This window comes from Vibrio sp. Vb1127 (assembly GCF_033338735.1).
In the GTDB taxonomy this organism is placed as follows: domain Bacteria; phylum Pseudomonadota; class Gammaproteobacteria; order Enterobacterales; family Vibrionaceae; genus Vibrio; species Vibrio alginolyticus.
In genome coordinates this window covers 59793-175135 of sequence record NZ_JAWOTF010000006.1, presented here as the reverse complement: position 1 = coordinate 175135, position 115343 = coordinate 59793, and the positions used below count along the sequence as shown (strand labels likewise).

General features: G+C 45.3%; 108 protein-coding genes (1 of these 108 only partly in view). 60 read left to right on the top strand and 48 right to left on the bottom strand.

What is annotated here, in order from left to right:
* From R7H07_RS11110 to R7H07_RS11085, 6 genes are all read left to right on the top strand, one after another.
* Positions 1 to 131, top strand: partial view of a U32 family peptidase gene (locus R7H07_RS11110; RefSeq protein WP_033906623.1) — the 3' portion only. Its footprint begins 1861 nt before the window's first position; 131 of the gene's 1992 nt are visible here — the last part of the coding sequence; its start codon lies beyond the left edge, outside the window; the stop codon is at positions 129 to 131.
* 105 nt (positions 132 to 236) lie between these two features.
* The gene (locus tag R7H07_RS11105; RefSeq protein WP_005374689.1) at positions 237 to 482 is read left to right on the top strand and encodes a DUF3297 family protein; all 246 of its coding nucleotides are present in this window, start codon (positions 237 to 239) and stop codon (positions 480 to 482) included.
* A 225-nt stretch (positions 483 to 707) separates the two neighbouring features.
* Positions 708 to 1418 (top strand): ABC transporter ATP-binding protein, encoded by a 711-nt coding sequence (locus tag R7H07_RS11100; RefSeq protein WP_017820083.1) that lies wholly within the window; start codon positions 708 to 710, stop codon positions 1416 to 1418.
* Positions 1405 to 3915 (top strand): ABC transporter permease, encoded by a 2511-nt coding sequence (locus R7H07_RS11095; protein ID WP_033906622.1) that lies wholly within the window; start codon positions 1405 to 1407, stop codon positions 3913 to 3915. Before R7H07_RS11100 ends, R7H07_RS11095 begins: the two co-directional genes overlap by 14 nt.
* The gene (locus R7H07_RS11090) at positions 3915 to 5039 is read left to right on the top strand and encodes a lipocalin-like domain-containing protein (protein WP_206959518.1); all 1125 of its coding nucleotides are present in this window, start codon (positions 3915 to 3917) and stop codon (positions 5037 to 5039) included. Before R7H07_RS11095 ends, R7H07_RS11090 begins: the two co-directional genes overlap by 1 nt.
* Positions 5040 to 5142: 103 nt before the next feature.
* Entirely contained in the window at positions 5143 to 5409 is a 267-nt protein-coding gene (locus R7H07_RS11085) for a DUF2999 family protein (RefSeq protein WP_004746427.1), read from the top strand.
* An 81-nt stretch (positions 5410 to 5490) separates the two neighbouring features.
* On the opposite strand, the gene R7H07_RS11080 is transcribed toward R7H07_RS11085, so the two are convergent.
* Both R7H07_RS11080 and R7H07_RS11075 read right to left on the bottom strand, forming a co-directional pair.
* On the bottom strand, positions 5491 to 6078 hold the full coding sequence (locus R7H07_RS11080; protein ID WP_065275544.1) for a GNAT family N-acetyltransferase: 588 nt from the start codon (positions 6076 to 6078) through the stop codon (positions 5491 to 5493).
* A 91-nt stretch (positions 6079 to 6169) separates the two neighbouring features.
* Positions 6170 to 7033 carry a helix-turn-helix domain-containing protein gene (locus tag R7H07_RS11075; protein ID WP_065275545.1) on the bottom strand — a complete coding sequence of 288 codons (864 nt, stop codon included), beginning with the start codon at positions 7031 to 7033 and terminating at the stop codon, positions 6170 to 6172.
* 184 nt (positions 7034 to 7217) lie between these two features.
* Here R7H07_RS11075 and R7H07_RS11070 point away from each other — a divergent pair, with 184 nt between their 5' ends.
* Positions 7218 to 8117 (top strand): AraC family transcriptional regulator, encoded by a 900-nt coding sequence (locus tag R7H07_RS11070; protein ID WP_009706616.1) that lies wholly within the window; start codon positions 7218 to 7220, stop codon positions 8115 to 8117.
* A 297-nt stretch (positions 8118 to 8414) separates the two neighbouring features.
* Complete coding sequence (locus R7H07_RS11065) at positions 8415 to 9512, top strand: YdcF family protein (protein WP_065275546.1); 1098 nt, start codon at positions 8415 to 8417, stop codon at positions 9510 to 9512.
* A 77-nt stretch (positions 9513 to 9589) separates the two neighbouring features.
* On the opposite strand, the gene R7H07_RS11060 is transcribed toward R7H07_RS11065, so the two are convergent.
* The gene (locus R7H07_RS11060; protein WP_041059168.1) at positions 9590 to 10012 is read right to left on the bottom strand and encodes an organic hydroperoxide resistance protein; all 423 of its coding nucleotides are present in this window, start codon (positions 10010 to 10012) and stop codon (positions 9590 to 9592) included.
* A 137-nt stretch (positions 10013 to 10149) separates the two neighbouring features.
* Between R7H07_RS11060 and R7H07_RS11055 the strand changes: the two genes are divergently transcribed.
* The 3 genes from R7H07_RS11055 (at position 10150) to ahpF (ending at position 13212) form a co-directional block, all read left to right on the top strand.
* Entirely contained in the window at positions 10150 to 10608 is a 459-nt protein-coding gene (locus R7H07_RS11055) for a MarR family winged helix-turn-helix transcriptional regulator (RefSeq protein ID WP_065275547.1), read from the top strand.
* A gap of 305 nt (positions 10609 to 10913) precedes the next feature.
* Positions 10914 to 11471 carry an alkyl hydroperoxide reductase subunit C gene (gene ahpC / locus R7H07_RS11050; protein ID WP_005374632.1) on the top strand — a complete coding sequence of 186 codons (558 nt, stop codon included), beginning with the start codon at positions 10914 to 10916 and terminating at the stop codon, positions 11469 to 11471.
* A gap of 172 nt (positions 11472 to 11643) precedes the next feature.
* Complete coding sequence (gene ahpF / locus R7H07_RS11045; RefSeq protein WP_065275548.1) at positions 11644 to 13212, top strand: alkyl hydroperoxide reductase subunit F; 1569 nt, start codon at positions 11644 to 11646, stop codon at positions 13210 to 13212.
* 249 nt (positions 13213 to 13461) lie between these two features.
* Here ahpF and R7H07_RS11040 read toward each other — a convergent pair whose 3' ends face one another.
* Complete coding sequence (locus R7H07_RS11040; protein ID WP_065275549.1) at positions 13462 to 14031, bottom strand: imm11 family protein; 570 nt, start codon at positions 14029 to 14031, stop codon at positions 13462 to 13464.
* A gap of 229 nt (positions 14032 to 14260) precedes the next feature.
* Here R7H07_RS11040 and R7H07_RS11035 point away from each other — a divergent pair, with 229 nt between their 5' ends.
* Positions 14261 to 14680: a VOC family protein gene (locus R7H07_RS11035; RefSeq protein WP_005374615.1), complete on the top strand. Its 420-nt coding sequence runs from the start codon at positions 14261 to 14263 to the stop codon at positions 14678 to 14680.
* A 77-nt stretch (positions 14681 to 14757) separates the two neighbouring features.
* Here R7H07_RS11035 and R7H07_RS11030 read toward each other — a convergent pair whose 3' ends face one another.
* On the bottom strand, positions 14758 to 15297 hold the full coding sequence (locus R7H07_RS11030) for a CAP domain-containing protein (RefSeq protein WP_017634523.1): 540 nt from the start codon (positions 15295 to 15297) through the stop codon (positions 14758 to 14760).
* Between the two features lie 127 nt (positions 15298 to 15424).
* Complete coding sequence (locus tag R7H07_RS11025) at positions 15425 to 16381, bottom strand: LysR family transcriptional regulator (RefSeq protein WP_065275550.1); 957 nt, start codon at positions 16379 to 16381, stop codon at positions 15425 to 15427.
* Positions 16382 to 16507: 126 nt separating this feature from the next.
* Between R7H07_RS11025 and R7H07_RS11020 the strand changes: the two genes are divergently transcribed.
* The 3 genes from R7H07_RS11020 (at position 16508) to R7H07_RS11010 (ending at position 18706) form a co-directional block, all read left to right on the top strand.
* The gene (locus R7H07_RS11020; protein ID WP_064355013.1) at positions 16508 to 17194 is read left to right on the top strand and encodes a DJ-1/PfpI family protein; all 687 of its coding nucleotides are present in this window, start codon (positions 16508 to 16510) and stop codon (positions 17192 to 17194) included.
* A gap of 119 nt (positions 17195 to 17313) precedes the next feature.
* Positions 17314 to 17844, top strand: coding sequence for a sigma-70 family RNA polymerase sigma factor (locus R7H07_RS11015; RefSeq protein ID WP_254901941.1), 531 nt, complete (start codon positions 17314 to 17316; stop codon positions 17842 to 17844).
* A 166-nt stretch (positions 17845 to 18010) separates the two neighbouring features.
* On the top strand, positions 18011 to 18706 hold the full coding sequence (locus R7H07_RS11010) for a VC0807 family protein (RefSeq protein WP_005383527.1): 696 nt from the start codon (positions 18011 to 18013) through the stop codon (positions 18704 to 18706).
* Positions 18707 to 18779: 73 nt separating this feature from the next.
* Here R7H07_RS11010 and R7H07_RS11005 read toward each other — a convergent pair whose 3' ends face one another.
* Positions 18780 to 19772, bottom strand: a complete 993-nt coding sequence (locus R7H07_RS11005) for a zinc-dependent alcohol dehydrogenase family protein (protein ID WP_206959519.1) — start codon at positions 19770 to 19772, stop codon at positions 18780 to 18782.
* An 88-nt stretch (positions 19773 to 19860) separates the two neighbouring features.
* Positions 19861 to 20676: an AraC family transcriptional regulator gene (locus R7H07_RS11000; protein WP_206959560.1), complete on the bottom strand. Its 816-nt coding sequence runs from the start codon at positions 20674 to 20676 to the stop codon at positions 19861 to 19863.
* 111 nt (positions 20677 to 20787) lie between these two features.
* Here R7H07_RS11000 and R7H07_RS10995 point away from each other — a divergent pair, with 111 nt between their 5' ends.
* Positions 20788 to 21480, top strand: a complete 693-nt coding sequence (locus R7H07_RS10995; protein ID WP_206959521.1) for an MOSC domain-containing protein — start codon at positions 20788 to 20790, stop codon at positions 21478 to 21480.
* Between the two features lie 65 nt (positions 21481 to 21545).
* Here R7H07_RS10995 and R7H07_RS10990 read toward each other — a convergent pair whose 3' ends face one another.
* Together R7H07_RS10990 and R7H07_RS10985 are read right to left on the bottom strand one after the other, a co-directional pair.
* Positions 21546 to 22784 (bottom strand): DEAD/DEAH box helicase, encoded by a 1239-nt coding sequence (locus tag R7H07_RS10990; protein ID WP_206959523.1) that lies wholly within the window; start codon positions 22782 to 22784, stop codon positions 21546 to 21548.
* 265 nt (positions 22785 to 23049) lie between these two features.
* Positions 23050 to 24051: an arginine deiminase-related protein gene (locus tag R7H07_RS10985; RefSeq protein ID WP_138939515.1), complete on the bottom strand. Its 1002-nt coding sequence runs from the start codon at positions 24049 to 24051 to the stop codon at positions 23050 to 23052.
* A 404-nt stretch (positions 24052 to 24455) separates the two neighbouring features.
* On the opposite strand from R7H07_RS10985, the gene R7H07_RS10980 reads away from it, so the two are divergent.
* Both R7H07_RS10980 and R7H07_RS10975 read left to right on the top strand, forming a co-directional pair.
* Positions 24456 to 26306 carry an ABC transporter ATP-binding protein gene (locus tag R7H07_RS10980; RefSeq protein ID WP_005374597.1) on the top strand — a complete coding sequence of 617 codons (1851 nt, stop codon included), beginning with the start codon at positions 24456 to 24458 and terminating at the stop codon, positions 26304 to 26306.
* A 591-nt stretch (positions 26307 to 26897) separates the two neighbouring features.
* Positions 26898 to 27605 carry a DUF445 domain-containing protein gene (locus R7H07_RS10975; protein WP_005374596.1) on the top strand — a complete coding sequence of 236 codons (708 nt, stop codon included), beginning with the start codon at positions 26898 to 26900 and terminating at the stop codon, positions 27603 to 27605.
* A 103-nt stretch (positions 27606 to 27708) separates the two neighbouring features.
* Here R7H07_RS10975 and R7H07_RS10970 read toward each other — a convergent pair whose 3' ends face one another.
* The gene (locus R7H07_RS10970; RefSeq protein ID WP_005374595.1) at positions 27709 to 28185 is read right to left on the bottom strand and encodes an Lrp/AsnC family transcriptional regulator; all 477 of its coding nucleotides are present in this window, start codon (positions 28183 to 28185) and stop codon (positions 27709 to 27711) included.
* A 292-nt stretch (positions 28186 to 28477) separates the two neighbouring features.
* Positions 28478 to 28726 (bottom strand): hypothetical protein, encoded by a 249-nt coding sequence (locus tag R7H07_RS10965; RefSeq protein ID WP_005374593.1) that lies wholly within the window; start codon positions 28724 to 28726, stop codon positions 28478 to 28480.
* Between the two features lie 358 nt (positions 28727 to 29084).
* Between R7H07_RS10965 and R7H07_RS10960 the strand changes: the two genes are divergently transcribed.
* Both R7H07_RS10960 and R7H07_RS10955 read left to right on the top strand, forming a co-directional pair.
* Complete coding sequence (locus R7H07_RS10960) at positions 29085 to 29618, top strand: GNAT family N-acetyltransferase (protein WP_085569453.1); 534 nt, start codon at positions 29085 to 29087, stop codon at positions 29616 to 29618.
* A gap of 18 nt (positions 29619 to 29636) precedes the next feature.
* Positions 29637 to 30071, top strand: a complete 435-nt coding sequence (locus R7H07_RS10955; protein ID WP_017820067.1) for a hypothetical protein — start codon at positions 29637 to 29639, stop codon at positions 30069 to 30071.
* Positions 30072 to 30162: 91 nt separating this feature from the next.
* On the opposite strand, the gene R7H07_RS10950 is transcribed toward R7H07_RS10955, so the two are convergent.
* Positions 30163 to 30402 carry an RNA recognition motif domain-containing protein gene (locus tag R7H07_RS10950; protein WP_005374587.1) on the bottom strand — a complete coding sequence of 80 codons (240 nt, stop codon included), beginning with the start codon at positions 30400 to 30402 and terminating at the stop codon, positions 30163 to 30165.
* A gap of 148 nt (positions 30403 to 30550) precedes the next feature.
* On the opposite strand from R7H07_RS10950, the gene R7H07_RS10945 reads away from it, so the two are divergent.
* The gene (locus tag R7H07_RS10945; protein WP_042522265.1) at positions 30551 to 31084 is read left to right on the top strand and encodes a GNAT family N-acetyltransferase; all 534 of its coding nucleotides are present in this window, start codon (positions 30551 to 30553) and stop codon (positions 31082 to 31084) included.
* A gap of 124 nt (positions 31085 to 31208) precedes the next feature.
* On the opposite strand, the gene putP is transcribed toward R7H07_RS10945, so the two are convergent.
* The 4 genes from putP to R7H07_RS10925 form a co-directional block, all read right to left on the bottom strand.
* The gene (putP, locus tag R7H07_RS10940) at positions 31209 to 32702 is read right to left on the bottom strand and encodes a sodium/proline symporter PutP (protein ID WP_005374582.1); all 1494 of its coding nucleotides are present in this window, start codon (positions 32700 to 32702) and stop codon (positions 31209 to 31211) included.
* A gap of 136 nt (positions 32703 to 32838) precedes the next feature.
* Positions 32839 to 33546 (bottom strand): 1-pyrroline-5-carboxylate dehydrogenase, encoded by a 708-nt coding sequence (locus R7H07_RS10935; protein ID WP_206959524.1) that lies wholly within the window; start codon positions 33544 to 33546, stop codon positions 32839 to 32841.
* An 11-nt stretch (positions 33547 to 33557) separates the two neighbouring features.
* Positions 33558 to 36689: a bifunctional proline dehydrogenase/L-glutamate gamma-semialdehyde dehydrogenase PutA gene (gene putA / locus R7H07_RS10930; RefSeq protein ID WP_206959525.1), complete on the bottom strand. Its 3132-nt coding sequence runs from the start codon at positions 36687 to 36689 to the stop codon at positions 33558 to 33560.
* Between the two features lie 406 nt (positions 36690 to 37095).
* Entirely contained in the window at positions 37096 to 37908 is an 813-nt protein-coding gene (locus R7H07_RS10925) for an AraC family transcriptional regulator (RefSeq protein ID WP_017820064.1), read from the bottom strand.
* 972 nt (positions 37909 to 38880) lie between these two features.
* Here R7H07_RS10925 and R7H07_RS10920 point away from each other — a divergent pair.
* A complete protein-coding gene (locus R7H07_RS10920) occupies positions 38881 to 39600 on the top strand; it encodes a PAS domain-containing protein (protein ID WP_017820063.1) in 720 nt (239 codons plus the stop codon).
* A gap of 73 nt (positions 39601 to 39673) precedes the next feature.
* Here the strand turns inward: R7H07_RS10920 and pdxH are convergent, their stop codons facing one another.
* Positions 39674 to 40309, bottom strand: coding sequence for a pyridoxamine 5'-phosphate oxidase (gene pdxH / locus R7H07_RS10915; RefSeq protein WP_005374570.1), 636 nt, complete (start codon positions 40307 to 40309; stop codon positions 39674 to 39676).
* Between the two features lie 115 nt (positions 40310 to 40424).
* Between pdxH and R7H07_RS10910 the strand changes: the two genes are divergently transcribed.
* The 7 genes from R7H07_RS10910 (at position 40425) to R7H07_RS10880 (ending at position 51014) form a co-directional block, all read left to right on the top strand.
* A complete protein-coding gene (locus R7H07_RS10910; RefSeq protein ID WP_053308002.1) occupies positions 40425 to 42299 on the top strand; it encodes a sensor histidine kinase in 1875 nt (624 codons plus the stop codon).
* Entirely contained in the window at positions 42292 to 43515 is a 1224-nt protein-coding gene (locus R7H07_RS10905) for a sigma-54-dependent transcriptional regulator (RefSeq protein WP_053308003.1), read from the top strand. The genes R7H07_RS10910 and R7H07_RS10905 overlap by 8 nt, the downstream gene beginning before the upstream one ends.
* Positions 43516 to 43688: 173 nt before the next feature.
* Positions 43689 to 45080, top strand: a complete 1392-nt coding sequence (locus R7H07_RS10900) for an HlyD family type I secretion periplasmic adaptor subunit (protein WP_005374562.1) — start codon at positions 43689 to 43691, stop codon at positions 45078 to 45080.
* Between the two features lie 114 nt (positions 45081 to 45194).
* On the top strand, positions 45195 to 45878 hold the full coding sequence (locus R7H07_RS10895; RefSeq protein ID WP_005374561.1) for a transglutaminase-like cysteine peptidase: 684 nt from the start codon (positions 45195 to 45197) through the stop codon (positions 45876 to 45878).
* A 5-nt stretch (positions 45879 to 45883) separates the two neighbouring features.
* Positions 45884 to 47797: an EAL domain-containing protein gene (locus R7H07_RS10890; RefSeq protein WP_005374560.1), complete on the top strand. Its 1914-nt coding sequence runs from the start codon at positions 45884 to 45886 to the stop codon at positions 47795 to 47797.
* Between the two features lie 15 nt (positions 47798 to 47812).
* Positions 47813 to 49927, top strand: a complete 2115-nt coding sequence (locus tag R7H07_RS10885; protein WP_005374556.1) for a type I secretion system permease/ATPase — start codon at positions 47813 to 47815, stop codon at positions 49925 to 49927.
* Between the two features lie 493 nt (positions 49928 to 50420).
* On the top strand, positions 50421 to 51014 hold the full coding sequence (locus R7H07_RS10880; protein ID WP_065275558.1) for a mechanosensitive ion channel family protein: 594 nt from the start codon (positions 50421 to 50423) through the stop codon (positions 51012 to 51014).
* 239 nt (positions 51015 to 51253) lie between these two features.
* Here R7H07_RS10880 and R7H07_RS10875 read toward each other — a convergent pair whose 3' ends face one another.
* Complete coding sequence (locus R7H07_RS10875; protein ID WP_031780834.1) at positions 51254 to 51592, bottom strand: hypothetical protein; 339 nt, start codon at positions 51590 to 51592, stop codon at positions 51254 to 51256.
* A gap of 231 nt (positions 51593 to 51823) precedes the next feature.
* On the opposite strand from R7H07_RS10875, the gene R7H07_RS10870 reads away from it, so the two are divergent.
* Entirely contained in the window at positions 51824 to 52408 is a 585-nt protein-coding gene (locus tag R7H07_RS10870; protein ID WP_017821885.1) for a flavodoxin family protein, read from the top strand.
* Positions 52409 to 52471: 63 nt separating this feature from the next.
* Here the strand turns inward: R7H07_RS10870 and R7H07_RS10865 are convergent, their stop codons facing one another.
* Complete coding sequence (locus tag R7H07_RS10865; protein WP_170897393.1) at positions 52472 to 54097, bottom strand: ABC transporter substrate-binding protein; 1626 nt, start codon at positions 54095 to 54097, stop codon at positions 52472 to 52474.
* A 141-nt stretch (positions 54098 to 54238) separates the two neighbouring features.
* Between R7H07_RS10865 and mpaA the strand changes: the two genes are divergently transcribed.
* The gene (gene mpaA / locus R7H07_RS10860) at positions 54239 to 54949 is read left to right on the top strand and encodes a murein tripeptide amidase MpaA (RefSeq protein ID WP_005383577.1); all 711 of its coding nucleotides are present in this window, start codon (positions 54239 to 54241) and stop codon (positions 54947 to 54949) included.
* Between the two features lie 19 nt (positions 54950 to 54968).
* Here mpaA and R7H07_RS10855 read toward each other — a convergent pair whose 3' ends face one another.
* Positions 54969 to 55820, bottom strand: coding sequence for a MurR/RpiR family transcriptional regulator (locus R7H07_RS10855; RefSeq protein ID WP_033907250.1), 852 nt, complete (start codon positions 55818 to 55820; stop codon positions 54969 to 54971).
* Positions 55821 to 56062: 242 nt separating this feature from the next.
* Here R7H07_RS10855 and murQ point away from each other — a divergent pair, with 242 nt between their 5' ends.
* The 3 genes from murQ to R7H07_RS10840 all read left to right on the top strand — a co-directional run bounded on the left by murQ (position 56063) and on the right by R7H07_RS10840 (position 59652).
* Positions 56063 to 56965, top strand: a complete 903-nt coding sequence (gene murQ, locus R7H07_RS10850; protein WP_054700647.1) for an N-acetylmuramic acid 6-phosphate etherase — start codon at positions 56063 to 56065, stop codon at positions 56963 to 56965.
* 28 nt (positions 56966 to 56993) lie between these two features.
* A complete protein-coding gene (gene murP / locus R7H07_RS10845; RefSeq protein ID WP_025500819.1) occupies positions 56994 to 58448 on the top strand; it encodes a PTS N-acetylmuramic acid transporter subunit IIBC in 1455 nt (484 codons plus the stop codon).
* A gap of 148 nt (positions 58449 to 58596) precedes the next feature.
* Complete coding sequence (locus tag R7H07_RS10840) at positions 58597 to 59652, top strand: porin (protein ID WP_206959526.1); 1056 nt, start codon at positions 58597 to 58599, stop codon at positions 59650 to 59652.
* 89 nt (positions 59653 to 59741) lie between these two features.
* On the opposite strand, the gene R7H07_RS10835 is transcribed toward R7H07_RS10840, so the two are convergent.
* Together R7H07_RS10835 and R7H07_RS10830 are read right to left on the bottom strand one after the other, a co-directional pair.
* Entirely contained in the window at positions 59742 to 60407 is a 666-nt protein-coding gene (locus tag R7H07_RS10835; protein WP_054575283.1) for a peptidase E, read from the bottom strand.
* Positions 60408 to 60444: 37 nt separating this feature from the next.
* Positions 60445 to 61356, bottom strand: coding sequence for a LysR family transcriptional regulator (locus tag R7H07_RS10830; protein WP_206959527.1), 912 nt, complete (start codon positions 61354 to 61356; stop codon positions 60445 to 60447).
* Positions 61357 to 61444: 88 nt separating this feature from the next.
* On the opposite strand from R7H07_RS10830, the gene catC reads away from it, so the two are divergent.
* The gene (gene catC, locus R7H07_RS10825; protein WP_005383592.1) at positions 61445 to 62104 is read left to right on the top strand and encodes a type C chloramphenicol O-acetyltransferase; all 660 of its coding nucleotides are present in this window, start codon (positions 61445 to 61447) and stop codon (positions 62102 to 62104) included.
* Between the two features lie 56 nt (positions 62105 to 62160).
* Here the strand turns inward: catC and R7H07_RS10820 are convergent, their stop codons facing one another.
* The 4 genes from R7H07_RS10820 to R7H07_RS10805 form a co-directional block, all read right to left on the bottom strand.
* Entirely contained in the window at positions 62161 to 63840 is a 1680-nt protein-coding gene (locus R7H07_RS10820; RefSeq protein ID WP_206959563.1) for a DUF342 domain-containing protein, read from the bottom strand.
* Between the two features lie 251 nt (positions 63841 to 64091).
* The gene (locus R7H07_RS10815) at positions 64092 to 66119 is read right to left on the bottom strand and encodes a tRNA(Met) cytidine acetyltransferase TmcA (RefSeq protein WP_206959528.1); all 2028 of its coding nucleotides are present in this window, start codon (positions 66117 to 66119) and stop codon (positions 64092 to 64094) included.
* Between the two features lie 105 nt (positions 66120 to 66224).
* Complete coding sequence (locus tag R7H07_RS10810; RefSeq protein ID WP_005374504.1) at positions 66225 to 67199, bottom strand: ParB/RepB/Spo0J family partition protein; 975 nt, start codon at positions 67197 to 67199, stop codon at positions 66225 to 66227.
* 7 nt (positions 67200 to 67206) lie between these two features.
* On the bottom strand, positions 67207 to 68424 hold the full coding sequence (locus R7H07_RS10805; protein WP_005374503.1) for an AAA family ATPase: 1218 nt from the start codon (positions 68422 to 68424) through the stop codon (positions 67207 to 67209).
* Positions 68425 to 69661: 1237 nt separating this feature from the next.
* On the opposite strand from R7H07_RS10805, the gene R7H07_RS10800 reads away from it, so the two are divergent.
* Complete coding sequence (locus R7H07_RS10800) at positions 69662 to 71632, top strand: replication initiator protein RctB domain-containing protein (RefSeq protein ID WP_017635223.1); 1971 nt, start codon at positions 69662 to 69664, stop codon at positions 71630 to 71632.
* A 289-nt stretch (positions 71633 to 71921) separates the two neighbouring features.
* On the opposite strand, the gene R7H07_RS10795 is transcribed toward R7H07_RS10800, so the two are convergent.
* The 3 genes from R7H07_RS10795 to R7H07_RS10785 are packed head-to-tail and all read right to left on the bottom strand — an operon-like array spanning position 71922 to position 74172.
* Positions 71922 to 72389, bottom strand: coding sequence for a hypothetical protein (locus R7H07_RS10795; RefSeq protein WP_047102478.1), 468 nt, complete (start codon positions 72387 to 72389; stop codon positions 71922 to 71924).
* The gene (locus R7H07_RS10790; protein WP_065275568.1) at positions 72389 to 73321 is read right to left on the bottom strand and encodes an ATP-binding cassette domain-containing protein; all 933 of its coding nucleotides are present in this window, start codon (positions 73319 to 73321) and stop codon (positions 72389 to 72391) included. The genes R7H07_RS10795 and R7H07_RS10790 overlap by 1 nt, the downstream gene beginning before the upstream one ends.
* A gap of 2 nt (positions 73322 to 73323) precedes the next feature.
* Complete coding sequence (locus R7H07_RS10785) at positions 73324 to 74172, bottom strand: ABC transporter ATP-binding protein (RefSeq protein ID WP_065275569.1); 849 nt, start codon at positions 74170 to 74172, stop codon at positions 73324 to 73326.
* Between the two features lie 361 nt (positions 74173 to 74533).
* Here R7H07_RS10785 and R7H07_RS10780 point away from each other — a divergent pair, with 361 nt between their 5' ends.
* Together R7H07_RS10780 and ribA are read left to right on the top strand one after the other, a co-directional pair.
* Positions 74534 to 74731, top strand: a complete 198-nt coding sequence (locus R7H07_RS10780; RefSeq protein WP_005374493.1) for a PA3496 family putative envelope integrity protein — start codon at positions 74534 to 74536, stop codon at positions 74729 to 74731.
* A gap of 238 nt (positions 74732 to 74969) precedes the next feature.
* Entirely contained in the window at positions 74970 to 76031 is a 1062-nt protein-coding gene (ribA, locus tag R7H07_RS10775) for a GTP cyclohydrolase II (protein ID WP_017635221.1), read from the top strand.
* A gap of 68 nt (positions 76032 to 76099) precedes the next feature.
* Here the strand turns inward: ribA and R7H07_RS10770 are convergent, their stop codons facing one another.
* Complete coding sequence (locus tag R7H07_RS10770) at positions 76100 to 76855, bottom strand: substrate-binding periplasmic protein (RefSeq protein ID WP_005374490.1); 756 nt, start codon at positions 76853 to 76855, stop codon at positions 76100 to 76102.
* A 68-nt stretch (positions 76856 to 76923) separates the two neighbouring features.
* Here R7H07_RS10770 and R7H07_RS10765 point away from each other — a divergent pair, with 68 nt between their 5' ends.
* From R7H07_RS10765 to R7H07_RS10755, 3 genes are all read left to right on the top strand, one after another.
* Complete coding sequence (locus tag R7H07_RS10765; protein WP_206959529.1) at positions 76924 to 78822, top strand: ATP-binding protein; 1899 nt, start codon at positions 76924 to 76926, stop codon at positions 78820 to 78822.
* A 100-nt stretch (positions 78823 to 78922) separates the two neighbouring features.
* Complete coding sequence (locus R7H07_RS10760) at positions 78923 to 79132, top strand: DUF3283 family protein (protein ID WP_005374484.1); 210 nt, start codon at positions 78923 to 78925, stop codon at positions 79130 to 79132.
* Between the two features lie 135 nt (positions 79133 to 79267).
* Positions 79268 to 79984, top strand: coding sequence for a YebC/PmpR family DNA-binding transcriptional regulator (locus R7H07_RS10755; protein ID WP_005374482.1), 717 nt, complete (start codon positions 79268 to 79270; stop codon positions 79982 to 79984).
* 72 nt (positions 79985 to 80056) lie between these two features.
* On the opposite strand, the gene rodA is transcribed toward R7H07_RS10755, so the two are convergent.
* A complete protein-coding gene (gene rodA / locus R7H07_RS10750) occupies positions 80057 to 81139 on the bottom strand; it encodes a rod shape-determining protein RodA (RefSeq protein WP_065275570.1) in 1083 nt (360 codons plus the stop codon).
* Positions 81140 to 81532: 393 nt separating this feature from the next.
* Here rodA and R7H07_RS10745 point away from each other — a divergent pair, with 393 nt between their 5' ends.
* The 8 genes from R7H07_RS10745 (at position 81533) to R7H07_RS10710 (ending at position 88869) form a co-directional block, all read left to right on the top strand.
* Positions 81533 to 82201 carry a hypothetical protein gene (locus tag R7H07_RS10745; protein ID WP_005383200.1) on the top strand — a complete coding sequence of 223 codons (669 nt, stop codon included), beginning with the start codon at positions 81533 to 81535 and terminating at the stop codon, positions 82199 to 82201.
* A gap of 9 nt (positions 82202 to 82210) precedes the next feature.
* Positions 82211 to 82909, top strand: a complete 699-nt coding sequence (locus R7H07_RS10740; RefSeq protein WP_158173312.1) for an ABC transporter ATP-binding protein — start codon at positions 82211 to 82213, stop codon at positions 82907 to 82909.
* The gene (locus tag R7H07_RS10735) at positions 82897 to 84165 is read left to right on the top strand and encodes an ABC transporter permease (protein WP_158173313.1); all 1269 of its coding nucleotides are present in this window, start codon (positions 82897 to 82899) and stop codon (positions 84163 to 84165) included. Before R7H07_RS10740 ends, R7H07_RS10735 begins: the two co-directional genes overlap by 13 nt.
* Positions 84158 to 84943, top strand: coding sequence for an outer membrane lipoprotein-sorting protein (locus R7H07_RS10730; RefSeq protein WP_005374475.1), 786 nt, complete (start codon positions 84158 to 84160; stop codon positions 84941 to 84943). Before R7H07_RS10735 ends, R7H07_RS10730 begins: the two co-directional genes overlap by 8 nt.
* A gap of 45 nt (positions 84944 to 84988) precedes the next feature.
* On the top strand, positions 84989 to 86335 hold the full coding sequence (locus R7H07_RS10725) for a hypothetical protein (protein ID WP_132936201.1): 1347 nt from the start codon (positions 84989 to 84991) through the stop codon (positions 86333 to 86335).
* A complete protein-coding gene (locus R7H07_RS10720) occupies positions 86336 to 87358 on the top strand; it encodes a sensor histidine kinase (protein ID WP_115386889.1) in 1023 nt (340 codons plus the stop codon). It abuts the gene before it with no gap.
* A gap of 15 nt (positions 87359 to 87373) precedes the next feature.
* Positions 87374 to 88165, top strand: a complete 792-nt coding sequence (locus tag R7H07_RS10715) for a LytR/AlgR family response regulator transcription factor (RefSeq protein WP_053303980.1) — start codon at positions 87374 to 87376, stop codon at positions 88163 to 88165.
* A gap of 68 nt (positions 88166 to 88233) precedes the next feature.
* Positions 88234 to 88869 carry a DUF2268 domain-containing putative Zn-dependent protease gene (locus R7H07_RS10710; protein WP_115386890.1) on the top strand — a complete coding sequence of 212 codons (636 nt, stop codon included), beginning with the start codon at positions 88234 to 88236 and terminating at the stop codon, positions 88867 to 88869.
* 117 nt (positions 88870 to 88986) lie between these two features.
* Here the strand turns inward: R7H07_RS10710 and R7H07_RS10705 are convergent, their stop codons facing one another.
* The 4 genes from R7H07_RS10705 to R7H07_RS10690 form a co-directional block, all read right to left on the bottom strand.
* The gene (locus tag R7H07_RS10705; protein ID WP_158173314.1) at positions 88987 to 89481 is read right to left on the bottom strand and encodes a peptidylprolyl isomerase; all 495 of its coding nucleotides are present in this window, start codon (positions 89479 to 89481) and stop codon (positions 88987 to 88989) included.
* 122 nt (positions 89482 to 89603) lie between these two features.
* Entirely contained in the window at positions 89604 to 91265 is a 1662-nt protein-coding gene (locus tag R7H07_RS10700) for a methyl-accepting chemotaxis protein (RefSeq protein WP_206959530.1), read from the bottom strand.
* Between the two features lie 175 nt (positions 91266 to 91440).
* A complete protein-coding gene (locus R7H07_RS10695) occupies positions 91441 to 91827 on the bottom strand; it encodes a thiol-disulfide oxidoreductase DCC family protein (protein WP_206959531.1) in 387 nt (128 codons plus the stop codon).
* Between the two features lie 24 nt (positions 91828 to 91851).
* The gene (locus R7H07_RS10690; protein WP_065275575.1) at positions 91852 to 92646 is read right to left on the bottom strand and encodes a DUF4344 domain-containing metallopeptidase; all 795 of its coding nucleotides are present in this window, start codon (positions 92644 to 92646) and stop codon (positions 91852 to 91854) included.
* Between the two features lie 862 nt (positions 92647 to 93508).
* On the opposite strand from R7H07_RS10690, the gene gltS (R7H07_RS10685) reads away from it, so the two are divergent.
* Positions 93509 to 94744, top strand: a complete 1236-nt coding sequence (gene gltS / locus R7H07_RS10685) for a sodium/glutamate symporter (protein WP_005374448.1) — start codon at positions 93509 to 93511, stop codon at positions 94742 to 94744.
* A 101-nt stretch (positions 94745 to 94845) separates the two neighbouring features.
* On the opposite strand, the gene R7H07_RS10680 is transcribed toward gltS (R7H07_RS10685), so the two are convergent.
* Genes R7H07_RS10680 through R7H07_RS10670 form a run of 3 tightly spaced genes read right to left on the bottom strand, consistent with a single transcriptional unit; the run spans position 94846 to position 96901 of the window.
* Entirely contained in the window at positions 94846 to 95676 is an 831-nt protein-coding gene (locus tag R7H07_RS10680; RefSeq protein WP_017633815.1) for a membrane protein, read from the bottom strand.
* A complete protein-coding gene (locus tag R7H07_RS10675; protein WP_005383221.1) occupies positions 95676 to 96533 on the bottom strand; it encodes an ABC transporter ATP-binding protein in 858 nt (285 codons plus the stop codon). Before R7H07_RS10675 ends, R7H07_RS10680 begins: the two co-directional genes overlap by 1 nt.
* Positions 96530 to 96901 carry a GntR family transcriptional regulator gene (locus R7H07_RS10670; RefSeq protein WP_005374444.1) on the bottom strand — a complete coding sequence of 124 codons (372 nt, stop codon included), beginning with the start codon at positions 96899 to 96901 and terminating at the stop codon, positions 96530 to 96532. Before R7H07_RS10670 ends, R7H07_RS10675 begins: the two co-directional genes overlap by 4 nt.
* Positions 96902 to 97314: 413 nt before the next feature.
* On the opposite strand from R7H07_RS10670, the gene gltS (R7H07_RS10665) reads away from it, so the two are divergent.
* A complete protein-coding gene (gene gltS / locus R7H07_RS10665; protein ID WP_065275577.1) occupies positions 97315 to 98541 on the top strand; it encodes a sodium/glutamate symporter in 1227 nt (408 codons plus the stop codon).
* Between the two features lie 154 nt (positions 98542 to 98695).
* Complete coding sequence (locus R7H07_RS10660; protein WP_065275578.1) at positions 98696 to 99562, top strand: glycerol kinase; 867 nt, start codon at positions 98696 to 98698, stop codon at positions 99560 to 99562.
* A gap of 90 nt (positions 99563 to 99652) precedes the next feature.
* Here the strand turns inward: R7H07_RS10660 and nagB are convergent, their stop codons facing one another.
* The gene (gene nagB / locus R7H07_RS10655) at positions 99653 to 100453 is read right to left on the bottom strand and encodes a glucosamine-6-phosphate deaminase (protein WP_005374441.1); all 801 of its coding nucleotides are present in this window, start codon (positions 100451 to 100453) and stop codon (positions 99653 to 99655) included.
* A gap of 374 nt (positions 100454 to 100827) precedes the next feature.
* On the opposite strand from nagB, the gene R7H07_RS10650 reads away from it, so the two are divergent.
* A complete protein-coding gene (locus R7H07_RS10650) occupies positions 100828 to 101079 on the top strand; it encodes a DUF3081 domain-containing protein (RefSeq protein WP_005374440.1) in 252 nt (83 codons plus the stop codon).
* A gap of 147 nt (positions 101080 to 101226) precedes the next feature.
* On the opposite strand, the gene R7H07_RS10645 is transcribed toward R7H07_RS10650, so the two are convergent.
* Entirely contained in the window at positions 101227 to 101580 is a 354-nt protein-coding gene (locus tag R7H07_RS10645) for a DUF413 domain-containing protein (protein ID WP_005374439.1), read from the bottom strand.
* Between the two features lie 149 nt (positions 101581 to 101729).
* On the opposite strand from R7H07_RS10645, the gene R7H07_RS10640 reads away from it, so the two are divergent.
* Positions 101730 to 102623 carry a LysR family transcriptional regulator gene (locus R7H07_RS10640; protein WP_005374436.1) on the top strand — a complete coding sequence of 298 codons (894 nt, stop codon included), beginning with the start codon at positions 101730 to 101732 and terminating at the stop codon, positions 102621 to 102623.
* A gap of 81 nt (positions 102624 to 102704) precedes the next feature.
* Here R7H07_RS10640 and R7H07_RS10635 read toward each other — a convergent pair whose 3' ends face one another.
* The 3 genes from R7H07_RS10635 to R7H07_RS10625 form a co-directional block, all read right to left on the bottom strand.
* Entirely contained in the window at positions 102705 to 103400 is a 696-nt protein-coding gene (locus R7H07_RS10635; RefSeq protein WP_065275579.1) for a pirin family protein, read from the bottom strand.
* 9 nt (positions 103401 to 103409) lie between these two features.
* Positions 103410 to 103853 carry a DoxX family protein gene (locus tag R7H07_RS10630; protein ID WP_025768734.1) on the bottom strand — a complete coding sequence of 148 codons (444 nt, stop codon included), beginning with the start codon at positions 103851 to 103853 and terminating at the stop codon, positions 103410 to 103412.
* A gap of 324 nt (positions 103854 to 104177) precedes the next feature.
* On the bottom strand, positions 104178 to 104381 hold the full coding sequence (locus R7H07_RS10625) for a hypothetical protein (protein ID WP_017633816.1): 204 nt from the start codon (positions 104379 to 104381) through the stop codon (positions 104178 to 104180).
* Between the two features lie 194 nt (positions 104382 to 104575).
* On the opposite strand from R7H07_RS10625, the gene R7H07_RS10620 reads away from it, so the two are divergent.
* The 3 genes from R7H07_RS10620 (at position 104576) to R7H07_RS10610 (ending at position 107341) form a co-directional block, all read left to right on the top strand.
* Entirely contained in the window at positions 104576 to 105943 is a 1368-nt protein-coding gene (locus R7H07_RS10620; protein WP_206959532.1) for an AlkA N-terminal domain-containing protein, read from the top strand.
* Positions 105940 to 106422, top strand: coding sequence for a methylated-DNA--[protein]-cysteine S-methyltransferase (locus R7H07_RS10615; protein WP_025768736.1), 483 nt, complete (start codon positions 105940 to 105942; stop codon positions 106420 to 106422). Before R7H07_RS10620 ends, R7H07_RS10615 begins: the two co-directional genes overlap by 4 nt.
* 100 nt (positions 106423 to 106522) lie before the next feature.
* Positions 106523 to 107341, top strand: coding sequence for a hypothetical protein (locus tag R7H07_RS10610; RefSeq protein ID WP_065275581.1), 819 nt, complete (start codon positions 106523 to 106525; stop codon positions 107339 to 107341).
* 72 nt (positions 107342 to 107413) lie between these two features.
* On the opposite strand, the gene R7H07_RS10605 is transcribed toward R7H07_RS10610, so the two are convergent.
* Positions 107414 to 108022: a YitT family protein gene (locus tag R7H07_RS10605; protein ID WP_005374427.1), complete on the bottom strand. Its 609-nt coding sequence runs from the start codon at positions 108020 to 108022 to the stop codon at positions 107414 to 107416.
* 201 nt (positions 108023 to 108223) lie between these two features.
* Here R7H07_RS10605 and R7H07_RS10600 point away from each other — a divergent pair, with 201 nt between their 5' ends.
* Positions 108224 to 108619 carry a GFA family protein gene (locus tag R7H07_RS10600; protein WP_017821038.1) on the top strand — a complete coding sequence of 132 codons (396 nt, stop codon included), beginning with the start codon at positions 108224 to 108226 and terminating at the stop codon, positions 108617 to 108619.
* A 37-nt stretch (positions 108620 to 108656) separates the two neighbouring features.
* Here R7H07_RS10600 and nhaD read toward each other — a convergent pair whose 3' ends face one another.
* Together nhaD and R7H07_RS10590 are read right to left on the bottom strand one after the other, a co-directional pair.
* Positions 108657 to 110087: a sodium:proton antiporter NhaD gene (gene nhaD, locus R7H07_RS10595; protein ID WP_005374422.1), complete on the bottom strand. Its 1431-nt coding sequence runs from the start codon at positions 110085 to 110087 to the stop codon at positions 108657 to 108659.
* Positions 110088 to 110507: 420 nt separating this feature from the next.
* The gene (locus R7H07_RS10590; protein ID WP_182016063.1) at positions 110508 to 111533 is read right to left on the bottom strand and encodes an acyltransferase; all 1026 of its coding nucleotides are present in this window, start codon (positions 111531 to 111533) and stop codon (positions 110508 to 110510) included.
* A gap of 250 nt (positions 111534 to 111783) precedes the next feature.
* Between R7H07_RS10590 and R7H07_RS10585 the strand changes: the two genes are divergently transcribed.
* The gene (locus tag R7H07_RS10585; RefSeq protein WP_005374416.1) at positions 111784 to 112374 is read left to right on the top strand and encodes a TetR/AcrR family transcriptional regulator; all 591 of its coding nucleotides are present in this window, start codon (positions 111784 to 111786) and stop codon (positions 112372 to 112374) included.
* 128 nt (positions 112375 to 112502) lie between these two features.
* The gene (locus R7H07_RS10580) at positions 112503 to 113360 is read left to right on the top strand and encodes an alpha/beta hydrolase (RefSeq protein ID WP_017633823.1); all 858 of its coding nucleotides are present in this window, start codon (positions 112503 to 112505) and stop codon (positions 113358 to 113360) included.
* A gap of 168 nt (positions 113361 to 113528) precedes the next feature.
* Here the strand turns inward: R7H07_RS10580 and R7H07_RS10575 are convergent.
* Positions 113529 to 115343 (bottom strand): glycoside hydrolase family 18 protein (locus R7H07_RS10575; protein WP_318128763.1); only part of this gene is annotated, 1815 nt, incomplete at its 5' end.

Here is a 115343-nt window from a genome sequence, read left to right as displayed (position 1 = left end):
TCTCAGCAAGCAAACCTGAGTTGATTGACGCGTTCTTAGCTCTACTTGAAGAACACAGCGAACAAACCGTCCAAACGCTGAATGCCATGATTCAACCAACAGCCAACGCGCAGTATTTAAAGGGGTTGTAGGAGTTACTTGAAAGTTAAACAACGCATCGACTCTCAACATATCTTGAACACACACAGTGCACTGACTACAATAGCGCACTTTTTACGGAATTTAGGTCACACAAAATGACAGACACAGCTAAACCAGCTCTACCAGATCGCCTAGCGGGTAACCCACGTAGCCCATTCTTCATCAAAGAATGCTTCGAGCACCAAATCGGTATTCGTATCAACGGCCAAGAGCGTACTGACGTAGAAGAATACTGCATCAGCGAAGGTTGGGTAAAAATTGCTTCTCCTAAAGCAAAAGACCGTTTCGGTAACCCAATGCTAATCAAACTTAAAGGCGAAGTTGAAGCGTACTACGTGTAAGCTGACCACGCTGAATGTATTTGAAAGCTCGAGTTTGACTCGGGCTTTTTTAATGCCTGTCATATCCCTCCTCATTTAATCTCTTCCCTCTTCTTTTCAGTACAAGTTATTAAGAAATCGATGTAAATCGCTGTTTTTATCTGATTGTTGTCTAAAGTTTCTAAAGAACGAACAGCAATAAGCATTGCCAAAAGAAACGACACCTTTTGAATACAGGGAGAGGAAATGGAAAGCCCACTTGTCACACTCAAACACGCCAGCAAAAGCTTTGTCGATGGCAAAGAGACACATCGCGTGTTGGAAGGCGTCGACTTCACGTTGAACACAGGAGCGAGTGTTGCGCTGACGGGCGCAAGTGGCAGCGGCAAAAGTACTTTGCTCAATGTCATCGCTGGCTTTGAGCCGCTTTCCGATGGTGAGTTGTGGTTAGATGGCGATAACACGGCGGCTTGGAAAGACCCACAATGGAGCCGATTTCGACATCAAAAACTCGGTGTTATCTTCCAGCAATTCAATCTATTAACGCCGCTCAACGTGCAGCAAAACATCGCCTTCCCTCTGCATTTGAATCAACAGAAATGGAACGACTGGTGCGATTATTTGGTCGAGACTCTAGGTATCAGCCAACTTCTCGACAGGCATGTTTCTGCCCTTTCCGGAGGTCAACAACAACGAGTCGCGATTGCGCGCGCATTGGCACACAAACCTAAGCTTCTACTCGCCGATGAACCCACAGGTAACCTCGACCAAAAAGCAGGCTTGGAAGTGATGAAACTACTCAGTGAAATCACCACCCAAGGCAATACCGCCGTGCTCTTGGTGACCCACAGCCATGAATGCGCTGAATTTATGAAAGCACGGCTGCGATTGGATAACAGTCAGCTACAGAACAGCCATCAAGTAAACAAACATGAGCTTCACCATGAAGCAAACTAAGCCATCAAACAACAGATTCACTCATACTCGACTCGCCCTGAATCTGTTTGCAGCGCACTATCGGCAGGCGCCACTGCAAGCCGCCGCGATTCTGATCGGTATCGTGTTGGCTGTGACCTTATTCGTTGCGGTGCAAGCCATCAACCTCAATGCCAAACGAAGTTATGCGGAATCTACCGAGCAGCTTAGCGCACAAGCTCAGAACTTAATTATTCCACCAGCAGGGCAAAACTATCTGCCCGAGTCTCTTTATTTCACCCTTAGACAAAACGGGCTCAGTGCAGCACTACCTGTAATCGAAGGGCGAGTGAGAGACGAACAAGGGCGTCGCTGGTCAGTGCAAGGTAGTGAGTTGATTGCCGCAATTTCCTCACGTTCGCGCTATTCGTCAGAAAACCAACAAAACGTGTCTTTGTTCGACAGTGCTTTACCTTTACCTGAGCTTTTGGCCGGTAAGCCGATCGTGATGATGAGCCAATCTCAACATCAAAACTTAGGGGAAGTAGAAACCCTAACTCTGGATGACATTCCAACCCAAGTGGTGGTGCTACCAGACGAATGGCAGTTAGGTAGCCGAATGTTGATGGACATTGGCTTTGCACAGCAACTGCTCAATAAACAAGGGCAGCTCAGTTACATTGCAGTTTTCCATTCGGGTGATAAAGGGGATAAAGACACGCAGGCAAATTGGCAGAAGCTGATTAGCGATCAAGGGCAATGGATTTCCAATAACCAAAGTACAGACCTTGGTTCGCTGACCGACAGCTTTCACCTCAACCTCACCGCAATGAGCTTACTCGCGTTTTTAGTCGGGCTGTTCATCGCTTACAACGGCGTAAAGTACAGCTTGCTGAAACGCAATCGGCTGTTAGTGCAAATTCAACAAGCGGGTGTTGCGCCGAGCATTGTGTTCTCTGCGCTGTTAGTTGAGCTCACTCTTCTCGTTACCATCGGCGCTTCCCTCGGTTTTGTGTTGGGCATACAGCTCAGCCATTGGCTGCACCCGACCGTAGCACTGACTTTAGAACAACTTTACGGCGCAACACTGCTGCCCGGCACTTGGCAGTGGCAATGGTGGGCGCAAGCATTGCTGCTCACGTTAGCCGCCACCCTATTGGCATGTTGGCAGCACTTTAAACAGCGAGTGCGCCAACCGCTTTCCTCTCATGGCGGATTTTATCAAGCACCTGAAGCCTCTAACGAAAACCAATTGTTTTTGATAGGTGCTGCGTTAACGATTCTTGCGCTTGCGGGTTTATGGCTGAGTGAGCACCACCGATTTACCATGGCGTGGCTCGGCGTGCTTGTGGTGTCGATTCCTTTGTATCTACCCAAAACAATCAGCGTATTAGCCAATTGGTGTGAAAAACGCACCAGTTCCGGTTTGATGCAGTATCTGTTTGCTGAGCTGCGCGAGCTGATTTCTCCGCTTTCTCTCGCCATGATGGCACTGCTACTCGCCGTTACTGCCAATATGGGGATGAACACCTTAGTGGGCAGCTTTGAATCCACCCTTAAACAGTGGTTAGAACAAAGGCTGCACGCCGATATTTACGTCAGCCCTGCGCAAGGAGAAATCGCTGATGTAGAGCGCGCATTAGGGCAGTTCGATAAGGTTGAGACCGTCTACAAGCAATACTACGTCGACGATAACCTGCAAGGCTTACCGATTTTGCTTGGCACCAAAGACAAAGACACCTTAGAACAAACCATGGTATTCAAATCGCACTTGGAAAACTTCTGGTCACGCTTTTATCAAGGTAAGTTAGTCGCGATCAGTGAACCTACTGCGGTCAAACTGGGTTTATCACTGGGTAGCGAGCTCACGCTTGATGCTGTTCCAGATAAGAACCTGCTTGTGGGTGCGGTATTCCACGATTACGGCTCACCCAACGGTGAAGTCTTATTAGCACCCAAATTATGGCAAGAGAGTGGCTTTACCGACCTGCCAACAAGCCTTGGTATTAAAGTCTCGGGTGACCCACAAATCGTCTACGAGCAACTGCGCGAGCAATTGAATCTGCACCCAAATCAGCTCTACGATCAGGCGCAAATCAAATCCATCGCGTTGGATATTTTCTCGCAGACCTTCGCCATTACCCGCGCACTCAACGGTGTGACTTTAATGGTCGCGGTGATTGGCTTGTTCAGTGCTTGTTTCATGTTACTCGACGCGCGTAAAGCCGCTATTGCAAGGCTGTATGCACTTGGCGTCAGCCGTCGTAAATTAATGACCATGGTGGTCGGACAGATCGTCGCTTTAGTCAGTTTTACGCTGGTTATTGCCCTACCTTTAGGAGCCATGGTGGGATATGTGCTGACAGATATTGTCACCTTGCGCGCTTTTGGTTGGAGCTTAAATTATCTGTGGAATTGGAGTGATGCGCTGAGCATTGCGGCAATCACCATCTTGGTGGCAGTGATCGCAACCTTGATTCCGCTGTGGCGATTGGTCAGTAAGCCTGTCGTATCCAGTTTGCAAAGCGAGGTGTTGTGATGGTTCGATTGGCAAGCAAGCTTACTCTACTCATAAGCAGCTTATTCCTATTCGGTTGTGAAGATGCCCAACAAAAAAATATGGGCACGCAAAATATGGGCACGTTGCTGGGCAGTGGAGATACACAAAGCGAGAGCAACTTATTCACACCCGTAGAAAAAGGGATTGAACTCACCTTCCCAGCAGACCATCAAGCGCACCCAAACTTTCGTCATGAATGGTGGTACTTAACCGCTAACGTAATTGATGAAGATGGCAACCCACTTGGCGTTCAATGGACACAATTTCGCTTTGCTGCTGCGCCGCCAACGGACGAAGATGACGTGAAGAAAACCGAGTGGCAAGCTCAACAAATCTACATGGCGCACAGCGCAGTCACGACCGCGGACAAACACTACGCCGATGAAAAATGGTCGCGCGATCAAACATCCCTCGCTGGCGTCGACACTTCACCATTTCGAGTTTATCTCGATGATTGGCAGTGGACCTCTTCAACCAACGACCTCTTCCCTGCCACATTGAAGGCGAACTCCGAACAGTTTGGCTATGCGCTGACCCTTACCAGCAGCGCACCTTATCAAAAGCAAGGCGAGCAAGGGTACAGCACCAAAAGTGCCGATGGTCAGGTGGCTTCGTATTATTACAGCCAACCGTTTATTGAAGTCTCCGGTGAGGTCACTATCGACGGAGAAACCCATCAAGTATCCGGCAAAGGTTGGATAGATCGAGAGTGGAGCTCGCAATTCTTACTCGACTCACAACAAGGCTGGGACTGGTTTGCCTTAAGGTTGAGTGACGAGACCAGTTTGGTGGTGTTCCAATTGCGGGATTCTAAAACCGGAGCAGCCGGTTACTCCAGCGCAAGGCTGATGCAGCAAGATGGCTCTGGTATCGCTATCCCACAAAAAGACATTCAGTTAAAGGCGACCAAGCAAACAGAAATCCAAGGGCGAAAGTATCCAACCCAGTGGCAAGTGTCGATTCCTAACCAGCAAATCGAGCTTACGGTTTCGGCACTCAACCCGAGCGCGAAAATGCCACTTTCGGTGCCTTACTGGGAAGGTCCAGTGCGAATTAAGGGCTCTCATTCTGGGACTGGTTATATGGAACTAACGGGGTATTGAAAAGTTGAGTGATTACCCCAATTATTCAGCTAGTACAAACACAGGTAACCGAGTGATACACTGCACCTCAGTGTCATCCAATGAATGATTAAAAGGAAATGCGATGAACCCGATTATTGCGCTGCTAAAAGAGAACAACATCAGCGATGAGCAAATCAACGAGATTTTTCAGACTCTGACGCAAAACCCTCTAGCGGCAATGGCAACAATCAGCCAACTAGGTTTGCCACAAGACAAGCTACAAATGCTGATGGCGCAAGTGATGCAAAACCCTGCGCTAATTAAAGAAGCCGTAGACGAGTTGGGATTGGATTTCTCAAAGGTTGAAGAAGCAAAAGAGAAGCTTCAAAGCCAAAACCAAGGCAACTAAGTCTTAGCCATTTAGCGCTGAATATAGAAAAGGCCGTTACCCCGAACATGTGGGTTAACAGCCTTTTTTGTTAGCTAATTATTAGCGATTTAAAGACGCGAATTGTTCTGCGGTCATACCGTAGTAGAGCTTGTCGTCAAAACCTTGCTCTAGTTTGTAGTAGTCTTTCTGACGGCCTTCTTGAGTAAAACCATTTTTCTCTAACGTCTTGTAAGAGCCAACATTAGAAGCGTAGCAATCGGCACTGACTTTATGAGCGTTTAGCTCAGTAAATCCAATCTCGGTCATCATTTGGCAAGCGCGAGTCGCAACGCCTTTACCCCATGCACAAGTTGGTAATTGATAACCTACTTCGTAGTTGCCAGTTAAGAACATCACTGCGGTCACTGCACACATTCCCATGTACTGACCTTGTTGGCCACGAATCACGAACGTTGGACTGTCTGGCCAAACACCTTCTTTGATCGCTTGTGCCGTATTTTCAATAATAGGGCCAAAGAAACCCTCATATAGGCTGTTGTCAGCAGGTGCGAAGAACAGATACTGATTGACCTTATCGTCGTTCAACATCTCGATAATATCTTGTAAATCAGAGCCTTGAATCAGTTGGATAGTCAACGATTCATTAAATGGGATGGCTTCGCCTTGTTTTAGTTTTTGATATGACATGTGTTACCTCGTTATCTGCTGAAGATAGTAGCCCAGCGGATAAGAGAAAAATTGGATTTTTGCGACAACTTTCGGGCTGATTAGCAATGTATTACGACTCAAAATCGCCATAGATATCGATGGTTAAGTCGCGCTTTTTCAAGTATTTGCTTGGCGTTTTTCTTAGCTGCTGTTTGAGGGTACGAATCAAATGCGATTGGTCACTGAAACCAAATTGTTGTGAGAAACTCGCCCAATCAATCGCTTCTTGTTGCTTGTAGAGAGTCAAAATCATCTGCTCCAGACGCGCCATTTGTTGATACTGCTTAACGCTCAACCCCACCACTTGTTTGAAACTGCGCTCAAGCGTTCTGCGAGAACAGGCGCACTGTTTGGCTATCTCATCAATATCCATCGCTAACTCAGGTGAACGTAGCGCTTGAGCGTCCATCACGGATACCGCTTTTTTCGATGCCAAAAACGGTTTGGTACGGCAAGGTTCGATATCTAACGCATCTAAATGTCGCTTGATATATTCCAGCAAACATTGCGGTGAATCTTGCAACTCTAGCTGCCATAACCCTTGTTGAAAGCGCACATCAAACGCCGCGTTAAGCCAATCAAACCATTCGCATTGGTTAATTGCAGCTACTTGGGATGCATCACTAAACCGTGATTCAATGGCATAAAAACCCTCTGGGCGAAAGGTGATACCAATACGCTTGATGGGAGCCGTATCTTCCAACAACAGTAAATGTTCGTTAGCCATTAACAAGTGACAGCCTTTGCCAGCAAGCTTTGTGTGTCCCGTGTCGTAGCTGTAGCCTTGCTCTGGTGGCGTAAAGAGTAAATGAGCACGCGGGTTTGGGATAAGGTGCGGCTTGGGGTCAATGACTTCACCCTCTGGCACTTCCAAGTACCAAACTTGATGAATGAGCCATTCGTACTCTGACAGAGACTGTTTCCAAGCTATCATGATTGTCCTAGTGGTTAGTAAAGATAATGAGCGCAACGTATTTGCTTAAACATCTGCTCGTTGAGTGTGACTGATTGACGCGCATCTCGCCACGCATTTCTCACCCTGATCCCTTGCAAGCTTGTTGGATTGCGGTAGGCTTTGAGCAGAGAATACAAGCTGAAAAGAACAAGGAAATACCACGATGCGCGTCGACTACCACCAACGACTGGTTCCTGTGATTCGTTATTTAGAACAACACTTTAATGAGCCACTCAACCTGCCAGAAGTGGCCGCGCTGGCGAACCTTTCCCCTTATCACTTTCATCGCACCTTCAAAGCCGTGCAAGGCGAAACACTGGCCGACTTCATTCGACGTTTACGTCTAGAAGCCGCCGCCGATGACTTGTTCAAATCCAAGCAACCGGTATTGAACATTGCCCTAGAGTACGGATTTTCTAGTTCACAGAGCTTAGCCAAAGCCTTCAAACAACATTATGGCGTTACACCTACGGCCTTTCGTGACTGTGAGAACTACCAGCAGTTTTCTGAATTAGCACGAAACAGCAAGATTGGACACACGTTGCGCAAGAATGGAAACGAAGTAACACCAAGCGATTCATATACTGGCTCTGAACTCACCAAATGGAGCATGACAATGGAAACGCAAAACTTTGAAAAAGCAAAACTGGCTTACATTCGTGTAAACGGCCCTTACGGCCAAGGCTATGAAGAGCCGTCAGGTCGCCTGTATCAATGGGCAGGAATGAAAGGTTTGGCGGGCAATACCTGCATCTTCATCTACCATGACAATCCTGAAATCACGCCAGACGAGAAGTGTCGCACTGATATCTGCTTGATGGTGCCAGAAGACACCGAAGTTCCGAAAGGCATTGAGCTGCAAGACTTTCCTGGAGGTCAGTATGCAGTGATGCGCCAGCACATTACTGACCCGAGTCAATACTCAAAAGCATGGGATGATGTCATGAGCAAAGTGATTGAATCCGGTATTGAGAACGACGACCGCCCTTGCTTTGAGCTTTACCACAGCTTCGACCCACAAACGCATCATGCAGACGTTAGCTTCTGCACTGCCATCAAATAAACCAAAAGCCTGCATCGTTGCAGGCTTTGTCATTTCTTACTCTGGTTGCTTAAATCCGTTCTTCCAAACGCTGTTTATCTTTTAATCCAATTACTTAGAACACGACGAATACCTCAATATTTTCGTGATCCTACTTCGCGTTTTGACCACGCGCGCTCATTCGCTCGGCTGAGTTGGAATTCATTTCACAGATTATTCATGAAGCGAACCTAGACTGAAAAAATTCCATCGACCCCGTTCGACCTACAACGCTAGGCACAATAAAAACTAGGTACTACAGCACCTCTAGGACATTCCATGAAGAAGAACTTACTTGCCATTGCTCTTGGTAGCGTAATTGCGCTGACTGCTGCCCCATACTCTATCGCGGCTAACGATGCTGCCGTCCAATCTTCCGCCGACTACTCACAGATCGTCACCAAACGTCAGGTTGTCGACCAACTGCTGAATGACGCGTTACAAGCATTCAAATCCCCTGCGCGTATCTCGCATGCAGGTTTTACCGCCAAAATGCCGAGCAACATGGAGATTGTTACCGACCGCTTACTAGAAGCCTACAAACTTGAGCCGTACCGCACTGACCTACTGATTTCTGCGGCAAACGCGCAGATCTACAACAAGAATGCAGACCGCGCGATTGAACTGTTTGAACAAGCTCTTTCTGTCGCGCCAGACGATGTGGATTTGCACGCTTACTTAGCGGTATGGCAACGCTTTGAGGGCAACCAAGCGGAATCAGCAAAACACATGGCGACGCTCACTAAACTCAATGCAGGTAAAGCGGCAGATATCCAACGCATCTTCGACACCGTAGACCGCGTACTTGCAACGCCACTAAAAGAGAAAGCCGATAAAGGCAAACTGGATGACAAAGGCGCAATCGTCACATTGGGATACGCACTGAACCCAGATGGTTCAATGCATCAAATCTTGGTTGAGCGTTTGGAAACCACGCTAGCCATGGCAAAAGCAAACCCAGACGCGTTGATCGTATTGACGGGTGGTGTACCGAAGAACCACAAAACCGAAGGCAAGTTAATGGCGGATTGGCTGATTGAAAAAGGCATCAGCAAAGATCGCATCATTGAAGAAAACTACGCCACCAGCACGGTAGGTAACGCCCTATTCAGCAGCTACGCATTGGCACGTCATAACATCAAGCACGCGACCATCATCAGCTCAGCGAGCCACGTACGTCGTGGTCAAACCTTGTTTGAAATCGCAAGCTGGCAAACTGGCCCACAAGGCATCACTTTCGACACTGTGAGCTACCCAGACAAGCCACTTAAAGACTTAGCCAAAGCCAGCGATAGCGAACTGCTTGGTATCTACCGCGATGCACTGCGTACATACGGCATGTGGAGCTACCGCTCTTACCCGCTAGAGTCGCGTTAAGTATTCTCGACTCATACCAATCAAAAAAGCCTGCGTACTTGCAGGCTTTCTTGTCTTTGTGCAGTGATAAGAACCGCTTAAATTGCTTCGCCGTTTACCGTTACTGCGACATCAATGTTGCCACGAACTGCGTTTGAATATGGGCAAACTTGGTGTGCGATGCGCGTTAGCTCTAATGCTTGTTCTTGTGGCATATCTAGCTCTACCGCTAGGCTCACTGTCAGTGCAAAGCCGCCGTTATCGTTAGGACCGATGCCCACTTGCGCTGTTACGGGTGCACTTTTCAGGTCTACTTTACCTTCACGCGCTACGTGCAGAATCGCGTTAGAAAAACATGCTGAATAGCCCGCTGCAAAAAGCTGTTCTGGGTTAGTTGCTGCGCCTGTGCCGCCCATTTCCTTCGGGTATGACAGCTCTAGGTCGAGAAGACCGTCATCAGTTTTTACTTGACCATTACGACCAGCCAAAGCGGTAGCTTGAGTTTTGTATAGAGTAGTCATGCGAGTGTCCTTCTTAATTTAAGTTGCGCACAATTTAATTGCTTACAATCTTATATCGAAGTGAAGATAGTTTGCAACTATATTGTGCACAATTTATTTTATAACTCTCTTTCTCTGTAAGCAGGTAGGCAACACCAATGAGCCAGTGTTACACCGACAACACCATGACCGACGACGATAAACTCTTACTCGAAAACCAAGTTTGCTTCCCGCTCTACAGCGCAGCAAATGCAGTGATCCGAGCTTACCGCCCGTTGCTGGACGAGCTTGATCTGACTTATTCGCAGTACTTAGTGATGATGGTGCTGTGGGAAAAAGACGGTGCCAGCGTAAAAGAATTGGGGTCTCAACTGCATTTGGACTCAGGCACACTCACGCCGCTACTTAAACGCTTAGAAGCAAAAGGTTATGTAGAGCGTGGGCGCCGTGAAACCGATGAACGCGTTCGCGTACTCAACCTAACAGAACAAGGTCGTGACCTTAAAGAACAAGCCAAGTCAGTGCCAAACGCCATGATGTGTAAAATCACCTTAGAGCTAGATGAAATGATCATGCTGAAGAAGTTGTGTGGCAAAGTGCTCGACAATCTGAGCTAACAAGATAGAAGCATCCGCTTCACCACTTCCTATTAGAAAGAGCCTGCCGAGATGCAGGCTCTTTCGATCTTAGCGAGAAGATCTACTCAAAGTAATCATCGGTATTCTCTATTGCTAATCTGCGTTCATCTTCAATAAAACCTATCAAAGCAAACTCACTTACATCGGATTTCCCTATCAAGTGAAATAGGAAATGGCTATCAATAGGATAGTTACAAGCGATTTTCCTTAAACACACTCCGATGAGAATATACTTTCCGAAAGCAACAACAGCTCAGCTTAAAACATTCAAAGGAAAGTAAATTATGATTAATACTCAAATCAAACCATTTGCAGCTACAGCGTACAAAAACGGCGAATTCGTTGAAGTAACAGAACAAGACGTTCTAGGTAAATGGGCAGTATTCTTCTTCTACCCAGCAGACTTTACGTTTGTATGTCCAACAGAACTGGGCGACCTAGCAGACCACTACGAAGAGCTACAAAAACGTGGCGTAGAAGTTTACTCAGTATCAACTGACACACACTTCACTCACAAAGCATGGCACGACAGCTCAGACACAATCGGTAAGATTCAGTACTACATGCTTGGCGACCAAACAGGCAACATCACAAACAACTTCGGTGTGATGCGTGAAGGTCAAGGTCTTGCAGACCGCGCTACGTTCCTAATCGACCCAGAAGGTACTATCCAAGCAATGGAAATCACTGCTGAAGGTATCGGTCGTGACGCAGAAGACCTACTACGCAAAGTGAAAGCAGCTCAATACGTAGCAGCACACCCAGGCGAAGTTTGCCCAGCTAAATGGAAAGAAGGTGAAGAGACACTAGCTCCATCACTAGACCTAGTTGGCAAAATCTAAGCCACTGAAATTTAAGTTCTAATCAGTTCCCGATTTCCTTTTTCTGATTAGAACTGAATTAGAGAGCACTTCAGGTTAGATACCTTGACGACCTTCTGCCTGATTTGCTCTCTCCCCCTCAGGTTTTATCTACAGTAACCACTTTTTAGTTTTAATTAAGGTAGTAACAACTATGTTAGACCAAGCGATCCAACAACAACTCAAACAATATCTGGCTAATGTAAAAGAAGAAGTTCGTTTAGTGGTTAGTCTAGATGAAAGCAAAGCATCGAATGACATTTTGTCTCTAGCGAACCAAATCGCAGAGATGAGCGGCCTAATCACTGTTGAACGTGACGACAACGCAAGCGCACGTAAACCAGTGATGGCGGTAACTAACCCAGCAAAAGGCACAGCACTACGCTTTGCAGGCTTGCCAATGGGTCACGAATTTACCTCTCTAGTATTGGCACTGCTTCATTCGGGCGGTCACCCAATCAAACTAGAACCAGAAGTGATTGAGCAAATCGCAGCACTAGACAAAGATCTAGACGTAGAAATCTTCATTTCACTGTCGTGTCAAAACTGTCCGGACGTGGTTCAAGCGTTCAACATGATGGCGGCGATCAACCCGAAAGTAAAAGCAACCATGATCGACGGTGGCTTATTCCAAGATGAAGTAAAACAACGCGACATCATGGCCGTACCAAGTGTATTCGTGAACGGTGAGCTATTCGGTCAAGGTCGTATGTCTCTGACTGAAATCCTAAACAAAGTGGATGACGGCGCGAGCGAGAAAGCCGCAAAAGCACTGAGCGAAAAAGACCCATACGACGTACTTGTTGTCGGCGGTGGTCCTGGCGGTAGCGCAGCTGCTCTATACGCTGCTCGTAAAGGTATTCGCACTGGTGTGGTTGCTAAACGCTTTGGTGGTCAGGTGATGGACACCATGGCAATTGAGAACTTCATTTCGGTAAAACGCACTGAAGGTCCAAAACTGGCGACTGACCTAGCAGAACACCTAAAAGAATACGACGTAGACGTTGTGACTGAGCAACAAGCTGAGAAGCTAATGGGCGCAGCACACACAGAAGATGGTTTGATTCACATCCAACTTGAAAGCGGCGCAACGCTGAAGAGTAAGAGTGTAATCCTTAGCCCTGGTGCACGCTGGCGTGAAATGAACGTTCCGGGTGAGCAAGAGTACCGCAACAAAGGCGTCGCGTACTGCCCACACTGTGACGGCCCACTGTTCAAAGGCAAGAAAACTGCGGTTATCGGGGGTGGTAACTCAGGCATCGAAGCCGCTATCGACCTTGCTGGTATCGTAGAACACGTAACAGTTCTTGAATTCGCAGACGTACTTCGCGCAGACCAAGTGCTTATCGACAAAGCGAACTCACTACTAAACGTAGACATCATCACCATGGCGCAAACTACTGAAGTAGTGGGTGACGGTACTCGCGTAACAAGCTTGAAGTACAAAGACCGCAACACAGATGAAATCAAAGAGATTGAACTGTCAGGTATCTTTGTTCAAATCGGTCTAGTGCCAAACACAGAATGGCTAAAAGATTCAGAAGTAGCGCTATCCGAGCGCGGCGAAATTGAAGTCGGTAGCCGTGGCGATACTAGCCTAGAAGGTGTGTTCGCAGCGGGTGACGCAACAACCGTTCCTTACAAACAGATCATCATTGCAATGGGTGAAGGTGCAAAAGCAAGCTTGGGCGCATTTGACTACCTAATCCGTAAGCAAGGTTAATCTCCAATTTCTTGAACACAAAGCGCACGGTGCTGTGTTTTCTTCCCCGGAAAACCAATCGGGGCACCGTGACAGCGATGAGTAACAAGAAATAAAATCAAAAAACCTAGAAGCCCAAAGACTTTGCCAGCAGGTATTAACTGCTGGCTTTTTTGGTTTTTTTTTGGGGGGGGGGAAACAAATTATTACTAGAAATAACAGAGTAAAATAAAGCTGCCGAAATACACTTAGGGTGAAACATTGCGGGCTTTAACTCGTTTCTACTGCTTCAAATATCAGACCTTTTAGCTGACAACGATGGTAAATTTCATACAAACCACCTAATTCATCATTGCAGTAAACACCGCTTCCGTTATTTTCAATCCTGAACAAGCCTCCGGATTTGATTGATTTACTACTCAACACTAATTTTTTAAACCGCTTTACACGACTTGGCTTACCATTAGCTCTTACATTTAACACAGTGCGATCCTTATCAATGGCATCGCAAGTTTTGAGTATGTTTATGGCATACCAACGCTCGCCAGCGACGCGTAATGGCAAAAACTCACAACTGGAATCAAGAGCTTCGTTTATTTGATTATATGCGGACTCAGAACAAGCAAACTCGCCTGCACGCCAGATTGCAAAATCAGGTTTTGTTGTAAGCATGTGGTTATCACTCACCCACTCCAAATCAATAATCATCCAAGTATCAGCGACACGCTCACCATATAACTCCCGCAAATCGCCATCCGAGTATTGTATAGAAATCTCTAGTTGAGTTTCTTGTAACAAAGGGAAATTCTCAACATCATGATTAAGTGTAAAAACCTTCATCTTTTGCTTACTTAAATCAAACGGTTAACTGGAAGTCCCCATCATGTAACATCTTTCCAATCTTGCACAAGGTTTCAATGATTTCTGTGTGAGCCAACTCTTCAGTGTCAGCGGCCTGACCTTTATACATGGCGTCTACAAATAAAATCAAAAAAGCCCTTTACCTAAACTTAACTTGAGGTTTTAGCATATTCATCGTTGGCTAGAAAATGACAAAAAGGAGCACATCATGATCCAACTAGAACATATTAACTTAGTCGTGAAAGATATCCCTGAAATGCTGAAGTTTTACCAAACTGCATTTCCACATTGGTACGTGCGTGATGAAGGTAAAGGCGAATGGAGTGGCAAACCAAGAAACTGGCTACATTTTGGCGACGAGTATCAATACATAGCCATGAGTGACCATGGCGAAGGAGAAAACCGCGAGTTGAGCGGGCACCAAGTTGGGCTAGCGCATTTTGCTTATGTGACCAACAACGTCGATGCAATCATCAAAAGACTAACCGATGCAGGTTATCCGATTGCCCAACCTGGTGCTGATGAACCATACCGCAAAAATGTGTATTTTGTTGACCCTGCCGGTTTTGAGATTGAATTTGTTGAATACCTGGCGGATGACCCAAAACTTCGTAACCTGACAAGCTAAAAGAGATGTAAATAATAAAACGCCAGCAGATAGTGACTGCTGGCGTTTTATTTTATCTATCAGGCTTCTTTATCGCATTAGCGCTGTTTGGCAAAAACCTGAGTCCAGTAATATCCGTAGCGTGCAGAGTGATTTTCGACAAGCGACGCGCCCATCTGATCAAAATCCGCACTCATGATATTAAGGCAGTGACCTTCACTCGATAACCAAGCATTAATGACGGCGTTAATGCTGCTTTGCCCTACGGCGACATTCTCACCAATGGCGCTCCAAGCATAACCCGTTGCGTTAACTCGATCTGACATTTTGCTGCCATCAGAGCCTGTGTGGCTCATGAAATCGCTGTTCGCCATATCGCTTGAATGTCGATAAGCGGCGCTTTCCAAATCGTAGCTCCAAGTCAGGGCCCCAACAGGTGGCATGGTGGTTGCGCCACACTGTTGTGTAGTAGAGCGGGCGCTGTTGACCGCTGCAAGCATCTGCTCGGCAAATGTGCCTTGTGACGATGTGGAACCTGTGTTTTGTGAGCCGCTTTCTGCTGGGGCTGACGACTCCCCATCGCCGCCACATGCGCTGAGAAGTAGGGCCAAAGCAGGCACTAAGATCTTAGTTGGCATTGTCTTTCCTTTATGAGTGACGAAGAGCAAACTGCGCTTTTCGATAATAACGCCCAATAAACTAACAAAAACCAATAAAAGCACCATATAGCTTAGGGGTTTTTAACCAAAGACTCACATGAAGTTTTCAATCACCTTGGTTCGGTCGATAAATCGGCAACGTTTCAGCCCAAGTATGGAATGGCGTTTCATCCATATCCTGTATTGCTTGAGTGATAAAATCGATGAACACCCTAACTCGTGCAGGCACATATTCCCGGTTGGCATAGAGAAGATACACGCCATTTCCTGCTTGGCGCATGCTCGGAAATATCGGCACTAAACGCCCCGCTTTAAGCCAGTCTCTCGCGATAAAATGAGGAATCTGAGTTAATCCTAAGCCTTCTGCGCAAAGCTCTGCCATGGATTCACCGTCATTTACAATATAGTTTCTTTCGGGGTCATATTCACTCGCACCGTCTGGTTCTGGCATCCGAATCGGCAACAGTTTCCCCGTTTGTTTAAAACGAAAACGAACCCAAGAATGGTCATTGAATACATCCGGGCTACTCGGAACACCATGGCGCGCTAAGTAATCCTGACTGGCACAAATGATAAAATCGATAGGGCTGAGCTGACGCACAATCAATTGACTATCGTGAGCGACACCAGAGCGAATCGACACATCAATACCTTGCTCAATAATATCAACGTAGGCGTCATCGTAATGAATATCGATAGTGATGTTAGGGTAGCGGCGGCAAAACTCTTTTAACAAAGGACGAATATAGAGGCGACCGTACGAGACAGGCACATTAATCTTAAGCTGCCCTGAAAGTGCATCATTGTGACTTTTTAATGAATCCTCACATGCCGCCAGCTCTTCCAGTACAAACCTAGCAGTATTTGCGTACCGACGACCAGCTTCTGTCAGGCGGCTCTGTCGCGTAGAACGTTGAAAAAGCTGTATACCCAAATCGCTTTCGAGACGATGTATGGCTTTGCTCACGGTCGAAGGGTCAGTGCCATACACTTTGGCAGCCGCAGCAAAACTACCGCCATCTAAAGTGGCAATAAAAAATCGTAGGGACCGTATCTTATCCATATAACCAATGAACTCTATTCATGAATTTTATTCACTTTAGTAAAGACCAAGTGGCTCTTCAATCACTAATTAGCCTAAATATAATGAACCTCAATAACTTGATGCTCTGTTAGCGAGGAAAAGACCATGGGTAAAAACGGATTGAAGAATGCACTACAACTATTGATAGCAACACTAGTCCTATTCTTTGGGGTGCTTCAAACAGCACATGCCGAAGATAAACGAATTGGTATTCTAGTTTACGATGGCGTACTGACCTCTGATGTTACTGCGCCTTTAGAGGTTTTTGGCGTCGCAAGTCGTCTCACTTGGTTTAGCGATTATGACGTGCTCACCATTTCCGTCTCCGATCAGAAAACCATCACCACTGAAGAAGGATTAAAAATTGGTGTGGATGCTTGGATTGGTGATCTGCCGGAACTCGACGTACTGGTTTTAACATCCAGCTATGACATGGATGCACTAATCGAAAATAAAGATCTCATTCACTTTATTAAAACTACCTCAAAGGCGGCAGATTGGATGGCAAGTAATTGCTCTGGCGCGTATTTGTTAGCCGAAGCTGGCCTTTTAAACGGCAAAAAAGCAACAACTTGGGCCGGAGGTGAAAACGGCTTTCAAAGAGATTACCCAGCAGTCAAAGTACAAGTCGACCAGAATTTTGTCATTGATGATGGCGTTATCACTTCGAACGGTAGCCTAGTTAGCTATCAAGCTGCTCTTAAGCTACTTCACCTTATGACTTCAGAGTCTAAAGCTCAGGAAGTCGCAGATGCCATCCAGTACTCACGTTTTTCCAACCAACCATTTTAAGCGTGTAAGAAAGTAATCAGAGCCACCCTTCGATATTTCGAAGGTTAACTCTTCGAATTTATCTTCCTAATCGAACAACCCTTTTTATCACTGTAAAAGCGATAAAAGGGTTGTCGTTCATCTGGCAGACACAACGTGCTCTCCAAACTTTTTATCTTAATGCTATGGAAAAACGTAAACGTTACGAAGCACTGACGAAAGAGCGATACCAAGAGATCTACCGTCTCGCGTATTGGTTATGCAAAGATCACCACCTTGCTCAAGATTTAGCGCAAGAAACCTTTCTGAAAGCGTGGCGATTCTTTGATAAATTAAATGACCCCAACGCCGCGAAGTCTTGGCTCATTACTATTTTGCGTCGTGAGAATGCTCGGCGCTTTGATAGAAAACAGTATGATTTTGTCGACATTGATGAGTGTGCAATACAGACAAAAACCTACCCTGGCAGTGACTACGACATGGCCCAAGATTGGCTTCAAAAACAAATGATGATTCTCGAACCCAAATACCGAGAACCGTTGCTCTTGAGCTTAGTCGCTGGGTTGAATCATGATGAAATTGCCCAAGCCTTGAGGCTCAACCACAACACAGTGGCGACTCGATTATTCAGAGCGCGTAATCAGATCATCGCACAGAAGGAGAGTCATTAAGACACAAAAAGTAGTCAACCATGTAAACTAACTGGCTATGCTCCGGTCTATTTCATAAGTCGTTACACAACTCGACGCTTTAACGCTTTACATCAAGCGCGACTAGATGAACACTTCTTGTCAAAGTACAATAACAGCCGACATAGAGTAGAGTCAGTAAAACATTATGAGTAACACGACGGCGAAAAAGCCGAATCCCTTATTTGAAATCCTTTTCAACGTATTTATCCCTTCCTTCATTTTGATGAAGTTTAGTGGCGATGAGCATCTAGGGACAGCAATGGCGCTGGTTGTCGCTTTGCTATTTCCTATCATTTATGGCGGTATGGACCTTGTCCGTAACAAGAAATTTAACTTTATTTCTGCTCTGGGCTTTATCAGTGTTCTACTAACTGGTGGCATCGGCTTGTTAGAGCTTGATACACGCTGGTTAGCACTAAAAGAAGCCCTGATTCCTGGCCTGATCGGTTTAGCGGTTTTGGGTTCAACGTTTACCCGCTACCCACTGATGCAGAAGTTAGTACTGAATGACACAGTGTTGAATCTCGCGTTGATTAACCAACGTTTAAAAGAAAATGGTAAAACCGATGCGTTCGAACGTTGCCTTATGTCTTCTAACTACCTGTTTGCAAGTACTTTTGCGTTCTCATCTGCAATGAACTACTTCCTTGCGACTTGGATTGTGACTAGCCCTTCTGGTACTGCTGCCTTTAACGAAGAGTTAGGGAAAATGACGCTGTACAGTTACCCAATGATTGCCATCCCAAGTATGTTGATGATGTTCGGTATTTTTTATTACATTTGGCGTCAAGTACGTGCGATGACATCGCTCGAAACAGAGCAAATCTTCCATCTAAAATAGCCCAATCATTACAAGTAAACCCATAAAAAAGGGAGGATTTTATCCTCCCTTTTCTCAACAGGCTCACTGTAATTCACAGCGTCAAAATGATTTTTCCTGACACTGCTGACGAGCGTCGCTCAACCATTTCAATCGCTGTTTGAAAGTCCTCTAACGGCAGATAATATGCAACGTTTAACTTTATGTCGCTGCTAATAAAATGTTCTAACATTTCAGCGAACACCGTCTTTCTCCCGCCTTTACCTACCGATTCTTCCCAATACCGCAAAAAGAATGTACTAAAGTCGATGTTGTTGGCCTTCATCGATTCAAAAAACTCAGGCGTATAAGGCGTTAACGACAATGTTCCGTAGTTGATGTATTGGCCGTTTTCTTTCAAGGTACGAATAAGATCCGTGCCAGCCTCACCACCTATCGCGTCCAGAGCGACCGTTGGTTGTGGCAGTTGGCGCGTTTGCAGCTGCGCTTGTAAGTCTTTCTTCGCGTCCAACACTGGAATGGTATCGTACGGATACTCGTCTCGCTTTGAGGTCACAGCAATCAGTGCAAAACCCAGTGAATGGGCGAGCTGGGCAAATATCTTACCGATCGCTGACCCTGCCGCATTGATGATCACCACATCACTTTTGTTCAACTTAGCCACTTTAGTAGTGATCACCCACGCGGTTAGCGCGTTGATGTACAACTGGCAGGCATAGCCGTTATCCAAACTTTCAGGTAGCGGAAAAAGATTCTCGGGCGAAGCATCGATGTAGTATTGCCAAGTACCACTCATCGCCACCAACACTTTTTGCCCAACTTGAAGGCCAGCGTGACCGACAGCACTGACTTCCACCACACGCCCAACCGCTTCAAATCCCGGCACGCGAGGTGGTACGTGAACGCGGCGGTATTGCCCAACACCATGAATGGAAAGCAAGTCACTTGGGTTAATGTTTGTAGCTTCGAGTCTCACCCGAACCTTGCCCTGAGCAAGCGGATTGAGGGGCTCTTTTTCCAACGACAGCGACGTTTTGGGTTGACCAAAACAGAATTGATTCACTCGAGTATTTATCGTTGGTGCCATTGTTATTCATACCATGTAATTGAAATTCAAAAAGGAAGTTTCGCGACTTCTACTCAAAAGCATTAAGTGAAGTCGAAGCTCTGTATTTCTACCTGCGCGATGCGCCGTTCACTCTAAACTGTTGTGGCGTCATATCAAAATAGGCTTTAAATGCTTTGATGTAGGATGAGTCGTTTTGATAACCCACTAGGTCTGCAATGGCTTGGATTGGCAACGATTCATCTAACAAAGAAAGCGAGTAAATTAGCCGAATTTGTTGCCGCCAAAGTAGAAATGAAGTGTTGAATTCCTTGGCGAACAACCGTGATAAAGTACGCTCAGACGCCCCAATTTTCTCCCCCCACTCTTTTAGCGAACAGCTCAACGCGGGCTCGTCAGTCAATTGCTCGAAAATCAGTTTTAGTCGTCTGTCTTGTGGCAGCAATAACTGAAATGTCTGCACGTTGCGTTTCAAAATTTGATCATGCAGTACCGCCAGCAAATGCAACACTTCTTCGTGGCTTGTCTCACCTTCACACTGTCTGCGGATCTCTTGTAAAAGCTCATTTAAAAACGACGTTAAAGCAATGGTTCTCACTTGTGGCTCGTACGTCGCACCAAACTCAGGGTTGAGGTAAATACCAACAAATATCGTATTGCTTAGAGCAATCGACTCGTGTTGAACACCCGCAGGAACAAATAACGCAGAGGTGTGCGGAACCAAGTGCTGATAATGCTCAGTTTGTGTTTGCAATAACCCTTTGATAGGAAAGATGATTTGATGCCAAGTGTGTTGATGCAGCGCATCAATGTAACCTTTTGGCATGTCGATGGTTTTCACTAAAACAGGAGAATGGGGATTCGCGGCCATCATCTCATTGGAGGTGACGACGCCTGACTTCGAATCAATTTGGCGAGTTAGCATTGTTAGTTGTCTTTTCATCCCTACTCCGACACACGTTTACTAGGCTATCATGCTCCGCATCGCGAATGAAGGTAAACACTTTATCTCTCATTCAAATAATAAGGAGGTTATATGAAGAAAATCGGCGTCGTAAAAGCTGTGCTAGCAGGGAAAACCGTCCCTTATGCTCATGGAGCGCAAAGCGCAATCAACAAACAAGTGCTACCTGAGCGCCAGCACGCAACAGAGCTTGGTTTTACCAGTGATGAGCAAGGTGATCCGCGCTTTCATGGTGGCATTCAAAAAGCGCTTCATCTTTACCCAAGCGAGCACTACCCAATCTGGCAACAAGAATTAGGCAAAAGACCAATTTTCCAATCCGCCGGCGGCTTTGGCGAAAACATCAGCTCCGAAGGCGTCACCGAATCCACGATTTGCTTGAAAGATAAAATTCGCATCGGCTCAACACTACTGGAAGTGTCGCAAGGTCGCATGCCTTGTTGGAAACTTAACGTACGTTTTGACCAACACGACATGGCGAGAAGACTGCAAGATACGCTTCGAACAGGCTGGTATTTCCGAGTGTTGGAAGAAGGCGATATCGGTGCAGGTGACGAGATTATTCTGTGCGAAAGACCTTATCCAGAATGGCCACTGGCTCGCATCATGGGCGCGGTTTTCACTGGCTGTTTAGATAGAAAAGAACTCACTCAGCTGTCTGAGCTGCCGTTAGTCGAGTCTTGGGGCAAGTTGGTCGAGCGCCGCCTAGAAACTGGCGAAGTTGAAGATTGGGAAATGCGCTTGGTTGGCCCAACTGTGGGTTAACACCCCAAAGTAAAATTTAAGCCACGCTCTGAACCGACTATGCCGTCAGAGCGTGTTTTTTTGGTTTACTTCGCACTCGGGGCTGGGCGTTTCGACTTACCTTGAAACTGCTTAATGCTCTTCTTAGCATTAGTTCGGCGGTTGGCTTTTTTATCGCGTGGCGCGCGTTTGCTCTCGCCAGTTGATGGCTTATCCGTTACTGGAAAACCAACCAGATCTTGCACTGGCAATGCACGTTGAGTCAGGTGACGAATCGCGTTTAGTGCGTCCATTTCACCATGACATACCAATGACATCGCCACACCTTGTTCGCCTGCGCGAGCGGTACGTCCTACTCGGTGAACATAAGTTTCTGCATGCATTGGCAGTTCAAAGTTGATCACTACAGGTAATTGCTCAATGTGAATGCCGCGCGCTAGTAGATCAGTGGCAATCAACACCTGAATTTGCCCAGATTTAAACTGCGCCAGTGCTTCTTCTCGCTCTGTTTGGCTCTTGTCACCATGCAGTGCATTGGTTGAGATGCCCGCTTTGTTTAGCTTTTTCGCTAAGCCATCAGCATTCTCTTTCGCACCAATAAAGACTAACGCCTGAGTCCACGCGTTTTTTTGAATCAGTTCAATCAATGCCTTGGTTTTACTGCCTTTATTGACCATGTACAACGTTTCAACGATGTCTTGATTCGTGCTGTTTTCTTGATGCGCTGCAACTTGCTTTGGTGCCTGCATAAGCAGCTTCGCTTTACCCTTCAAATCATCTGAAAACGTCGCCGAGAACATTGCGGTTTGACGCTGGTTTGAAATCAGCCCCGCAATATTTTGCACGTCAGGCCAAAAGCCCATATCCAACAGACGATCGGCCTCATCCAACACTAGGTAATGGATATTGCTTAAGTCTAAACCGTTGTTTGCCAGATCAACCAAACGACCTGTCGTCGCGACAAGGATATGAGGATTTGTCGCTAGCGCCTGCTGTTGTTGCTCTTTATCAACGCCGCCACACAAACACACTGCGTTGAGTTCAAGAACTTGACCAACTTGGTTAATTGCTTCACTCACTTGCATTGCCAGCTCACGAGTTGGCACAAGAATCAGCGCTTTTTGCTCTGGATTGACACCCAGCTTTTCCAACAAAGGCAAACCATAAGCAAGGGTTTTGCCGCTGCCTGTATTTGCCAAAGCCAATAGATCTTGACCAGCCAACAGCTCAGGAATGGCCAACGCTTGAATATCGGTCGGTTTCTTGAAGTCTTTTGGCAGTGCGTGAATCAGCTCAGAACTCAATGAGAGAGTAGAAAATGGCATTAACGAAAACCTTGTACTTTGGGTTGAAGAAGCAATAAAAATAATGAAGATGCGGTAAAACGCAGGCGCGGACTTTACCACAATCTGCTAGGTGAACCATCCTATTTTAGGCGCTTAAACCAAGCGTCGCCTACGCAAATCGTCAGAAAACTAAAAAGCGCAAAAAAGCCGTTAGTCTGTACTGCCACAGAGCTAACGGCTAAAAACCCTTGAAGAGAACGCTTCGTCAGCCTTTCACTGCGGCTGAAAAGAAATGTGCAGTTTATTAAAGCACAGCTTTACGATTCGGTAAGAACACTTCACCCAACATGCAACGAACCGAACCACCACCAATAGATTCTATGGTAGAAACGTCGAATGGCAGCAATTTACCGTGCGTTGCCAATTGGTTTCTTTGTGCTGGTGAAAATGCATCGTACGCCGATTGCGACATCGCAATCACCTTGTCGCCGTTGATCGTTTCTAGTTGCAGAATGTTACCGCAGAACTGGTTCATCTGATCAAGCGAAATTGAGATGACTTGCTTGTCTTTGGCGAGTGACTTCATTACAAAACGACGCTCAAATTCTGGGATCACTTCGTCACAAATCACGCAAAACTGTTCGCCAACCGCCATCATCACATTGGTGTGATAAATCGGCGCACCAGACGGCAAACGAGTTTGGAAAGAAATCACTCGTTCATAGCCAATACGATCGGCGTAATCTTCTAAAACCAGACGATCACAACGTTGTGAGAGTGCGGCATAGACCGTTTTATTTAGGTGGTCAAACACCATCACACCCGTGCTTTCTAAATACGCTTGCTCGTCAAGATATTCAGTTAGACTGCTGCGTCGATGAACTTCTCGCCCTGCTTGCGCTAGTGCTGCCACAAGCGCATCGGGACGTACTTCTTTTTGACGGTTTTCACAGGCCATTGGAAAAGTGTACAACGTGCCATCTGGCGTAGTGCTAAACCAATTGTTTGGAAATACCGCGTCTGGCGTCGCAACATCTGAAGTTGGATAATCAAACTCAACAACTTGAACGCCCTCTTGACGCAGCGTTGTAACCATACTCGCGAACTCGGCCATTACTCGACGTGAGACTTCTTCTTGGCTGAGTGACACTTTATGTTGGAACTCATTATCTTGTGCGGTTTCTTCATTAAAACGAAACTCTTTCGGTGGCACCATCACTACGCAGTTCGCGGTTTGGCGCTGAGCACTTTGCGTGCTTTCTTCTTTCCCATTAGCAAATTGGGTCACTGATTCGTGTAATAGCATCCAATATATTCCTTATCACTAGAATGAGGAGATTGTAAATTTATTGTTAACTTCAGTTTTGCTGTTTTGACAATTAATTTAATTGCACAAAAGTAATTTTTGCTGCATTAAGTTCATTTTTCCTTAAATTTTATTGTCACTTTGCAGGTTTAAGCTTTTATGGCACCACGATGAACATGATAAGAATTCATCATAAGAATCAGAACCATAGACAATCACACTCATAACCAACTAGTTACATTTAAGACACAATCGGTTAGACTATTTTTTCGCCCCTCTCGTCAATCGGTCTGCTTTATCGAGGAGCAGGCAAAAACCTCTCATACACGCGGTTTCGTCCAAAGCAGCGTGAATCGATGGATTTAGCCACCCCAAATGGCACTGTTTTAACTTTAGGATGAGTTATGTTTAAACGATTTGAAGGCTTTACAGAGCCGTTCCCCAAATCTACACCGGATCAGCCTCCTTCAGGGATGTTCGCTTTTCTGCGTTATTACACTCGTGGTTATGAAAAGCCTTTGATCATCATGTCTTTGATGGCCACAATTGTGGCTGTTGTTGAGGTAATGTTGTTTGGCGCCATGGGACAATTGGTTGATTGGTTGTCTACCAGCAATCCAGAAACGTTCTTACAAGACAATAAATCGGATTTGATTTTCTACGGAGCCTTATTGCTGGTTGTCATGCCTATATTGGTGATCTTGTACTCGTTGCTCGTTCATCAAACGTTATTGGGCAACTACCCAATGTCTATCCGCTGGCTTGCACACCGGTATTTGCTCAATCAAAGCTTGAACTTCTATCAAGATGATTTTGCAGGCCGAGTCGCAACGAAAGTCATGCAAACCTCATTAGCTGTGCGCGAAACCGTAATGAAAGCTATGGATGTGTTTGTTTACGTTACGGTTTACTTCACCAGCATGATCATTATGTTAGCGACGGCAGACTGGCGTTTGATGATCCCAATGATCGTCTGGCTGCTAGCTTACATCGCTATCCAAATCTATTTTGTCCCTAAGCTCAAAGACGTCGCTTCAGCGCAGGCCGATGCACGTTCGACAATGACAGGGCGTATCGTCGACAGTTATACCAATATTCAAACCGTCAAACTGTTTTCTCATAGCCAGCGCGAAACCCAATATGCCGAGCAAGGCATGAAAGGATTTTTAAATACGGTCTATCGTCAAATGCGCCTAGTGACCGGCTTCGACGTCGCTGTAGAGATCTCAAACTATATTTTGGTATTTTCCGTTGCTGCTTTATCGATTTACTTGTGGTTGGATAGTGCCATTAGCGTTGGCGCGATTGCGATTGCTGTTAGTCTTGCATTGCGCGTAAACGGTATGTCTATGTGGATAATGTGGGAAGTTGGCGCCCTCTTTGAAAACATGGGAACCGTTGTCGATGGAATGAAAACGCTCTCTAAGCCTATTGATATTAAAGATAAACCAGGCGCAAAAGACTTGGTTGTCACTGAAGGAGGCATTCACTTTGATAACGTCAGCTTCCATTACGGTGAGAACAAAGGCGTGATTAGCCATCTCGACCTCAACATCAAACCAGGAGAGAAAGTAGGCTTGGTCGGGCGCTCCGGCGCCGGAAAATCGACTTTGGTGAACTTGTTACTTCGCTTCCACGATGTCGAAGACGGCAGCATTAAGATCGATGGACAGAACATCTCAGAAGTCACACAAGACTCTTTACGCTCAAAGATCGGTATGGTGACCCAAGATACTTCTCTGTTACACCGTTCAATTCGAGACAATATTTTGTATGGCAATCCAGATGCGACAGAAGAAGATTTGCTGAAAGCCACTAAGCAAGCGCATGCCCATGAGTTTATCGAAACTCTGACCGACCCATTTGGTAATGTCGGATACGATGCGCAAGTTGGTGAACGTGGTGTAAAACTGTCTGGCGGCCAACGTCAGCGTATCGCAATATCTCGTGTGCTACTCAAAGACGCACCATTGCTGGTACTGGATGAAGCCACATCGGCTCTGGATTCAGAAGTCGAAGCAGCGATTCAGGAAAGCTTGAATGAATTAATGCAAGGGAAAACGGTTATTGCTATCGCTCACCGATTATCGACCATCGCACAAATGGATCGCCTCATCGTGCTAGATAAAGGCAGCATCGTTGAACAAGGTTCTCATCAAGAACTCATTGCGAATAACGGCATTTACGCCCAGCTTTGGGCGCATCAAACTGGCGGATTTATCGCTGAAGAACTAGACAATCAACACGCTTCTTAACGAGTGATAAGCTCAATAAAAACGGCGCTTTAAGCGCCGTTTTTTATTTAAATCCATGGCTAGATGCTCATATAGCCATTGTGGTTTCTCATATATGAAACACTCTCCATGATAAAGCTCACACTTTTTCTGCTAATATACCGCCTCGTTGCGTATCCATTGCAATGAACACAATACAGAGTATTGAGCCGTCTTCATTTGTCATTTCACTTTTTGAGAAACAGCTATACTCAATAGATGGCTTAGTTATTATATTAACAATAAGGTAATTAGCTTATGTGTAAATGTGGTTCAATGCAGATCGTACAACTCAAACCAAGTTGGGCTGACAAGCTATTTGGCTACTCAGAAAGATGGAAATGCCAACTTTGTTGTAAGATCTACCGCATCTAAAATTAAAAATAGAATCTTAGTTTTTCTAAGAAAAAGCAGTGGCCCGACAATGATTGTCGGGTTTTGTTTTTCCGAGCATTCATTTTTTTCCCTTCGCTACAAGACTACTCATCACGGCAAAACCTAGCATCTTAATGTGACTTAGGTATAGAATCAGGCCCACTTATTCTTTCCGATATTCATATATAACTGGTCACTATGAACAAAAGTTTGCTAACGAATGTCCTCGCTATCGCTTTGATGGCTGGAGGTCATCAATTACAAAACGACTATCTTTGGTATGCAGGGCTGTTTGCGTTCTCAGGCGCCATCACCAACTGGCTTGCCATCCATATGCTGTTTGAGAAAGTGCCTGGATTATACGGTTCTGGCGTGATCCCCGCGCGATTTGAAGAGTTTAAACTGGCTATCAAAAACCTGATGATGGAACAGTTTTTTACTGAAGCGAACATTGACCGATTCTTGAATAAAGAAATGGCGGGCGGTGTGAACATCGATCTTCAACCAGTAATTGAGAAAGTAGATTTAAATCCAGCATTTGATTCCCTAGTGGAAGTAATTGAAGGCTCTCAGTTTGGTGGCATGCTAGCGATGTTTGGCGGCTCGGAAGCGCTACAACCCATGCGCCAACCTTTCGTCGAAAAGATGCAAGAATCCATCATTGAGTTGAGCAAGAGCGATAACATCAAAGAAGCACTGAAAGAGCAATTCGAATCTCCTGCAATGATGGATGAGATAAAGCAGAACATTGAAGGTATCATCGATCAACGTTTAAGCGAATTAACACCGGCATTAGTTAAAGAAATGGTGCAAAAGATGATCAAAGAACACCTTGGCTGGCTAGTCGTTTGGGGCGGTGTTTTTGGTGGTTTAATTGGCGTTATCAGTACCTTTATCGGGGCATAATCGCTCACCGATTTATTAAAAAAGGAGCTTCGGCTCCTTTTTTAATCGAGAAAAAGTAATATACCAAGCCACGCTAAATAAGGAGGCTCAACACATGCCTCGCCTAACCAAGGAGCTCGGGATTAACACCAAATCCCGTTTTATGTTCTTCTATGACCACTTCACTACGAGTTTGAATCACGCCCGGAAGCGTGCCTAACTTACTCGACATAAACTCCTGATACGCTTTCATGCTCTTAACACGAACTTTTATCATGGTATCGAAATCTCCAGAGAGCGAGTAGCACTCTTCAATTTCAGGCATCAATTCCACCGCTTTCGCAAACTTTTCAAAAATAGAAAAACTGGTTTGGTCTAAACGAATATGGATGAATACTTGCACATCCAGCCCCAACTTTTCCGCATTCAACTCTGCATGGTAACCATTGATATACCCTTCTTTTTCTAGCCGCTTTACACGGTCAGAACATGGAGAAGTCGTTAAGTTAATCAGCTTTGCTAGTTCTACAACCGGAATTCTGCCTCTCGAATGAAGCACTCTCAAAATATGTAAATCAATCCGGTCCAATTGATAACTCATTAACCCGCTTCCTTGTAACCACTTAGAAAGCATCACATTAATCGTTGCTCAAACAATTGCAAACCATCAAATGCACAGCATGTGAAATTCAGCAGAGAATAACCAGAAAACAACGAAGGAGGGAAAGAGCTATGATTATTGCCGCTCACTTAGTAACCGTGATATGAAGAGAAAAAGCAACCTAGCGGCTCCCGCGGAGTCGCAAATTTGAAAGCGCATGACACGCCTGTATAGATATGTCGTTCGGGCAACACTGCCCTATTTAGCCATTAATCATGGCTATCACTCAGAATTAGAGTGCGGCCGATGTATGCCGTGTAGGATGTGGAACAACCTCTCCAATTGCACGATGATTACAACAACGGCAGTAGTATTGAGGCTCCATCTCGTAATAATGTTCACCTGATACAAATTTCGCCATCAGCTGTGTAAAACTCACCATTTTGCCTGTTAACGAGTCAACAGACTGAGGCTCGCAACGCTTCATAATCACTTTATGTTGCGTTGATTTTCTACAAGCTGCGCAATATATATCCGGCATTTCTCTTCTCCCTACTTTTTCGTCCTACTGACAATTGACATATTTTGTTCAAAATAATTCCACAATTAAAAAGCTCCTTTAATTTTTTGTGCCCTATCTTCAAAAAATTGAACGAAAGTATCAAAAAACTGAGACATTGGTCAGACCTCAACTTTTGTACCATCAATATGAGCAAACGTGCTTATGTGTGTAATAATACGACACATTACACATAAGCAATTGTTCGGGCTTATTATTTAGTAAGGCGCATGACAACTACACGCCTGGCTAGATCGAGCTTTCGAGACGCCTTGTTATCTCGATTTACCCCGCAAACCAGTTGCTAGCAGCTATAGCCGTCTCATCAAGGAAGAAATGCATGACGATACAACCGATTCTCACTACCGAAAGACTCGTCCTCCGGCCATTCAATATCGATGACTGCCAACAAGTGGCTTTACTCGCTGGAGATAAGCGAATTGCCGACATGACAGCAAACATCCCTCATCCTTATGAGCGACCGATGGCGCAAGCATGGATAGATAGGCACGATCCGATGTATCAGCAGCATCAAGGCGTGGCGTACGCTATTACCTTGCGAAACACTGGGGAGTTACTTGGTGCAGTGAGTTTACCGCGTATCGAAGAGGGCTACGGTACATTAGGCTACTGGGTTGGCGTGCCACATTGGGGGAAAGGCTATGCATTCGAGGCCTCCAAAGCCTTACTCGAATTTGCTCGAATGCACTTTGAGTTAAACGGAATAACCGTGATGCATTTGGTGGACAATCAGCGTTCTAAATCGGTGATCCAAAAACTAAATATCCCTTACATCGGTGACAAAACATTGCGCATGCAAGGCAAAGAACGAAAGGTTTGTGTCTACCAACTCACGTTCGTCGCTTCTGAATAAAGTCGAGGAATATGTCGGATGATCATCCATGAAACTTCACAAAATCTGCCCAAGAACAACCCTTTCTTGCTAGGAACTGTATTGTTGTCGCTGTTCTATTTTTCCTACCTAGCAGACAAGATCGTCGAGTTTGGACTCGTAGCACTCACAATAATAGGATTGAAACTGCTCTCAACGTACTTCACGCGCCGCGCGTTCAATCCTAAAACGCTAGATATCGATGCAAGCACCAACACCTTGAAGTACCGCCAGGGCTCAACGGTTTACTTCCGTCTACCTCTTGATGACATTGTCAAAGTCCAAATACAGAAAGAGTTCTTCTCTAGCAAAAGTTTGATGCTCTACACAGTCAACGACGCTTACCAAGTGCCGAATTCAGACAATTTCGATTCTCTACAGTTAAAGGATTTAATGAAACAACTTGAAGAGAGAATTGATGATCAATCTCGCTAAAACGAAAAGAGAAGACATTCTAGAATGTTGCCAATTTGGTCTCTAAATAGAAAGACAAAAAAGCCAGCAATAACGCTGGCTTTTCTCTGTATTAGTCTTGTGCGACTTTCACGCGAATTTTGCTTTTTTCTACGTTCGTCAAATTCAGTGCTTCAAGAGCAGAAATGGCTTCTGCTTCGTCCGGCATGATGACAAAACCGAAGCCTTTCGACAAACCCGTGTCTTGATCAAGCACTAGCGAACACAGTTCTACTTTGCCGTACGCTGAGAATAATTTGCGGATATCTTGCTCGGTCATGTGACGAGCCAAGTTTCTTACTAAAAGTTTCATAATGAACCTAGTTGGTTTGATAACGGTTCGATTCTCTCAGTTTCTCTCTGGCAAACCAAGTGAATAATATGACGGCGTTGACTAGATCATTCTAAGTACATCTGTTTAAATGATTTTCCGTTCATTTTTCACCCATAGGAGAGTCGGCATGGAAACGAAACGTCTCAAACTCATCCCTGCTTGTTTAGAACGAGCCGAAGAGGCGCATCAAGCTGTCGTTCGCAGCCAAAAAACTCTCGAAGTCTATCTGCCGTGGGTGCCTCATGTGCTGACATTAGAAGCGATGATAGAAGGGACAGAGAAAGCCATCGCAAACTTTGAAAACTTCGAAGAAGAGCTGCGTTACTACATGATTGAAAAGGAAAGCGATCGCTTACTGGGTGCGGTCGGCCTGATGATTCGAGATCCCGACGTACCGTCCTTTGAGATAGGTTATTGGTTAGATAATGCTGCCGTTGGCAATGGTTATGTTGCCGAGGCTGTGCTCGAAGTTGAGCGCTATGCGTTTGATGACTTGGGCGCAAAGAGAATCGCAATTCATGCTGATAGCACCAACCAAAAGAGCAGGGCTGTAGCCGAGCGCTGTGGTTATGAGTTCGAAGGAGAGCTCAGAAACGAACGTCTGACTACATCGGGAGAGCTGAGTAACACCGTTATTTACGCCAAAATTCGTCGCGACTAACACTCCAATCTAACCGAGCAATGCTAAGCTCTGATCTCAAGCTACCGCCACTAACGTTAATTAAGTTTCAGATAAAACAAAGCCCGCTAAAATAGCGGGCTTTGTGTTCATATACGGGAAGTTACTAGTCTAGTTCAACCAGTTTTTTCTCGAACGACTGGTGTTGGTCTAACACGTCTTGCGCAGCACCGCCCGTTGCTTTACTTACCACAATGATGGCAAGCGTAGAGAAGATGATGCCCGGTACGATTTCGTACACATCAAACCAACCGCCAGTTAGCTGCTTCCAAACTACGATAGTGATACCACCAACAAGAATACCTGCTAACGCGCCGTTACGGTTCATACCGCTCCAGTAAAGGCTAAGTACAACCGCAGGACCAAATGCCGCACCAAAACCAGCCCAAGCGTAAGATACAAGACCAAGTACTGAGCTATCAGGCGTCATCGCTAGGAATAGCGCAACAAGCGAAATAACGATAACACCGATACGACCAATCATTACGATTTCTTCAGAAGACGCTTCTGGCTTGAATACTTGCTTGTAGAAGTCTTCTGCAAGCGCTGAAGATGAAACAAGGAGCTGTGAGTCAGCGGTACTCATTACCGCCGCTAGGATTGCTGCTAACAACATACCCGCAACGACAGGATGGAATACTGCGTTAACCAATAGCATGAAGATCTTCTCACCGTCCTCTAGTTGAGTACCCGGATGACCCGTAACCCAAACCAGACCAACAAGACCAACAAGCATTGCACCAACCATAGATAGTGCCGTCCAAATCACTGCGATACGACGTGCAGTCGTTAGATCTTTGTTTGAACGAGACGCTTTAAAACGCGCTAGGATGTGTGGCTGACCAAAGTAACCAAGGCCCCACGCCGCTAGAGAGATAATGGCAATCGCAGACAATGGTTCGCCTTTCGCGTCATTCCATAGCGTTGCAAGTTCTGGGTTGATGTCATGTAGATCAGAACTTAGCTGACCTAAACCACCGTCCATTACCGCTATAGGAACAATCATTAGCGCAGCCGCCATTAGCAGACCTTGCACTAAGTCAGTCCAAGATACCGCTAGGAAACCACCGAATAGTGTGTAAGAAACGACACACACCGTACCGATGATAACAGCGTAGGTATAATCTAGACCGAATACCGTCTCAAACAGTTTGCCCCCTGCGACCAAACCTGAGCTGGTGTAGAAAAGGAAAAATAGAAGAATGAAAAACGCAGAGATTGTCTGAATCAGTTTCGACTTATCGTTGAAGCGACGTGACAGGAACTCTGGCAACGTTAGCGCGTCAGTTTGGATACTGTAGGTACGGAGGCGTTTTGCACTGATGAGCCAGTTTGCCCATGTACCAAGAAGTAGACCGCCGGCTAACCAGAAGGCCTCGATACCCGCAGCGTACGCATAGCCAGGCAAGCCTAGCAGCAGCCAACCACTCATGTCTGAAGCACCTGCAGATAATGCAGCAGGCCACGGACCTAGGCTACGGCCACCTAGGAAGTAGTCAGATGAATTGGAAGTCCTCTTATACGCGTAAACGCCAATAGCAACCATAATCAGTAAATACGCCACAAAAGTGGACGTGATAGCAAAGCTATTTTCTATCATTAGATAGTCCTCGTTATAATTATTTCCTTCCTTGCCTGCCCTGATATTTTACCGTCTCAGCAATACATCAGAGTATAAAAAACCAATCTGGACCGGCTCTCAGTCCAGTTACTCCAGATTGGCATTACAAGTCAGGTTAGTGAGTTTCGTTCCCCAACTCGAGTAGAGTTGCGTTACCACCCACCGCGGTAATATTTATCGTTCGAGTGCGCTCAGTAATGAAGCGCAACGAGAGATGAGGATCATGAGCCAATTTCGATGACTCTAAATCCGTTTCAGAAACTAAGCCGACGATTGCACCGTCACGCTTAGCTAGTTGAAGATTGAGCGCATGCTCAACCTGTGAACGCCCAACATAACCCACACTACGTACATCGCTCTCAAGCAACGGGGCAGACGCATCGTACGCAACAACCTGGACTAAGTTAGATGGGAAGTTTGCCAACGCTACAGCTTGCTTAACCAATTGGTTTAGCTCTGCATTGTCACTGCAAACGACCACACTGTTGCCGGCAATTAAGGCACAGGTGATCATCGCAAAAGCACTGTATAACGCATTATCAGCAGGCTCGATGTTGTTTTCACAAATCACCAAAGCCACACCGCGTCCTGCGGCATACAGTTCGTTAGTTTCCCCTGTAGGGCCAACTAACTGGTGAGTTTCTGCAAGAAGAGCTGATGCTTGTTGCAAGTGGTAAGAAACCACTTTGGCAACGGTAGACTGCTGCCCTTCTAGTGCAGATTTAAATGCCAGAACATGCTCGCATTTGTAATCAAAATCAGTCAGATTCCACTGCTCCCACGCAGAGAATGCATCTTTAAAATAGGTGATCTGATGAACCATAATGCGACTCCTTATGCGTTTTCTGCTTGAGCAAGAAGATGTTGAGTAAATCGGAATAGGTAGTGTGGACCACCAGCTTTCGGGCCAGTACCTGACAAGCCTTGACCACCAAACGGCTGTACACCAACCACAGCGCCAACTTGGTCTCGGTTGATGTAGCAGTTACCTACTCGTGCATGTTTCTCAATCCAACGGTACGTGGTTTCGTTACGGCTATGGATACCCATCGTCAAGCCAAAACCCGTTTTGTTGATCTGCGCAACCACGTTCGGTAATTCAGACGCTTTAAAGCGAACAATGTGCAAGATTGGACCAAATTGTTCTTCTTTCAGCACATCGATGCCCGAGATTTCAAACGCACTTGGTGAGACAAAGTCACCATGCTGGCACGATTCATCCAGCTGTAGCTGAGCGACTTTAGTCTGTGTTTTGCTCATTTGCTCAAGGTGAGCAAGGAGTTTTTGTTTTGCATTGCTGTCGATAACCGGACCAACATCTGTTTTGTGTAGGTAAGGTAAACCAACATGCAGTTCATTCATCGCACCCTGAATCAGGTTGATCATACGGTCTGCTACATCTTCTTGTACAAATAGAACACGAAGGGCAGAACAACGCTGACCAGCAGATGCAAACGCCGAACGAATCACATCACGCACCACCTGCTCTGGCAATGCAGTACTGTCCACAATCATTGCGTTTTGGCCACCTGTTTCCGCAATAAACGGAACTGGTTTCGCGCTGCGCTCCGCGAGCGTGACGTTAATGCGTTGCGCCGTTGCCGTTGAGCCAGTGAATGCCACACCAGCAATAGCATCATGAGAAGTCAGTGCATGACCGATCTCAGCGCCGCGACCAGTAAGTAACTGAATCACACCAGCAGGGAAACCCGCATCAAGCATTAATTCAATAGCACGAGCGGCAATTAAGCTTGTTTGCTCAGCAGGTTTTGCAACCACAGTGTTACCTGCAATCAGTGCTGCCGTTACCTGACCAAGGAAGATAGCCAACGGGAAGTTCCAAGGGCTGATACACACAAACACACCAAGACCTTCACGGCTAGAAATGCGTTTCACACCGTCAAAGCCTTCTAGCTCAAATGGCTGTAGGTTTTGCGCTTGTTTCGCGTAATAACGACAGAAATCCACTGCTTCACGAACTTCATCAATACTATCGTGAATCGTCTTGCCCGCTTCTTTGTGACAAATCGCCACCAGCTCAGCCAGATTTTCTTCCATTAAGTCAGCAAGCTTTTCTAAACAAGCCGCTTTTTGCTCAACAGGAACGGTTTTCCAATCAGAGAAAGCAGTTTGCGCCGCATCAATTGCAGCGGAAACATGATCAAGTGTTGCAAATGCCACTTTGCCGACTTCAATTCGGCGATCGTACGGTGCGGTGATGATCTCAGCCGCATTTTCCTTGATCATGCTTTCGGCAAAACACTCACCATTGATCATCGGGCCTGCAACCCACTGATTGTCCATGAAGCTTTCTACCTGCGCTTCAAATGGCTTCGCTTCACTGTCGATGTCAATGTTGACGCCATATGAGTTCTTACGCTCAGGGAAAATATCGGCAGGCAATGGAATTTTGTCGTTGTGTAGCGTGTCAAAACCCGTCAACACATCCACAGGGTGATGGGTCAACTCATAAATCGGACAACGCGCATCAACTAGACGGTGTACAAACGAGCTGTTCGCACCATTTTCAAGCAGACGACGAACCAAGTACGGAAGAAGATCAGCATGGCTACCGACAGGAGCATAAATACGTACTGGCTGACCGTACATTTTCATAACATGGTTATACAGTGAATCACCCATACCATGCAGGCGCTGGAACTCGTATTCTTTGTGCTCCGCCATGACAGCAATTGCCGTCACCGTGTGAGCATTGTGGCTTGCAAATTGTGGGTAGATATTACCGCGAACACCTTCGCTAAGTAGGAAACGAGCACAAGCTAGGTATGCAACGTCCGTCGCTTCTTTGCGAGTGTATACTGGGTAATTTGCATAACCCGCTTGTTGAGACCACTTGATTTCGCTGTCCCAGTACGCGCCTTTAACCAAACGCAGAGGAATAACGTCACCTTGTTCTTTTGCGAGTGCATTTAGCCACACCAAGACTGGTAGCGCACGTTTTGAGTAGGCTTGAATAACCAAACCAAACTTGCCCCAACCCTTCACAAGATCGCTACGGTATACTTTCTCAAATAGCTTCAGGGAAAGCTCAAGGCGATCCGCTTCTTCTGCATCGATTGTGATTGCAACGTCGACTTCAATTGCACGTTTCAATAGCTGCATTAGTGAGTCATACAACTCTGTCATTACACGTTCTTCATTTGCGACTTCGTAGCGCGGGTGTAATGCAGAAAGCTTGATGGAAATCGAAGGCGCAGGGCTGGTGTCGTTACCGTAAGTCTCGCGACCCACCGCTTCGATCGCCATTAGGTAATCTTTGAAGTACTTGTTCGCGTCCGCTGTAGTTAACGCCGCCTCACCCAACATATCAAACGAGTAGGTGAAACCTTTGTCGCGCATTGGACGACCGTTCTTCTGCGCTTCTTCGATCGTACGACCACGAACAAACTGGTGACCCATGATCTTCATTGCCTGATACATGGCTTTACGAATCACAGGCTCAGAGAATTTATTTACCAGACGGTTTACAGCCTGACCTGGGCTCTGGGTGCCTTGCTCACCAAGACCAACCACTTTACCTGTTAGCATGAGGCCCCATGTTGATGCGTTAACAAACACAGAGTCAGAGTTCTTCAGGTGAGATTTCCAGTCTGCGACACTCAACTTATCTTTAATCAAAGAATCTGCTGTCGCGGCATCTGGGATGCGCATTAATGCTTCTGCAAGACACATCAGCAAGATACCTTCTTGAGTATCTAAGCTGTATTCCAGCAATAAAGCATCAATCATCTGGATTGACTTCTTATCGGCACGAATGGCTTCGATAAGGTGGGTCGTTTGGGTAGTGATCGCCGATTTTTCATCCTCTGTCGGCGTCGCTAGTGGCAATAGTTGCTCTAGCCATTGAGACTCGTCCACCATATATAATGGCGAGATCAGTGACCACAACTTATCAAGCGGCTGCCCGATAAATTCCGGTGTCAACACGTTCGTAGCTGTAAACATGTGTGTTCCTCAATCTCACTCCTCGAAAACCGCTTCGAGGATTATCAATGGCTGGCAGTGTATTTTGAGGCCGATAAGAATACTTGTCAAAAACTACGACATTTTTGCCAAAAACTCGCTTTTATAACAAAACATCCACATAGTCACATTCAAATAGGTAATATTTTGTGTTGTAAATTTTAATTTTTTCATTGCATTCACAACAAAATATCAAGAATATCAATAAGATTTTTGTGAAGAGCTCGTTCTAAGAGAAAATGTAGGATCAAGTGGCATATCAACCACTGCAAAGAACAGAGAATTTAAAAAAACGAGAGATAGGTCACGTGAATAAAACATAAAAAAACCATGCATAGTGCATGGCTTTATTCTGATTGATGATTATTTGACCTAAAAAAACGCGTTGTTATCCAACTTGTTTTTTATAACGGGAAGGTGATATTCCCTGTAAGCGAGTAAAAGTATGAGTAAAAGTACTCTGGCTTGAGAAGCCAGTAAACTCGGCAATTTGCCCTAAAGAAAGGTGCCCTTGCTCGATTAATTCACGAGCCATGTCGATACGCTTTCCGAGAACATATTGATGAGGTGTAATCCCCATCTGCTCTTTAAACAAGCAATGGAACTGACTTTCCCCAAGAAACACTCGCCCGGCCAATTGAGCCACACTAATCTTATGACTCAGGTGCTGCTCAATGTAACGATCAATCGCCTCCAAATCAAAGCGCGACTCTTTTCGACTGGTCTCAAATGCCGAGATATGGCGCTGCATTAATGCAATCACAGTGTCGTTACACGCACGACTTAACAGCAGGTCATCCGGATGGTTTCGCATTTCCTGAACCAACATCTGTATCAGCTTCTGAATTTGACTATCTAACTGGAAGTAGACATGGTCTCTCTCCAGGTTATTGATTTTTTGAAGCATTTCAGGATCATCATTTGTCGGTTTGGGCATATTCAGCACCAAAATATCCGATTGATTGATGACGCCACCGAAAGCATGATCAGAGCATGCGGTAACCACACAACCTTGACCAGGGCCGACAAGATTACCTCGCCCGCGCACTTCAAATTCGGCTTGCCCTTTTAAACCAATCACGATCTGCGTATAAGAATGATCGTGGCAATCCATATAAGACGGAAGTGTGATCAGCTCCGCCGGCTTTGGCAGAATAATCTCTTGATATGAAAGGATTTTTTGGTTATCTGAATCACTCATTTTAAACAGTCGTCTTTACACGGTCAGCTTACGTCTTCGCATCATATACCTTCTTTGTTGGGTTGCAACTTTTACCCAACTCAATCGACAAGATCAAATCAGCATGCTCAAGTTCATTTACATGATCATAGTTCCGGAACGATGATCATGCGAGGTTAATTTACGGTCAGTGAGCAACCAATTTTATTAACAAAAACGGATAGATAGGCAACACCTTACGTATACATAATCAATCAATGTAAAGATCCTTATTACCGAACAATCTGTTATTTTGTAAAACACCGTGCTCCATATTAGATAACTCGTCCCTGAAACGGATCGAAACCCACTCTTAAACTCAACATAGAGGGATTTCCCCCCTTACTAATATGCTTCTGATTCAATACATTAGTTATCGAGCTTTAAGATGCATACGATCTAAAGCTCTCGGTATCTCATTGATACCTCTAACTTACTTAGCAGACCCTCGCTAGGTAATTTAGAACCTCTTCTACACGTCGACAAGATTATATCTTGTGTTGCCAGCCCGTCTTCAGGCTGGCTTTTTTTTTCGCTTCTCAACAATGAAAACAATGGCATAAGCTGATATCATAGCGTTTGTCTCACTGTCCCTCTCATATGCTTAGGTGCTGCTCTTTCGCTCACAAGTGATATGAACGTCAACCACATTACAACTGAGTTGTAGGAAGCATGATCAAGGACGATACGAGTTGTAAGCCGAACATTGGCGGACATCCGTGAGCGCACATATCTGTAATGAAACAGACCATTTTCCCAATTAAACTCTTCGTTCCATTTCGTCGTTGTCTATGACTACCTGACGAAAACATCGAACACCATGAATTTAATTGGATTGAGCGCCAATCAACGAACGTGTTCTAGCAACGTAACTGCCTACTTGGCAACATCAATACGAGCCATGTAACACGGACGTCTCTGTATTGGTAAAAGCAGTATGTAGTGAGTCCTTTTGTGAATATTTCAGTCGATACCATAGAACAATCCCTCCTTAAACAGCTACCAGGTTGTTGGGGATGCAAAGATAAAGATTCGGTATTCCTATACGTAAACCAGGAATACGCAGAACTGTTAGGGCACACGTCGCCCGAGGAGTGCTTGGGTAAAACTGATTTTGATATGGCCAGCCCAACCACTGAATGCGCGCAAGAATTTCAACGCCAAGATAAACACGTTCTCGAAACTGGCGAGTCACTAAAAATTCTGGATATCCACCCTTATCCAGATGGCCGCTGGCGAGCACATATATTTACTAAAACACCGTGGCGAGATGACAAAGGCGACATCGTAGGCACCATTTTCTACGGAAGGGAACTCACCGACACCGCCGTGATTGAAGTCGGGTATTGGGTTTGTCGTGCAATCAGTACCAACCCAAATCAACAATCCATCTTTCGTTTTTCTGACTTACAACCAAAACCAGAGAAGCTCACATGCCGCGAGCAAGAAACGCTTTTCCTCTTGCTCTATGGCAAAAAGCCTCAATTTATCTCTCAGGTCATGGGCATATCAACAAAAACCGTTGAAGGTCACGTCGCACGCTTACGTAATAAGTTTGCAGCGAACAGCAAGAACGAGCTAATAGATAAAGCAATGGAAGCAGGCTACGGCTCTGTTGTACCCAAAACGCTGCTTAAGCATCAATTATCGGTTGTGTTGAATGGAGAGCGATAATTCGCATCGCTTCTACCTACAAAAACACCGCCCCAATTCGGCGGTGTTTGTTTATTCATGAGGGACCATAAGCCTATGGCGCTAGACGATCAATGTCCCAACTTCCATCATGTTGGGAGAAAAGAAAACGATCGTGAAGGCGATGTTCGCCACCTTGCCAAAATTCGATGCTCTTTGGTTTTACGCGAAAGCCACCCCAAAAGGTTGGTACTGGTATTTCACCCTTAGCAAACTTCTGTTTTAGCTCTAAAAACTTACCTTCCAACACACCTCTGGCAGAAATACGGCTACTTTGTTTGCTCGCGATTGCGGCCAACTGGCTCTCTTTAGGACGAGAAGTAAAGTATTTCATATTCTCTACGGCGGTAAGCTTTTCAGCCACACCAGTAATATGAACTTGGCGCTCTAACGGATGCCAAGGGAAGTGCAAACTAATATTGCTGTTATGCTCTAGCTGCTGGGCCTTGCGACTGCCTAGGTTGGTGTAAAACACAAAACCATCTTTGTCGACGTTTTTCAATAGAACAATGCGTTGAAACGGCATGCCATTTTCATCAACCGTTGCAACTGTCATCGCAGTCGGGTCCGTTAAACCCGCTTCAACTGCTTGCTCTAGCCACAGATTAAATTGATCAATAGGATCAGCTTTCAAATCTTTACGACGCAGCCCACCTTTGGTGTACTCACGACGAATATCAGCAAGTTCCATCTTTACTCCTTCACTCGTTTTTGTCGATTGTGCTCCCGATACTGAGGAAATACAAGGACATCATTGTGCTTGTTATCGTTGCCGCTCACAGCATCACAGTGCGTCATTTGATACCATGACACAAAAAACCAGTGAGCCGATCGTGAACTTACTCAACCCCAAAGCCCTACGTCATTTTTTACTGCTACTGTGTGCCGTCGGCATTTCAGGGCTTGCGCTTACTCATCATTACGCAACTCAATACCAACATGATCAATGGCAACAAAAGCTAGAGAGACAAGCCGCGCAAGTGTCACAAGAAGTGGACTACGAACTGGCAAAGTTTGAACAGATACCAAACCTATTAAGTCACGACCCAAGACTACTCAAAGCAGTAGAGCGCGGAACGCCCTCTCAAGAGCTCAACCTACTGTTATCAGATTGGTTGAAGCAAAGTTTGGCCGATACTATTTACGTTCATGACCGCACCGGGTTAGTCATTGCCTCAAGTAACTTTCAGCAAGAAGATACGTTTGTTGGCTCTAGTTTTAGCTATCGCCCCTATTTTAAAAATGCGCGACGCGGTGAGCCCGCTCAATACGTTGGATTAGGCGTGCGCTCGAATAAACGTGGGTACTTCTTCTCGTCTCCGCTGTGGGTAAATGAGGAAGTCGTTGGCGTGATCACAGTAAAAGTGAATTTGGAGCAATTAGAACAGCGCCTTTCGCAAACCACGACTGACGTACTCATTACAGATAAACACAATGTCGTGTTTATGAGCAATTTACCAGACTGGCGCTATCGTGCACTTTTCCCACTGTCATCGAGTGCAATAAATGAACTTACCGAAACGCGTCAATATGGCGATACCTTACCCGAATATTTTGGTGAGTTAACGGCACACAGTGGTGTCACGGAGTTTGATGACAATCAATTGCTTCTATCACCGAATTACCTCGCATACGCAACACACTTATTGGATAAAGGGTTTCGCGTCGTTGCCTTAATTAACCACAACAGCGTTCTTGCCGCCGTTTTACAGGCCGATATCGTCTTCCTGATCTTATATGCGCTCATTGCTCTAATTGCGTTAGCGTGGTTCCAAACCCTAGTTAACAAAGCACGCCTTGCCCATCTCAATGTGAGCCTAGAAGAAAAAGTAGTGCAACGGACACTAGTTCTGAGTGAAGCCAACCAAAAGCTACAACAGACCATCCGCCAATATGAACAAAGCCAACAAGAGCTTAAACAAACACAACAAGAGCTGACGCAAGCCGCGAAATTGGCACTGTTGGGCGAGCTGTCTGCCAGTATTAATCATGAGATAAATCAGCCACTTTCCGCACTAAGAACCTATACCGAAAACTCGCAGCGTTTGTTGGCAATGGAAAAATACCCAATGGTCGCCGACAATTTGGGCAAAATGCTGACACTTAATGACACCATTTCGGAAGTCATTGCCCGCTTAAAAGTCTTTACTCGGAAAGCCACGCACGATTCACACAATGAAATCTCAGTACTGCACGACGCGGTACATACTGCCACCAGCATTTTGAGCAACAAGCTTATTAAGCAAGGAGTAACACTAAAAGTTCCGGCCATCGACTATGATGTGAAGCTGGCCATTCACAGCGTTGAATTAGAACAAGTGCTGATAAACCTCTTCCACAACGCGGCACAAGCGATGGAAAACCACTGTATCGATCCGCAAATATCCATTGCTGTTCAGTGTCATGATGACAGTTGCGACATTCTTGTTTCCGATAACGGGCCTGGCATGTCGGACGAAGCCCTAGCAAAAATCTTTGATCCATTTTTTACGACTAAGCCAGAGGGCTTAGGATTAGGTTTGACCATCTCCAAACGCATTTTAGAGAGCTATCACGGCTCCCTCTGTGCCTATAAACATCAGAGCACAGAACAACAAGCAGGAGGGATGACCTTTATCGTGACGCTACCAATAGTCAATCAGAATAAACGTACCCCAGAAGTGGAAAACGACCATGAATAACCCAGTTTTCTTTGTTGATGACGAACCACACATTCGTGATGCCGTGTCTCAAGCCCTGCTGATTGAAGGGATAGACGTCACCTGCTTACCAAACGCAGTAGAAGCCTTACGCGTAATCGACTCAAATATGCCTGCGATTATCATTACCGATATCCATATGCCCGTGATGGATGGCTTGGAGTTTATGCGAACTTTGCGAAGCAAAAACGATCACTTTCAATTCATCGTACTTACTGGACATGGAGATGTGAAAACCGCGGTAGATGCGATGAAAAGCGGCGCGTACGACTTTCTAGAAAAACCGTTTTCAACGGAACAGCTCATGAAATCGCTCAACAATGCCAGCGATAAACTGAACTTGTTGCAAGAAAACATCTGGCTTAAGAAAGAGCTCGACATGCAAACTCATGTTGGTCCGAAAATGATTGGTCACAGTAAGGCCATGGTGAGCATTCGTCGCGCCTTGATCAGTGCGCCTACAAGCCAGCCGCTCATTTTTGTAGGTCAAGATGGTACGGGTCGGCGACTCGCTGCACAATTTGCCCACGACATACATGCAACACCAGATAGTGAGCTAATCGCCGCTTCTGGTGAAGACCTCTATGAGCTTTCATTAGAAGCGCTCGACAAAGCCATACACCGCTTAAGTGAAGGAAAACGCCACTGCAGTTTGTACTTACATAGCGCAGAGCATGTATCATTTGAACAATGGGAATACTTGTTCAAGCACCCGAAACTTGAACGTGTTTTTGGCGCGACCACCCAAGCCGAGCCACCTCTAAAATCCCTGGCGACTCTAATTCACTTACCGACGCTCGATGAAAGAAAGGAAGATATAGGGCCTTTATACAAGCACTTTGTGCGCCACACAGCGAGCCGATATCAGTTACAGCCGCCACATATCAGCCTAGAAGAGGTCAAACACCTCACCAGTCTCGAATGGCCAGAAAACGTTAAGCAGCTACGCCAATTTGCTGAACTTCGTGCCCTCAAGCCAGATACTTTTAGAATGGAAGATTGGAACAGTGAGAAAAGTCTTGAAATTCAGAGTATGACTCAGCGCACAGAATACTTTGAATATTGCTTGTTATTCGATGCATTGCAAAGACATCGCGGCAGACTCAAAGAGGTTCAACTAGAATTACAGGTATCACGCAAAACCTTGTACGACAAACTAAAAAAACATCAGTTGGATAAAGCCAAGTTCAAGGCGTAATAGCTATACTCCGGCGCTAATTATGCTTTTGTTTGATTTAGAAAGTGTAAGAAAGCTCATTTGAAGAGAGAATAACCCTCTTCTCATATTTTATTAGCCGAGCATGCTGACATGATCGGTTAATAATAATAAGATCAAAAAGATAATCCGTAATTATATAAGCAGGGACTGTGATGAGCCGAGATAACTACAACAAACTCAACGATGAAGAGTTGGATTTTGTTGATGACAAAACTGCAGCATTGCTCCTCAATACCCCCAACAGCGCGCGTTTTATGCTCTGGGTTATGGTGCTATTTTTCATTGCAGCAATAGGTTGGGCATCTTGGGCTGAAATCGACAAAGTCACGGTTGGTCAAGGCAAAGTGATTCCCTCCTCACAGATACAAGTAGTCCAAAACTTAGAAGGTGGCTTAGTCAAAGAAATCTTGGTCAAAGAAGGTCAGTTGGTTGAAAAAGGCCAACAGTTACTGCTTATCGATGACACCCGCTTTCGCTCAGATTTTCGTGAACGTGAGCAACAAGTTGCCAACCTTACCGCATCTGTGCTGCAACTATCCGCTTCTATTAACAGTGTTGCCGTTAATCGTGATTTTGAAACGGAAAACTGGCGTCAAAGTGTACTACTTGATTACGGTAAACTGACCTTCCCACCAACCTTGGAAGAGACTCGACCTCAACTCACACAGCGTCAAAAAGCAGAATATCGCGAAGATCTAGATAATTTACGCAACCAACTTTCTGTTATTGACCAACAAGTGCAGCAAAAGCAGCAGGACTTGGTAGAGATCCAAGCACGAGTAAGGAACTTGCGTCAAAGCTACCAATACGCGAAAAAAGAACTCGATATCACCAAACCTTTGGCAGACGAGGGCGTTGTTCCTCGTATTGAACTGCTCAAATTACAGCGCCAAGTCAACGATACCCGTCGTGAAATGACGTCCAGTGAGCTCAAGATTCCCGTATTGCAATCAGCGATTCGAGAATCCATGCTCAACCGTATTGATGTTGCACTCAAATTCCGCTCTGAACAGCAAGAGAAACTCAACAGCGCCCAAGACCAGTTATCTGCTTTGGTTGAATCAGCGGTGGGCTTGGAAGATAGAGTAAACCGAACGGTTGTGAATTCGCCAGTAACAGGCAAAATCAAAACACTGAACATCAATACTGTCGGTGGTGTTATCCAACCTGGTATGGATATCGTCGAGATCGTACCAACAGAAGACACACTATTGGTAGAGGCGAAAATTGCGCCAAAAGACATCGCATTTTTACGCCCAGATCTTCATGCTATCGTGAAGTTTACAGCTTACGACTTCACAAAGTACGGCGGTTTAGAGGGAGAGTTGGAACATATCAGCGCGGATACCACTCAAGATGAAGAAGGCAACAGCTTCTACATTGTTCGTGTACGCACCGAAAAAACAAACTTTGGTCAAGATGCAGATTTACCAATCATTCCAGGAATGACTGCATCGGTCGATATCATCACAGGGAAGCGAACCGTTTTGGAATATCTACTTAAACCGATTTTAAGTGCCAAAACGAACGCCTTGAAGGAGTAAACCACATTAAGGTACTCGCGATAGGGAGTATTGAGCGATAAGTGATTAAATAAAAAGCACTTATTTCTCACTGACGAACTCTCTAGAAGAGTATACTTGTGATACGAGTCGAATATGCGATCCAATTTGCAGCGTAAAGTTACATTATTAATCAGCTTAAGTTGTTTGTCGTTCCAACTTGGTGCGCTGAACAGTAAAGAACAACGATGGGTCAATACGGTCACAGCGGTGTACGGCGAACGTGCGGGATTGCGCGTAAATACATGGCGAAAGAACCTCGACTTATTTAAACAATTAGAGACTCATGAACAGCTCGCTGGCGTTAACGACTTTTTTAATCAGCTGTATTTCGTTGACGACATAAAACTGTGGGGAAAGACAGATTATTGGGCTACGCCACTCGAATTTTTAGGGAGTAACGCAGGAGACTGTGAAGATTTCACTATTGCTAAGTACTTCTCTTTACTCGAGCTAGGAATACCAGATTCAAAGATGCGGTTAATATACGTAAAAGCCATCGAACTGAATCAGTTTCACATGGTATTAGCTTACTACCCTACCCCAAGTTCTGAGCCGCTCATTCTCGATAATATCAATCCTGACATTGTCCGAGCCTCTAAGCGTAGCGACTTGCTACCGATATACAGTTTTAATGGTACAAACCTGTGGTTGATGAAGTCATCTGCTAGCACTGGAGAGCTGGCAGGGAAAGCATCACGGTTGAGCCTTTGGAATGACTTACGCTCGCGCGAACGTAAGTTGCAGTTAAATAAACCTAAAATTAACTATGACGAGTGAGAAACATGACCCTATATAAGAAGCTTGTGGTGGGGATGGTTACGGTCTTTATACTCTTGTTGGCATCAGTATTCGTAATCCAATTCAACACGACTCGAGACAGCTTGGAGCAACAGCAACGTTCAGAGGTCAACAACACTATTAACACCGTAGGTTTGGCATTGGCTCCTTACCTAAAGGACAAAGATAAAGTCGCGGTTGAGTCCGTGATTAATGCTCTATTTGACGGCAGCACCTACTCAGTTGTTCGTCTTACAGCATTAGATTCTGACTACCAGATCGTGCGTACTTACCCAGTTAAACCAAGTACGGTGCCACAATGGTTTATCGACATGAATCTATTTAAAGCGATTCACGATAAGCGTGTTGTGACCAGTGGTTGGATGCAGCTCGCCGAAGTAGAAATCATTAGCCACCCAGGCGCAGCTTACGAGCAGCTCTGGCAAGGTTTTATTGGCTTGCTGTCTGTATTCAGTGTCATTTTTCTGGCTGGTTTAGTGGCAATTTCATACATCCTACGTCGCTCGCTAAAACCATTAACGGCCATCGTGAATAAAATGCATGAAATCGCGAATAACCAATTTGGTGAACCGCTTGCTCGTCCAAGAACCAAAGATCTTATCGCGGTGGTAGATGGCATTAACATGATGTCTGCTCAAATCGAGCTATCATTCAAAGAGCAAGCCAAAGAGGCGCAACGTCTGCGTGCTCAGGCTTACCTCGATCCTATATCTAAATTGGGTAACCGCTCATTCTACATCAACCAAATCGACCAATGGCTTGCAGAGCAAACGCAAGGGGGTATCGCGCTACTCCATGCTGAATACATTGGGGACATTTACGAGACCAAAGATTACCAACGCGCAGATGCCCACGTTAAAGAACTGTCTCAACGTTTGAAAAACACCATTGATGTACCGGGTGCCACTATTGCTCGCTTGTCTAGTGATGAGTTCGGCTTGCTTTTCCCTCATATGGATGAGAGCGAGTTACGCATTTTATCGGACAGCATCGTCAATTGTGTGAACGGCCTAAATACTGACCCAACAGGCTTAGCAAAACCTAAAGCGTCACTAGGGGTTGCACACAGCAAAGATCAGAAAACGCGCTCTGAAATCCTCTCGATGGTGGACAACGCACTATCGAAAGCCAAAGCGCAACCAGACAAGCCATACGGCTTCATTGGCAGTGATACACCTTCTAGTTTGATGGGTAAACAGCAATGGAAAGCGTTGGTTGAAGAAGCCATTCATAGTGATTGGGTTAAATTCCGTTTCCAAGCTGCGAAAAACACATGGGGTAAAGTATTCCACAACGAAGTATTTTCAAGCATCGAAAAAGATGGTGAAACGTATCGTGCGAATCAATACCTATTCGCACTAGAACAGTTAGACGCCACCAACATCTTTGACCAGTATGTCATTGAATCAATGATTAAGATGCTAGAAAATGGTGAACTTAATGACCCAGTCGCGATTAACATCGCGCAAAGCAGCTTGTCTCAACCATCGTTTATTCGCTGGACAACTAGCATGCTAGAGAAACACGCCAAAGTGGCCTCTAAGCTACATTTTGAAATTCCAGAGGAATGCTTTATCGATCAGCCTCACCACACAGCACTGTTATGTAATGCCATTCGCCAATCAGGTGCTGAGTTCGGCGTAGATAACTACGGGCGTAACTTCCAATCTTTGGAATACATCCAAGAGTTCCGCCCGAACTATGTGAAGCTCGATTACCTATTCACACACAACTTGCACGACGAAAAACAGAAATTCACGCTAACGTCGATCTCTCGTACTGCCCACAACCTTGGTATTACGACTATCGCATCGCGTATCGAAACTCAAATCCAGTTGGATTTCCTCACTGAACATTTTGTTGAGGTATTCCAAGGATTCATCGTCGACAAGGAATAAAAAGGTTTATCAACGATGAAAGACCCTTTACTGAATTCGCTCATCTACGTTAGCCGTTACTATGGGTTAGCTAACTCGCCAGAAGCGCTAGTCAACGGACTACCGCTATCTGACGGTAAACTGACCCCATTTTTGCTACCAAGAGCAGCGGAAAGGGCCGGATTGGTTGCCAAGGAAAACCGCGCAGAGCTGGAGAGCATCTCTAGCCTAATTCTGCCGGCAATCTTAGTTCTTAAAGGCGGTGACTCTTGCGTTCTCAACAGCATCAATATGGAGAAACGCGAGGCCGAAGTCACCACCCTAGAAAGTGGAATGGTGCCGATCTCTATTCCATTAGAAGACCTACTTGAGCAATACACTGGTCGGTACTTTTTAGTTAAAAAGCAATTCCGTTTCGATGAGCGCTCTCCCGAAGTGCTCAAAACCAACGAAGGCCACTGGTTCTGGTCCACCTTGTGGCAGTCAAAACGCATCTACCGTGATGTTTTAATCGCATCACTTCTCATCAACCTCTTTGCGGTTGCCGCTCCGCTATTCACTCGCTTGGTGTACGACAAAGTGGTTCCGAATCTTGCGTTTGAAACCCTATGGGTACTAGCAAGTGGCATCTTTGTCGTGTTCCTGTTCGACTTCATTCTCAAGTCGCTGAGAAATTACTTCATTGATGTGGCGGGCAAGAAGTCTGACATTCTGATTTCATCCAAACTGTTCAGCAAAGTGATGGGGATTAGAATGGAATCAAAGCCGCCTTCGGTCGGTGCCTTCGCTCGCCATTTACAAGAATTCGAATCTATTCGAGAGTTTTTTACTTCAGCGACCGTCAGTGCTCTCATTGATTTGCCTTTTGCCATTTTGTTCTTAGTGATTATATGGCTAATGGCTGGCGATCTTGTGTATGTACCGATGGTGGGCGTGGTCATTTTGATTATTCACTCGCTACTGATACAAGGGCCGCTGCGCCGCTCCATTGAGGAGGGTTCACGCCTAGCATCGCAAAAATATGCCAATTTGATAGAGAGCTTGGCTGGGTTAGAAACCGTAAAAATGCTCAGTGCGCAAAGCCAATTCCAATACCGCTGGGAAGAGGCAGTTGCGCACATGGCGAACTGGAATATAAAAAGCCGCCGAATTACGGATAGCATTCAAAACGCAGCAGGTTTTGTGCAGCAAAGTAGTAACGTAGGGATGATCATCCTAGGCGTTTACTTGATTGCAGAGGGCGACTTAACCATGGGTGGTTTGATTGCCGCAACCATGCTTAGCGGCCGCGCGATTGGTCCTTTGGTTCAGTTATCCTTACTCTCTACGCGCTACAACCAAGCGAAGTCTTCTATGACAATTATCAATCAAGTCATGGAAATGCCGGATGAACAAGAAGAAGGTAAACGTTACATTCACCGTCCAATAGTACAAGGCAAAATTGAACTTGAACGCGTGACCTTCCACTACCCAGATTCACCGGTGGCGTCGATTCGAGATTTGAGCTTGACCATTAACCCAGGCGAAAAAGTAGCGATCATAGGCCGTATCGGTTCGGGTAAAACCACGTTAGAACGTCTCATCATGGGCTTGTATCAGCCGACGGAAGGTCATGTTCGCATTGATGATACCGACATCGCACAGCTGCATCATGTCGACATTCGCCGTAATATTGGTTGTGTGCCGCAAGATTCGAATCTGTTCTTTGGTTCTATCCGCGACAACATTACGCTAGGTCGCCCATTAACCGATGACCGTGACGTACTAGACGCAGCGAATCGTGCCGGTGTTACTGCGTTTACGCAATCTGACCCAGCGGGCTTAGAACGCCAAGTTGGTGAAGGTGGTGCAATGCTTTCGGGTGGTCAACGTCAAGCAGTCACGATCGCTCGTGCATTTTTGGGTCGTCCTCCTGTTCTACTCATGGATGAACCAACCAGTGCGATGGATAACCGCTCAGAGATGCACATTAAGCATCAATTAGCACAGTTGAAACCTAGTGAAACGCTGATTCTGATTACGCATAAAACGTCTATGCTCGACATCGTTGATCGCGTAATTGTGATGGAAAAAGGCAGCATCATCGCAGATGGTCCTAAAGCGCAAGTGCTGAACGATTTGAAACAAGGCAAAGTGCGTGCGGTTAGCTAGCCTGAATTCACATTGATAAAAGACAAGGGCCCCGTTTAACTTGTGTTTAACGGGGCTTATTTTATTGGGAGCCCGAGATAATTAAGTTCTTCAAGCGCGACCCAAACGAGTACAAGGCCAACAATCACGAATAAAATCATAATCGCCTTTTCATCTTCTTCCATTTTTCAACGCCCTAAAAGCTATTTCAATTAATACACCTTAGGTTATCAGGACAAAAGTCATATTCAGCTCGTTTATAGGGAACTAGCGTCATAGAATGTCGGATATGGGATACAGCTCAAAGATTGCTCTCTTCAAAATCACGTCAGCTTTGATTGAATATAAGTAATGAAGCCAAAGAGTTTGTAATACTCACTAAGTCTTTGATTAACTTATATAGCACTCTGTGGAACCTCAACACAGAGACAAATGGTGTAAAGAAAAATTGTGATTACTTACAGCAAAAAATCAGCTATAAAAGCCGCTTTCTAGATATCGTCGAGATGAAGAAATGAATGATTGGATCCAATTAGAGCAAGTGAGCCAGTATTTCACTACGGGCTCCCTCGGTTACAAACTATTGATGGGCATTTTTGTCCTGATCGCGTATCGCATCCTGAAGAGGGTTGTAAATCGAGCCATCCTAAATTTGGCAACAACGAAAGGTGTAAAAAAGGCTCGTTTGAGTTTTATTCAGCGCTGTTTCAATGTCGCGCTGCTATTTTTGACCGCCTCTATTTTTGCCATTATCACAGGTATTGGCTATGGCGATGTGTCTTTGTTCCTATCGTCCATTTTTGCCGTATTAGGTGTGGCGTTTATCGCGCAGTGGTCAATTCTGAGCAACATCACTGCCAGCTTTTTGATCTTTTTTGTCTTCCCATACCGAGTGGGTGACCGAATTAAAGTCGTAGATAAAGATGAAGACATCTGCGGTGAGATTCAAGAAATCAGTATGTTTCACGTGTTAATTAAGCACGACAACGGAAACTTAATCACTTACCCAAACAACCAGATTTTGCAAAAAGCAGTGCTAAAGCTGGCGAAAAACAAGCCAGAGCCAAGTAAAGTAAAATCTCGGATTTATACTCGCAGAAAGAAATAACCCAAAGTTAATGGCGAAAAACAGTGAAGAGACAAAACGTATAAGCTGAAGGTCACCACTGTATTCTTTCATGATAAAAACATGACACATCGCCGAAACCAAAAGCGCCACTTTAACCAAAGGAAGCTTCTTATTTACGAACCTTAAATAAATACAAAAAATAGAGATGGTGCAAGCAAAGAAAAAATCGTCACTAGTTCCATCTTCCTTAAAATACAAGGACATGGTTTTAGTTAGGCTTATATTTTTAGCTTCATTATGAGCCACCCACTAATATTTAGCGAGATAAGGGCATAAAAGAGGTAAAAAACAAGACTGACCGAAACAAAAAGTAGTGCATGCACTTTTTCTTCTAAGCTCTCTGGATGAACATTCATATCCACATCAAACACCCCCGCTATAAAGTGTGCAAATACCGTGGAAGAGGCTGTAGAAAGGCCTCCTACCATAATGATAATAATCCCTCGCCTTAAGAAACGATGAAATGTACTTTTCCCGCCTTGGATCAGGTCTGAGTTTACATATTTTAATCTATTTTTCCGCCTATTAATCATCACTAGCATCAGTACCTTTATCATTGTTTCCAAGAGAGTTTTCTACATCTTTAAGATCTTCCTTTAACGCTTTTATACACGACATTCATCGTCGTTGCATTCACTGTAGTTATGCCGTCGACTTACCCTATAAGAAAGCTCTTTAGATGCCAATTCGTACTTTATCTATCTCAAATCTCTTCTTGACCTCAACTTAGATTGAGGTTTTAGCCTTAGTCGCACGATTAAAAATCAACAATGAAAAAAGGAACCATTGTGTCCAAAATTGCGATTATTTATTTCTCTAAAACCGACGTTACTGGTCAGCTTGCTCGCGCGATTGCCGCAGGCGTTGAACAACAAGGCATTAAGCAGCAAGATGAATGTGAAATCCTCTCTCACCGAATTGAAGGCAGTGAGATTATTGAGGGACGTTTTGTGAACCCTAAACTAATGGATGAACTTGCTGAGTGTGATGCGATTATCTTTGGCTCACCGACCTATATGGGCGGTGTAGCAGCGCAGTTTAAAGCATTTGCAGATGCAAGCAGTGAATCTTGGTATTACCAAAAATGGGCGAGCAAAATCGCGGCTGGCTTTACCAGTGGTGGGGCAATGAATGGCGACCAATCTTGCACATTACAATATCTACAAACGCTCGCTAACCAACACGGCATGATGTGGGTCGGGTTGGATAAGATCAGCAATTCTGGGGAGCAAAACCTGAATCGTTATGGTGTACAAGGTGGTATTGTTGCACAAGGTGGTGAAGGTGGTCAGTTGCATGCTTCTGATGTTGCAACAGCGGAGTATCTTGGCAAACGAGTCGCTATGCTCGTGAACAAGCTCTCCACTCGCTAACAATAAAAAGAAGCCCCGTAAGATACATCTTCGGGGCTTCATATTTATCGCTTGTTTTGAGCGCTACTTCTTGATGTAGAGGTCTTTCGAGTAGATACGACCTTCTACGTTGTTCTTGGCAAAACCGCCAACCGTAGGACGAACCAAACGCGCTTGCATGTAGTAGTAAATCGGTGCGATTGGCATATCCGCCGCCAACAATTGCTCGGCTTGATCATAGAAACCTTGGCGCGCTTTCTCATTGGTTGCGGCCAATGCACTGTTCATCGCGTTGTCGTACGCTTCACTGCTGTAACGTGCAAAGTTACCCGAGGAACCTGAGCGAAGTAAGCTCAGGAAAGTAGACGCTTCATTGTAATCACCACACCAGGAAGCGCGCATCACATCGAAATTGCCTTGTTTACGCGCCACTAAGTATGACTTCCACTCTTGGTTTTCTAACTCCACGTTTGCACCGAGATTTTTTTGTAGCATCGACGCTATCGCAACCGCGATCGATTTGTTTGCCTCACTGGTGTTGTACAACAATTTAAAATCGAGCGGCTTGTCTTGGCTGTAACCCGCTTCTTTTAACAACTGACGCGCTTTCTCGTCACGTTGTTGCTGACTCCACTTACTGTATTCAGGCGGCGTCGCATCAAACCCTGCGGTGTACTGATGCGCAAAAGTATAAGCAGGAAGGTTGCCCACTTGCGTGACACCATTCGTAATCACATCGCGCATGATGGAGTACGACACCGCTTGACGCACTCGCGCATCATCAAATGGCGGACGAGTGGTATTGAACGCGAAGTAATACGTGCACAGTAATGGCACCACCGTGTAAGCCTGCTTGTAATCTTGTTTAAGCTTCTGCGCCATATGAGTCGGCACATCGGACGTGATATCCAACTCTCCTGCCGCATAACGATTGATCGACGCGTTTTGGTTTTCAAACGGAATGTAAGTCACTCTGTTTAGATGCGTATCTGCGCTGTCCCAGTAACTTGGACTCTTAACCAGTTCAATGCGCTCATTCACGACCCACTTATCCAATGTGAATGCACCGTTGCTAACAAATTGGTCTGGATCGCTCCACGGCTTGTCGCGGTTTTCCACTGTCGCTTGATGCACTGGCATCATGGACGTGTGCCCAGTCATAGCAACAAAGTACGGCACTTGACTGTCCAACTCAAAACGTAGGGTGTATTTATCCACTGCCTTGATACCGAGATCGTCCAAAGGCTTTTTGCCCTCTGCTACATCGGTGATGTTTTTGATCTTGGTGAGTTTGAGATACCAAACATTTGGAGAAGCGGTTTTCGGATCTACCGCTCGGCGCAGTGAATAGACAAAATCATCCGCTGTCACAGGCTCGCCATTCGACCATTTCGCGTCTTTGCGCAAGTGAAAAGTAAAGGTTTGGTTGTCGTTGGTTTCCCATGATTCTGCCACACCGGGAATAATGTTTCCGTCACGATCTTGAATCACAAGCCCTTCAAATAAGTCACGAATCACATGCATTTCTGGCAGACCTTCGGCTTTCGCTGGGTCAAGCGTCGCCGCCTCTGCGTCATTCGCACGTACTAAATGCTGTTCTGTGGCAAGTTGAATGCCTTTAGGTAAGGTCTCCGCAGCAACTGATGTAGCAAGAAAAGGGGTGAATAAAGAGGAAATCAGCAACGCCGTTGAATGTTTTCTAAATTCCATATCGTTTTTCGTTCTCCTAACGCGTCTTGTGAAGCAAGTGCCACAATTAACATTTCAACCGTTGACGAGTTTAAACGGTTCAGTTTAGCTAGGTGTAATTAGCTTAGATATTGATACTACTTCATCAATCAGGAGATTACGGTGAGTCTAATTCCAAGAACGGAAAGAGCGGCATTTTTAATTCGGCCAACATCATACGGTCAATCCGTGCTTGGTGCGCCATTACTGTATTTTCCGGCTCAAGTCGAAAGTGCTTCGCGAGGTTTGATTTTGGCAGGCACTCACGGGGACGAGACGGCCTCGATTGCAGGTTTGTCCTGCGCGCTAAGAAGCTTGCCTGCTGAAAACTTACGACATGATGTGATTCTGTCAATGAATCCTGACGGCAACCAACTAGGCACACGCGCAAATGCAAACCAAGTGGATCTCAATCGCGCGTTTCCAACCCAAAATTGGACTGAGCATGGCACAGTGTATCGATGGAGCTCTCACACACCCGTTCGAGACGTACAGGTAAAAACTGGCACTAAAAACCAACTAGAGCCTGAAGTTAGCGCATTAATTAACTTGATTGAACTGCGCAAGCCAAAGTTTGTGGTGTCGTTTCATGAACCGCTTGCGTTTGTGGATGATCCCAAACATTCCGACCTTGCCAAATGGCTCGGCGAGCAGTTTCAGCTGCCAATCGTGGACGATGTCGACTACGAAACACCCGGCTCATTCGGCACTTGGTGTAGTGAACGTGATTTACCTTGCATCACGTTGGAGTTACCGGCAATTTCTGCCGATCTCACCATTGAAAAGCATCTATCCGCTTTTATTGCTTTACTGAGGCACGATCCGGATCTCTAGTCCGCTGTTAAACAAGCGATCATGTGAGGATCTGTTTGATGTCGGTACTGATATCGCTGATCAACTGACGGGCACTGTCGTCTCTTTGCTGAACCAAGATGATAAACAGCAAATCGGTGATCACGTTTTGCGCGGTACGCGAAGCAATGGATGAGCTGCGATGTTCCGTTTCATTGGCAATCGTATCAAACGTAATATCGGCAATACCGCGCAAGCGACTTCTTCCAGGCGCAGATAACGCAATCACCTTCGCGCCCTGCTCTTTTGCCGCTTCTGCCGCGACGAGAATTTCTTTGCGCTCACCCGAAAACGAGATTGCGATCTGAACATCTTCTGGAGAGAGCGTGCGGGCAACAGCAATCTGCACGTGGCTGTCTTGTTCAGAAAGCGCCGTAATACCAAGTTTAAGCAGTTTAAAGCTTAAATCCTTCGCGGTCAGTGCAGAGCCCCCAATCCCGACCACTTGCACTCGACGCGCTTCACTCAACCATTTCACCGCTTGGTGACACGCTTCGTAAGACAGCGTATTGGTGGTTTGAAACATAGCGTCGGTTTTCGCTTTCACCAGTTTCTGTGAAATAACCGCAATGGGGTCGTCAGCCAAAATATCACTGTGCAGCGGTGTCGATTGCATCGCATGCTTACGGCCAATCTCTTCATTCAGAGCTAACTTAAACTCGCTGTAACCTTTAAAGCCGATACGCTGAGTAAATTTCACAATGCTCGATTGACTCACTTTTACTTGCGCCGCAAGTTCTTGGCTGGTGAGCAGCGCCGCCTTTTCTGCGTTTTCAACAATCCAATCGCCAACCAAACGACCACTTTGCGAAAGCTGAGTACGCCTCGCGACTATCTTATTGATAACTGACACAACAAAAACCTCAAAAATTTTAAATAAATTATTCCAAATCAGAAATCATAGGCGTTTGATTTAACCCCCTGATTATTCTAACCAAGACAGTTAATCCCGGACGTAATAGACGTATATTTTCTCTCATTATTCCAAATTTCTCCTGCATAAAGAATAACCTCAAGTGTGATTTTTATCACCAAACCTGAATATTTTATTCCATAAAATCGCCCTCAGATTGAACATTACGAAGAGTGCAAAACATGAAAATTGATTTAAGCAGATTGGTGACAGAAAGCCGTAACCCAGCCAGTGCCGAGATCGATACGCTTTCGACCATCGAGATGCTGCAAGTCATTAATGAAGAGGATCAAAAAGTCCCGCTCGCGTTAAAAGCGGTGCTACCACAAATTGCAGAGACAGTTGACGCAATTACCCAAGCTTTTGCAAATGGTGGCCGTTTAATTTACATGGGAGCTGGTACGTCAGGTCGCTTAGGCATTCTTGATGCAAGCGAGTGTCCTCCTACCTACGGCACGCATCCAGATATGGTGATTGGCTTAATTGCTGGTGGACATCAAGCGATTTTAAAAGCGGTAGAAAACGCAGAAGACAACGCGAAAATGGGTCAAGACGACTTAAAAGCACTTCACCTCACCAAGCATGACGTGGTTGTAGGCATTGCAGCGAGTGGCCGTACACCTTATGTACTAGGTGGTTTGGAGTACGCTAAATCCATCGGAGCCACGACCGCATCTATCGCCTGTAATCCAGAATGTGCCATGGCAGAAGCGGCCGACATCGCGATTCTGCCGATAGTTGGCGCAGAGGTTGTCACTGGATCTTCTCGCATGAAAGCCGGCACCGCACAAAAACTGGTGCTAAACATGCTCACGACAGGCGCAATGATTCGTAGCGGTAAGGTATTTGGCAACTTAATGGTGGATGTAGAAGCCACTAACGCCAAGCTCATCCAACGCCAAACCAACATTGTTGTGGAAGCAACCGACGCATCAAAAGAAGAAGCAGAGCGAGCATTAAATGCCTGCGGTCGCCACTGCAAAACCGCCATCTTAATGATTTTGGCCGATTTGGATGCCGAACAAGCCAAATCACGCCTCGCCGCGCACAACGGCTTTATTCGCGCAGCACTAAATAATAACTAAATAATCCGAGTTCTGAAGGATAGACCCTATGGCAAAAATAACTTCAAACACAGTATCGCAGTTGCTGTCCGCAGTGGGTGGCAGTAGCAACGTAAGCAAATGTGGTAACTGTATGACGCGTTTGCGTTTATCGCTCGCCAACAATGGCTTGGCTGATCAATCAGTTATCAAGCAAATTCCCGGCGTAATGGGTGTGGTGGAAAGCGATGAGCAGTTTCAGATCATTCTCGGTCCCGGAAAAGCTCAACAAGCGGCTGAGATGATGAATCAATTGATCGACAGCTTAACCTCTGGTGACAGTGAAGAAGCAGATATGCCGCAACAAGATCTTTCTGCCGTCGCAGCCGAGCAGAAAAAACAGATGAAGAGTAAGCAAACCAGTGCGGTTCAGCGTTTTTTAAGCAAGTTTGCCACCATCTTTACGCCGTTGATCCCAGGCTTTATTGCCGCTGGTTTGTTGCTAGGTTTTGCGACGTTATTGGAACAGATGTTTGTTCTCGACCAGACACCAAGCCAGTTTATGTTGGATTTGATCGCCTACATGAAAGTCTTTGGTAAGGGTCTGTTTGCTTTCCTAAGTATTCTGATTGGTTACAACGCGCAGCAAGCATTTGGCGGCTCTGGTGTTAATGGTGCCATTCTCGCCTCTTTGTTTGTGCTGGGTTACAACCCAGAGGCGACATCCGGCATTTACTCTGGCATGAACGAGTTTTTCGGCTTTGCGATTGATCCGCGCGGCAACATTATCGGCGTACTTTTAGCAGCGATCATCGGTGCACAAGTCGAGCGTAAGGTTCGTCAATACATGCCAGATGATCTGGACATGATCTTAACGTCCGTTATCACTCTGTTGATCATGGGTGCGGTAACCTTCTTGATCATCATGCCAATCGGCGGCGAGCTGTTTAAAGGGATGTCTTGGTTGTTCCTCAACTTGAACGATAACCCATTAGGCGCTGCAATCTTGGCAGGTTTGTTCTTAATTTCTGTGGTATTTGGCATCCACCAGGGTTTTGTTCCAGTGTACTTCGCATTGATGGAAGCACAGGGCTTTAACTCACTATTCCCTATCCTGGCGATGGCAGGTGGCGGTCAGGTTGGCGCGTCAATGGCGCTGTATTTCAAAGCCAAAAAAGACGCTCTACTGCGCACTCAAGTTAAAGGCGCTATTATTCCGGGTCTTCTAGGCATTGGCGAACCATTGATTTACGGCGTGACATTACCACGTGTAAAACCATTCGTTACCGCTTGTATTGGTGGTGCTGCTGGCGGCTTCTTTATCGGTTTAGTTTCTTACCTTGGCTTACCAGTTGGTCTTAATACGGTGTTTGGCCCATCCGGTATCGTGGCGATTCCTCTCATGACATCTGAAAATGGCATCTTCCCGGGCATGATGGTGTTTGTTGCTGGCCTGCTTATCTCTTACATCGTCGGCTTCCTCGCGACTTACTTCTTTGGCTGCAAAGACGTCGATTTAAGCTAAATCATTCTTCCCCTATAGGAATGGACTAGCTCGCGTCCTTGGCAAACAAGGGCGCACCCTCTCTCTACTTCACGACAATTTTTCTTATTCCGTTACTCGGAAGGGGCTTTGTCGTACCTAAAACAATAGAAATGAAAGGTCGTTAATCATGAAAAAGCACATTTTGGCTCTACTTCTCCCTACATTGATGGCATCAAACGCAATGGCAGCGCAGCTGTATCAAGCGGAAGATGGGTCAGTTTTAAATATTTACTCTCGTCTTGGTTTCAATGTCACCAGTAAAAATGATGAGCATGGCGATGCAAATGGCGAGTTTGATGGCCGTATTGGTTTAAACGGTTCACAAACCATCAACGAGTACGCGTCGATCATCGGCCAAGCGCAATACCAAGTGGGTGCCGCTGAATACGCAAACCAAGTAAACGACAAACCGTCTCTGACCGCACGTTATGTATGGGCGGGTATTGATGCGAAAGATTATGGTCGCATTACTGGTGGTCGCGTGGCATCTGGGTTGATTATGTTTACCGACATTGGTGATGTGTTCGCCTCTTCCGATGTTTCTATGGCGCGCCAAGCGAATAAAGTCGACAAAACCGCAACGCAAGTTTTCCGTCAAGATGGCACGCTGCAATACCAAAACAGCCTAGGTAATGTCGATTTTTCTGTCGCGTACATTTTAGGAAACAACACTTCTGAGCTCGAATACGGTTACAACGCTGCACTGCGTTATACGCTAGACATGGGGAATTTGGGTACCTTGGCACCAGTGATAGCGATGCAGAAGAATAAAGGTGATGCACGTGAAAGCAACGACACCGATTACACATTCTGGGGTGCAGCTACGCGTTACTACCTAGGTGATTTGATGTTGGGTGCGTTGTACTCGGAAGATGAACTAGAGGGCTATTACTCACAAACCAGTACCGACAAAGTGATGGAACTAACGGCGGTTTACAGTGTAAATGACAAATGGGTAATGCGTGCTGGTTATCGTTCTTTAGAAAACAGTGATGGTGACGAGCTAGAGCTGAAAGATACAACGCTAGAAGTGCAATACAAACTGACGCCTCGTTCTTCTATCTACACAAACTACGTTGATCGTAACGGCTCGCGTGGCTACAGCAATGGACAAGAAGTCTCGTTTGGCGGTGCGCACGCAGACGAAAGCTACTACCACTTAGGTCTACGTTACGAGCTGTAAGCACGATACCTAATGTAAGTTAGCTGAATCCATGAGCTTCTTCTGTGTCCGGTCAGTAGTTATTGCCTTTAATGCTGATTTGAAGAAGCTCACCCTCGCAATATGTTTTCTTCGTTACCTGTTTTAACCAACACACCGGCATCAGGAAAGCTGGTGACAGTAGCTAACAATTTTCCATCGACAAAGTGCAATGCCGCATAATCGTGAATGCCATAACAAGTGATGCTCGGTTGAGAACGAGCAAAGGCTTGGAAAACCTCGAACTTCTCACCTACATGAGAAAAATGTGCCGCAGCCAAACCGTCAATAAATCCAAGACAACGCATAACTTGGTATGCTTCGGGATCACTGTCTGTCACCGCAAACTCAAACCAACAAATTGCACCTGCGCTCATGCCACAAATGATGATGCCTTGTTCATAACACTGCTTGAGTATTCTATCGATTCCCCATTCGCGCCAAATGGCCAACATCGAACGCGTATTACCGCCACCGACGTAAATGATGTCTTGTTCAAATAGCGTTTCTTTCCAACCAGCTTCAAACTTAAACAGCGGAAAATGGGTCACGTTTTCACTAAGCTTCGCATCGTAAAAACGTTCAATCACTTCATCGGCATCTCCCGTGGCTGTAGGTAGAAAACAAATGTTTGGATTCTCCTTACCAGACAAAGACAAAATGTATTGATCGAGCGGGCTCGGATTCTCTCCCATCATCCAGCCCCCACCGCCAATCGCAATACAGTGTTTTCGCATTCCTTTGCTTCCTCAATTGTTGCTAAGTTTGTTGTCGCTATTCTCCGACAGAATATATGTTCCTAAAGTGATCAATGAACGCTCGCGTTCTTCTTGGTAAGTGCTCACGTTTTGGGTAAAGCAGATAAAGCGGCAAAATCGCATCCGTTTGCCATTCTGGCAGCAAACTCACGAGTTGTTCTTTTTGTGCAGGGTCGAGTTTAGCCAGTGCAAATTCATCTAACATGGCTACACCACAGCCAGTCAAAGTAGCATCCAACATGGACTGGACAAGATTAAAACTCAGCGTACTTTCTAACTCAATGCTGCACTGCTGTTGAGTTTGCTTATGCGTAAACGTCCACTTGTCTAACACCAAGTCACGACTTTTATAAAGGATGTGCTCTAAGTCACCAAGCTCCTCTGGCGTACTTACCTTTGGTTTATCAGCTAAATACGAGCGATCAGCGATCGGTTTACAGTGTAAAGTGCGTAGCTGATGGCCGACGTATCCCTCTGGGGGAGTATCGGTAAAGTAGAATGCGATATCAAACCCAGCCTCAATCAAGTCGAGAGGTGTCTCTGTGAAGATCACTTCAACACTCACTTGTGGATGTTGCAATCGAAACTCGATCAATGTTTGGCTGAGTAACGCAGCTCCGAAAGAAGCGGACGCCGCTATTCTCAATTTTCCCGATACGATCTCGTTTACCATGACTTGCTCATTGATCTGCTCAGCGCCTTCGAGCAGTTGCTTTACCTGCTGATAAAACCGCAAACCATCGTAGGTCAAATTAAACTGGCGCGTAGTTCGCTGAATAAGCTGCACCGACAATATGTCTTCAAGCTGTTTAAGTTGCCGACTTACATGCGCATTCGAACAATTCAGTCGCTTTGCTGCACCAGCAATACTTCGTTCCTCACACAAAGCGACGTAAAGTGGTACGTAGCTGAGCCATTTTATTTCCATACAGTAATTCTGAATCTCTAAAATCAAACTACTGGAAATAATAGAAAGCCTCTAAACTCTGTACAACCTAAATTTGAAAGGATGAGTTATGAGTGTTTTCGACACGTGGTTAAAAGGTCAAGTCATTAAAGATCACATCACTAATCCCAATATCATCGTTGGCGATTACAGCTATTACTCGGGCTTCTATCATCAAAAAAGCTTCGAAGAGCAAGCGGTACGCTACTTGTTGGGTGACCCCGTCACACTTCAAGAATGGCAAAGTAGAGAACCCGATAGCATCGACAAATTAATCATTGGCAAGTTTTGTTCCATCGCTTCTGGAGCCACCTTCATGATGGCAGGAAACCAAGGTCATCGCATTGACTGGATTTCGACCTTCCCCTTCTCTCCTGAAGACTTTGGAGAAGGCGTACAAGACGGTTTCGAGCGTGCCGGAGATACAGTGGTGGGGAACGATGTTTGGATTGGCAGCGAGGCGATGATCATGCCCGGAGTAAACATCGGTGATGGAGCCGTCATCGGAGCACGCACCGTAGTGACGAAAGACGTGCAACCTTATTCGGTAGTGGTTGGAAACAACCAAGTCGTACGTCAACGATTCAGCGATAAAGAGATTGAAACTCTACTCAATATCCAATGGTGGAACTGGCCAATAGAACACATTAAACAAGCAATGAAAGTAATGTGTAGCAGCCAAGTCGGTGCGCTTGCGGACTACTATCAAGAGCACATTGTCGATTTGTAGATAAACAAAAGCCCACACATCTTGTTGCGACGTGTGGGCTCAGTGAGTAAGAAAGCTTAAACCGCAGCGACGTCCTCTTCTTCCAAGTTCGCCGAGACTTTAATTTCGTATTGATTGAAACGGAACGAACAACCGCCATGAGTGCGCTTTGTCGTTACCTGCTCGTCGCCAAACTGCACCGTCACGCGTGTGAAGACACGCTCTTTGGCTTCGACAATATTTTCTTCTAACGCGACTTCAAAGTCGTGTTCCGTTTGTTCTAGCTTTTGCTTTATCGCTTCAAGCTGCTCGTTGTTTTGTGTTTTCATCACAGCAATCTGAGCTTGTTCTTCGTCGGTACGTTCGGCTTTAGGACGTTTCTTAAATTCGAGCTCTTTACGAATCACATCCATCGTTCCTTCTTGAGCGTGTTTGTATTGATCTTTGAGCTCTGCTAATCGCTCCTTAAATGCAGAATAGCGTGCGAACGCTTCTACCTTAGTGGCGGTGTCGCCTTCTACGCCCAATTGTAAGCACACCACTTTGCCACCGACTTTTGCATCTCCGCCGCTGAGCGTGCCGTTCCTACCGTTCGCATCTAGCACCGTCAGATTGCGCCCACAAACAATATCGTTATTCATGCTGTGCACCGCCAACTCAATATCTTCGCCGGCTTGCAAATCACAATATTGGGCGTAGCTGGCACGAATCGAACCTTTGGCTTTGACGTGACAACTCTTTGGCTGGCCATCACTCACGGTGTGGCCAATGATCCCTTTACCAACTTGAATGTCGTCTTGCGCTTGTACGTCAGCCGATTCAATGAAGCCGCCTACAGTAATAGAGCCCGTCGCTTTAACAATCATGCCAGATTCAATGTTGCCACCGATAATCACATTCCCTTTGAATTTCACGTGGCCTGTATTCACGCCAACGCTATTGAGGCAGAGTGCGTTATCAACTTCGATGGTTTTGTCTTTAATCAGAGGCGTACCGGATACCGATGCAATCAATAGGTTTGGGTCGTGCTTGCTTATCTCGGTGCCCTTGCCTGGCTTCATTGGGCTATCTTTTCCGGCTTGTGGAGGAATCACTCGCCCTTGAACAGTAAAACCAGGCGTGCCTTTGGTCGCAGGCGTGCGGCGCATCACCTCATCGCCTACGTCAACCGCGATAGTTTCACCGAGGTTACGTAAATCAATTTTGTCGCTAGCAGATTGGCCGTCTTTGGGTTTGAGGATGCGTTTGGTGATGTCTTTAACAAGAGGAGTAAAAAGAGCGTCTTTGCCTTTGATAGGTTGCTTACCAACCGCTACAGGTTGAGAAAAAGTTTCGCCAGGTTTGAGCTGAGTGCTGACAACCAACACTTTCTTCAAAGCCAGTTTGTTGATGCCTTTCGAAACTCGCGCTTGAGCAAGAGCTTGAACAATCTCGGGGCCGCGTAAACCTCGGCCTCCATAAGCACCGACAACGTTCATGCTGGCGAGCATGTCATTATTCGACAATTCGACCTCAACTTGTGCGTTGCGTTTTTCTGCAATGACGATGCCTTCGTAAGCTTCAGCTTTACGTTCTTTGGCGCAGTTAATGAACCTAACGGCTTCCCCCTCTACAACAAACATCTTTTCGGCGTTCATTACGACGAGCTGCTCGTTTAATTCATTTTGATTTAGCTCACCACCGAGATCCACTTCACCCGGAAGACGGGCTATCACCTTGGTTTTATCTTCAGATAACTCAAGACACAGCTTCCACATACCCTTACCACTTTGCATCCCATCAACACTTTCAGTCTAACCAAATCCGTTTTCTGAACAAACCTCGCATTTCTTATTATAGGGCTCACGTCACTAAAGAAAGTAATCCATCAATAACGGTTAAACAGGATATTAAGAGAAAACTCGATTTAGCCTAAAGCTCAATCAAAATACACGCTGAAACAAAAAGGAGCTGGATTTACAGTGTAAAATCAGCTCCCAGTAATTTCATTTACAGTGTAAATTTCCCTTTATTGTTTACAGTGTAAATCGCTCCAAATATGTCTTACTTCGTCCCTTAACTGCTGCTCAACTTGCCTTCTTCCAGGTAAACCAAATTGCTGAGCACATTCAGTCCAACTACGGTTAAGAAAAAGCTTACTAATCATCAAGTCGGAAGCAGAGTTCAAACCTAAATTAAGTAACCACTGTTGAAGCCACACAGACACAGACTCATAACTGTTACCACCATCAGCATAACATTCAATTAGTAATAACTTAGCGGGATGAAGTGGACTCATTCCCAAAGGTTGCGGCAATAGAGCTCGAAAAATAGGGGCTTCTAATTTTGGATAGACGTCAGCCACATTGTTAGACAACATTTCTTCAAATAGCGCCTGAGATTGGTCGACCCAAGCCGTCTGTTGGGAATCACAAGGTTTGACCATCAAGACTGAATAACAACCGCTAGCAGCATCGCGCATTGACCCTAAGCGAATTGTACGGAAGTTCGATTGTCGCCAGAAATAGAGCAACTCTTCCGTCGCACCAAAACTCGTGGATAAGTAGGCAATGTGTTTAGCAGCCATTTGCTCAAGTTGCTGCAGAATTTTTTGACCAATGCCTTTGCCTTGCAATGCTGGATGAACCGCAATTCTCATGACTCGCAGCGTCGATAGATTCGCGACATTCGGGAATCCTAGGTGGTTTGCAATCGTAATTGGGGCTAAGTGTCCTTTAGGACGACGCTTACCAAGCTGGATTTCTTCAATCAATTCATCGTCAAGGCCCCCCTCTTCGACCGCTAATATCACCCCCACAACCGCATTATCTTGCTTAGCAAAATAGAGCTGACTGTTGTCGTCTTGCAAAAGGTGAATCAAATCATTCGGCGAGGTCTGATAATGAGCATTCACCAAAAGAGCGAAGCACTCACGCAGCAAACTAGGCTGCGATATCAAATTGTTCTTATCGGCTTTAGAAAGGGAAATTGAGTCGACCTGTTTAAGTTGATGGTGCGTTAACTCCGCATCCAACAAAAACGCGTCATAGAGCCATGATTCAAGCGCATCATTCATGCTCCAGCGGATGGGCTGTGTCATGTGCCATGTTTTCATTCCCGAACGCTGTTTCTGAAGCCAATCAACAAATTTAATCGTAAAGCCCCGGCCACAACCTTCATAACCATGAACAGTCGTAGAAAAAACGAGTCGATGATAATGTTCGGTAATGCTTTTGAGCATAGGAACTGGAATTGCAGCCGCTTCATCGACAAGTAACAAATCACATTCAGGTCGACTCAATAATAGTTCATCTGGAGCAATGAATTGAATGGATCCCTGCCCTGATTCTAATCTGTCCTTCCTAATACGCTGCGCATTAGGAAGTAGCCGCAAAGCATGCAGGTAAACAGGCTCAACGGCTTTTATAGATGGTGCCGTAATTAAGATTCTAAGTGGCTTCTGCTGTAATAAGCTCGCACACGCAATGCCGAGGGCACTTGTTTTTCCGCGCCCACGATCAGCGGTCAAAACTAACGGTCGCTTTCGATGTCCAGTTACCACCTTTTCAATTAGAGAAATGGCATGTTCTTGTTCCGTGTAGTGGCTTTCTTTTTCTGCTTGCTTGATGTCTGGAGCCGTTGGCAATGGTTTGTCTTGCTCAATAACAACGAGCTTCTCCCATTGTTTGTGCATCCATTGCTGAGCAAAATTCGCATTTTGTCGCAGCTCAGTAATGACAATAAGAAAACCGCCGCCAACCAATGAGCCAAGCGCGGCGGTAAAACTATTTGCATCAAAGCCATTTCGAGTATCAAACAATAGAACGTCACACTCTCTGCCTAGCAACATGTGCCCTTGTTTAGACGAAACGCTGGATACGTTTTTCAAACCAAAATCACCAACAGAAAACCAACGTTGATGGCGCTGCGTTTTATGGAACTCTGACATCAACGCATTTTGCCAAGAAGCCTCGCCTTGAATGACAACACCAATCCTTTGGAAAGATTGGTGAGCTTGATGTTGAAGTGATGAAAGGAAATCAGATTGTGTCTGCATTTTGTCTATCCAACGTTGAACTGACGTAATGGTATCACATCTTTAATTTGACGCTTCTCAGATATAAAAAAACCGCCCGGAGGCGGTTGATTCAATCATCATTTGTTATTGCAGTTTGGTTTGTACAAACGCAAGAATCTCTTCCATTAAGCTGTCGTCAACTTTCTTCAAGTTCAACGCCAGGCTGCTACCTTTTCGGCTATAGCTTGCTCGACCTTTTACTAAGTCGACTTTTTCCGTCTTCTTGCCAGGTTTTGCTGGTGCAAGTTCAGTAATCCAATTTTCGATGCTTTCCGTGACTTCTTTTGTCAGACGAGCAACGCCTTGAGCTGTGCTTCGCTGCCATAAAAACCCTTCGCTAGAGCGACATTTATCTAACAGCTCTTGCTGCTGCTCTGGCGTCAGCGTTGAAAACTGTTTGTGCAGTTTCACGATAGTTGGACGACCGAGATCGCCAACATTCGGATACGCTTGAAGCAGTTCTAACGGTAATGCTGCGGCTTTTAAAGCGCCACTTACCAACGCTTCACTGCACTGGAACATTTTTGCCAATGCTTTCTGATCTTCAGCTTCACCACTATCAAGCTTAGCCTGCATCTCTTTCCCTTTTTCATATAAAGAGAGCGGCTTGTGAGCATTTGCCACATCAGACAAAAACTTAGCATGGTCAGTATTAATGTTGTCAGCAACATAAACCAAAAAGTCTTGTTCAGCGAGGATACAAGACATGCGACGACGGCTACCATCTAAAACTTCAATCTTGCCATCTTCAGTTCTACGACCCACTGCTGGATATTGTTGGCCACGCTCTTTGAGTGTGACTAAAACATCAGATAAAGCATGTTCGTTTAAGAACGATTGCTCACGAGCGTTATCAACAAATACTGTTGTTTCTGTCGCAACTTTATTTGCAGGAATACGCACAAGTTCAAACTGAACAATATTTTCACCTGCAACTGCTAGTTCAATCGTTTGAGCTTTCTCTTTTGCCGCAGTTTGCGCCTCTTGCGGAGTCACAACACGACGCTTATTCGTTTTGCCAAATAATTTCGCGTTTAATTCAGACGTTTTCAAAGCCATTTACTTATTACCCCTGATTCAATGACGGCCAATTAGAGTGCAGCACACGCTCTAATTCCAGTGCGCTTTTATGAACAGCGTCTTGCGCGGTAGCTAGTGTCTTCTTACCGCCTTCAAAATCGCTTACTGTCAGATCAAATACTGTGCTGTAGGTATCGGCACAGGTTTCAAACGCACGGCTACGAGGAATAGTAGCCATCATAACTTGGTCACCTAGAAGATAGTTCATTTCAGTTAAAACAGAAACTTGCTTCTTATTGTCGTCCTCAAACATGGTTGGCATCAAGCGAACAAACTCAAGACCATTCCAGTCCTCCGGGAACATTTCATATACCGTAGGCAAATGCTGGAAGAAGTTTACTGTTGAAGCCCAATCCAGACGCTTAGCCGCACAAGGAATTAGCAAGGCATTTGATGCATACATAGCATTCCATACTAATGGGTCAACGTGTGGACCGGTATCAATCATAATGATATCGAAGTCATCAGCAATTTTATCAATCAGTTGCTCTTTCAGCAGACGGACGATATCGAGTGATGGGTCTTCAGATAGCGTTTGCCATGCTTCCGCATTAAACATCGCGTCTTCTGGAAACGCTGAAATCGACTTTAAGTTCGGATATTGCGTTGGCAGCAATACGTTTTTACGTAAAAATTCACTGTCAATTTCCACACCATCAGGCACGTTACCCAACATAATGTCTACCGCAGAATAGATATTATCATGCTCTGCCATGCTGATTTGCGGGTTGAGGAATAAACGTAGCGAGCCTTGTGGGTCTAAGTCGATTAAACAAATACGGTATCGTTTATCCAAATTTAGCGCTAAACATGCCGCTAAATGAACCGCGGTCATTGATTTACCTGTACCGCCCTTTTGGTTCTGCACATTAATAATCCAAGGTTTGTTACCTGAATTCTTTTTACGCTCATGAAATTTAGGCACTTCAGCCGCATCCATGAGCATGTGTGCTTCTTCTAACGTAATTGAATAATGATTCGCGTTGTTTTTAGTAAATTGATGCCCAGCGGCTTCCATTTTACCAATCGCGTCGTCGAGCTTGCGGCGAGTTAGACCAGAACGGGTTTCCATCATCGCTTTCGACATTGGTGGGAAGTAGTTATCGCTTCGCTCTTCTAAAACAATTTCAATACGGTCAGCTTGAACCTGCTGAGTCAGCTCCGCTAACTCAAGAAGGTTTTCAATCGTTTTTTCTCTTTTCATGCCAAATTCCGTTGGAAGGATTTATAATTGCAATTGTACAGCAGTAAAGACCAAAAACAACAAAAAGGTGCACGAACATTTTGAATTACCATCACATAAAAAAACACCCAAATCGACGCTTTTATGATTTATGGTCAAAAAGATAACTATTTTTAATCAAATAATCTTCTCATAAGTGGACACCTAAACTTAAAAATAAAAAGTGTTACAGCGTCACTCATTTACAATGTAAATCAATTTTCTACCGGAACGATTATAATCTTAAGCTAAATTACGGGTTATGTTAGACCAACCTAATTTAAACGATAAATAGTAAGTAATATCGGAACAATAAAGACCTGAACACCTTGATCATGTCTCCGAGCAAAATAGGGCAGTTCCAGCGAAACATCTATGGAAGTATGATCAAGGCATGCTTATGATCATGCTTCCGTGTTAATAAGCAAATCCGAAAGCATGATCATGGAAAAATAGAGCAGAGTACGGTGTAAACACGCAAATAAAATAAGATCCATTAATCGGAAATATGATCAAGCCTTAGAATCTCTCGGAAGCATGAGTTTTCTTCTCTGATTTACGGTTGAGTGCAGACAGAACGGGGGATTGAGCAGAAATTGACGTTATAGAAGCCGGAACAATGAAATTGCTCAAGTTGCTATGATAAATCACGCTCTCATGATCATGCTTCCTGTAAATAAGCAGAGACTAGGATTTACTTCTAAATATGAGCGACTTGAATGTATTTTAATCAGATGAGTGATATCTCATCAATATGGGCGCCAGAACGATAGATATATTGGCTCTTGATCATCGATCCGAGTATAAATAACATCACCAATGCACAATATAATCATCGTGAAGATCATTATTAAATACTGCATCTGTGGATAACCTGTAAAAACATCATGATCATCGTTTCAAGACTCTTTTGATCATCTTTTCATAACCTTAATGATCATGCTTACGAATAAATATGATCATGCTTTCAGGTTATTGTTGATCATACTTTCAGACTTCTTATGATCATAGTTCCGAAACACATGGAAATAATAGTCTTATAGAACAAAAGCTTAGCGAGAAACTTCAAGCCAGATCATTAGATCATATAATCAATTAAGATCAGATTAATCAAAAAGATCAGTTATTTAAAAACAATCTTTTTTCTTTATTTATGATCTGTTTTTCTTTATTCTTCGGAACCATAGCACAACTACGGCTAGTGTGATCTGGATCTAAAATGACGGCTGATGAAAAAATTCTGATTAAAGCACCGAGAAGCCACAAAGATGGCCATCTTTTTGAGGTACATGAATCCTCTGCGGATTGGGTAGAGCAGTACCAACATTTCAAAGGGGTGACCAAAAGCATCTTAGAGTTGCTTAATCTGATCTCATTACGAGGCTTCAGCAGCAAGGATGGTTTGGTTTCAACCACAGAGATTGTGGAAGCAACAGATGGGCAACTCACACGTGCAGCCCTGCAACAACGTTTGCGCGCGGCAGTAAATATTGGTTTATTTACTCAAACTCCAGTGCGTTTTGAAGAGGGACTTGCTGGTAAAACGATGCTACATAAATTTGTGAATCCCAATCAGCTTATATCTGTGTTGGGAGCAACAAGTCTCGTTACCGACAAAGTTCGTCAGAACGAAAAACAAAAACGTTCGAAAGCATTGGCTCAGACTCAAGTAAACAAACGTTTGTTGAATGAGCACGGGTTAAACACACCTCCCACGATGAAAGATGAAGCCGATCAATTTGTTGTATCTCCAACAAATTGGGCTGGGATCATTGACCAAGCACTTGCGCCACCAAGAACTCGAAAAAGTTATCAGAAATCCATGGTGTCGATCTCTGGCACTAAAGCCGTTATTGAGACGCGATCATCCAAAAATATCATGACTGTGGATGATCTCATGACCCTGTTCGCTCTCTTCACGTTAACGGTTCAGTATCATGATCATCACAAAGATCAGTATCAGCTTGATGCGGCTCACGTACCAAACAAAACGCCGCTATACATCACTGATATTTTGTCGCTCAGAGGCAAAAAAGACAGTGGCCCAGCTCGTGATTCCATTCGCGATAGCATTGATCGCATTGAATTCACTGATTTTCAGCTCCATGAACTTACGGGACGTTGGCTAAGTGAAAACATGCCAGAGGGCTTCAAAAGTGATCGTTTTCGTTTTCTTGCTCGAACCATCACGGCCTCTGAAGAGGCACCTGTGGAGGGAAGCGATGGTGAAATTCGTATCAAGCCAAACTTATATATTTTAGTTTGGGAACCTTCGTTTTATGAAGAGCTGTTAACGCGCGATTATTTCTTCTTGTTTCCGCCAGAGATCTTGAAACAACATACTTTGGTGTTTCAACTGTACTCTTTCTTCCGTAGTCGCATGGTTCGTCGTCACACGGATTGCATGCTACTGAGTGAGTTAAACCAGAAACTTGCACGTAACATTGAATGGCGACGTTTCTCCATGGATCTGATCCGAGAACTAAAGCGTTTGTCTGATGGAAAAGGGAATGATGATCTATTCGTCGTTAATTTGTGGGGTTATCACCTGACGATCGAAACCATGATCGAAAATGACAAAGTGATGGACTACCAGATCGACATCAAATGTGATGTCGAAGAGGTCTTACGTTATTCACGAGCGCGAACGACCAACGCAGGAAAGCGTAACATGGCGCCTACGCTGCCAAACCCACTTCGTAATGAGATGGTAACCCGACAACAGCTTGAGGAGCTCTCAGGCATCATAGACGGCGAATTTGAGCCCATTCAACGCAAAGCACCGTCTCCAAGAGGAAATTTAGGGCGACGCGTGAAGCAAAGAAAACATTTGGTAGAGATCAATGCTGATGAGATCACCATTACTCTATCTAAATATACCTCACCAGAGGCTCTAGAACGCAGTATAACGGCTTTGTCTGCGATGACAGGGCACTCGTACGCCTCAATCAAAGAAGAGTGCTCAGATTACATAGAGAAGCTCGATTGGCTAAGGGTAGGGGATGAGCCGATTCCTTATGAGACATTAAGTAAAACCGTCGAGCTGTTTAACACCCAGAACGATGTTAAGCATCTTACCATCGAGCGCTTGATTGCGGGGTTAGCGGTGCGTCGGAAAGTTTGTCGTCAAATCTTCGATGGTCACATGGATGAAATGGTATTTCGTGCCTTGGATGAAATGGCGATTTAAAAGTGTCGCTTGATGTGTATCAAGCTATAGGTGTGATGTATCGGTTTGAAATGTAACAATGTCTTTCGATGATAAAAAACAGACTTAACTCTTACAAACCACTGACATTAGAAGCCAAGCCTAATACTACTATTTATCCCGAATAGACAACCTTTTGTCCTTTCTGATGATTAATAGATTGGCTCATATTGTTACATTCATTCTGAATAGACTTCGCGAGTTTCTCCTCAGGAAACTCGCTTTTTTTTGCCTAAAATTCCGCTAATTAAGCCTTGATCATTTTTCCGGACTAATGAGGTAAACCTTGATCATGCTTCTTGGGTTCATTCCAATGTAATGAACGCATCAACGCAACATGTGATTCGATTAAGCTATGGGCTTGTTCCTGCCACTTGTTTTGATCACACTGCTGATTACAAAACTCTAACGCCACAACGGTGAGATGCTGAAGTCGTCTCAAACACCAATCTTTGATCAGAATATCAGTCGAGACTTGGCATGCTGCTTGTTCAAGCTTTGCACTCGTATAAAGCAAGGTTTGATATGCTTTCTGAGGGTCTTGGTAGCTTGCATGTTGAAACACGCGTAAACATCCATCCAACCAGCAAGCAATCGCTTTACTTTGAAGATCACTCAATTCGGGTCCAAACACGTCATCAGGCACCTGATATAAGATCGTTTCCAATTTTTCTACTTGATCATGTTTCCGCTGTTCGTACCACATGGCGATTTGATCTTGCCAAGTACTCAAATCCATTACGCTGCCTCAGTCCATTGTTTTACATAGTGATTTGGCCCTATTTGATCAAATTCGTCGACAATTATGCTGCTACGTTGACGAATTTCATCGGCATCTATCGAATAGTTTGGCTCATTTTTCACTAAGTTACCAAAAGGTAAGTCAGGATCAGGAACGGCAGAAATCAACAGCTTAGTATAAGGATGCTGCGGATTCTTAAGTATTGAATGAGTGTCGCCCCATTCAACGATTTGCCCTTTGTACATTACTGCGGTTTCTTCCGCGATGTAGTGCGCAGTCGCCAGATCATGTGTGATGTATAAAAAACCAATTCCCAGTTCTTGCTTCATTCGTTGCATTAAATTCAACACTCCCAAGCGAATAGAAACATCCAGCATAGACGTAGGCTCATCCGCAAGAATGATTTGCGAACCTACCGCTAAAGCCCTTGCTAAGTTTACTCGCTGACGTTGCCCACCACTGAGTTCGTGAGGGAACTTATTCAATGTCTCTTCAGGTAGTTCCACCAGCTTTAGAAGCTCTTCCAAGCGGGCTGGGATGTCGCGCTCGTTTTTGACTTGTTTATGAATTTTTAAAGGACGTGTTAGGTGATGGCGAATGGTATGAGTTGGATTGAGAGAGCCAAACGGATCTTGAAACACCATTTGTACTTTACTGCGATATTCTTGTAGAGCCGATCGTGACGTGATCTCATTTATGTCAGTGCCATTGAAAAGGATCTCGCCTTCCGTTGCAGGATAGACTTTGGTTATTAAACGAGCGCAAGTACTCTTACCGCAGCCTGACTCTCCAACCAAAGCCAAGGTTTTTCCTGCGTACAGATCAAAAGTCACTCCTTTAAGCGCACGAAAGGTTTCCTCTTTCGCTAAACCACCGCCTACTTTGAATTCTTTAATCACATTTTTCATTTGGATGATAGGCTGGCTCATGGTTACGCTCCTTGTAACTCTGGTTGTTTGTGGACGTCATGGATGTTTGGGAAAGAAGCCCAAAGCTTTTGCGTGTAGGGGTGTTGAGGATGATTGCGTATATAGTATGCTCGATTGACTTCGACGATTTCTCCGTGACGCATGATTGCAATTCGATCACATAGTTGGCTCATGAGTGCCAGGTCATGAGTGATAAAGAGGACTGAAAAACCGAACTCATCTCTAAGCTGATAAATTTGCTGTAAAATTTCTCTCTGTACCACTACATCTAATGCTGTTGTGGGTTCATCCATAATGATCAGTTTTGGATTTAGAGACAAAGCAATGGCTATCACCAACCGCTGACGCATTCCTCCTGAAAATTGATGAGGATATTCTGCTAAGCGTTCTCGAGGAATATTGACCAAGTCCAACAACTTTTCTGCTCTATCTTTTGCTTGAGCGTTAGTGAGGCCTTGATGGTGTCGTAACACATCTGCAAATTGCTCTTGTATCGTTAAGACAGGGTTGAGTGAGTTCATCGCGCTCTGGAACACCATGGCGATTTCACTCCACCTTAGAGCGGTCAGTTCAGAGTCTGAGATACTAAGGATATCTTTGCCATCAAACCATATTTTACCGCCAGAAATGAACGCTGGCGGCTTATGAAGACGATTTATTGAGAATGCGATTGTGCTTTTACCACATCCAGATTCACCGGCAAGACCAAATACTTCGCCTTTGCCGATATCAAAGCTGACGGACTTTACCGCATTAAAATCACCATTATCAGTGATGTAATCGACGCACAAATCTCGGATCTGGATGACCGGGTCATTGTGGTATGCATGACTTAAGTTAATACCATCCATATAAACACCTTATCAATCTAAAAGATAATTATTATCATTATCAGGTGTGGCGGTTTTTAGAAAGTATCAAGCTATGAATCAGTGAAGTGACTCGAAAGTTAGGTTAAACAGGAAGTGGTGTAATGCGTCGTTGATAAAACTAAAGAAGAGCAGAATTGAGAGCTAGATCAGCACACTTTTCGTAGGGGGAATTACTCAAATTTAATCGTAAATTTGTCCCTTGGCAAAACTTAAATGATGAATCTATTAAGGAGTTAACGAAAGGGCGGGAGGGGTCACATTTCCCTACAGTTTTTCTTACCACCTTGTTCCGGTTTTGCTATAGATTACGCATCGAAAACATGGTGTGTTCGGAGGAAATATGTCCATTAATTCTATCGACCATGACGAGATGACCAACATCGCTCACAAATGGGAATTACCTGATGAGGAAACCGTTGTGAAGCCAGAGAAAACAGTGAAATCAGCAGAAGCCAGAAGACGCATTGAAGCGTTACGTGAGATCCGTGAAAGTGGGTTGACCATTGAAGAAGCAAGGGAGCTTGGCTTGATACACTGATCGCCTCAGGTTGGTTTAGCAACCCATAGGGTAGTCGACGGACTGCCCTTTTTATTTTTTCACTCTATTACTCTCTTATTCAAAACCTCCATTTACCTGTCTTGCGCCTCAAAAGCACGAGTTTCACACTCACGTCCCGTCCCGAAGAAGTTTGACAATCTGACCTTGTGTTACTAGATATATCAGTAGCGATATGCTTTTTGTTGATTATCGCAACCACAAAGCAAGGAGCGCAAGTATGGTTGATCAAATCCTTTTTTATGAGCCCGATGAGCCCCACGGTTTTCTCTCAAATTTTTGCCATGCCCCAGTCAATATCTCCTCCCAAACTTGGCCCACCAGCGAACATTATTACCAAGCCCAAAAGTTTCTCGATGCTCAGTTGCAAAGTAAAATTCAGCACGCAAGCACCCCTGACGAAGCGTTTGCTTTAAGCCGCAAATACGAACACTTTGTCAGAAGCGATTGGGACGATATAAAGTTGGCTGTTATGGCTTTCATCGTTAGGGAAAAGTTTCTACAAAATCCACCATTAGCGCAGCAATTAATGAGAACGGGTAACGCTTGCCTAACAGAGCATTCTCATAAAGATGCCTTTTGGGGAGACGGGGGAGATGGTAAAGGAGAAAATCATCTAGGAGAGATTCTGATGAATGTGCGGGCAGAGCTGAGACATGTTGAGCCTTACAATCTCGTGAAGTTTATCGATAAAGCCAAATTGCCCACCCAGTGGGGCACATTTATGATGTACGGCTTTATTGAAGCCGCGACAAATAAAGAGCATCTTGCTCTGGTCTATGGTGAGCCAACAAAAAGTGCAGCTCCACTTATTCGGTTGCATTCGGAGTGTCTTACCGGAGATGCTCTATTTAGCACGCGTTGTGACTGTGGTTTTCAGCTTAATAGAGCGCTACAAAACATCGTCAAAGAGGGATGTGGCGTGCTGCTTTATTTACGTCAAGAAGGGCGTGGAATCGGCTTGATTAATAAAATTCGTGCCTATCACTTACAAGATGATGGCGCAGATACCGTGGAAGCAAATGAGCGTTTAGGTTTTGCCGCTGATATGCGTGATTACGCGTTCTGTAAAGGAATGCTAGAGCATTTGGGGATTGACGCTGTGCGTCTAATGACGAATAACCCACGCAAGCTCGCCGCCTTAAAAGCGGTTGATATTAACGTCATTGAACGAGTGCCATTACAAGAAGGGAATAACCCAAGTAATCAACATTACCTGCAAACCAAGGCGAGTAAATTGGGGCACATGTTTGATCCTAAGTTTGTTAACCACACTAAGTAAGTGCTACAGATTTCCCAGAAACAAAAACGCCAACGTATCATCGTTGGCGTTTTTGTTAATGAGGTGATTCATTGATACTTTTGAATGATTTCATCAATTTCCCCTGAGGCTTTTAATTCAACGAGTCGTGTATTGATGTAATTTTGAGTTTCTGGTTGCATTTGAGGAGAAAAAGCCAGGTAGATTGAGTAGTCAGGAATAACCGAGCTGAAAGGCTGTATCTGAAAATTCTCTAACGGCAAATTGAGTCGCTTTAAGTTGTAAAGAACTCGGGATTCCATCTCGACAAAAGCTGTATCTCCAGGGGTTCGGCTTATCACTCGGTATGCGGCGTTGTAGTCTTTCACGCGCATTTCATTGACACTGCCATTTTCAAAGAACGGTGTTAAATTTGGATAATCAAACCCCAGCAGTAATACAATAGAACGACCATGCATCGTATCCATATTTTTGAACTCTAAAGGCTTCTCGCTACTCGATACCAGTACATGTTTTACAGTGTAAATGGGCTCCTCAGATAAATTTTCCGATTGCACCTTGCCCCAGTTCGGGCTGCCATAAGTTAACCAGTTTGGCTCAGCGCCTTCTTCCAATATGGAAATCATACGTTTAAATGGATAAGTATGATAATTCACTTGGTAATCCGACTCCGCGAAGATAGCGCTGACGATATCGGTCACAATTCCGGAGTGCATTTGTCCCTGTTGTTCAATTTGAAATGGTCGAGCTTGTTCAGCAATGACGTAATAGTTCACTTGATTTGCGGTCACATGAGAACTTACAACAATTAAGCTAAAAGCCAATCTAAGTAGAAGTCTTTTCATCGTATCCTCGATTATTATTTGTGCGTAGCTATATTTAGAGTAGCGCAAGTTTATCGGAGCGGTTTCATATGGATGAAAAAGAGCGATCTCAACGTCGTTTTAGTATCGGCAACCAACTTATGTTGGCGGTATTAACGTTGAGTTTAATCTTTACGGTCATCATTTCTACAGTGAGCTTATATCGAGTTTTTCACGAAGATTTAGCCCATTTAGATGTTGAATTAAAGCAGGTTGAGTCTAGCTATTTATCGAGCTTTTCTGCGAGTTTGTGGGTAGAGGATAGGGAGCTGTTGCTGACACAAGCTCAAGGTGCAATGCGTATGCCCTCGGTGGACTACTTACGTATTGCTAGTGAAGACGAAGTTATCATTGAATTAGGTTCGGCGCTTTCTGAGGATGTTGTCGAGAGAAGCTGGCCGATGCAGTATCGGGTCGGCGATAAAACGTATGATCTCGCGATATTAACGGTTCAATCGGATCTTAGCGCGATATATGAAGATCTTTGGCAGCAGTTCTTTTTTCTACTTACGACAGAAGCGATCAAAATTCTTGTCCTCATCATTGGTGTTCTTTGGGTGGCGTTTCGCTTGTTGGTCAATCCGTTACAATTGCTGTCTGGTGCGGTGAGCGATTTTCGTGGCGGTACAGTGCCGAGTAAAGTGACTCTCCCTAAACGATGGTGCTTTGATGAAATGAGTGTTTTGGCAGAGAAATACAACCGAAGTGTTGAGAAAGTGAAAGAGCACCAGACTGAGTTAGAGGCTGAACGCGATAGGGCAGAAGTCGCTAATCGTAAGAAAAGTGAGTTTCTTGCCACTATGAGTCATGAGATCCGCACACCGATGAATGGCATTATTGGTGTGTCGTCGTTGCTCAATGACACCGACCTCGATCCCCAGCAAAAAGAGTTTGTAGAGATCATTGACAGTTCTTCTCACTCACTAATGACGATCATCGACGACATTTTGGACTTCTCTAAAGTTGAAGCTGGCAAAGTAGAGCTGGAATACACGAGCTATGATCTTCGCGAGCTACTTGACGATGTCATCAGTTTACATAGTGTCAAAGCCAAGCAGAAAAACTTACAGCTGCTCAGCGATATTGATCCTCACTTGCCAATGGAAGTGCAAGGTGATGCCACACGATTGAAACAAGTTCTGAACAATTTGTTGAGCAACGCGATTAAATTTACCGAGCGCGGCCATGTGAAGCTTCTTGTAGCGTTATCTCGACTTGATGGAGAGACCGCTCATATCCGGTTTCGAGTTGTGGATTCTGGTATTGGTATTGCGAAAGAGCACCAACAAGCAATCTTCGAACGCTTCCAACAAGCTGATGGTAGTACCACCAGAAAGTATGGTGGGACAGGGCTTGGTTTGGCGATAGCTGCACAGTTGGTTAACTTGATGGGAGGGGAAATACAACTAACAAGTGAGCTTGGGCTGGGAAGCTGTTTTGAATTTTCGATTCCTGTTGCTGTAATAAATGCGCAATCGACCTATACCGACCAACTTAATGTATTAGATTTCCGGAAAGCGGAAGACAACGAAATCAGCCCTCAAGATAATGATAAACCTTGGGTATTGGTTGTTGAAGATACCATCGTCAATCAGAAGGTAGTTCGCATCATGTTAGAAAAACTGGGTGTGCGAGTGAGTGTCGCCAACCATGGCGAAGAAGCATTGCAGCTGTGTGATCAGCAGCCTTTCGATTTGATTTTTATGGACTGCCAAATGCCTGTGATGGATGGGTTTATTGCTACGGAGCGAATTCGAAAAATGGGAGAGTGGGGGAAACACGTTCCAATTATTGCGCTAAGTGCCAATGTCATTAAAGAGGATCAGCAACATTGCTTCGATGTCGGGATGAACGAGTTCGTGGCTAAACCCGTTACCAAGACTCGATTACAACAAATATTCGAACAGCATTTACCAAAAGCACTGAAAATCAGCGCTGTGCCTAAATAGTTAACTTGAAATCGATCAAGTTAAGTGCGTTTCTATTCTGTAATTGTAACTCTGTGTGATATAGTGCCCGGCTAGTATTTAAAGTACCTTGAGGCTGTGAATGTCGTTTAATCTATCCCTATTGCCGCCTGACGAAAAAAACAAAATCGAACTGGATAAGCAGGCGTCGTTTTTGGTTTGGAAGCTCAGAGAGGCCAAATCTGGTCCTGAAGCAATAGAAGAACAGTTGTCCAAGATTAACGATGCTGATGAAAAGGCGTTTTTTCAGCAATCGGTCGAAAAGTACAAACGAGTAATGGGTGTCGCTTAACGCGAACCGTGGCAATGGTTCAATCCAATGCGACGAATGAGGTAACCTCCCTATTCCTTTGCTAAGCGAAATTGAAAAGGTTTCGCTTTTTGCTAAAATCCTTCGCATTAAATTTGAATTTAGAGAGACATCCCGATGGGAAGAAGTTTTGAAGTGCGCAAAGCCTCTATGGCGAAAACTGCAGGCGCGAAAATTAAAGTTTATTCCAAATACGGTAAAGAAATTTACATGTGCGCGAAAAACGGTGGTGGTGATCCAGACATGAACTTGTCTTTGAAACACCTGATCGCAAAAGCGAAAAAAGACCAAGTTCCTGCGCACGTTATCGATAAAGCGATCGACAAAGCGAACGGTGGCGGTGGTGAAGACTACACTCCAGCACGTTACGAAGGCTTCGGCCCTGGCGGTACTAGCGTTATCGTTGACTGTCTAACAGACAACGGCAACCGTACTTTCCAAGATGTACGCCAATGCTTTGTGAAAGTCGGTGCGAAAATTGGTGTTGAGGGCTCGGTTTCTCACATGTTCGATCACCAAGCGGTATTCCAGTTCAAAGGCGACGATGATGAAATCATCCTAGAAACGCTAATGATGGAAGACGTAGACGTTACTGACGTTGAGCTAGAAGACGGTGTTATCACTGTATTCGCACCTCACACAGAATTCTTCAAAACAAAAACTGCGCTTAACGGTGCATTCCCAGATCTAACGATCGATGTTGAAGAAATCACATTCGTTCCGCAAACTCATACGCCTGTATCGGGTGAAGATGCAGAGAAGTTCCAGAAATTCCTAGATCTTCTAGATGACTGTGATGATGTTCAGCAGGTTTACCACAACGCAGAGCTGTAATTAATTCGCTCATATCGTTGTAAAAAGGCTTCCTTAGGGAAGCCTTTTTTGATCGCTTTTTCTCAAGCAACGCTATGCGTTACGATATTTGGAATAACACAGCGACATGATTACACCAAAACAGATACCTTGAGTTAGCATCGCCGTGCCGCCATAGCTAAAGAAGGGAAGTGGGCTACCCATTACTGGCAACAAGCCACTCACCATGCCCGTATTGATAAAAGCATACAGAAAAAAGCTCATCGCTAATGCGCCACTTACCAGCCGACTAAAAAAGTGGTCAGACTGACATGCAAGCAACATAACGCGTGCAGTAATAAACAAGTACAATGCGAGTAAGACTAAACTGCCAACAAAGCCCCATTCTTCTGCATAGGTCGAAAAAATGAAGTCCGTATGACTTTCTGGAATAAAGCCAAGTGTTCCCTGCGTTGCATTCATCCAACCTTTGCCTTTCATACCGCCTGAGCCAATCGCAATCAAAGATTGGATGATTTGGTAACCCGAACCCAGTGGATCGGACTCAGGGTGCAAGAACTGTGTTACACGGCTCTTTTGATAGGTTTCCATAACGAAGAACCATAAAATAGGTGCTAACGTTAAAATGCTCGCAATAAACCCGCAGATTATTTTCCAGCTCATGCCAGCCAAAAACAAAACGAACAATGCATAAATGATGGTAAAAACTGCACCGTCTAAATCCGGTTGTAGTGCGATTAACCCGGCAGGAATCATTGTAATAAGTAAGCAAAACGCAATTTTCCGACTGTCTGGTCGACCTCCTTCAATATGAAGCATCCAGGCGATCATGATTGGAATGGAAAGTTTGATTAGTTCGGACGGTTGAAAGCGGAAGAAGCCGATATCGAGCCAACGTTGAGAGCCATTGGTGCTATCACCAAATAAAGCGACAGCAAGTAGTAGCGCAACCGCAATAATGTAGAGATATGGAGCTGAGCGCTGATAGCTGGACGCTGGAATCGAGGACATGACCAAGATACAAACTAATGTCAGTCCGCAGCGCGCCAAATGTTTGAAGAGCATCGCCTCATTAAAGCTACTGGCACTCCAGAGAGTGAGCGAACTTAACAGCATGATCGGAATGATCGCCATGAGTAGTGGCAAATCAACTCTTGGGAAATAACGCTTATTCATTTTCAACGACCTAATAACGCACCTATTTTGAGTGCGAAAACAACTAAAACTCGAAGAGTTCAAACTATTCCGATGCTAAGAATCTCGATTTGGAAACAACAGACACCATGCAAAGGTGTGTAAGAAAGGAGAGTGCGACACTGTCTGTTATGGGTAGCTGTGGGATGGATAAATACACTAGCCTCAGATTTTAAGCCAGTGTTTTTATTGTTACTGCCGTAAAAATGTAGCGTTACGAATGAGCGGAATTGTATTTTCTGTTTAAGTGAATGTCATTCATCCTCTCTCAATACCATTCACTCTGCATAACTGCCATTGGTCGCATGCAAAAGCAGCGTGCGACCTTCTCCCTTAATCTGAAACCATCAAATCACGTTCAACTAAGGACAGTACATGATGGTTTCTCAATCTCGCTCAATCAAAGCTCTTAAACTGGCAAGTACGTTTATCGCCGCATTTGCACTTAGCAGCAATCTGGCTCTGGCTAATCCAAGTGAGCGCACACTCAGTCAATTCAACCAAGCAGCGCAAGGTGACTCTGGCTTAGTTGATACCGTTTACGGCGAATTATCCAAACAACTCGAAGAGCAAGGCGCAACGCCGGTGACCTTGGTTTACTTGGGCAGTGCGGAGACGTTGCAAGGTCGTGAGGCGTTTATGCCTTGGAACAAGATGAAGTTCACCGAGCGCGGTCTTGCCACTATCCAAAAAGGTTTGGATTTAATGGCGAATCAGCCAGTTCCACTGCAAGAGCAACAGCGCTTACAAGGCTTGCCGGAATACCAATTAGCCACCGCCATGGCAGCCACTACGTTTACCTCTCTGCCAGACATGTTCAATCATTTTGAGCGTGGCTACGAGCTGTACCTTTCTCTGCTCGATGAACCGAGTTTTAGCCAACAACCTTTCGCGGCTACTTCGTGGATTTACCGTTATGCCATTGAAGCTGCATTGCGCGCTGAAGATGTTCAACAAGCCAAAATATGGTTAGCGCAAATGGAGCAATTGGGCGACAGCAATCTAGAAACGCAAACCGCGAAAGCGTTGCTAGCCAAGTATTAGGGAGGCGTCATGATTGTTTTTAATCAACTTAGCCGCGATTACGCCCTTGGCAGCCAAACGGTGCATGCATTGCGAGATGTGTCTGGTGAAGTGTTTGCCGGCGAAATGGTGGCATTATGCGGACCGTCTGGTTCAGGCAAAAGCACCCTACTTAACGTGCTTGGCATGCTGGATACTCAATACCAAGGTCAGGTGACATTTGCAGGCACCCCATACCCAACCGGACAAATGCAGGCGGCGAAAATGCGCCGTGAAAAGCTTGGTTTTGTGTTCCAAAAATTCAATCTTGTCCCTGTGATGACGGCACTAGAGAACGTGGCGTATCCGCTGCATCTCAACGGTTTTTCAAAAGCGGAACAAACCGAGCTCGCCACACAAATGCTAGAGCACGTTGGCTTAGGCGAGTTTATTCATCACATGCCAGACAACCTATCAGGCGGTCAGCAGCAGCGAGTGGCAATTGCGCGCGCTTTAGTGCACAAACCGGCGTTGGTGATTGCTGATGAGCCAACCGCAAGTCTTGATAGCCAAACTGCCAACAAGGTCATCGATATTATGAAAGGGCTCGGACACGAGCTTGGTACTACTTTTATCGTCGCCACTCACGACCCTCGCATGGCATCCCGTTGTGACCGCACCATTGAGTTGGTGGATGGCAAAATTACCCAAACGCACGCAAGTGTGGAGGAGGTATCATGGGCAAGCTAATTCCAGTTTCCGTTCGCCTTGCTTGGTTGAACCTGCAACGCAATCGCCGCCGCAGTTTGTTGTCGATGCTGATCATCGCCATTGCCGTGTTTGCCTTAACCAGTGCGGGCGGTTTTGGTCTGTACACCTACGACAGTTTGAAAGAGTCGACAGCTCGTGACACGGGGCATCTGACGTTAACCACGCCGGGTTACTTCGCTAAAGAAGAAGAAATGCCACTGAGTAACGGGTTAACTCATGCTGACGACATCACCAAGCAATTGATTGGCTTGAATGAAGTGCGAGGTGTGCAGCCTCGAGTTGAGTTCAGCGGTTTGATTTCCAACGGCAACAAGTCATCGATCTTTATCGGCATTGGTGTTAACGAACGCGAATTCGATATGAAAGGACCGTTTTTGGATCTGCGCGAAGGGCAAACGCTGTCCAACATTCATGCATCGCGTTATGACCCTGCAGAGCCAGAGGTGATGCTCGGCGTTGATTTGGCGAACAACCTAAGCGTGCACGTTGGCGATTGGATTACCTTGCTGGCGACCACTACCGATGGCGCATTGAATGCGTATGACTTCAAAGTACGAGGCATCTACTCAACAGGCGTGCCCGAGCTTGATAAACGCCAGCTTTACGTACACATCAACAGTGCGCAATCGCTGCTCGGTTCAGACAAAGTCAGTGCGTTATCTGTCTTCCTGTTCGACACCAGTTTAACTAACCAAGTCGAGCAACAAGTGGCTTCGGTTCTGAGTAAGCAAAAACAGAACTTTGGTGATCAAGATATTGAGATTACGCCTTGGCAAGAGCGCGCGTTCTTCTATCTCAAAGTGAAAGATTTGTACGACCGTATCTTCGGCATTATGGGGGCAGTGATGGCGCTGGTGGTCTTTGTCGCCCTGTTCAACACCATGACCATGTCGGTCACCGAGCGTACTCGTGAAATCGGCACCTTGTCAGCACTTGGTAGCTACCCTCGCGAAATCATTGCTGGGTTTTTGCGCGAAGCAGGGTTGCTTGCGGTTATTGGCAGCTTAATTGGCGCTTTGTTTACTGGGTTAGTTACCGTCTTACTGATGGTCGTGGATGTGCAAATGCCGCCACCGCCAGGACGCACAGAAGGTTACCCATTAACGATTTACTTCTCTTGGGAGCTGGTGGCTGTCGCAGGATTCGCAGTATTGATGATCTGTTTGGTTGCGGCGTTTTTCTCGGCACGCAAAGGGGTGAACAAGCCAATTACGGAGGCACTGATTTATGTTTAATTTCAAATCACTATTACCAATTGCATTGCTGACGGTAACTGGCGTTGCAAGCATCAATGCCAGTGCGAATGAAACAGCGCTAGATGCACAGCAAGTTGCGCAATTGATTGAAAAAGCGGACAGCTACCGCTTGCAAGATGATTCCTCCAAAGTAGTGTCACTGGTGCGCTTATATCAAGACCAAGAGTTAGATAAAACCCGCCTTTACCACGTGTACACGCGTCCAAATCGTGAATCGCTGGTGGTGTTCAAATCAGCGGTTGAAGCCGGGCAAAAGATGCTGATGATGGGCGACAACTACTGGCTGCAAATGCCAAAGAGCCGCCGTCCGATTCGCATTACGCCAATGCAAAAGCTGCTTGGTGAAGCGTCTATCGGCGACATCTCAACCCTGACGTGGAGCCAAGATTATCAAGGTGAATGGAAAGCGACAGAAACTGTCTCGGTGAACGGAGAGAGTGTCGCGGCTTATCATCTTGCTTTAACCGCGAAAACCAAAGGGGCGAGTTATCAGAAGATCGACTTATGGTTGTCTGAGCAAGATGCATTTCCAATCAAAGCCGATCTCTACTTGCGCTCTGGCAAACTCGCCAAGCAAGCGCAATATGGGCGTGCAACTGACAACGGTGAAGACTACGTCAGTGAGATGACCTTGCTTGATAGCATTCAGCCGAGCAAAAAGACCGTTATCGAGTACCAAGAAATCGTGCCTTGGCAGCTGGATAACAAGTTCTACAACCCAAGTTATTTGCCTAAAGCCAATACGACTCAGCTTTAGCCGGAGCTTTGCAAATAGAAGCATGAAAACGAGCAAGGAAGTCACATGAAACCGCGCCAGCCTAACCTTAACAAAAGCACCAGTTTGTTGATTGCTGCGTCGTTGTGTGTGGGCGCAGCAGCCCCAGTTTTTGCCAATGATGAGCTGAGTTTTGAGTGGGATTGGGCTGTCAGTTACGAAACTGCCAAGCAGCGTGACAGCGCATTTATGCAGGCGCAGGGCAGTTCTCGTGATTCACTGAATGCACTGTTGGATGTGCAGGTGAATTATCAAAACTTTAGTGGCTTGTTTGCTCTGTACAGCCAAGGGTTGTACCTCAACCAACAAGGAGAGAGTGAGTGGTTGAGTGAAGCTGATAACCAACTACTGATTCGAGAGCTTGCTTGGCTAGGAGAGTGGCAAGTCGGTGACACTACACTTGATGTGAGTTTGGGTAAGTTGCGCGTGGATTGGGGCGTGGGTTATGGCTACCGACCTTTGGACCTGTTTAAGCCTTATCGACAAAACCCGGTTGGCTTAGTCGCAGAAGAGGGGGCGGGCGTGTTTTCACTTTCACACTACGATATGGCCGGCGAGTGGACAGTTATTGCGACGGATTCAAGCTGGGGGCAACAAGATCAAAGTGCACTTGATCAAGCCGCAGAGCAGCAAGGTGTTGGTATTCGTCGTTATGCGCTGGTGGGTGATACCGAGTATCAACTTATTGGTTATTACGATGATGTGCGCCGAGGTTTACTCGGAGCCAGTGCCATTGCGGTGTGGGATGAATCCATCGCCATGCACGGTTCCATGCTGTGGCAAAAGCAAAGTGTTGGCTATCAGTTTCAGCAGGATGATCTTTACCGACCCGTTTCAGTTGAGGAGCAGGGCAGTGCATTCCAAGCCTTAATTGGATTGAACTGGGCAAACCAAGCTGGACACAACGTGATTGCTGAATATTGGTACGACAGCCGAGCATGGTCGAAAAGCGAATGGCAGCAAGCAATAGAGCGCGGCGAATTACTCTCTCAGATCCCTGATCCTAACAACTCTCTATTGGCTAGCAGCGCTCTACTTGCGACAAGCTACGCCCAAGGGTTTCAGCATGCCAATATCGTTCAGCATAGCCTAATGCTGCACTGGAGTTGGGATTTGGAAGCATGGGCTGCATGGAACGGCAAAGCGGATATGGGCTGGTTAAGTGATGTAACCCCTACGTTGGATGTGATGCTGTCGCCACAAGATGGTGGTGTGATCGTCACGCAGTGGCTTAACTACCAATGGATTGATACCGGCGATCAAAGTGTAGAAGTGGAAGTTGCCGCACGCTTTTTAACCGGAGACGACCAATCTGCTTACGCACAAATCAATGATAAGCATATGATTGTATTTAACATCAAAGGGAAATTCTAAATGTGTTCAGCAAAATCAGTGGTGAAAAGTGGATGGCCGCGTAGCTTATTAGTGACCACGGCATTTTGTCTCTTTATCGCAGCAATGACGCTCTCGGTTTGGGGCGGTCCATTTTACATTCATGTGGCGGTTAGCTTTGGATTTGGCTATTCGGCTATCTTCTTCTCATGGTTGATTGACCGTTTATTTCCAACCATCCCACGTATGATAGAAGTGGTGTGTTCGCTTGTTGCCTGTTTATTGTTTGGGGTGATTAATGCGCAATTTTGGCTCGGAGAGTATTTTGGTATCTCCGATATGATCCCTGTTGGCTTAATGGGATTACTGTTTAGCGGTATGTGTTATTTCTATTTTTACTCGCGTGAGAAAGAGGCGGTTGCTCAACGAGAGTTGGAAGCCATCAAGCGCGAGAAAGCAGAGCAAGATCGTGCGCTCTTGCTGAGTCAGCTTAAGCAGATGCAAAGCCAGATTGAACCGCATTTTCTATTCAATACCTTGGCGAATATCAGCGCGCTCATGTCGCAAGATGTCGATAAAGCCAAGCTGATGCTAGAACAGTTGACCGCGCTGCTGCGAGCAACGCTAAAAAGCTCACGCGAAGAACACACCACCATAGACAATGAAACGGCGTTACTTGAGGCTTACTTAAGCATCCAACAAACCCGTTTGGGTGACCGACTCAGCTACAAGATTGAGGTTGAAGAGGGACTAGGCAGAACCGAGTTACCGCCGATGATGCTCCAACCTTTAATCGAAAACGCCATCATCCATGGTATTGAACCGAAGCGAGAAGGTGGCGAAGTCAGCTTACTCATTAAGCGCGAACAACAGAACTTGAAGATTGAAGTCAGAGACACAGGTGTTGGCTTGAATCACGTGAGTGGGCACATGGGGTCTGGCGTGGGTCTAAGTAATCTCAAGCAGCGAGTTGAAGCTTTGTTCGCAGGTCAAGGAGAGGTTTCTATCAGTGAGTCTGCTCAGGGTGGCGTTTGTGTTCGCTTGCGCTGGCCAATGGAATCGTAATCAAGGAAGAAAGGAATGAATACAGGGTTTACTGCCATTATTGCTGATGATGAACCGTTATTGAGGCGTCATCTTGATAAAAGCCTAGCTGAAGTGTGGCCAGAGCTAGAGGTGATAGCCAAAGTCGCCGATGGTGAACAAGCGTTGCAAGCCATTGAGCAAAGTCAACCTGATATTGCGTTTCTCGATATTCGTATGCCAGTTTTGGATGGTATGACATTAGCGCAAAAACTCAATCAACTCGCCAATCCACCTTTGATTGTGTTTGTCACAGCGTACGATGATTACGCCATCAAAGCTTTTGAGCAAAATGCCGCCGATTATTTGCTCAAGCCTATCTCGGATGAGCGCCTCCTGACGACGTGTGAAAGAGTGAAAGCACGCCTTGCTAAGCGAGAGCAAGAAAGCAGTAATGTGCAGATGAGCAGCCTGTTAGAGCAGTTGCAGCAATTATCCGCGCCACAAACGCCGCAATATCTTCAGTGGATCAAAGCGACGCAAGGGGAAGACATTCATCTGATCGCCACGTCTGATGTGTTGTATTTCAAAGCGGAAGAAAAATACGTTTCTGTGTATGCCCAACAAGGACAAGGCAAAGTGCAGGAGTATTTGATTCGCACATCGTTGAAAGAGTTGATAGGGCAGCTTAACCCAGAACAGTTCTGGCAAGTACACCGTTCAAGCGTTGTGCAAGTGTGCAAAATTAGCAAAGTAAACAAAGACTTTGCTGGAAGAATGTTTGTTCACGTTGGAGAAACTAAGCTTCCGGTGAGTCGCGCATCTCAAAGTTTGTTCAAAGGGATGTAATCGCTAGAACTGCTCACTCTTTACACTGTAAACTCGCTGCTCTTAACCCACATTATCAAGGAAGATAAATGAGTTATCGCGTAACCCTGTTAAATGCGACGGGAGAACTGTCTCCAATCTCTGAGTATTTGCATCAGAAACTTGATGATCTGAGCTCACAACTTTCTAGTTACTTTGATTTGAGTAACATTGACCTCACCATTAGCCCGTTTGATCGCAATGACGTACCGCAGACGGGGATTGGTGGCTATTGCTTAAGTGCCTATCGTGTAGAGATTCTGCTTGATACTCAACGTACTGATATTAAAAACGTTATTGAGAAAGAACTAGCTGCGGTGTTAGCGCATGAGTTGCATCACCTGTTCCGTATGCGAGCGGGAGAAAGTGGCGTTGCACTTGGTGATGTACTAATTATGGAAGGGTTAGCTTGTCACTTCGAACGTAAGGTGAATGGCGGCGTCACTCCGAGTTTGTTTGAGCAAATCAAAGATCAAGATTGGCGCCCTTTCTACGCTGAGATGAAAGACAAGCTGACCAGCCTAGATTACAACTTCGATGCTTACTTTCTTGGCAGCGATGAAAGCCGCTGGCCGAAATACATGGGGTATTGGGTTGGGTACAACCTTGTTGTTGAATATCTGGCTGATTTTCAAGGCTCCGAGCTTGATTTAGTCGGAGCAAAAGCCGAGCTTTTCTATCAATAACTCTGGCACAAGCCAAACTAATCGGCTGAGTCATAAAAACAAAAAGCGCCTAAGTCATCAGACGTTAGGCGCTTTCTTCGTTTTATAGCGACGGTTTCTCCGAAGAGGCGAATGGGCTTATTCGCTGACTGTCACTTTCTCAATAGTGATTGGATCGCATGGCACATCATCGTGACCAAGTTTAGAGGTCGTTTTCACTTTCGCGATGCGGTTTACGACATCCATACCCGCGGTCACTTTACCAAACACGGCGTAGCCCCAGCCTAGGTTGGTAGTAGCGGTGTGGTCTAGGAAATCATTGTCTTCCAAGTTAATGAAGAACTGTGCCGTTGCAGAGTGCGGTGCATCGGTACGCGCCATTGCGATAGTGCCAACAAGGTTCTTTAGACCACGGTTTGCTTCGTTCGCGATAGGGGCGCGTGTTGGCTTTTCTGCCATGTCTTCGGTGTGACCGCCACCTTGGATCATAAAGCCGTCGATAACGCGGTGGAAAATGGTGCCGTTGTAGAAGCCATCTTCACAGTATTTTTTGAAGTTCTTTGAGCTAACTGGTGCTCGTTCTAGGTTCAGTTCAATCTCGATGTCACCGAAATTGGTGGTCATAATAATCATCTGGTTTTGCCCTTGTGGGTGCTTAGTTTGCGGCATTATAGCTAAGTCGTATGAGGATAGCAGAAATAAAAACAGCGACGTTTTGGCGTCGCTGTTTGAATGGTGAGTGGGTGAGGAAAGCGTTAAACCGTAAAGCGACCGACCAAGTCGTACAGCTCGTTAGCTTTGTGGTTTAGGTTGCCACTACCTGCGCGGTTTTGATTCGCAAGGTGCGCCGATTGGCTGCTTTGTTGAGAGATCACTTCAATACGTTGTGAAATCTCTTGCCCAACTTGGCTTTGCTCTTCAGTTGCCGTTGCGATAAGCGTGTTCATGTCCATGATGTTAGCAATTGCGGCTTGGATTTCTTGCAGTGCGGCAGAGGCTGCTCGTGCTTCCTCAACCGTTGCTTCACCACGCGCTTGGCTTGAGCCCATGGCTTTCACTGCCGCATCCGAGCCAGACTTCAATTGCTCAATCATTTGGTGAATTTCGCCTGTGCTGTCTTGAGTGCGACTCGCCAGTTTACGAACCTCATCGGCAACGACTGCGAAGCCGCGACCTTGTTCGCCTGCACGGGCTGCTTCAATGGCTGCGTTCAGTGCCAATAGGTTAGTTTGCTCGGCTATATCCTGAATCACTTCCAGAGAAGAAGAAATGTTTTTTACGTCGCTCTCTAAACGAGAAATCACCGTGCTGGCTTCCGACACCTCTAGCGCGAGTGCTTCGACAGAGTTCGCTGCTGAATCAACAATGTGTTTTGCTTGTTGTGAGTTTTCATCGGCGTCTCTGGCTGATTGCGCTGCTTGGTTAGCGTTGTTTGAAATCTCGTGCGCCGTTGCTGTCATCTCGGTCATTGCCGCAGCGACTTGTTCGGTCTCTTCACGTTGACCAGAAGCTAATTCATCCACTTGCGATGCACGCTGTGACATCTCGTTGGTCTCTGAAACCACTTCTTGTCCTACGTGGCTAACGCTCTTAATGATGCCTTGCAGGCTTTCAACGAAGATATTGAAGTTACGGCTAAGTTGGGTGAACTCCGGCACGCTCGGTTCTTCCATGCGCGCGGTTAAATCTGCATCGCCTTGCGCGAAAGAGTGAATTGAAGCATCAAACTGCTCAATAGGCTTCATGATGCTGCGGTTAACAAACACGGCAAAGACTGCAACTATCGCTGTAATCGAGGCACAAAACAGGGCTATCGCAGTTAGTGTGGTGTTGAGATCTTCGTGTGCGGCTTTTTCCATGTCTGCCACAATGGCGTCGATATCGTCCGTGTAGAAACCCGTTCCCAACATCAAGTCCCATTCAGGAATAAAGACTGAGTAGCTCAGTTTCGGTAGTGCTTCACTCTGACCGAGTTTCGGGAAGTAATAAGTCGTGAACTCACCAGTTTTGGCATTTTTTAGCAAATCCTGAATCAGGTAATTGCCTTTCTTGTCCTGCAAGTTATAGAAGTTTTCCCCGATGCCTTTGGTGTTTTTACCCACCACGACGCGAACGCCTTTTGAATCATAACCAAAGATGTAGCCGGATTGACCAAACTCTAGTTGTTTCAAGATAGGCAGAGCCTCTTCCAGTGGGGCATTTTGTGCGAGTAGTGGCTCGACAGCGGAACGCGCCATTTGCACGTAACTTTTGAGTTCGGCTTTTTTCATCTCCATCATTCGACTTCGAGTTTGCTCAATCTCGTGCTCGTTGTAGGCAGTGGTTTGTAGGTAGGTGAACCACATCATGCCTATTGCCATAGTTAGAATTGGAATTATTGAAAGGATATATAGTCGTTTTCTGATCGTCAGATTCATAGAGACGTCCTTCTCTCGGCGCAGCGTTACAAGTGACAAGCTGAATAAGCTTACCTGATAAAAGTGTTAATACTTATTGTTGTAATGCTTAGAGATTAACCGAGTTACTCAATCAGAAGTACTGGAAATTTGTAAATCTAGACGAAGGTCGTAGCATTTTTAAGCGGGATCACAATTAACGTGAACAAGACCCACTATTGCAACGAGAAGTCCCTGTTAACCAATATGAGACGCGATACCTATTCTTTGCGAATTTGAGGTAAAGCCAGTCAGCAATAGGTTTAACGAGGCGCCAACGCAGTGGAGCGTAGAGCCAACCGCGACCAACTAATTGCCACGCACGATGAGTCACGTCCAACCCAAGCAGAAGCTCCCCCTTTTCGTTGAGGGCGTGCAAAATGGTGTTGGCTTGTTCAGGAGCGATCTGAGGATAATCTGCGAATGCATCACTATAGATATCGACGGTTTTGATGTGCTGCTTGGCATCGCGTTGTTTTAGCGCCTTCATCTCTTTGGCACAAAGCGGGCAGGTTCCGTCATAAAATATGGTGAGTTTTGTCATTGCGGTCTTCTTGTTTGAGATTTTCTAATCGCTTTTACGTGGCGAATTTTCTTTTGGTTCATTGTTTTGCAAGTAATGCAGCCAATTGTCGCGAATGTTGCCGTAATTGAATTGGCAGAACTCTTTGCGATCACGCAGGTAGTCTTTTTCTACTTCATCGAGTAAGGCTTTGTATTGCTCCGGATCACTACCGTACACCAAACATAACGTTGAAAAGTAACGCTGCAAATCAAAGCTGTGTTCGTCAATGTACTCGCCAAAATCGTAGTAGTCCGGTCTGTCGTCGGATTCGAATGCGAACATGTCGGCGGCGCTAATGGCCATATCTGCGCCATCTTCTAGGAAGTCAATCATTAAAATAGTGGCAAAATTATCGACCGCATCTTCTTCTTTTCCGAGAACAGGGATGCTTTGATCTTCGATGTAAGCATGTCCAGCTTCATGAAGTAAAGTGTGCAATAACGTATCTAGCGCCCCTGTTTTTGGGGATTTTCCGAAGCGTTCTTCATACTGATTATTGGAGAAGTAATTGAGCGACTCCAAATAAAAAGTGTAAGGAACGTATATTGTGTGTGTATCAGGATCATACATTGGACCATCTTCTCCGCCGTAAACCAGCGTGAGAGCTTTATCAAATGGAAAGTAGGCCTGAGATAGCTCAGCAAAGATGGTGTTTACATCGCTGCTTTGAATAGATTGTTGGGCTATTTTTTCATGAGTTGTCTCTACGGGAGAATATTGAATACGAATGTTTTCAGCTGCTGTAGCTGATGAGGCTATGCTGAGTAATAGCGCAGGGCAAAGCGAATGAATGTTCATGTGGGACTCTTGTTATTGAATAACTTGTATAAAAAATTATACATGTTTTTGTCTGATGCATAGTTGGGGTTGTACTCATTAGCCAAAGTCGGGACGTCGGTCTCGAAAAGCAATCATGATAACATCGCATATTTCGGCTGCTTGGTTCTCTAGGGCGTTTATCAAGACCTCTTGGATAAGAACGGCGGTGAAGTTATTAGCTATGCATCGTATTCTAAGAAGCTTACTGAGTAACTGTGCTTCGATCTTTATCTGTGAAAATGATAATAGGCAGTTAATCATTGCAAGGTTTAACCATGGGGTTGGTGAATGTCACTGAATTGAAGAAAATTATCAGCGATATGTTATAATCCTGCTCCGTTGTAACGAAAACGTTTGTTGCAGCCTGAGAGTTTCCTTGGATTCGGCTCGTTTATACACCATGAGCCAGAGTTGAAAAGCTACGACAGGAACAGGCAAACCCAATTGTTTTGAACGCGCTCTCGGCGTTTAGCGGTTACAACGGGAAGGAACTTTGTTTGATAGTAATTGACACATTCTGTTTAAGTAAGGGAGCCCGAAGTGGTTCAGAAAGTGTCACCCAGAATTTACTCACAACACGACACCCCAAGCGATAACGCACAGGTATTGCGAGGGGCCATTTGAAGGAGCTGTATCAGCTCCTTTCACATTTAAGGGCTTGCTAACAGCGTAAAAACTGACACATCGCTTAAGGAGCGCCCCTTAAACTAGCCTAAGGCGCATCTACACCAACTTTTTGAGTATTTTCGAAACAATAAAGCGAGAAAATTTGCTATTGAACGAAGGTTAAACTAACACTCATTCATTACGGAGAATGAAGAGAACAATAATAAGAGGCGATATGAATCATTTAATATCTGTAGGTGCACTGGAGTCCTTCTTGGTCGCAATCAGTGTGCTTTTCCTGGGGCATTTTATTAATGCTAAGCTACCGATTTTAAAGAAATTCAACATACCTGAGCCGATTGTAGGTGGTCTTATTGTGGCCTGCATGATTACTGCTCTTCATTTCAACGGCATCGATTTAGAGTTCGACTTGCCATTACAAAATACGTTTATGTTAATGTTTTTTGCGACAGTTGGTTTGGCCGCAAATTACACTCAGTTGATGAAAGGAGGTGCGAAGGTTTTTATCTTCTTAGCTGTCGCATCGTTTTACATCATCATACAAAACGGCGTTGGCGTTTCACTTGCGGCGGCGCTCGGTTTAGATCCTTTGATGGGGTTAATTGCTGGCTCGATTACTCTGTCAGGTGGTCATGGTACAGGTGCTGCGTGGTCACAAACCTTTCAAGACGTGTATGGATTGGATAACGTCTTAGAAATTGCAATGGCATCAGCGACTTTTGGTTTGATCATCGGCGGTATCATTGGTAGTCCTGTAGCGCAGCGCCTGGTCGAAAAGAACAGCATAGAGTCTGAGTATGGTCGTGGTGGTCGAGATGCCAAAACTCACGAGAAATTCCCGGAGTTGGTGACTTACAATGAATACGAAGAAGATAAAGTAACGGCGAAAAAAGTGGTGGAGAAACTCTTCTTCCTACTGATCTGTGTTACTGGGGCCAAGTATGTCGAGCAATGGGTAAGCACGTATGAAATCTCATGGCTGATGATTCCAGACTTCGTATATGCGCTATTCATTGGTGTGATCATTACGAATTTCTTGGAAGTGACCAAGATTCGTAAGTTAGATGCCGAAACGGTCGATATGTTAGGTACGGTATCGCTATCTCTGTTCCTAGCGATGGCTCTGATGAGCTTGAAGTTATGGAATATCTTCGATCTAGCGATTCCATTCTTGGTTATTTTAGCTGTGCAGTCTGTCGTCTTAGCTATCTTTACGTACTATGTTACGTTCAAAGTGATGGGAAGCAACTACGATGCTGCGGTTATTGCAGGGGGGCACTGCGGTTTTGGCTTGGGTGCAACCCCAACAGCCGTAATGAACATGGGTTCAATCGTTAACCGATTTGGCCCGTCGCCACAAGCATTTATGGTGGTGCCAATTGTGGGCGCTTTCTTTATCGACATCGTCAACTTAATTATCTTGCAAGGCTACATTTCATTCCTTGGTTAAAGTTAAGTGGATGAGCTCCTAGAGGCGAAATAAAAACGGTCACAACACAGGTTGTGACCGTTTTTTTATGGCTCGATTTTGGCCGTTTATCGGACGACGGATTATTGAATGGTTCGGCTGAACTTGAGGCTAGCTGTCCAACCAAGAATACCAATGAAGGCGTAAATGCCAACGTTTAACCAACCCGCTTGAGGAATGGTATTGAATGGGTTTGGTGTAATAATGGCGTGCAGCGGAAGGTAAAGCACTTCGGAGAAAAAGTGATCTAGCCCGTAGTAACCAAAAAGTGCGATAGGCATCCAACGTAGCGCATAAATGGCGATAAACAAAATGACCAGTGGTGAGTTCACTTTTTGTGAAATAGCCATCGCAGTTAATGCCAGCGGTAACAGCAGAATACCGGCGAACAACATTCTGATTAAAAACTCTCCCCAATGCAGCAGCACGTAACCTAACGAGGCTTGGCGGTACAATAAAGCCAATTGGTGATCAGTAGAGATGTTCAGCAACCACAACATTAAATTTGCAGCGAGTACGAGCACCGAGCAGACGAGCGGAATCACCAATAAGCCAAACCCTAGCTTCACTAAATGGGTTTTTATGTCACTGACAGGCATACTGCGCCAAAACATAATGCTGCCTTCCGCCCGTTCTTTGCGTAGCGTTCTTGGGAAGTACTGAACGGCTAACAAGATAGACAGCAGCCCTGCTCCTCCGGTAATCAACATATTGACGTCATCACCAAGCTCTCTGTGAATGTCACTGACATCGCCACCAAAGCTCATTTGGAAAAACATATTGTGTTGTAGAGTATCGTTACTCATTAAACTCACAAAGAGAATAACTCCACACGCCAACACAAACAGTGGAATACGTAAAACAAGAGGGTTTTCTAACCACTCTTTTTGCAACATCGCGACAACTGAACGCATTACGCTGCCTCCTTCTGCAATGCTAAAAATAGATCCGCTAACTTCACCCCATGGATGGAACCCATTGTTTCTGCTTGTTGGGCATACTGGGCTTTGAGTAACCATTTCGTTGAACCGAGGCCTTTTTGTGACGAGAGTGGGTTCATCGCTTCAATTTGTGTGCGGTGCTCGTCGTTGGCTTCAAGAATGAAATAGTCTTCACTGATACTGTCCATCGAGGTTTGCAGAACGGGGCGACCATGCTTAAGAATCAGAACATCTGTCAGCAAGTGCTCAATCTCTGATACTTCATGACTGGCGATGATCAACACGCGCTCGCCGTCGTGAAACCATTCCAATAAGTGACGATAAAACGTCTCGCGATACACGAGATCTAACCCGAGTGTCGGTTCATCCAATATGAGGATTTGGGTGTTGGTCGCGATCACAATCGCGAGGTGTAATTGCACCTTCATCCCTTTGGATAAAGATTTGATGCGCGCACGAGGTTTGATGTCCGTTTGACGAAGTAGCGTATCTGCTTGGGCGCGATTGAACCCTGGATGCACGCCCTCGGTATAGTTAAGCAGTTGAGCAACGGTCATCCAATCTGGCAGAACGTTGACATCCGAGATGTAGGATAAGCTCTGCATTATCTTGTCGCGTTGCATAATAGGTTCAAATCCGTTGATACGAATAGTGCCCTGATATTCATGTGCACCGAGTAGGGCATTAATAAGCGTTGATTTACCTGCGCCATTATGGCCGAGTAAGCCAAGTACTTGTCCTGCATGTAGGTCGAAACTCACTTCATGCAGTGCTTCTCCTTGTTGCTGATATTGCTTGGAGACGTTGTTTACACTGACTAATGCGCTCATTGGTCACCTTTCAAGTGTGGTTTTAGTTGTTGAATGAATTCGTCGAGTGACATATCCAGACGCTGTATTGTGTCGGCTATCTGCGGAATTTGTTGCTGAAGAAAACGTGCCTTCTCGTCTGCGAGTAATTTGAGCTTTGCTCCTGAAGCGACAAACATACCTTGACCGCGTTTTTTCTCCACTAGCCCGTCATCAACAAGCAATTGATAGCCTTTCATAACGGTGAGGTGGTTAATTTTCATATCTGCAGAGATGCTACGGACGGAGGGCAGAGCATCGCCTTCTTGCCAGACACCTTGCAGTATTTGCTGCGTGATCTGGTCTGCCAACTGTCGAAATATCGGTTGGCGATCATGCCAATTAGTCATGAGTGAATCTCTTGGTTGAGATGGTGTTATATATATGTATAACACCTAGTGCGTTAGAGAGAAAGTAATAATTTAAAACCTAGTGTATCCGCCTGTCTTATTCGCTCTAAATATCCACCTATGTGGTCGTTGTTTTGAGGTTTTGTTTTATATGGAAATTAATTGCTTCTCATAAGTTGAGAAGTGTTGTTTTTCTCTTCCCATCAATACACTTATCGCCTGTTCTAAATGAATATTCTCACTGAATGATAATTAGCATAATTTTAGGTCTGCCTATTTCTTACTTGATGAGAATCAATGGTCAAAGAGGCCTAGAAAACAAAAGTTTCGAGAGGCAATCTGACTGGCTTAGGCACCTATCTCACGTTGAGCGCGTGCTCAATGAATGAGAAAGAGTAGAGTAAAGAGGTCTCATGAATCAGGTAATATCTATCGGCCCACAGGAGTCGTTCCTCGTCGCAATTTGCGTGTTGTTTTTAGGGCAGTTCATCAATACCAAGTTACCAACCTTAAAAAAATTTAATATTCCAGAGCCAATTGTTGGTGGTCTAGTGGTCGCTTGCGTCATCACGACGATGCACTTAAACGGTGTGGATGTTTCCTTTGATTTACCACTGCAAAACGTCTTTATGCTGATGTTTTTTGCAACCGTTGGCTTAGCGGCAAATTACACCCAACTGATTAAAGGCGGTGCGAAGGTTTTCATCTTCCTAGTTGTGGCATCGGTCTACATTCTTATCCAAAATGCGGTCGGCGTGTCCTTAGCAACAGCGTTGGGGTTAGATCCACTCATGGGGTTGATCGCCGGATCCATTACGCTTTCTGGCGGACATGGAACGGGAGCTGCGTGGTCGCAAACTTTTCAAGAAATGTATGGTTTGCATAATGTTCTAGAGGTGGCAATGGCTTCTGCTACATTTGGCTTGGTGATGGGCGGGATTATTGGCAGCCCTGTTGCACAAAAGCTACTAAACAAACACAACTTGGAATCGGAATACGGACGCACCAATCAAAGTCATCAGAGTTTCCCTGAACTGGTGACGTACAACGAACATGAGGAAGATCGTGTCACAGCGAAAAGAGTCGTTGAAAGCTTGTCCATCATTCTACTTTGCGTGACAGGCGCGAAGTATCTCGAGAGCTGGGTAAGCAGTTTTGACATCAAGTGGTTAATGATTCCCGATTTTGTTTATGCGCTGTTTATTGGTGTTGTTATCACTAACATCATGGAAGTGACGAAGGCGCGCAAGGTTGATTTAGAAACCGTTGATATTCTTGGCACGGTTGCACTATCTCTATTTCTTGCCATGGCCTTGATGAGTTTGAAATTGTGGAATATTTTCGATCTTGCGATCCCATTCCTTATTATTCTTGCTATTCAGTCGGCAGTGTTGGCGATGTTCACTTACTACGTAACATTCCGCATGATGGGAGGCAACTACGATGCGGTGGTGATCGCTAGCGGACACTGCGGTTTTGGGTTAGGTGCTACACCGACTGCGGTCATGAATATGGGCTCCATCGTGAGTCGATATGGTCCATCACCACAAGCATTTATGGTGGTTCCAATTGTCGGTGCATTCTTCATCGACATTGTGAATTTAGTGATTTTGCAAGGATGCATCGCTTTTATTAAATAACATTCGCTTTTTTACCGAAATAACAAAGCCAGCACCTATACGCTGGCTTTGCTATTTGTAACACGAAATCTTGTTTGCCTGACTTCAAGCCGTGAAATCAATGCGTTACTATGACGACATAGTGTTCAATTTTGCAGCAGCATGAGGTACCCACATGTCTGAAAAAATATCGACGTCGGCATTAGCGAAAATGCGCAAGGTAGAAGCTAAGCTGCTGTTTGCCGATCTCAAACGTGCAGGCTACATCGTTCGCCAAGATGAAAAGTGGATTTTGACCGAAGAAGGGGCAAAGTTTGGCGGTGAGTATGTGGATCACCCTAAATTTGGCCAGTTCATCGTCTGGCCGACCAACTTACATATTGAGCTGACTCCCAGCTTAGGAAAAACATTGAGCGCGACACAACTGGGTGAAAAGCTGAAATTGAATGCGAAGCGCATGAATCAGCTTTTGAGTGAACTGGGTTGGTTGACCAAATCCGAAGAGGGATGGAGTGTCACTGAAGCTGGTGTGCGCGCTGGTGGACAGCAAAGAACCGATAAAGAAACACAAAATACCTTTGTCGTATGGCACGATGTGGTGCTGCGTAACAAGCGTCTTAAGCAGTCTGTCATTGAGTTTTTAGGGCAAGACGCGGAGTCACATTCTACGGATAAATCGTACTCAAGCTTTCGCCAAAAATTTGAAGCCAAGCACCGAACATTAGATGGGCATTACGTACGCTCTAAGGGGGAGTTGCTCATCGACAACTGGCTGTACTTGGCTGGTGTTGTGCACGCTTATGAGCGTCAGTTGCCGATTGACCAAGATGTCACTAGCGATTTTTACTTGCCAGGTGGCAAAGTCTATTTGCAATTTTGGGGAAGTGACGATGGGGAGATGGCTCAGGCCGACCGTGAGACCATTCGTACTGTTTATGAGCAGCATCATTTCAATCTTATCGAAGTCGAACCGAGTGAACTAGACAAGTTGGATGAAGTGCTTCCTAAGCGTCTTCGTCAGTTTGGTATTAAAGCTTATTGACGACTTAAGCCCGCTGTTCAGATAAGAAAAAACCCGTGTTCAACACGGGTTTTGTATTTTTAGTGTGTTTCTAGGCTGCCATCCTATGGGTTAAAAGCCTTTGATGTTTTCTGCTTCTAGCTCAGAGAAGTACTTCACTGTCTTCACTTTCAGTTCTTGTTGAGCTGGTTCGTCGCATACGATCACTGCTTTAGGGTGAAGTTGAAGAGCAGAAACTGTCCATAGGTGGTTTACACAACCTTCCACGGCTGCTTCAAGTGCCTGAGCTTTGTTATGGCCAGTGACCAAGATCATCACTTCTTCTGAGTCTAGAAGCGTACCAACACCGATAGTCAGCGCGTATTTAGGCACTTGGTTGATATCGCCGTCAAAGAAGCGAGAGTTCGCAATGCGAGTGTCTTCAGTGAGGGTCTTGATGCGAGTACGAGAAGAAAGAGATGACGCTGGCTCGTTGAACGCGATGTGACCGTCGTTACCCACGCCGCCCATGAACAGGTTGATCTTGCCGTAAGACTTAATTTTGTCTTCGTAACGCTTACATTCTGCGTCGTGATCGTCTGTGTTACCGTTCAGTAGGTTGATATTTTCTTCTTGAATATCAATGTGATTAAAGAAGTTGTTGTACATGAACGAGCGGTAAGATTCTGGGTGATCCGCAGGGATGCCAATGTACTCATCCATGTTAAAAGTCACGACGTTTTTGAAGCTGACTTCGCCGGCTTGGTAAAGCTCGATTAGGGCTTTGTAGGTTGCTAGAGGAGTGCCACCAGTTGGTAGACCCAGAACGAATGGACGCTCAGCAGTAGGTTTAAAGTCGTTGATACGCTTAGCGATATGCGCAGCTGCCCACTTACCTACTTGTGCTGCTCGAGTTAACGGGATAAGTCTCATTTTGTGCCCCTAGTTATTGGAATTGACGATGTACTGAAACATTAATTCGCATTATAAAATAAGTAATGGCGAACTGCTATTGTTTTAGGTCAAAATTTTGCTTTTTCTTTAACCAATGTTGGTTTTGTCGACGATTTTTATATCTAAATGCTTTTATAAGACGATTTTTTACAAAGAAATTGCATTATGAAACTGACGAATCAATAGATAAAATTTATGATCTAAATTAAGTTCTGCCTTCGCACTTAACCTTGTTTTTTAACAACCTACAGAGTGCGAAATCGCACACGAACTTCAAATATTATGGGTTAGATATGGCATGGCGCTCATTCTTTAACCATAATTGAAATGTGTAAACCAGTGAGGAATTCGGTATGAAAAATGAGTTAGATCCGAGCAAAGTACTACAGGCTTACGAATGTGTGATGAACAACGGTACGCCAACCGAATTTGGTAAAATGTATGAAGGTGTAGAAGCGTTTTCTGACTACGATGGGTACAACGTTTTCTTGAGAGGGAATGGTGTTGAGCTAAAAATTGGCTTCCACAACACCTATCACTTGGAATATGACCAAGAGCATTTGAAAGAGAGCTTTCTGAAAAAGATTGCGACGCTCGCCAAGTAAACGGTCATCACCCAAATATTAAAAAAGCCCTTGGGAGAATGCCCCCTTGGGCTTTAGGAGAAGAAATGAGCTTGTCTTGCTCGCTCAGTAAAGTCAAACGAGCTTTCGCCTACTGCTAGAAAAAGGCGAGAATTAGGTTATTGGTTATTAATCGTCTTCAACCAAACTCTCTTCAATGTATTCTTCTGTGGCGTCAGGCTTGTTACGACCATTTAGCGTATGGAAGCGCTTGCGACCACGAGCAAGTTGGGTGTACTTTAGCCACGTACGCTCAAGTTTTGTTTTTGCTTTGCCCGGGTTTTCTAACACCTTGATGAAGTGTTTCTCTTCGCTGTTTTCAGGTGTTAATTCGCCTGACTCTAAGCCAAGCATTGTATCCCCATAAATTGTTAGGATTTCCTCTTCTGAAAGAGTAAAATCGCCAGACTTTGCAAAGCCGCGTGGGAATTTTACGTTATCGTAAAAACGTTTTTTGCCATGACGGAATTCAGTGTCAGACATGTCAACAGCCTCTGTAACCGTTATTGATGAATGTAGTGAACTTACGGCGAAAATTAGGCTTAAATCTAACAAAAGAAAAACAAAACTTTTTTGTCGTCATGATTTTAATTAGTTGTTAATCTGGTTTTATATTAACCAGGAGATGGTTTATGGATGTAAAAGTCTTTCGAACATTTTTAGAGCTGGCAAGAGTTCGTCACTTCGGACGTGCTGCTGAGAACCTTTATATTACCCAAGCCGCTGTGAGCGCACGTATCAAACAATTGGAAAGTTACTTCGATACGCAATTGTTTATTCGTGATCGAAATAACATAAAGTTGACCTCTGCAGGTGAGCGCTTAATCAGCTATGCCGAGGTAATGGTCACTACATTGCAACAAGCGAAGCTAGAATTATCGCTTGAAGATGGCAAAGCGCTGCAACTAACGTTAGGTGGCACGCCAAACATTTGGGACGCTTATTTACAGAATTGTTTAAGTGTCGTCACAGATTCGTTTGGTGGTTATGGCTTCATGGCAGAAGTGATGGGACGTGAGATGCTCAGTCGTAGCTTGCTAGAGCGCACGTTAGATATGGCATTTGCGTTCGATCAGATCAAAGCTGATGAGCTTAACTGTAAAAAAGTGGCAGATGTTGTTCTCGTTCTGGTATCAACTGAGAAAGATTCTTTAGACACCGTTTTCGAAAACAAATATGTGTACGTTGACTGGGGGACGCGTTTCTCCTCAGAGCATTCTGAACGTCACCCTAAGATTCCGGCTCCATATTTACGCACTTCAACAGCGCGTATCGCATTGGACTTTATTTTAGAGAAGGGTGGAGCCGCGTACTTACCAATCTCTCTCGTGGAGCCATTTATCGCTAATGGGCAGCTTCACAAGGTGTCTGGAGTAGAAGATTGGTGTCGCCCTATCTATTTGAGCTATCGTAAAGCTAGCTCGTCTGTAGACGCGATTAAGCAAGTGGAAGAAATTGTCAAAGAGATCGATCCACTGACCGCTTACAGTTTTCAGCAAATTGGTTCTGGCACTTCCGACGAATAGCGTTGAATGAAAAGTCAGAAAAACGAAAAAGCCGCCTTGAGAAATCAAGGCGGCTTTGTTTTTATCTCGATGAATCGATAGTTATGGTAAGTCAAACAACAGGGCTGTTGTGCTTTCGTTTGATGTATTGCGCAAAACAACCTTACTCTGGTGTTCAACCTTCGCGCCGTCGCCAGCCGTCAAAGTGGTATTGTCGACACTAAGGCTCCCAGTCACTTGATGGATGAATAGATTTCGGCCCGACTCAATCTCAAAGTTTAGTTCGCTACTTGGCTCAAGAATTAACTGATGCAAAGTCGCATCTTGCTTAATAAGTAGCGTGCCGTTTTCTCCAGTTGGAGTTGCGATAGTCGTTAACCCAGGATTGCGACCAAAATCTTTTTGCTGATAACCTGGCTTGGTTCCAAATGTGTTCGGTTGAATCCAAATCTGTAGAAACCGCAGCGTATCTTGGTTCGATGCATTGTACTCACTGTGGTAAATCCCTTTCCCTGCCGACATGAGTTGGAATTCACCTGCAGGTAGTGTTTTGACGTTGCCTTCACTGTCTTTGTGTGCGATAACACCTTCCAACACATAGCTGATGATCTCCATATCACGGTGGCCATGTGTATCAAAACCCGCGCCAGGCTTGACTACATCGTCATTAATGACTCTCAGCTCAGAAAAGCCCATATGTTGAGGATCGTAGTAGCTACCAAAAGAAAACGTATGTTTGCTATCAAGCCAGCCAGAGTTTGCTCGACCTCGGTCTGCTGCATGTCTTACCGTAATCATAAGGCCTCCTTAAGAGAGCTTTTTGTTTAAAAAGTTATCTAACGCTGCTTTACCTGCGCCAGAGAACGCCAGAGAAACGCTTGCTGCCAGTAATGCTAAGCCAAACTCGTAACCGTTGTTTGCCATGAATAGGCCATTTTCAAAGTGGACAGAGAATATCGCTACCACCATCGTGAACGCCAAAGCAACCGCTGCTGGTCGAGTTAGCAGACCAAGTAAAATGAACAAGCCGCCAAAGAACTCTGCGCTGCCCGCAAGTAACGCCATGAGCACGCCAGGACCTAAACCGATAGATGCCATCCACTGACCTGTGCCTTCTAGCCCGTAGCCACCAAACCAGCCAAATAGTTTTTGTGCGCCGTGCGCCATAAAGATAATGCCGATTGGAACGCGAAGTGATAGTGCGCTGTAACCTTCGTTTGACGTGGTAATTTTCTGTAATAGTGCTTTCATGATTCTGTCCTCTGACTCTTTTCAATGAGTGGGAAGCGTGTGCTCCCGTGCTGTTGAGAACAGTTTAGGTAGAGGCGAACATAAAAATAACGGGAGGATTTTGATAAACTCGTTCTAAAAAATTGAATAGTTGGTTTTTATTTATTTAAATCAATGCCTTGATTTTTATATTCGAGTGTTTATTTGCAGATTATTGTCTGTTTTAAATCAAGGTCTGTCATTATTTTCGATAAACATTTTTTCTGTTAAACAAAAAAGAGCACATGTACTGTGCTCTATTGCTTTCGCTTTTAACAAGGGAGAAAGGTGTGTTAAAGAAAACCGTCAGAGGTTCATTAAGCTCTCTAATGACTCCTCTACATTGTTGTAGTGATAAGTTCGAATATTACGTCCATCCGTCGCATTAATCTGAATTTCTGAGATCTCGTTATCTGAGTCTCGTTCGATAATTCCAATAGAATGATCTACGGATTTACTGGTAATAACCTTTTGGTTTCTTAATACAATTACGCAAGTATGTAAGTCCATGCCAATTCCCTTTAGCCGACGTTGTTGTGATGTTCTGGATCTAACTTTAGTGTACAAAAGCGCTAATGCCAATAAATCTCAATATTGAGTTCCGAAAATGGCTAATTGTGGGCGCTTAAGCAAGCTACAATAACACTATATTGAACGATGCCTATGAACAATAAATGACAAAAGGCATGAGCAAGGAAAGCACTATGTTTATTCACCCCCATACCTCACTGACCTTCGAGCAGTGTAACAAGGCGCGAGTCGCGCGAGACAGTCGTTTTGATGGGCGATTTTATGTGGCGGTAAAAACAACGGGAATCTTTTGTCGTCCGATTTGCCCGGCAAATTTGCCTAAAGAAGAAAATGTTGAGTATTTCGCTGATAAGACGCAAGCCCTTCAAGCAGGGTATCGTCCGTGTTTACGCTGTCGACCTGATAGCGCGCCTGGATCTTGGGCATGGAAAGGTGTCGAGACGACCTTTCAACGAGCGATTTCGTTAATTGATAGAGGGGAGTTGCATCACCATTCGGTGTCTGAGTTGGCTGAGCGTGTTGGGATTTCTGACCGTTACTTACGTATGTTGTTTGAGCAGTATTTAGGTATGTCACCCAAGCAGTATGCGCAATATCAGCAATTAATGTTCGCCAAACAGTTGCTTCACTCCAGCTCTATGTCGGTCACCGACGTGGGGTTTGCGTCAGGTTTTAACAGTACGCGCCGCTTTAACGATGCTTTTCAAAAGTTTCTCAAACTAACGCCTTCTCAAGTACGCCGTAAAGAGTTTGATGGTGCGGGTTGTAATCGAATTGCCTTACCTTATCGAGGTGAGTTGAATTGGTCGCACATGTTGGACTTCTATCGTTTGCGAGCGGTTGAGGGAGTTGAGCTGGTGAGTGATGAGAGTTATCAGCGCAACGTTTTTTTGGATGACAGCAAAGCCTGGTTTAAAGCGACAAAAGGTGAAGGATACTTAGAACTGGCGTTTGAAATTGAAGACGTAACGAAGCTGCAAAACTTGGTGTCTGACATTCGTCGTATGTTCGATCTTGACGCTGATATTTGTACTGTTGAGCAGCATTTGGAGTATGTCGCGCCTGGGCTCGTGTCGAGTAAAGGTATTCGTATTCCTGGTGTATGGAATGCATGGGAAGCAGGGGTTAGAGCTATTTTAGGCCAGCAAGTGTCGGTTAAAGCGGCGATTGGTCAACTTAACTTATTGGTGGCCACACTTAGTGGAGAGTCAGAAAAACGTTGTTTCCCGACTCCCAGTGATATTGCGAACGCCGACGTGAGCTTTTTGCGCATGCCGCAAAGCCGTAAAGAGACGCTAGTGCGCTTCGCCCAGTTTATGCAGGACAACTCAGAAGCTGACCCCCAGCAGTGGCTAGCTTTGAAAGGCATTGGACCTTGGACCGTCAGTTATGCTCAACTGCGAGGGCAATCTCAACCCGATTGCTTTCTAGATAAAGACTTAGTGGTGAAAAAGGCGATGCAGCGTTACCCATCACTGAATACGCACACTGCGGCCCCTTGGGGAAGCTACGCGACGTTTCACTTATGGAATCAATCATGAAAACATTTTATACCGAAATGCCGAGTCCACTAGGAACGGTGACTATCCAATCGAACGCTGAGGGCTTACTTGGCATTTGGTTTGAAACATGCACCACTAAGCCGATTGAGCTGGGGGTGCGAGACGAGCAGCATCCGGTCTTGCGCCAAGCTGTCACCCAACTGGATGAATACTTTGCTGGTCTGCGCAACGAATTCGACTTGCCCCTTGCAGCGACAGGCACTGATTTTCAAAATCAAGTTTGGCAGGCACTAACGACCATTCCATATGGGGAAACGTGGAGCTATCAAGATCTCGCGAATGCGATAGGTAACCCTAAAGCTGTGCGTGCTGTTGGGTTAGCAAATGGGAAGAATCCGATTTCTATCGTGGTGCCTTGTCATCGCGTTATTGGCAAAAGCGGAAAACTGACTGGGTATGCAGGTGGAGTGGAGCGCAAGCAACGTTTGCTCGCGTTGGAGCAAGGTACACCGCTTTAAGTGAGGCGATTCTCATATTGGGATTAAGCGTGCTACACAGGGGGAACGATAGTGTAGAGTTTCATGTTCGTTATACGAACAGAAAAAGGACAATAAGGACATGCCTTTCAAAACGGATTTTGATGCCTTCATGAGTGAGTGTTGGCAGCATCACGAGGAAAATCCCGAACAAATTTATGCTCAGTTAGAAACGGCTCTGAGCGAGGTGGAAGACGTTACCCAAATCGAGCGAATATTCGCATTGATGCTGCATACCGCTATTGGGCATCTCCAGTGCCCAGAACAGTTTCTTACTTGTTTAGAGCACTTTGATGAACGCAAGGTTGCCGAGAGTTTTGCATTTCAACGCAGTATTGCCGTTGCGCGCTATTTCGTAGATGGCACTGACAATATGGAATTATTGGAAGAGCAAGAACAACGCCGAGTTTACGCTTTGATTTCGAATGAACTTTCTGCACTTGTTCAGCTTGAACTGGCGAGTCAATGGTTGGTGAAGGCAGCGTTAGGAACGACGCCGAACGATGCAGAAGGGCCATTAGCGCGCGCTATCGCGATCACTGCGAACAACTTAGCATGTCAGTACGAAGCGCTGGCTGAGCGCACGTGCATGGAAAAATCGAAGATGTTAGAAGCAGCGACACTCGCGCTAGACTATTGGAAAGTGGCAGGGGGTTGGATGCAAGAAGAGCGCGCAGAGTATCGCTTAGCGATGAGCTTGCTTAAAGCGGATAAACCGCAAGAAGCCAAAGTGCATGCTGAGCGCTGTGAGGCTATTTGTCAGCAAAATGGTAGCGACGCGTTTGAGCTGTTCCACGCACATGACTTGTTGATGCAAGTACACTTCCATCTTAGTCAGAAATATAAAGCTAAATTGGATGAAGAGATGCAGCAGCACTGCAAAACGAGCTCGTTGACGTGATCTTAGCGTTGAATGAAAAAAGCCCCGAGTGACTGGCTGGGGGCTTTAGGGTTGTTGACTATGCAGCGATGATTATGCTGCTTGCGCTTTTGCTTGGTATCGTCCTGGTTTATGGTTCATCGCCAAAATCAAGTTCGTTGCGATGGCACCTAGAACAGATAGAGCGATAAGGTGCACATCTACAATGAACAGTGACATCACCACGATGGCACAATCTAACGCCATTTGAACTTTACCCGCTCGAACTCCAAAACGTTCCTGAAGGTACAACGCTAGAATGTTAAAGCCACCCAAACTCATTTTGTGACGGAAAATTACCAACATACCGATTCCAATCAGCCCACCACCCAAAAGTGCCGCATAGAAAGGTTCGATTCGTGAAATCTCAATCACATGATGCAGATGATCGACCGCAAAAGAGACAATCGAAACCGCAATAAAGGTATTGATAGTGAAGCGCCAACCCATGCGCATCACAGATAAAATATAAAAAGGGAGGTTAAGAGCGAAAAATATCTGACCAAAACTGAAGTCACTCACTTTGGTTAGGAAGATCGCCAAGCCAGCCGTACCGCCAGTGAGCAATCCTACTTTGCTAAAAAATATCACCCCAAGTGACACCAACGCACTGCCGAGCGTCAGAGCCAAGAGGTTCTCTCTTAGGCTATGATCTTTGTCCATAAATTAATTTCCTTGGTTTAAAGACCGCGCCGGAGACAACACGTCTCACGGACGCGATAGACAGTCGCCAAAATAGCAACTAACAAATCGGCCAATAAAATGTCGCGAAAAGTGATGGATGTCGAGTTTTTGGACGAGATTATGATGATATTAACCTGTTTAACATAATGTACACAGATAGAAAAACAGCAAGGAAAAGTTATGATTAAGAAAGTTGGCAACACCCAAATCAACACATTACATCGACTGAGTTGTCACTGTGGAAAAGTTGAGTTGGAACTGGCGTTACCCAATGGTATTGAGAAACCGAGACGGTGTGACTGTTCTATGTGTCGACGTCGTGGCGCGATTGTCGCATCTGTACCTTTGAACGGTATTCGTATTGTGCAAGGCGAAGACGTCTTGAAGCAGTATCAATTTAATACACACACTGCGAAGCACTTTTTCTGTGGCGAGTGCGGTATTTATACGCACCATCAGCGTCGTTCTGACCCGAGTGAGTATGGCTATAATGTCGGCTGCTTAGAGGGTGTCAACCCATATGAGTTGGGAGCGATTGAGGTGATGGATGGCGTTAACCATCCATCCGACCGCTAGGTTGTATTGCAAGTTAAGCACCTGATTGTCTGTGCTTTTAAGTAAATAAACCGCTATTCATCCACAAGTGTACCGCAATACTGGCGGCATAACCCAAGGCGATGACGGGAGCCCACTTTAGGTGGCCAAAGAAGGTGTATTGTCCACGCGCGGCTCCCATTAAAGCGACGCCTGCCGCGGAGCCAATGGAAAGCAAACTGCCACCGACACCTGCGGTTAATGTGACCAGTAGCCAGTTGCCCATCGACATGCTTGGTTCCATGGTCAGTACAGCAAACATAACCGGAATGTTATCGACGATTGCAGATAGGACACCAACCATTACGTTTGCCCAGACTGGGTTCCATTGCGTGTACATGACGTTTGAAACCAGTTCGAGGTAGCCAAGTAAACTTAAACCGCCAACACACATTACAACACCGTAGAAGAACAACAAGGTGTCCCATTCAGCTCGAGACACACGATGAAACACATCAAACGGAACCACTGAGCCTAAGCGCTTCAATGCCTGATCATCGCCATTGGCAATTGCCATAGCTGCTTTTTTTGCGAGTGAGTGTTTGAGAGTTTGGCGCAAAAAATATCCGAAAAACTGTAAGTACGCCAAGCCCATCATCATGCCCATAACGGGTGGGAAGTGCAGCACAGCATGGAAAGAGACTGCGGTGGCAATCGTCAAAATGAACAACGCGACAATACGCCTTGCCCCGCGTTTTAGCTCAACGTGTTGGTGAATCGTATTCGGTTTTGTGTTTGGAACAAAAAGTGACATCAAAAATGCGGGAACCAAGTAGTTCACCAATGACGGTACAAACAACGGAATGAACTCAGCAAAGCTGACATGACCGGCCTGCCACACCATCAGGGTTGTAATATCACCAAATGGGCTGAATGCACCGCCAGCGTTGGCTGCGATAACAATGTTGATACAAGCAAGATTGACGAACTTAGGATTATCACCAGAGACTTTCATCACTACAGCGCACATCAAAAGGGCCGTAGTTAAGTTATCGGCAATCGGTGAAATGACAAAAGCGAGAAACCCCGTCAGCCAGAACAACTTTTTGAATCCAAAACCTTTACCAACCATCCACGCCTGTAAGGCATCGAAGAGTTTGCGTTCTTCCATTGCGTTGATGTAAGTCATCGCCACGAGCAAAAACAGCAGCAACTCGGCATATTCCAACAAGTTGTGTTCTAGTGCGGATTTGGCGATTTCAGGCTGATTGTGTTGAGCAAAGGTGTAGCCAATCAGAATCCAAATTAATCCTGCAGCGAGCAGCACTGGCTTGGATTTTCTCATTTTCAGATACTCTTCCAACATAACCAGTATGTAAGCGATCGAAAAGATAATCAGAGCCGCGTAACCGACACCAGAATTAACAAGGTTCAGTTCATTGGTTGATGCAGCAAAGGTGGCGCTAGAGAACAACAAACAGCAGAAAGCCACAATTGGATAGATTGGCATAGACATTTCTCCTTTGTCTGGTTGGAGAAATATTAGCCACAAATGAATGAGTTAGTTGTGAGAGAGCTCGAATTAACAGTAGGAGTTAGGAAATGATAGTGTGCGCCACTATTTTCTGAGTGACGCAATGCTTGCTGCGCCGAATAAAACCGCAGCGGCATATAAACCGTAAGTTAACCAGTGACTAATCTCTAAAAAAGGAACGAGTCCTTGACCTGCCCACATACAGCCTCCGTTTAATGAGCAATGTTGTAATAGTCGAGCCAATTTAAAGGAAATGAACAATGTTTTTTGTGAGTGAAAGCAAATTCTGAAGGATTAGAAAGTCAAAAATTGGTCAGTGAGAGAGAAATCTCATTTTTAACTGGCTAGCTCTAACCCTTTTGAGTTAAAGCTAGCTATATCTAGAGCTGAATGCATTTAGCGTAGGAGCCATTTTTTCAACGGTGAAGCGTCAATTGCTTTCACAAGCAGTATGGTTGCAACAATCGTTGCAGGATAAATAAACACATCTTTCGCGAGGTGTTGCAGCCCGATAAATTCAGCGACATTCATCATGACAATTATGATAAGCAGATGGCTAACATATATTCCTAACACGCAAGGAGATAGTTTGAAGACCCAAGGCATGTCGCCAAAATGAGGGTGAGCCAAAAGCCACATAAAGACACCTACAGCCCAGATAACGGTACCGAATAGGAAGTCGTGCGAGTTGAAAGCGATGTCATGTTGCATCAGCCAGTAAGCTTCACCAAAATGCAGTGCCATGCCAAGAATAATGCATCGAACCGTATTGTTTCGCGACCACCGCCACTGCACTTCTCGTGCGAAATAACCTAGAGCAACTAGCAACGTGCTGAAAAAAGGCCCGTTACGAGTAAAGAAAGGCGCTGGCAGGTCGGTAATGGTCGCGTAACTGCCAGCAAAGGCACCGTATATGTATAGCAATACTGCGGTTGGCAGTATCAGTTGCGCCATATTGATATGCACGAGAAAGGCAATTAACGCTACGGCAATGACCAGAGCCGGAATAAACCACAGATGAACGAGTCCGCCTTCGATGAGTGAATTGATCGGGGTTGACATTAGGTACCCCCAATAACCTTGCCTTTCTGCGAGATACCCTGCCTCAGCGACCGTCTGCCATTGGAATGGCATCAGTAAACTGATCATGCTCCAAATGAGCCAAACCTTCATTAACGGTTTGGCGTAGTTCTTAAGAGTATCAATAGGTGAATGACTCAACTTCGGCTGGATTAGATAACCCGAGATGAGAAAGAACAGCGGAACAGCAAAACGAGCCAGTTGGTTGAGCATATAGCCAACCCATGGTATCCCATCCCACTGCCAGTACGTCAGTGCCATCTGGCAATGCAAACCCACAATCGCAAGCATTGCAATGATACGTGCAAACTCTAAGCTGGCTATTTTTTGTTTCTTTGCCATTACATTGTTTACCTAAATAAAAAACTTAGGTGAAAATAGCAGGTTGTTACTGAAGTAATACGTGAAAAAGTCAACAGACTTGCGCTTACATTGAAGCTGTTTTGAAAATTAAGACTTACTTCAAACTTCTTAATTATTAACCTATTAACGCAATCAATACCTGATTCGTGAGTCGAAAATAGCACTGAATAATGGTTAGACCAGTTAACTCGAGATTGCAAAAAAGAACGATCGTGCTAAAAATAAGACTATGCAAAAAGGAAAAGTGACAAAAGAGTTTATTCTGCAGCGGGCTTTTGAGATCGCCAGCGAAGACGGATTAGAAAGTCTTACGATTGGAGAGTTAGCCAAGCAATGCGGTATGTCGAAAAGTGGTCTGTTTGCCCACTTTAATTCGAAGTTGAATTTACAGCTATCGGTGCTTGATCACGCCAATAAAGTGTTCGCTGATCGGGTTATTGAGCCTGCTCGAGAACTCGGGGATGGCAATATCGAGCGTAAAATTCGAGGGTTGCTCGACTCTTGGATGACTTGGAATCACGCATTCCAAGGAAGTTGTATGTTTCTTGACGCTTGGAATGATACGGCAGATAAAGATTGCCCGCTTCAGGCCGGACTGCGTAAATCCATAGACACTTGGCTGAGTTATTTGGAGATCCAAATAGCGAAAGGCAAAGAGAAGCAAGAATTTGCAGCAGACTTAGATACACGCCAAGCAACGTTTGATTTGTACGGTCTCTATTTGAGTGCGCATGTTTTTTACTCAATTAAAGGTGAGCAAGAAAGCTTGCGTCTGTTTTGGCAAGGGATCGACAACTTATTTTCTCGCTGGAAAGGCTAATATCGGTTATTCGCTTCCCAGATTCGTAGACATAAAATCACAAAGAGCGGCTGAGTTCGCTCTTTCTTATCAGTATAAAAAGCACGACCGTTCTATTTTGTGCAAAGCTGATAGTTAAGGACATGATTATGAGTGAAAAAATTTACTTTAATACATCGCAACGTTTCAGTATTAAGCGCAGTTTGGTGAACATTAGTACTCGGTTACACCATACACTGGCCCCGTCACATGCAAAGAAGACCGCGCGCAAGCTTCTTCTGACACCGGCTCGTACGCAACCTAAAAATATTGAACCTCAAGGGCTTATCAAAGGTGAAATTAAAGGGCATGCAGGCATCATCAAAACCTATACTTTGGGCTCTGGACCTATTTGGGTGCTAACTCATGGTTGGTCTGGCACGGCAAGTCAGTTTTATCCACTGATGGAACATATTGCGTCGAAAGGGTTTACTGCTTTGGCGTACGATCATCCGGCACATGGTGAGAGTGAGGGGCAGTATGGGCACATTCCGGGGTTTGTCAGAGGATTGGAAGATGTGTTGGATACGGTCGAGGATATTGTTGGCCTAGTTGGGCACAGCATGGGCACCGCTTCTGCTCTTGAGTGCCGACACAGCAAATTAGAAAACAAGCCTTTGCTGCTTATTGCTCCGGTATTAAATTACGTAGAGAACTTATTCGGTAGCATTGCGCGTTCCGGTTACTCGATGAAGCTTTTTAATGCTGTGGTTTCAGAAGTTGAAGACCAATTTGGTTATCCTTTACAGTCCATTGATCCGATGAAGCGTTTGTCTGAGCGTCCGTCTCACACCATTATTATTCATGATGAGCAAGATAAGTTCACCAAATACAGTGTCTCGGCAAAAGCGGCTGAAGAGATTAAAAACGTTGAGTTAGTGACAACACAAGGTCAGGGGCATGGTCGAGTGATGAAGTGTGAGCAAGTCTTCAGTAGTTTTGACCGTTTGCTCGATAGTGCTTGGTAACCCTTACTTTTACTGATTGATTCGCTCCGTTTTGCGCTAATTCGATTTGAAAGTAACACCTCAGACTTTTTCGTCTCTGGTGTTGCTCTTCTCGTTAAGAGGTTAAATCCAAAAAGGACAGCCGAAGCTGTCCTTTGTTTATTTAGCAGAACGTCTGCAAGGCTGAAGTTAGTTACAGTTAGCTACGCCAACTTCTTTCCAAACGCCCCATTCGCCAGATTGGCTAGGATCGTCACCCTGAGTCCACCATTTCGCTTCCCACGTTTTACCTGCGTGAGTCACTTGGTTACCACCTGTGTACACTGCGCTCGCATCCCATGCGTTGTCACAAGTACCAGGGTTCGGATCGGTTGCGTGCTGTGCAACAACCACTGTCGCGCTTGCCGATGAAGACGCTTTACCGTCGCTCACACTTACAGTGAAGCTTAAGCTTGTGTCTTGCGGGTATTCCGCAGCAGTGAACGTGACTTTAGAGCCTTCAACCGTTGCATTCAGACCTTGAGGTAGAGTCCAGTTGAATGTCAGGGTATCGTTGTCTGCATCGCTAGACGCAGATGCATCTACAACCACAACGTCACCAGCGTTTGCTGTTGCTGGAGCAACAACTTGTGCTACTGGTGCGCTGTTCACTGGGTCAACAACACCTGCTGGTTTCACTGTTACTACAACGAGGTCAGATGCCGTTGCACCCTCGTTATCAGTCACCGTCAGCTTGAAAGTTAATTGCTCTTCAACAGTAACTTCTGCTGCATCAAAGCTTGCTTTCGCTGTGTTTGCACCTGTTAGTACCACTGCTGTGCCAGATACTTGTTCCCAAGCGTAGCTTGCGATGGTGCCGTCAGAGTCTTTTGACAGGCTGCCATCTAGAACCACATTTGCAGGACCTGTTACCGATTGATCTGCGCCAGCGGCTGCGGTTGGTTTACGGTTTGGTTGAGGAACCACACCACCAGCCATACCTTCGTGCATCGCGTTTAGAATGTCACCGTTATCCGCGTCAATTTCCCAAGAGAATAGACCAGCAAGACCAAGAGACTTCGCGTAGCTACCTTTTGCTAGCACTGAACGGTGGTCATCAAATGTGATCAACTCGCCCGTAGTACGGTTCCATACCCATGGTGCTTCTGCTTGTGCATCGTAGCCGTACTCGAAGCCGTTAATACCAGTGTTGTTTGCACCTAGCATGAATGACTTAATGCCTTTGTAGTCAATTACGCCATCTTCCCAAACACCTTGCGCTGTGCTGCCCTTCAGTTTACCTGTAGCAGTACCTGTCATTGGGTCGTTTGGATCTGTGAGTGTATCTGGAGTTACGCCTTCCCAGCCACGACCGTACATTGCTGTACCAAGTACTAGCTTGTTCGCAGGAACGCCTTGAGCAAGAAGAAGTTGGATGCCGTTATCTGCTGTGTAAGCAGGACCTTTGTACGGTTCGCCGTTCTCATCAACGCCACTACCGTCACACTGACCAGGACGCATGAATGAACCACAGTAAAGCGCAGTCTGGTGACCAGGAACGTTATTCCAACCGCCGTAGAAGTCGTAAGTCATTGCGAAGATGTAATCCATGTACTGAACTGCATCTGCGTAGTCTACGTCTTCAATCTTGTCGTAACCGACACCGATAGCGGACGTTAGCTCGTAAGTACGGCCTGTCTCAGCTTCTAATTCATCAAGCATTACGCGCAGTTCACGCATCAGTGCGATGTATGCTGGGCCATCGTTTACAGGGTCGCCCTTATCGGCTGCTGCACCGCCGCCGCCAGGGAATTCCCAGTCGATGTCAACACCGTCGTAGAATTTCCAAGTTTTCAGGAACTTCTTAACTGATGCGACGAATGTGTCACGGTTTTTCTTGTCCACGAAATCGAAGAATGGGTCAGACAGTGTCCAACCACCGATCGATGGGATGATTTTTAGATCAGGGTTACGTTGTTTCAATGCCATTAGCATTGCGTAGTTACCCTTGATAGGCGTGCTGTA

Coding starts and splice junctions, on each gene's coding strand:
- R7H07_RS10780 (WP_005374493.1), top strand. CDS start 74,534: ATGTCCATTAATTCTATCGACCATGACGAGATGACCAACATCGCTCAC.
- R7H07_RS10590 (WP_182016063.1), bottom strand. CDS start 111,533: ATGGCAAAGAAACAAAAAATAGCCAGCTTAGAGTTTGCACGTATCATT.
- R7H07_RS10895 (WP_005374561.1), top strand. CDS start 45,195: ATGCGATCCAATTTGCAGCGTAAAGTTACATTATTAATCAGCTTAAGT.
- R7H07_RS10705 (WP_158173314.1), bottom strand. CDS start 89,481: ATGATTATTATGACCACCAATTTCGGTGACATCGAGATTGAACTGAAC.
- R7H07_RS10710 (WP_115386890.1), top strand. CDS start 88,234: ATGAGTTATCGCGTAACCCTGTTAAATGCGACGGGAGAACTGTCTCCA.
- R7H07_RS10945 (WP_042522265.1), top strand. CDS start 30,551: ATGGAAACGAAACGTCTCAAACTCATCCCTGCTTGTTTAGAACGAGCC.
- R7H07_RS10810 (WP_005374504.1), bottom strand. CDS start 67,199: ATGGCTTTGAAAACGTCTGAATTAAACGCGAAATTATTTGGCAAAACG.
- R7H07_RS10725 (WP_132936201.1), top strand. CDS start 84,989: ATGAAACCGCGCCAGCCTAACCTTAACAAAAGCACCAGTTTGTTGATT.
- rodA (WP_065275570.1), bottom strand. CDS start 81,139: ATGAATAAGCGTTATTTCCCAAGAGTTGATTTGCCACTACTCATGGCG.
- R7H07_RS11095 (WP_033906622.1), top strand. CDS start 1,405: ATGAAGCAAACTAAGCCATCAAACAACAGATTCACTCATACTCGACTC.
- murQ (WP_054700647.1), top strand. CDS start 56,063: ATGAAAATTGATTTAAGCAGATTGGTGACAGAAAGCCGTAACCCAGCC.
- R7H07_RS10580 (WP_017633823.1), top strand. CDS start 112,503: ATGAGTGAAAAAATTTACTTTAATACATCGCAACGTTTCAGTATTAAG.
- R7H07_RS10650 (WP_005374440.1), top strand. CDS start 100,828: ATGAAAAATGAGTTAGATCCGAGCAAAGTACTACAGGCTTACGAATGT.
- ahpF (WP_065275548.1), top strand. CDS start 11,644: ATGTTAGACCAAGCGATCCAACAACAACTCAAACAATATCTGGCTAAT.
- R7H07_RS10625 (WP_017633816.1), bottom strand. CDS start 104,381: ATGGACTTACATACTTGCGTAATTGTATTAAGAAACCAAAAGGTTATT.
- ribA (WP_017635221.1), top strand. CDS start 74,970: ATGGTTGATCAAATCCTTTTTTATGAGCCCGATGAGCCCCACGGTTTT.
- R7H07_RS10715 (WP_053303980.1), top strand. CDS start 87,374: ATGAATACAGGGTTTACTGCCATTATTGCTGATGATGAACCGTTATTG.
- R7H07_RS11075 (WP_065275545.1), bottom strand. CDS start 7,033: ATGATAGCTTGGAAACAGTCTCTGTCAGAGTACGAATGGCTCATTCAT.
- R7H07_RS10735 (WP_158173313.1), top strand. CDS start 82,897: ATGGGCAAGCTAATTCCAGTTTCCGTTCGCCTTGCTTGGTTGAACCTG.
- R7H07_RS10790 (WP_065275568.1), bottom strand. CDS start 73,321: ATGAGCCAGCCTATCATCCAAATGAAAAATGTGATTAAAGAATTCAAA.
- ahpC (WP_005374632.1), top strand. CDS start 10,914: ATGATTAATACTCAAATCAAACCATTTGCAGCTACAGCGTACAAAAAC.
- R7H07_RS10755 (WP_005374482.1), top strand. CDS start 79,268: ATGGGAAGAAGTTTTGAAGTGCGCAAAGCCTCTATGGCGAAAACTGCA.
- gltS (WP_005374448.1), top strand. CDS start 93,509: ATGAATCATTTAATATCTGTAGGTGCACTGGAGTCCTTCTTGGTCGCA.
- R7H07_RS10695 (WP_206959531.1), bottom strand. CDS start 91,827: ATGACAAAACTCACCATATTTTATGACGGAACCTGCCCGCTTTGTGCC.
- R7H07_RS10835 (WP_054575283.1), bottom strand. CDS start 60,407: ATGCGAAAACACTGTATTGCGATTGGCGGTGGGGGCTGGATGATGGGA.
- R7H07_RS11005 (WP_206959519.1), bottom strand. CDS start 19,772: ATGGCACCAACGATAAATACTCGAGTGAATCAATTCTGTTTTGGTCAA.
- R7H07_RS10785 (WP_065275569.1), bottom strand. CDS start 74,172: ATGGATGGTATTAACTTAAGTCATGCATACCACAATGACCCGGTCATC.
- R7H07_RS11090 (WP_206959518.1), top strand. CDS start 3,915: ATGGTTCGATTGGCAAGCAAGCTTACTCTACTCATAAGCAGCTTATTC.
- R7H07_RS10820 (WP_206959563.1), bottom strand. CDS start 63,840: ATGTGGAAGCTGTGTCTTGAGTTATCTGAAGATAAAACCAAGGTGATA.
- R7H07_RS10600 (WP_017821038.1), top strand. CDS start 108,224: ATGATTAAGAAAGTTGGCAACACCCAAATCAACACATTACATCGACTG.
- R7H07_RS11000 (WP_206959560.1), bottom strand. CDS start 20,676: ATGCTAACTCGCCAAATTGATTCGAAGTCAGGCGTCGTCACCTCCAAT.
- R7H07_RS10640 (WP_005374436.1), top strand. CDS start 101,730: ATGGATGTAAAAGTCTTTCGAACATTTTTAGAGCTGGCAAGAGTTCGT.
- R7H07_RS10995 (WP_206959521.1), top strand. CDS start 20,788: ATGAAGAAAATCGGCGTCGTAAAAGCTGTGCTAGCAGGGAAAACCGTC.
- R7H07_RS10955 (WP_017820067.1), top strand. CDS start 29,637: ATGATCATCCATGAAACTTCACAAAATCTGCCCAAGAACAACCCTTTC.
- R7H07_RS11040 (WP_065275549.1), bottom strand. CDS start 14,031: ATGAAGGTTTTTACACTTAATCATGATGTTGAGAATTTCCCTTTGTTA.
- R7H07_RS11100 (WP_017820083.1), top strand. CDS start 708: ATGGAAAGCCCACTTGTCACACTCAAACACGCCAGCAAAAGCTTTGTC.
- R7H07_RS10885 (WP_005374556.1), top strand. CDS start 47,813: ATGAAAGACCCTTTACTGAATTCGCTCATCTACGTTAGCCGTTACTAT.
- R7H07_RS10910 (WP_053308002.1), top strand. CDS start 40,425: ATGACACAAAAAACCAGTGAGCCGATCGTGAACTTACTCAACCCCAAA.
- R7H07_RS10770 (WP_005374490.1), bottom strand. CDS start 76,855: ATGAAAAGACTTCTACTTAGATTGGCTTTTAGCTTAATTGTTGTAAGT.
- R7H07_RS10975 (WP_005374596.1), top strand. CDS start 26,898: ATGAACAAAAGTTTGCTAACGAATGTCCTCGCTATCGCTTTGATGGCT.
- R7H07_RS10620 (WP_206959532.1), top strand. CDS start 104,576: ATGTTTATTCACCCCCATACCTCACTGACCTTCGAGCAGTGTAACAAG.
- R7H07_RS10605 (WP_005374427.1), bottom strand. CDS start 108,022: ATGGACAAAGATCATAGCCTAAGAGAGAACCTCTTGGCTCTGACGCTC.
- R7H07_RS10760 (WP_005374484.1), top strand. CDS start 78,923: ATGTCGTTTAATCTATCCCTATTGCCGCCTGACGAAAAAAACAAAATC.
- R7H07_RS10970 (WP_005374595.1), bottom strand. CDS start 28,185: ATGAGTTATCAATTGGACCGGATTGATTTACATATTTTGAGAGTGCTT.
- gltS (WP_065275577.1), top strand. CDS start 97,315: ATGAATCAGGTAATATCTATCGGCCCACAGGAGTCGTTCCTCGTCGCA.
- R7H07_RS10985 (WP_138939515.1), bottom strand. CDS start 24,051: ATGCTATTACACGAATCAGTGACCCAATTTGCTAATGGGAAAGAAGAA.
- putA (WP_206959525.1), bottom strand. CDS start 36,689: ATGTTTACAGCTACGAACGTGTTGACACCGGAATTTATCGGGCAGCCG.
- R7H07_RS10965 (WP_005374593.1), bottom strand. CDS start 28,726: ATGCCGGATATATATTGCGCAGCTTGTAGAAAATCAACGCAACATAAA.
- R7H07_RS10675 (WP_005383221.1), bottom strand. CDS start 96,533: ATGAGCGCATTAGTCAGTGTAAACAACGTCTCCAAGCAATATCAGCAA.
- R7H07_RS10795 (WP_047102478.1), bottom strand. CDS start 72,389: ATGGATTTGAGTACTTGGCAAGATCAAATCGCCATGTGGTACGAACAG.
- nhaD (WP_005374422.1), bottom strand. CDS start 110,087: ATGCCAATCTATCCAATTGTGGCTTTCTGCTGTTTGTTGTTCTCTAGC.
- R7H07_RS10935 (WP_206959524.1), bottom strand. CDS start 33,546: ATGGTTCATCAGATCACCTATTTTAAAGATGCATTCTCTGCGTGGGAG.
- R7H07_RS10875 (WP_031780834.1), bottom strand. CDS start 51,592: ATGATAAAGGTACTGATGCTAGTGATGATTAATAGGCGGAAAAATAGA.
- R7H07_RS10980 (WP_005374597.1), top strand. CDS start 24,456: ATGTTTAAACGATTTGAAGGCTTTACAGAGCCGTTCCCCAAATCTACA.
- R7H07_RS10660 (WP_065275578.1), top strand. CDS start 98,696: ATGTCTGAAAAAATATCGACGTCGGCATTAGCGAAAATGCGCAAGGTA.
- R7H07_RS10805 (WP_005374503.1), bottom strand. CDS start 68,424: ATGAAAAGAGAAAAAACGATTGAAAACCTTCTTGAGTTAGCGGAGCTG.
- R7H07_RS11035 (WP_005374615.1), top strand. CDS start 14,261: ATGATCCAACTAGAACATATTAACTTAGTCGTGAAAGATATCCCTGAA.
- R7H07_RS11010 (WP_005383527.1), top strand. CDS start 18,011: ATGAGTAACACGACGGCGAAAAAGCCGAATCCCTTATTTGAAATCCTT.
- R7H07_RS10720 (WP_115386889.1), top strand. CDS start 86,336: ATGTGTTCAGCAAAATCAGTGGTGAAAAGTGGATGGCCGCGTAGCTTA.
- R7H07_RS10900 (WP_005374562.1), top strand. CDS start 43,689: ATGAGCCGAGATAACTACAACAAACTCAACGATGAAGAGTTGGATTTT.
- R7H07_RS10890 (WP_005374560.1), top strand. CDS start 45,884: ATGACCCTATATAAGAAGCTTGTGGTGGGGATGGTTACGGTCTTTATA.
- R7H07_RS10645 (WP_005374439.1), bottom strand. CDS start 101,580: ATGTCTGACACTGAATTCCGTCATGGCAAAAAACGTTTTTACGATAAC.
- R7H07_RS10615 (WP_025768736.1), top strand. CDS start 105,940: ATGAAAACATTTTATACCGAAATGCCGAGTCCACTAGGAACGGTGACT.
- R7H07_RS11030 (WP_017634523.1), bottom strand. CDS start 15,297: ATGCCAACTAAGATCTTAGTGCCTGCTTTGGCCCTACTTCTCAGCGCA.
- R7H07_RS10585 (WP_005374416.1), top strand. CDS start 111,784: ATGCAAAAAGGAAAAGTGACAAAAGAGTTTATTCTGCAGCGGGCTTTT.
- R7H07_RS10680 (WP_017633815.1), bottom strand. CDS start 95,676: ATGCGTTCAGTTGTCGCGATGTTGCAAAAAGAGTGGTTAGAAAACCCT.
- R7H07_RS10670 (WP_005374444.1), bottom strand. CDS start 96,901: ATGACTAATTGGCATGATCGCCAACCGATATTTCGACAGTTGGCAGAC.
- putP (WP_005374582.1), bottom strand. CDS start 32,702: ATGATAGAAAATAGCTTTGCTATCACGTCCACTTTTGTGGCGTATTTA.
- R7H07_RS10880 (WP_065275558.1), top strand. CDS start 50,421: ATGAATGATTGGATCCAATTAGAGCAAGTGAGCCAGTATTTCACTACG.
- pdxH (WP_005374570.1), bottom strand. CDS start 40,309: ATGGAACTTGCTGATATTCGTCGTGAGTACACCAAAGGTGGGCTGCGT.
- murP (WP_025500819.1), top strand. CDS start 56,994: ATGGCAAAAATAACTTCAAACACAGTATCGCAGTTGCTGTCCGCAGTG.
- R7H07_RS10925 (WP_017820064.1), bottom strand. CDS start 37,908: ATGAGTGATTCAGATAACCAAAAAATCCTTTCATATCAAGAGATTATT.
- catC (WP_005383592.1), top strand. CDS start 61,445: ATGAGTGTTTTCGACACGTGGTTAAAAGGTCAAGTCATTAAAGATCAC.
- nagB (WP_005374441.1), bottom strand. CDS start 100,453: ATGAGACTTATCCCGTTAACTCGAGCAGCACAAGTAGGTAAGTGGGCA.
- R7H07_RS10635 (WP_065275579.1), bottom strand. CDS start 103,400: ATGATTACGGTAAGACATGCAGCAGACCGAGGTCGAGCAAACTCTGGC.
- R7H07_RS10630 (WP_025768734.1), bottom strand. CDS start 103,853: ATGAAAGCACTATTACAGAAAATTACCACGTCAAACGAAGGTTACAGC.
- R7H07_RS10740 (WP_158173312.1), top strand. CDS start 82,211: ATGATTGTTTTTAATCAACTTAGCCGCGATTACGCCCTTGGCAGCCAA.
- R7H07_RS10905 (WP_053308003.1), top strand. CDS start 42,292: ATGAATAACCCAGTTTTCTTTGTTGATGACGAACCACACATTCGTGAT.
- R7H07_RS10950 (WP_005374587.1), bottom strand. CDS start 30,402: ATGAAACTTTTAGTAAGAAACTTGGCTCGTCACATGACCGAGCAAGAT.
- R7H07_RS10830 (WP_206959527.1), bottom strand. CDS start 61,356: ATGGAAATAAAATGGCTCAGCTACGTACCACTTTACGTCGCTTTGTGT.
- R7H07_RS10690 (WP_065275575.1), bottom strand. CDS start 92,646: ATGAACATTCATTCGCTTTGCCCTGCGCTATTACTCAGCATAGCCTCA.
- R7H07_RS11060 (WP_041059168.1), bottom strand. CDS start 10,012: ATGACTACTCTATACAAAACTCAAGCTACCGCTTTGGCTGGTCGTAAT.
- R7H07_RS11085 (WP_004746427.1), top strand. CDS start 5,143: ATGAACCCGATTATTGCGCTGCTAAAAGAGAACAACATCAGCGATGAG.
- R7H07_RS11080 (WP_065275544.1), bottom strand. CDS start 6,078: ATGTCATATCAAAAACTAAAACAAGGCGAAGCCATCCCATTTAATGAA.
- R7H07_RS10730 (WP_005374475.1), top strand. CDS start 84,158: ATGTTTAATTTCAAATCACTATTACCAATTGCATTGCTGACGGTAACT.
- R7H07_RS11020 (WP_064355013.1), top strand. CDS start 16,508: ATGGGTAAAAACGGATTGAAGAATGCACTACAACTATTGATAGCAACA.
- R7H07_RS10745 (WP_005383200.1), top strand. CDS start 81,533: ATGATGGTTTCTCAATCTCGCTCAATCAAAGCTCTTAAACTGGCAAGT.
- R7H07_RS11025 (WP_065275550.1), bottom strand. CDS start 16,381: ATGGATAAGATACGGTCCCTACGATTTTTTATTGCCACTTTAGATGGC.
- R7H07_RS11105 (WP_005374689.1), top strand. CDS start 237: ATGACAGACACAGCTAAACCAGCTCTACCAGATCGCCTAGCGGGTAAC.
- R7H07_RS11055 (WP_065275547.1), top strand. CDS start 10,150: ATGAGCCAGTGTTACACCGACAACACCATGACCGACGACGATAAACTC.
- R7H07_RS10815 (WP_206959528.1), bottom strand. CDS start 66,119: ATGCAGACACAATCTGATTTCCTTTCATCACTTCAACATCAAGCTCAC.
- R7H07_RS10990 (WP_206959523.1), bottom strand. CDS start 22,784: ATGCCATTTTCTACTCTCTCATTGAGTTCTGAGCTGATTCACGCACTG.
- R7H07_RS11070 (WP_009706616.1), top strand. CDS start 7,218: ATGCGCGTCGACTACCACCAACGACTGGTTCCTGTGATTCGTTATTTA.
- R7H07_RS10610 (WP_065275581.1), top strand. CDS start 106,523: ATGCCTTTCAAAACGGATTTTGATGCCTTCATGAGTGAGTGTTGGCAG.
- R7H07_RS11065 (WP_065275546.1), top strand. CDS start 8,415: ATGAAGAAGAACTTACTTGCCATTGCTCTTGGTAGCGTAATTGCGCTG.
- R7H07_RS10960 (WP_085569453.1), top strand. CDS start 29,085: ATGACGATACAACCGATTCTCACTACCGAAAGACTCGTCCTCCGGCCA.
- R7H07_RS10800 (WP_017635223.1), top strand. CDS start 69,662: ATGACGGCTGATGAAAAAATTCTGATTAAAGCACCGAGAAGCCACAAA.
- R7H07_RS10840 (WP_206959526.1), top strand. CDS start 58,597: ATGAAAAAGCACATTTTGGCTCTACTTCTCCCTACATTGATGGCATCA.
- R7H07_RS10765 (WP_206959529.1), top strand. CDS start 76,924: ATGGATGAAAAAGAGCGATCTCAACGTCGTTTTAGTATCGGCAACCAA.
- R7H07_RS10865 (WP_170897393.1), bottom strand. CDS start 54,097: ATGGAATTTAGAAAACATTCAACGGCGTTGCTGATTTCCTCTTTATTC.
- R7H07_RS10700 (WP_206959530.1), bottom strand. CDS start 91,265: ATGAATCTGACGATCAGAAAACGACTATATATCCTTTCAATAATTCCA.